The organism is Oceanobacillus sp. M65 (assembly GCF_052246275.1).
GTDB lineage: Bacteria > Bacillota > Bacilli > Bacillales > Amphibacillaceae > Oceanobacillus_B > Oceanobacillus_B jordanicus.
In genome coordinates this window covers 1,441,786-1,557,128 of sequence record NZ_JBQQCJ010000001.1, presented here as the reverse complement: position 1 = coordinate 1,557,128, position 115,343 = coordinate 1,441,786, and the positions used below count along the sequence as shown (strand labels likewise).

Annotated in this window: 115 protein-coding genes, 1 other RNA gene and 2 riboswitches (2 of these 118 only partly in view); of the genes, 32 read left to right on the top strand and 84 right to left on the bottom strand. The window is 37.1% G+C overall.

The features are described from left to right. Positions 1–331: the 5' portion of a YugN family protein gene (locus tag ACTWPF_RS07380; protein ID WP_036574641.1), read on the bottom strand. It extends 83 nt beyond the left edge of the window; the window shows 331 of its 414 coding nt (coding positions 1–331); the start codon lies at positions 329–331; the stop codon falls past the left edge of the window. Between the two features lie 114 nt (positions 332–445). On the opposite strand from ACTWPF_RS07380, the gene yugI reads away from it, so the two are divergent. After that, positions 446–832, top strand: a complete 387-nt coding sequence (gene yugI / locus ACTWPF_RS07375; RefSeq protein ID WP_106897227.1) for a S1 domain-containing post-transcriptional regulator GSP13 — start codon at positions 446–448, stop codon at positions 830–832. Positions 833–1,022: 190 nt separating this feature from the next. On the opposite strand, the gene ACTWPF_RS07370 is transcribed toward yugI, so the two are convergent. Further along, positions 1,023–1,265: a DUF378 domain-containing protein gene (locus ACTWPF_RS07370; protein ID WP_238019978.1), complete on the bottom strand. Its 243-nt coding sequence runs from the start codon at positions 1,263–1,265 to the stop codon at positions 1,023–1,025. 144 nt (positions 1,266–1,409) lie between these two features. Between ACTWPF_RS07370 and ACTWPF_RS07365 the strand changes: the two genes are divergently transcribed. Beyond that, the gene (locus ACTWPF_RS07365) at positions 1,410–2,759 is read left to right on the top strand and encodes a glucose-6-phosphate isomerase (protein ID WP_238019980.1); all 1,350 of its coding nucleotides are present in this window, start codon (positions 1,410–1,412) and stop codon (positions 2,757–2,759) included. Between the two features lie 41 nt (positions 2,760–2,800). On the opposite strand, the gene ACTWPF_RS07360 is transcribed toward ACTWPF_RS07365, so the two are convergent. Continuing rightward, entirely contained in the window at positions 2,801–4,294 is a 1,494-nt protein-coding gene (locus ACTWPF_RS07360; RefSeq protein ID WP_443148819.1) for a hypothetical protein, read from the bottom strand. Positions 4,295–4,524: 230 nt separating this feature from the next. On the opposite strand from ACTWPF_RS07360, the gene ACTWPF_RS07355 reads away from it, so the two are divergent. Continuing rightward, on the top strand, positions 4,525–5,694 hold the full coding sequence (locus ACTWPF_RS07355; protein WP_443148818.1) for a MalY/PatB family protein: 1,170 nt from the start codon (positions 4,525–4,527) through the stop codon (positions 5,692–5,694). 86 nt (positions 5,695–5,780) lie between these two features. On the opposite strand, the gene ACTWPF_RS07350 is transcribed toward ACTWPF_RS07355, so the two are convergent. Both ACTWPF_RS07350 and ACTWPF_RS07345 read right to left on the bottom strand, forming a co-directional pair. After that, positions 5,781–6,359: a superoxide dismutase family protein gene (locus ACTWPF_RS07350; RefSeq protein ID WP_443148817.1), complete on the bottom strand. Its 579-nt coding sequence runs from the start codon at positions 6,357–6,359 to the stop codon at positions 5,781–5,783. A 78-nt stretch (positions 6,360–6,437) separates the two neighbouring features. Further along, positions 6,438–6,629: a hypothetical protein gene (locus ACTWPF_RS07345; protein ID WP_443148816.1), complete on the bottom strand. Its 192-nt coding sequence runs from the start codon at positions 6,627–6,629 to the stop codon at positions 6,438–6,440. Between the two features lie 119 nt (positions 6,630–6,748). Between ACTWPF_RS07345 and ACTWPF_RS07340 the strand changes: the two genes are divergently transcribed. Further along, on the top strand, positions 6,749–7,126 hold the full coding sequence (locus ACTWPF_RS07340) for a kinase-associated lipoprotein B (RefSeq protein ID WP_443148815.1): 378 nt from the start codon (positions 6,749–6,751) through the stop codon (positions 7,124–7,126). A 92-nt stretch (positions 7,127–7,218) separates the two neighbouring features. Here the strand turns inward: ACTWPF_RS07340 and ACTWPF_RS07335 are convergent, their stop codons facing one another. Further along, positions 7,219–7,482: a phosphocarrier protein HPr gene (locus ACTWPF_RS07335; RefSeq protein WP_036574659.1), complete on the bottom strand. Its 264-nt coding sequence runs from the start codon at positions 7,480–7,482 to the stop codon at positions 7,219–7,221. 214 nt (positions 7,483–7,696) lie between these two features. Here ACTWPF_RS07335 and deoD point away from each other — a divergent pair, with 214 nt between their 5' ends. The 3 genes from deoD (at position 7,697) to ACTWPF_RS07320 (ending at position 9,769) form a co-directional block, all read left to right on the top strand. Next, positions 7,697–8,404, top strand: coding sequence for a purine-nucleoside phosphorylase (deoD, locus tag ACTWPF_RS07330; protein WP_443148814.1), 708 nt, complete (start codon positions 7,697–7,699; stop codon positions 8,402–8,404). Between the two features lie 180 nt (positions 8,405–8,584). Further along, positions 8,585–9,178: a biotin transporter BioY gene (locus ACTWPF_RS07325; protein ID WP_036574664.1), complete on the top strand. Its 594-nt coding sequence runs from the start codon at positions 8,585–8,587 to the stop codon at positions 9,176–9,178. 117 nt (positions 9,179–9,295) lie between these two features. Next, positions 9,296–9,769, top strand: a complete 474-nt coding sequence (locus ACTWPF_RS07320; RefSeq protein ID WP_036574666.1) for a divergent PAP2 family protein — start codon at positions 9,296–9,298, stop codon at positions 9,767–9,769. Positions 9,770–9,861: 92 nt separating this feature from the next. On the opposite strand, the gene ACTWPF_RS07315 is transcribed toward ACTWPF_RS07320, so the two are convergent. The 3 genes from ACTWPF_RS07315 to ACTWPF_RS07305 all read right to left on the bottom strand — a co-directional run bounded on the left by ACTWPF_RS07315 (position 9,862) and on the right by ACTWPF_RS07305 (position 12,492). Beyond that, positions 9,862–10,560 carry a 3D domain-containing protein gene (locus ACTWPF_RS07315; RefSeq protein ID WP_106897236.1) on the bottom strand — a complete coding sequence of 233 codons (699 nt, stop codon included), beginning with the start codon at positions 10,558–10,560 and terminating at the stop codon, positions 9,862–9,864. Between the two features lie 107 nt (positions 10,561–10,667). Continuing rightward, positions 10,668–10,979 (bottom strand): YuiB family protein, encoded by a 312-nt coding sequence (locus ACTWPF_RS07310; RefSeq protein WP_106898542.1) that lies wholly within the window; start codon positions 10,977–10,979, stop codon positions 10,668–10,670. A 295-nt stretch (positions 10,980–11,274) separates the two neighbouring features. After that, a complete protein-coding gene (locus ACTWPF_RS07305) occupies positions 11,275–12,492 on the bottom strand; it encodes an NAD(P)/FAD-dependent oxidoreductase (protein ID WP_443148813.1) in 1,218 nt (405 codons plus the stop codon). A gap of 643 nt (positions 12,493–13,135) precedes the next feature. On the opposite strand from ACTWPF_RS07305, the gene ACTWPF_RS07300 reads away from it, so the two are divergent. Beyond that, positions 13,136–14,122, top strand: coding sequence for an NAD(P)/FAD-dependent oxidoreductase (locus ACTWPF_RS07300; RefSeq protein WP_443148812.1), 987 nt, complete (start codon positions 13,136–13,138; stop codon positions 14,120–14,122). Between the two features lie 59 nt (positions 14,123–14,181). Here the strand turns inward: ACTWPF_RS07300 and ACTWPF_RS07295 are convergent, their stop codons facing one another. From ACTWPF_RS07295 to ACTWPF_RS07285, 3 genes are all read right to left on the bottom strand, one after another. After that, entirely contained in the window at positions 14,182–14,538 is a 357-nt protein-coding gene (locus ACTWPF_RS07295) for a HesB/IscA family protein (RefSeq protein ID WP_106897239.1), read from the bottom strand. An 81-nt stretch (positions 14,539–14,619) separates the two neighbouring features. Beyond that, positions 14,620–15,450, bottom strand: a complete 831-nt coding sequence (dapF, locus tag ACTWPF_RS07290) for a diaminopimelate epimerase (protein WP_234368498.1) — start codon at positions 15,448–15,450, stop codon at positions 14,620–14,622. 36 nt (positions 15,451–15,486) lie between these two features. Next, positions 15,487–15,816 carry a YuzD family protein gene (locus tag ACTWPF_RS07285; protein WP_106897241.1) on the bottom strand — a complete coding sequence of 110 codons (330 nt, stop codon included), beginning with the start codon at positions 15,814–15,816 and terminating at the stop codon, positions 15,487–15,489. 149 nt (positions 15,817–15,965) lie between these two features. Here ACTWPF_RS07285 and ACTWPF_RS07280 point away from each other — a divergent pair, with 149 nt between their 5' ends. Then, positions 15,966–16,190, top strand: a complete 225-nt coding sequence (locus ACTWPF_RS07280; protein ID WP_036574679.1) for a NifU family protein — start codon at positions 15,966–15,968, stop codon at positions 16,188–16,190. A 362-nt stretch (positions 16,191–16,552) separates the two neighbouring features. Here ACTWPF_RS07280 and ACTWPF_RS07275 read toward each other — a convergent pair whose 3' ends face one another. After that, complete coding sequence (locus ACTWPF_RS07275) at positions 16,553–17,518, bottom strand: 2-hydroxyacid dehydrogenase (RefSeq protein ID WP_443148811.1); 966 nt, start codon at positions 17,516–17,518, stop codon at positions 16,553–16,555. Positions 17,519–17,546: 28 nt separating this feature from the next. After that, positions 17,547–18,515, bottom strand: a complete 969-nt coding sequence (locus ACTWPF_RS07270; RefSeq protein WP_443148869.1) for a hypothetical protein — start codon at positions 18,513–18,515, stop codon at positions 17,547–17,549. Between the two features lie 150 nt (positions 18,516–18,665). Between ACTWPF_RS07270 and ACTWPF_RS07265 the strand changes: the two genes are divergently transcribed. Then, entirely contained in the window at positions 18,666–19,175 is a 510-nt protein-coding gene (locus ACTWPF_RS07265; protein WP_106897242.1) for a phosphatidylglycerophosphatase A family protein, read from the top strand. A 48-nt stretch (positions 19,176–19,223) separates the two neighbouring features. On the opposite strand, the gene ACTWPF_RS07260 is transcribed toward ACTWPF_RS07265, so the two are convergent. Together ACTWPF_RS07260 and ACTWPF_RS07255 are read right to left on the bottom strand one after the other, a co-directional pair. Beyond that, positions 19,224–19,997, bottom strand: a complete 774-nt coding sequence (locus ACTWPF_RS07260) for a TIGR01457 family HAD-type hydrolase (RefSeq protein WP_443148810.1) — start codon at positions 19,995–19,997, stop codon at positions 19,224–19,226. A gap of 46 nt (positions 19,998–20,043) precedes the next feature. Beyond that, positions 20,044–20,484, bottom strand: a complete 441-nt coding sequence (locus ACTWPF_RS07255; RefSeq protein ID WP_161465272.1) for a DUF86 domain-containing protein — start codon at positions 20,482–20,484, stop codon at positions 20,044–20,046. Positions 20,485–20,625: 141 nt separating this feature from the next. On the opposite strand from ACTWPF_RS07255, the gene ACTWPF_RS07250 reads away from it, so the two are divergent. From ACTWPF_RS07250 to ACTWPF_RS07240, 3 genes are all read left to right on the top strand, one after another. Then, complete coding sequence (locus tag ACTWPF_RS07250) at positions 20,626–20,895, top strand: SAV0927 family protein (RefSeq protein ID WP_106897245.1); 270 nt, start codon at positions 20,626–20,628, stop codon at positions 20,893–20,895. A gap of 36 nt (positions 20,896–20,931) precedes the next feature. Continuing rightward, positions 20,932–22,377 (top strand): amidase, encoded by a 1,446-nt coding sequence (locus ACTWPF_RS07245; RefSeq protein ID WP_443148809.1) that lies wholly within the window; start codon positions 20,932–20,934, stop codon positions 22,375–22,377. A gap of 67 nt (positions 22,378–22,444) precedes the next feature. Further along, positions 22,445–22,699, top strand: a complete 255-nt coding sequence (locus tag ACTWPF_RS07240) for a hypothetical protein (protein ID WP_443148868.1) — start codon at positions 22,445–22,447, stop codon at positions 22,697–22,699. Between the two features lie 127 nt (positions 22,700–22,826). On the opposite strand, the gene ACTWPF_RS07235 is transcribed toward ACTWPF_RS07240, so the two are convergent. Further along, positions 22,827–23,126 carry a YutD family protein gene (locus ACTWPF_RS07235; RefSeq protein ID WP_443148808.1) on the bottom strand — a complete coding sequence of 100 codons (300 nt, stop codon included), beginning with the start codon at positions 23,124–23,126 and terminating at the stop codon, positions 22,827–22,829. A gap of 129 nt (positions 23,127–23,255) precedes the next feature. Here ACTWPF_RS07235 and ACTWPF_RS07230 point away from each other — a divergent pair, with 129 nt between their 5' ends. Both ACTWPF_RS07230 and ACTWPF_RS07225 read left to right on the top strand, forming a co-directional pair. Beyond that, the gene (locus ACTWPF_RS07230) at positions 23,256–23,843 is read left to right on the top strand and encodes a YhcN/YlaJ family sporulation lipoprotein (RefSeq protein WP_443148807.1); all 588 of its coding nucleotides are present in this window, start codon (positions 23,256–23,258) and stop codon (positions 23,841–23,843) included. A 114-nt stretch (positions 23,844–23,957) separates the two neighbouring features. Continuing rightward, the gene (locus tag ACTWPF_RS07225; RefSeq protein ID WP_234368346.1) at positions 23,958–24,917 is read left to right on the top strand and encodes a peptidoglycan DD-metalloendopeptidase family protein; all 960 of its coding nucleotides are present in this window, start codon (positions 23,958–23,960) and stop codon (positions 24,915–24,917) included. A gap of 71 nt (positions 24,918–24,988) precedes the next feature. Here the strand turns inward: ACTWPF_RS07225 and ACTWPF_RS07220 are convergent, their stop codons facing one another. The 8 genes from ACTWPF_RS07220 to ACTWPF_RS07185 all read right to left on the bottom strand — a co-directional run bounded on the left by ACTWPF_RS07220 (position 24,989) and on the right by ACTWPF_RS07185 (position 33,725). Next, the gene (locus ACTWPF_RS07220) at positions 24,989–25,087 is read right to left on the bottom strand and encodes a MetS family NSS transporter small subunit (RefSeq protein ID WP_106897249.1); all 99 of its coding nucleotides are present in this window, start codon (positions 25,085–25,087) and stop codon (positions 24,989–24,991) included. A gap of 1 nt (position 25,088) precedes the next feature. Continuing rightward, positions 25,089–26,621, bottom strand: coding sequence for a sodium-dependent transporter (locus tag ACTWPF_RS07215; RefSeq protein WP_443148806.1), 1,533 nt, complete (start codon positions 26,619–26,621; stop codon positions 25,089–25,091). Positions 26,622–26,927: 306 nt separating this feature from the next. Then, complete coding sequence (locus ACTWPF_RS07210; protein WP_106897251.1) at positions 26,928–28,487, bottom strand: Na+/H+ antiporter NhaC family protein; 1,560 nt, start codon at positions 28,485–28,487, stop codon at positions 26,928–26,930. A gap of 165 nt (positions 28,488–28,652) precedes the next feature. After that, positions 28,653–28,828, bottom strand: a riboswitch (Lysine riboswitch). Between the two features lie 51 nt (positions 28,829–28,879). Further along, on the bottom strand, positions 28,880–29,671 hold the full coding sequence (yunB, locus tag ACTWPF_RS07205; RefSeq protein ID WP_443148805.1) for a sporulation protein YunB: 792 nt from the start codon (positions 29,669–29,671) through the stop codon (positions 28,880–28,882). Between the two features lie 58 nt (positions 29,672–29,729). Next, on the bottom strand, positions 29,730–30,815 hold the full coding sequence (locus ACTWPF_RS07200) for an HD-GYP domain-containing protein (protein WP_106897252.1): 1,086 nt from the start codon (positions 30,813–30,815) through the stop codon (positions 29,730–29,732). 196 nt (positions 30,816–31,011) lie between these two features. Further along, entirely contained in the window at positions 31,012–31,314 is a 303-nt protein-coding gene (locus ACTWPF_RS07195) for a YunC family protein (RefSeq protein WP_443148804.1), read from the bottom strand. Positions 31,315–31,493: 179 nt separating this feature from the next. Continuing rightward, positions 31,494–32,897, bottom strand: coding sequence for a bifunctional metallophosphatase/5'-nucleotidase (locus tag ACTWPF_RS07190; protein ID WP_443148803.1), 1,404 nt, complete (start codon positions 32,895–32,897; stop codon positions 31,494–31,496). Between the two features lie 12 nt (positions 32,898–32,909). Further along, the gene (locus tag ACTWPF_RS07185) at positions 32,910–33,725 is read right to left on the bottom strand and encodes a sulfite exporter TauE/SafE family protein (protein WP_443148802.1); all 816 of its coding nucleotides are present in this window, start codon (positions 33,723–33,725) and stop codon (positions 32,910–32,912) included. Positions 33,726–34,141: 416 nt separating this feature from the next. On the opposite strand from ACTWPF_RS07185, the gene ACTWPF_RS07180 reads away from it, so the two are divergent. Beyond that, positions 34,142–35,461, top strand: coding sequence for a TrkH family potassium uptake protein (locus ACTWPF_RS07180; RefSeq protein ID WP_443148801.1), 1,320 nt, complete (start codon positions 34,142–34,144; stop codon positions 35,459–35,461). Between the two features lie 229 nt (positions 35,462–35,690). Here the strand turns inward: ACTWPF_RS07180 and ACTWPF_RS07175 are convergent, their stop codons facing one another. The 19 genes from ACTWPF_RS07175 to ACTWPF_RS07085 all read right to left on the bottom strand — a co-directional run bounded on the left by ACTWPF_RS07175 (position 35,691) and on the right by ACTWPF_RS07085 (position 54,338). Beyond that, positions 35,691–36,704: a Gfo/Idh/MocA family protein gene (locus ACTWPF_RS07175; RefSeq protein WP_443148800.1), complete on the bottom strand. Its 1,014-nt coding sequence runs from the start codon at positions 36,702–36,704 to the stop codon at positions 35,691–35,693. A gap of 223 nt (positions 36,705–36,927) precedes the next feature. Beyond that, complete coding sequence (gene sufB / locus ACTWPF_RS07170; RefSeq protein ID WP_106897258.1) at positions 36,928–38,325, bottom strand: Fe-S cluster assembly protein SufB; 1,398 nt, start codon at positions 38,323–38,325, stop codon at positions 36,928–36,930. A 46-nt stretch (positions 38,326–38,371) separates the two neighbouring features. Continuing rightward, the gene (gene sufU, locus ACTWPF_RS07165; protein WP_106897259.1) at positions 38,372–38,806 is read right to left on the bottom strand and encodes a Fe-S cluster assembly sulfur transfer protein SufU; all 435 of its coding nucleotides are present in this window, start codon (positions 38,804–38,806) and stop codon (positions 38,372–38,374) included. Further along, positions 38,796–40,016 (bottom strand): cysteine desulfurase, encoded by a 1,221-nt coding sequence (locus tag ACTWPF_RS07160; protein WP_161465128.1) that lies wholly within the window; start codon positions 40,014–40,016, stop codon positions 38,796–38,798. The genes sufU and ACTWPF_RS07160 overlap by 11 nt, the downstream gene beginning before the upstream one ends. Further along, the gene (sufD, locus tag ACTWPF_RS07155) at positions 40,016–41,323 is read right to left on the bottom strand and encodes a Fe-S cluster assembly protein SufD (RefSeq protein ID WP_106897261.1); all 1,308 of its coding nucleotides are present in this window, start codon (positions 41,321–41,323) and stop codon (positions 40,016–40,018) included. The genes ACTWPF_RS07160 and sufD overlap by 1 nt, the downstream gene beginning before the upstream one ends. 17 nt (positions 41,324–41,340) lie before the next feature. Beyond that, positions 41,341–42,126 (bottom strand): Fe-S cluster assembly ATPase SufC, encoded by a 786-nt coding sequence (sufC, locus tag ACTWPF_RS07150; protein WP_036574850.1) that lies wholly within the window; start codon positions 42,124–42,126, stop codon positions 41,341–41,343. Between the two features lie 255 nt (positions 42,127–42,381). After that, positions 42,382–42,543 (bottom strand): hypothetical protein, encoded by a 162-nt coding sequence (locus tag ACTWPF_RS07145; RefSeq protein WP_182858757.1) that lies wholly within the window; start codon positions 42,541–42,543, stop codon positions 42,382–42,384. A gap of 210 nt (positions 42,544–42,753) precedes the next feature. After that, on the bottom strand, positions 42,754–43,584 hold the full coding sequence (locus tag ACTWPF_RS07140) for a MetQ/NlpA family ABC transporter substrate-binding protein (protein WP_238020046.1): 831 nt from the start codon (positions 43,582–43,584) through the stop codon (positions 42,754–42,756). 23 nt (positions 43,585–43,607) lie between these two features. Beyond that, positions 43,608–44,207 carry a methionine ABC transporter permease gene (locus ACTWPF_RS07135; RefSeq protein ID WP_161464722.1) on the bottom strand — a complete coding sequence of 200 codons (600 nt, stop codon included), beginning with the start codon at positions 44,205–44,207 and terminating at the stop codon, positions 43,608–43,610. A 46-nt stretch (positions 44,208–44,253) separates the two neighbouring features. Then, entirely contained in the window at positions 44,254–45,279 is a 1,026-nt protein-coding gene (locus ACTWPF_RS07130; protein WP_161464720.1) for a methionine ABC transporter ATP-binding protein, read from the bottom strand. A 99-nt stretch (positions 45,280–45,378) separates the two neighbouring features. Beyond that, a riboswitch (SAM riboswitch) is annotated at positions 45,379–45,491 on the bottom strand. Positions 45,492–45,569: 78 nt separating this feature from the next. Next, positions 45,570–45,884 (bottom strand): thioredoxin family protein, encoded by a 315-nt coding sequence (locus ACTWPF_RS07125; RefSeq protein ID WP_106897266.1) that lies wholly within the window; start codon positions 45,882–45,884, stop codon positions 45,570–45,572. Positions 45,885–45,906: 22 nt separating this feature from the next. Further along, positions 45,907–46,260: a toprim domain-containing protein gene (locus tag ACTWPF_RS07120; RefSeq protein WP_036574866.1), complete on the bottom strand. Its 354-nt coding sequence runs from the start codon at positions 46,258–46,260 to the stop codon at positions 45,907–45,909. Positions 46,261–46,393: 133 nt separating this feature from the next. Beyond that, positions 46,394–46,780 carry a glycine cleavage system protein GcvH gene (gene gcvH, locus ACTWPF_RS07115; RefSeq protein WP_106897267.1) on the bottom strand — a complete coding sequence of 129 codons (387 nt, stop codon included), beginning with the start codon at positions 46,778–46,780 and terminating at the stop codon, positions 46,394–46,396. Positions 46,781–46,848: 68 nt separating this feature from the next. Next, positions 46,849–47,211, bottom strand: coding sequence for an arsenate reductase family protein (locus tag ACTWPF_RS07110; protein ID WP_106897268.1), 363 nt, complete (start codon positions 47,209–47,211; stop codon positions 46,849–46,851). Positions 47,212–47,406: 195 nt separating this feature from the next. After that, positions 47,407–49,191 carry an acyl-CoA dehydrogenase family protein gene (locus tag ACTWPF_RS07105; protein WP_443148799.1) on the bottom strand — a complete coding sequence of 595 codons (1,785 nt, stop codon included), beginning with the start codon at positions 49,189–49,191 and terminating at the stop codon, positions 47,407–47,409. Positions 49,192–49,233: 42 nt separating this feature from the next. Continuing rightward, complete coding sequence (locus ACTWPF_RS07100) at positions 49,234–50,409, bottom strand: acetyl-CoA C-acetyltransferase (RefSeq protein WP_106897270.1); 1,176 nt, start codon at positions 50,407–50,409, stop codon at positions 49,234–49,236. Between the two features lie 19 nt (positions 50,410–50,428). Continuing rightward, positions 50,429–52,828 carry a 3-hydroxyacyl-CoA dehydrogenase NAD-binding domain-containing protein gene (locus tag ACTWPF_RS07095; RefSeq protein ID WP_443148798.1) on the bottom strand — a complete coding sequence of 800 codons (2,400 nt, stop codon included), beginning with the start codon at positions 52,826–52,828 and terminating at the stop codon, positions 50,429–50,431. A gap of 201 nt (positions 52,829–53,029) precedes the next feature. Next, positions 53,030–53,947 (bottom strand): proline dehydrogenase family protein, encoded by a 918-nt coding sequence (locus ACTWPF_RS07090; RefSeq protein WP_443148797.1) that lies wholly within the window; start codon positions 53,945–53,947, stop codon positions 53,030–53,032. Between the two features lie 184 nt (positions 53,948–54,131). After that, on the bottom strand, positions 54,132–54,338 hold the full coding sequence (locus tag ACTWPF_RS07085; RefSeq protein WP_443148796.1) for a heavy-metal-associated domain-containing protein: 207 nt from the start codon (positions 54,336–54,338) through the stop codon (positions 54,132–54,134). A gap of 266 nt (positions 54,339–54,604) precedes the next feature. On the opposite strand from ACTWPF_RS07085, the gene ACTWPF_RS07080 reads away from it, so the two are divergent. From ACTWPF_RS07080 to ACTWPF_RS07060, 5 genes are read left to right on the top strand one after another with little or no spacing between them, the layout of a single operon-like run. Beyond that, positions 54,605–55,360, top strand: coding sequence for a metal ABC transporter ATP-binding protein (locus ACTWPF_RS07080; RefSeq protein WP_443148795.1), 756 nt, complete (start codon positions 54,605–54,607; stop codon positions 55,358–55,360). A 13-nt stretch (positions 55,361–55,373) separates the two neighbouring features. Continuing rightward, a complete protein-coding gene (locus tag ACTWPF_RS07075) occupies positions 55,374–56,222 on the top strand; it encodes a metal ABC transporter permease (RefSeq protein ID WP_119575380.1) in 849 nt (282 codons plus the stop codon). Further along, positions 56,222–56,635, top strand: coding sequence for a Fur family transcriptional regulator (locus ACTWPF_RS07070; protein WP_106897274.1), 414 nt, complete (start codon positions 56,222–56,224; stop codon positions 56,633–56,635). Before ACTWPF_RS07075 ends, ACTWPF_RS07070 begins: the two co-directional genes overlap by 1 nt. Further along, complete coding sequence (locus ACTWPF_RS07065) at positions 56,632–57,027, top strand: fluoride efflux transporter FluC (RefSeq protein ID WP_443148794.1); 396 nt, start codon at positions 56,632–56,634, stop codon at positions 57,025–57,027. Before ACTWPF_RS07070 ends, ACTWPF_RS07065 begins: the two co-directional genes overlap by 4 nt. Continuing rightward, positions 57,024–57,377, top strand: coding sequence for a fluoride efflux transporter FluC (locus tag ACTWPF_RS07060; RefSeq protein WP_106897276.1), 354 nt, complete (start codon positions 57,024–57,026; stop codon positions 57,375–57,377). The genes ACTWPF_RS07065 and ACTWPF_RS07060 overlap by 4 nt, the downstream gene beginning before the upstream one ends. Positions 57,378–57,741: 364 nt before the next feature. Here the strand turns inward: ACTWPF_RS07060 and ACTWPF_RS07055 are convergent, their stop codons facing one another. Continuing rightward, on the bottom strand, positions 57,742–58,533 hold the full coding sequence (locus tag ACTWPF_RS07055) for a VLRF1 family aeRF1-type release factor (RefSeq protein WP_443148793.1): 792 nt from the start codon (positions 58,531–58,533) through the stop codon (positions 57,742–57,744). A gap of 314 nt (positions 58,534–58,847) precedes the next feature. Between ACTWPF_RS07055 and tnpB the strand changes: the two genes are divergently transcribed. Further along, positions 58,848–59,999 carry an IS200/IS605 family element RNA-guided endonuclease TnpB gene (gene tnpB / locus ACTWPF_RS07050; RefSeq protein ID WP_443148792.1) on the top strand — a complete coding sequence of 384 codons (1,152 nt, stop codon included), beginning with the start codon at positions 58,848–58,850 and terminating at the stop codon, positions 59,997–59,999. 93 nt (positions 60,000–60,092) lie between these two features. Here tnpB and ACTWPF_RS07045 read toward each other — a convergent pair whose 3' ends face one another. The 6 genes from ACTWPF_RS07045 to ACTWPF_RS07020 form a co-directional block, all read right to left on the bottom strand. Continuing rightward, positions 60,093–61,283 (bottom strand): hypothetical protein, encoded by a 1,191-nt coding sequence (locus ACTWPF_RS07045; protein WP_443148791.1) that lies wholly within the window; start codon positions 61,281–61,283, stop codon positions 60,093–60,095. Continuing rightward, positions 61,273–62,490, bottom strand: coding sequence for a DUF58 domain-containing protein (locus ACTWPF_RS07040; RefSeq protein ID WP_443148790.1), 1,218 nt, complete (start codon positions 62,488–62,490; stop codon positions 61,273–61,275). The genes ACTWPF_RS07045 and ACTWPF_RS07040 overlap by 11 nt, the downstream gene beginning before the upstream one ends. Then, entirely contained in the window at positions 62,487–63,431 is a 945-nt protein-coding gene (locus ACTWPF_RS07035) for an AAA family ATPase (RefSeq protein WP_443148789.1), read from the bottom strand. Before ACTWPF_RS07035 ends, ACTWPF_RS07040 begins: the two co-directional genes overlap by 4 nt. Positions 63,432–63,619: 188 nt before the next feature. Then, positions 63,620–65,137, bottom strand: coding sequence for a BCCT family transporter (locus ACTWPF_RS07030; RefSeq protein ID WP_443148788.1), 1,518 nt, complete (start codon positions 65,135–65,137; stop codon positions 63,620–63,622). A gap of 169 nt (positions 65,138–65,306) precedes the next feature. Then, the gene (locus ACTWPF_RS07025) at positions 65,307–65,897 is read right to left on the bottom strand and encodes a nitroreductase family protein (RefSeq protein ID WP_443148787.1); all 591 of its coding nucleotides are present in this window, start codon (positions 65,895–65,897) and stop codon (positions 65,307–65,309) included. 243 nt (positions 65,898–66,140) lie between these two features. Continuing rightward, positions 66,141–67,406, bottom strand: a complete 1,266-nt coding sequence (locus ACTWPF_RS07020) for a C40 family peptidase (protein WP_443148786.1) — start codon at positions 67,404–67,406, stop codon at positions 66,141–66,143. Between the two features lie 427 nt (positions 67,407–67,833). On the opposite strand from ACTWPF_RS07020, the gene ACTWPF_RS07015 reads away from it, so the two are divergent. After that, positions 67,834–68,847, top strand: a complete 1,014-nt coding sequence (locus tag ACTWPF_RS07015) for an aromatic acid exporter family protein (RefSeq protein WP_443148785.1) — start codon at positions 67,834–67,836, stop codon at positions 68,845–68,847. A gap of 57 nt (positions 68,848–68,904) precedes the next feature. Here ACTWPF_RS07015 and ACTWPF_RS07010 read toward each other — a convergent pair whose 3' ends face one another. From ACTWPF_RS07010 to ACTWPF_RS06990, 5 genes are all read right to left on the bottom strand, one after another. Next, positions 68,905–69,537: a response regulator gene (locus ACTWPF_RS07010; protein ID WP_106897283.1), complete on the bottom strand. Its 633-nt coding sequence runs from the start codon at positions 69,535–69,537 to the stop codon at positions 68,905–68,907. Next, positions 69,530–70,564, bottom strand: a complete 1,035-nt coding sequence (locus tag ACTWPF_RS07005; protein ID WP_106897284.1) for a sensor histidine kinase — start codon at positions 70,562–70,564, stop codon at positions 69,530–69,532. Before ACTWPF_RS07005 ends, ACTWPF_RS07010 begins: the two co-directional genes overlap by 8 nt. Next, positions 70,561–71,292, bottom strand: coding sequence for a cell wall-active antibiotics response protein LiaF (gene liaF / locus ACTWPF_RS07000; RefSeq protein ID WP_443148784.1), 732 nt, complete (start codon positions 71,290–71,292; stop codon positions 70,561–70,563). The genes ACTWPF_RS07005 and liaF overlap by 4 nt, the downstream gene beginning before the upstream one ends. 79 nt (positions 71,293–71,371) lie before the next feature. After that, complete coding sequence (locus tag ACTWPF_RS06995) at positions 71,372–72,010, bottom strand: PspA/IM30 family protein (protein ID WP_443148783.1); 639 nt, start codon at positions 72,008–72,010, stop codon at positions 71,372–71,374. 18 nt (positions 72,011–72,028) lie between these two features. Beyond that, entirely contained in the window at positions 72,029–72,385 is a 357-nt protein-coding gene (locus ACTWPF_RS06990) for a lmo0954 family membrane protein (protein WP_443148782.1), read from the bottom strand. Between the two features lie 315 nt (positions 72,386–72,700). Between ACTWPF_RS06990 and ACTWPF_RS06985 the strand changes: the two genes are divergently transcribed. Next, entirely contained in the window at positions 72,701–73,222 is a 522-nt protein-coding gene (locus tag ACTWPF_RS06985) for a cysteine hydrolase family protein (protein ID WP_443148781.1), read from the top strand. Between the two features lie 58 nt (positions 73,223–73,280). Here the strand turns inward: ACTWPF_RS06985 and ACTWPF_RS06980 are convergent, their stop codons facing one another. The 5 genes from ACTWPF_RS06980 to ACTWPF_RS06960 form a co-directional block, all read right to left on the bottom strand. After that, on the bottom strand, positions 73,281–73,892 hold the full coding sequence (locus tag ACTWPF_RS06980; protein WP_036574935.1) for a DedA family protein: 612 nt from the start codon (positions 73,890–73,892) through the stop codon (positions 73,281–73,283). Between the two features lie 111 nt (positions 73,893–74,003). Further along, positions 74,004–74,177, bottom strand: coding sequence for an anti-repressor SinI family protein (locus ACTWPF_RS06975; protein ID WP_443148780.1), 174 nt, complete (start codon positions 74,175–74,177; stop codon positions 74,004–74,006). Positions 74,178–74,197: 20 nt separating this feature from the next. Beyond that, positions 74,198–74,794: a TetR/AcrR family transcriptional regulator gene (locus ACTWPF_RS06970; protein ID WP_443148779.1), complete on the bottom strand. Its 597-nt coding sequence runs from the start codon at positions 74,792–74,794 to the stop codon at positions 74,198–74,200. Positions 74,795–74,922: 128 nt separating this feature from the next. Continuing rightward, positions 74,923–75,906 (bottom strand): MsnO8 family LLM class oxidoreductase, encoded by a 984-nt coding sequence (locus tag ACTWPF_RS06965; protein WP_106897290.1) that lies wholly within the window; start codon positions 75,904–75,906, stop codon positions 74,923–74,925. Positions 75,907–75,910: 4 nt separating this feature from the next. Further along, positions 75,911–76,495, bottom strand: a complete 585-nt coding sequence (locus tag ACTWPF_RS06960; protein WP_443148778.1) for a DUF1836 domain-containing protein — start codon at positions 76,493–76,495, stop codon at positions 75,911–75,913. A gap of 135 nt (positions 76,496–76,630) precedes the next feature. Here ACTWPF_RS06960 and trhA point away from each other — a divergent pair, with 135 nt between their 5' ends. Then, on the top strand, positions 76,631–77,278 hold the full coding sequence (trhA, locus tag ACTWPF_RS06955; RefSeq protein ID WP_443148777.1) for a PAQR family membrane homeostasis protein TrhA: 648 nt from the start codon (positions 76,631–76,633) through the stop codon (positions 77,276–77,278). A gap of 56 nt (positions 77,279–77,334) precedes the next feature. Here trhA and ACTWPF_RS06950 read toward each other — a convergent pair whose 3' ends face one another. Further along, a complete protein-coding gene (locus ACTWPF_RS06950; protein WP_443148776.1) occupies positions 77,335–78,390 on the bottom strand; it encodes a M42 family metallopeptidase in 1,056 nt (351 codons plus the stop codon). A 167-nt stretch (positions 78,391–78,557) separates the two neighbouring features. Between ACTWPF_RS06950 and cax the strand changes: the two genes are divergently transcribed. Next, complete coding sequence (gene cax / locus ACTWPF_RS06945) at positions 78,558–79,616, top strand: calcium/proton exchanger (protein WP_238020162.1); 1,059 nt, start codon at positions 78,558–78,560, stop codon at positions 79,614–79,616. 69 nt (positions 79,617–79,685) lie between these two features. Here cax and copZ read toward each other — a convergent pair whose 3' ends face one another. From copZ to ACTWPF_RS06905, 8 genes are all read right to left on the bottom strand, one after another. Continuing rightward, positions 79,686–79,892: a copper chaperone CopZ gene (copZ, locus tag ACTWPF_RS06940; RefSeq protein WP_106897295.1), complete on the bottom strand. Its 207-nt coding sequence runs from the start codon at positions 79,890–79,892 to the stop codon at positions 79,686–79,688. Positions 79,893–79,920: 28 nt separating this feature from the next. Continuing rightward, the gene (locus ACTWPF_RS06935) at positions 79,921–82,302 is read right to left on the bottom strand and encodes a heavy metal translocating P-type ATPase (RefSeq protein ID WP_443148775.1); all 2,382 of its coding nucleotides are present in this window, start codon (positions 82,300–82,302) and stop codon (positions 79,921–79,923) included. A gap of 12 nt (positions 82,303–82,314) precedes the next feature. After that, entirely contained in the window at positions 82,315–82,617 is a 303-nt protein-coding gene (locus tag ACTWPF_RS06930; RefSeq protein WP_036574957.1) for a metal-sensing transcriptional repressor, read from the bottom strand. 220 nt (positions 82,618–82,837) lie between these two features. Further along, entirely contained in the window at positions 82,838–84,253 is a 1,416-nt protein-coding gene (locus ACTWPF_RS06925; protein ID WP_443148774.1) for an MFS transporter, read from the bottom strand. A gap of 38 nt (positions 84,254–84,291) precedes the next feature. After that, a complete protein-coding gene (locus tag ACTWPF_RS06920) occupies positions 84,292–84,906 on the bottom strand; it encodes a nitrite reductase (RefSeq protein WP_106897298.1) in 615 nt (204 codons plus the stop codon). A gap of 85 nt (positions 84,907–84,991) precedes the next feature. After that, complete coding sequence (locus ACTWPF_RS06915) at positions 84,992–85,267, bottom strand: glutaredoxin family protein (protein ID WP_106897299.1); 276 nt, start codon at positions 85,265–85,267, stop codon at positions 84,992–84,994. Positions 85,268–85,560: 293 nt separating this feature from the next. Further along, positions 85,561–85,815 carry a hypothetical protein gene (locus ACTWPF_RS06910; protein ID WP_443148773.1) on the bottom strand — a complete coding sequence of 85 codons (255 nt, stop codon included), beginning with the start codon at positions 85,813–85,815 and terminating at the stop codon, positions 85,561–85,563. 390 nt (positions 85,816–86,205) lie between these two features. Continuing rightward, positions 86,206–88,347 carry a copper-translocating P-type ATPase gene (locus ACTWPF_RS06905; protein WP_443148867.1) on the bottom strand — a complete coding sequence of 714 codons (2,142 nt, stop codon included), beginning with the start codon at positions 88,345–88,347 and terminating at the stop codon, positions 86,206–86,208. Positions 88,348–88,560: 213 nt separating this feature from the next. On the opposite strand from ACTWPF_RS06905, the gene ACTWPF_RS06900 reads away from it, so the two are divergent. Beyond that, a complete protein-coding gene (locus ACTWPF_RS06900; protein ID WP_161465630.1) occupies positions 88,561–88,887 on the top strand; it encodes a four-helix bundle copper-binding protein in 327 nt (108 codons plus the stop codon). Positions 88,888–89,604: 717 nt separating this feature from the next. On the opposite strand, the gene ACTWPF_RS06895 is transcribed toward ACTWPF_RS06900, so the two are convergent. From ACTWPF_RS06895 to ACTWPF_RS06880, 4 genes are all read right to left on the bottom strand, one after another. Then, the gene (locus ACTWPF_RS06895; protein ID WP_443148772.1) at positions 89,605–90,765 is read right to left on the bottom strand and encodes a TniQ family protein; all 1,161 of its coding nucleotides are present in this window, start codon (positions 90,763–90,765) and stop codon (positions 89,605–89,607) included. Positions 90,766–90,875: 110 nt separating this feature from the next. Continuing rightward, positions 90,876–92,006, bottom strand: a complete 1,131-nt coding sequence (locus ACTWPF_RS06890; RefSeq protein WP_443148771.1) for an ATP-binding protein — start codon at positions 92,004–92,006, stop codon at positions 90,876–90,878. A gap of 3 nt (positions 92,007–92,009) precedes the next feature. Then, positions 92,010–94,718, bottom strand: coding sequence for a Tn7 transposase TnsA N-terminal domain-containing protein (locus ACTWPF_RS06885; RefSeq protein ID WP_443148770.1), 2,709 nt, complete (start codon positions 94,716–94,718; stop codon positions 92,010–92,012). Between the two features lie 97 nt (positions 94,719–94,815). Further along, positions 94,816–96,048: a TniQ family protein gene (locus ACTWPF_RS06880; protein ID WP_443148769.1), complete on the bottom strand. Its 1,233-nt coding sequence runs from the start codon at positions 96,046–96,048 to the stop codon at positions 94,816–94,818. A 371-nt stretch (positions 96,049–96,419) separates the two neighbouring features. On the opposite strand from ACTWPF_RS06880, the gene ACTWPF_RS06875 reads away from it, so the two are divergent. Further along, complete coding sequence (locus ACTWPF_RS06875; protein WP_443148768.1) at positions 96,420–98,555, top strand: AAA family ATPase; 2,136 nt, start codon at positions 96,420–96,422, stop codon at positions 98,553–98,555. Further along, complete coding sequence (locus ACTWPF_RS06870) at positions 98,540–100,504, top strand: UvrD-helicase domain-containing protein (RefSeq protein ID WP_443148767.1); 1,965 nt, start codon at positions 98,540–98,542, stop codon at positions 100,502–100,504. The genes ACTWPF_RS06875 and ACTWPF_RS06870 overlap by 16 nt, the downstream gene beginning before the upstream one ends. A gap of 955 nt (positions 100,505–101,459) precedes the next feature. On the opposite strand, the gene ACTWPF_RS06865 is transcribed toward ACTWPF_RS06870, so the two are convergent. The 3 genes from ACTWPF_RS06865 to darG form a co-directional block, all read right to left on the bottom strand. Further along, positions 101,460–102,734: a hypothetical protein gene (locus ACTWPF_RS06865; protein ID WP_443148766.1), complete on the bottom strand. Its 1,275-nt coding sequence runs from the start codon at positions 102,732–102,734 to the stop codon at positions 101,460–101,462. 404 nt (positions 102,735–103,138) lie between these two features. Then, positions 103,139–103,600: a GNAT family N-acetyltransferase gene (locus ACTWPF_RS06860; RefSeq protein WP_443148765.1), complete on the bottom strand. Its 462-nt coding sequence runs from the start codon at positions 103,598–103,600 to the stop codon at positions 103,139–103,141. A gap of 291 nt (positions 103,601–103,891) precedes the next feature. Continuing rightward, positions 103,892–104,929, bottom strand: coding sequence for a type II toxin-antitoxin system antitoxin DNA ADP-ribosyl glycohydrolase DarG (gene darG / locus ACTWPF_RS06855; RefSeq protein ID WP_443148764.1), 1,038 nt, complete (start codon positions 104,927–104,929; stop codon positions 103,892–103,894). Between the two features lie 74 nt (positions 104,930–105,003). Here darG and ACTWPF_RS06850 point away from each other — a divergent pair, with 74 nt between their 5' ends. Further along, positions 105,004–105,996, top strand: coding sequence for a DUF4433 domain-containing protein (locus ACTWPF_RS06850; protein WP_443148763.1), 993 nt, complete (start codon positions 105,004–105,006; stop codon positions 105,994–105,996). 341 nt (positions 105,997–106,337) lie between these two features. Here ACTWPF_RS06850 and ssrA read toward each other — a convergent pair. From ssrA to secG, 6 genes are all read right to left on the bottom strand, one after another. After that, positions 106,338–106,702, bottom strand: a transfer-messenger RNA (tmRNA) gene (ssrA, locus tag ACTWPF_RS06845). Between the two features lie 113 nt (positions 106,703–106,815). After that, on the bottom strand, positions 106,816–107,280 hold the full coding sequence (gene smpB, locus ACTWPF_RS06840; RefSeq protein WP_036574966.1) for an SsrA-binding protein SmpB: 465 nt from the start codon (positions 107,278–107,280) through the stop codon (positions 106,816–106,818). A 72-nt stretch (positions 107,281–107,352) separates the two neighbouring features. Further along, complete coding sequence (gene zupT / locus ACTWPF_RS06835; protein WP_106897307.1) at positions 107,353–108,162, bottom strand: zinc transporter ZupT; 810 nt, start codon at positions 108,160–108,162, stop codon at positions 107,353–107,355. 539 nt (positions 108,163–108,701) lie between these two features. Then, positions 108,702–110,873 (bottom strand): ribonuclease R, encoded by a 2,172-nt coding sequence (gene rnr / locus ACTWPF_RS06830; protein ID WP_443148762.1) that lies wholly within the window; start codon positions 110,871–110,873, stop codon positions 108,702–108,704. A gap of 49 nt (positions 110,874–110,922) precedes the next feature. After that, positions 110,923–111,669: an alpha/beta hydrolase gene (locus ACTWPF_RS06825; protein ID WP_106898550.1), complete on the bottom strand. Its 747-nt coding sequence runs from the start codon at positions 111,667–111,669 to the stop codon at positions 110,923–110,925. 175 nt (positions 111,670–111,844) lie between these two features. Beyond that, positions 111,845–112,078, bottom strand: coding sequence for a preprotein translocase subunit SecG (secG, locus tag ACTWPF_RS06820; RefSeq protein ID WP_036574975.1), 234 nt, complete (start codon positions 112,076–112,078; stop codon positions 111,845–111,847). Positions 112,079–112,261: 183 nt separating this feature from the next. Here secG and ACTWPF_RS06815 point away from each other — a divergent pair, with 183 nt between their 5' ends. Next, positions 112,262–113,185 (top strand): alpha/beta hydrolase, encoded by a 924-nt coding sequence (locus ACTWPF_RS06815; protein WP_238020199.1) that lies wholly within the window; start codon positions 112,262–112,264, stop codon positions 113,183–113,185. Positions 113,186–113,291: 106 nt separating this feature from the next. Then, entirely contained in the window at positions 113,292–115,004 is a 1,713-nt protein-coding gene (ptsP, locus tag ACTWPF_RS06810; protein ID WP_443148761.1) for a phosphoenolpyruvate--protein phosphotransferase, read from the top strand. 50 nt (positions 115,005–115,054) lie between these two features. Here the strand turns inward: ptsP and ACTWPF_RS06805 are convergent, their stop codons facing one another. Continuing rightward, positions 115,055–115,343, bottom strand: partial view of a nitroreductase family protein gene (locus tag ACTWPF_RS06805; RefSeq protein WP_443148760.1) — the end only. It continues 350 nt past the right edge of the window; only the last 289 of its 639 coding nucleotides appear in the window; the start codon falls outside the window, past its right edge; it ends in the stop codon at positions 115,055–115,057.

Genomic DNA, 115,343 nt, shown 5'->3' with positions numbered 1-115,343 from the left:
CATCTGGGTTTGTCGGTGTCTGGAATTGATTAACCATACCTTGAAAGGGACCATTTCGACTATCTTGATCATTCCCAGACTCATACTCATGCGCCAACAAGAAGGGTTTTTCCAAACGAACCGTGACCCCGGGATAATCCAGAGAACCTGCTACGGCATAAAAAGGCACACGCAAAAAATAATATGCCCCCTTATCATCCACTTTCAAGTCAAAGTAACCATTATCATAATCCCAATTCGCACCAATCACATAGCCTTCTGGTTTTAAAAGTTCTTCCAATACAAATAACGGATAAATTCTCTCTTCCACTTTTGAGTCTAATGGTACCATTCTTAACATCCCTTTCTACTTTGTTTTTCTTATATTTTGCCTAAACCTGTTTATTATGCTAAAATAATATATTGTGTGAAATGAATCGAATAATGTATATAGGAGTTGTTCAGCATGACAAACAAATTTGAGGTTGGTCAAATATTAGATGGTAAGGTAACAGGCATTCAACCATACGGTGCTTTCGTTGCGTTAGATGAGGAAACACAGGGCTTAGTTCATATATCCGAAGTAACACATGGCTTTGTAAAGGATATTAACGAACATCTAACTACTGGCGATGAAGTAAAAGTTAAAGTTCTTACTATTGATGAAGAAAAGAACAAAGTTTCTTTATCCATCCGGGCTACAGAAGAAGCACCAAAAAAAGCACCGAAGCCACGTAAGCAACAAACTGCAGCAGTTCAACATACCAATGATTCAGCTGGTTTTAACACACTAAAAGACAAGCTTGAAGAATGGATTGAACAATCTGGAGAACGTGACTCATTTAAGAAATAAATAGAAAGGGAAACTCAAACTTGAGTTTCCCTTTTTTTTACACGTTGGGAATGTTTGAAATTCAGCCAGGAAGCCATGACAATCTCGCTGGAATTTCGAAGTCCCAAGTATAAGAAAACCTACACATTCGCTAAAAGACGAGTAAATGCAAGCTTTTCTAATTTGTATAGCGACTTACTTATGTTCAGGATTAACCATCAACACGGTCGGGTTCTCTTTGTTTTGAAAAAGCCTCATCTGTTTTAAATAGCAATGGAATGAGCACAAGGCCGCTAATACCAACCAATCCATAAATAATTCTGGCTAAGGCTGCACTTTGCTCTCCTCCACCGAAAATAGCTGCCACTAAATCAAATTGGAATAAGGCGATTAGTCCCCAGTTAACAGCTCCAATAATTGTCAGCGCTAAGGCTGCTCTTTGTAAACCATTCATTTTTGTATCCTCCTTTTTCTAGTGATCGTGACTAGTTTTTACAGTTCCGTAAAGAAATATGCAGGGTACTTTTCTTGATTTAACCCCAACGCTTAGGTAAAGTAAATGTTGAACATTGAAACAAGAATCAAGGAGGGAAATAACGTGACACATGTTTCGTTTGCGTATGATAAAGCATTATCATTTTTCAACAAAGAGGAAATAAATAACATGGCAGGTTTCGTTGAGACTGCACACCAAGCATTACATAATAAAACTGGAGCAGGTAATGATTATCTTGGTTGGATTGATCTACCAAGTAATTATGATAAAGAGGAATATAGCCGTATCAAAGCTAGTGCCGAGAAAATTAGACAAGATTCTGATGTTTTACTCGTAATCGGTATTGGAGGTTCATATTTAGGAGCCCGAGCAGCGATTGAAATGCTTACCCACTCCTTCCAGAATTTGATCTCTAAAGAAGACAGGAAAGCACCACAGGTCATCTTTGTTGGACATCATATGAGTTCAGCTTATGTGAACGAGCTTTTTGATGTGCTAAAAGATAAAGATGTATCCATCAATGTTATCTCTAAAAGTGGTACAACGACAGAGCCGGCAATTGCCTTCCGCATTTTTAAAAAGTTCCTTGAAGAAAAATATGGTGTCGAGGAAGCTACAAAACGCATCTATGCAACTACAGACCGTGAAAAAGGGGCACTAAAAACATCTGCTGATGAAGCAGGCTACGAAACTTTCGTGATACCTGATGATGTAGGTGGACGCTATTCTGTTCTTACAGCTGTAGGACTATTGCCAATTGCAGTGAGTGGCGTTTCCATTGACAGCATGATGGAAGGTGCACAGGCTGCAGAGAAAGATCTATCCACTTCTTCTCTTGAGGAAAACCCTGCATATCAATATGCTGTTGTTCGAAATGTCCTATACAATAAAGGCAAAACCATTGAAATGTTAATTAATTATGAGCCACAGCTACAATACTTTGCAGAATGGTGGAAGCAATTATTTGGTGAAAGTGAAGGGAAAGACCAAAAAGGAATCTACCCTTCATCTGCTAACTTCTCTACAGACCTTCACTCTCTTGGACAGTACGTACAGGATGGAAGAAGAGATTTATTTGAGACAGTTCTACATGTCAGTAAATCGAAAAAGGAAGTCATTGTGGAAGAGGAATCTAATGATTCAGATGGCCTGAATTACCTAGCTGGTAAATCACTTCACGAAATTAATGATAAGGCATTCCAAGGAACACTTCTTGCCCATACAGATGGTGATGTTCCAAACTTAATCGTAGAAGTTCCAGAGCTGGATGCATATACATTTGGCTACCTTGTGTATTTCTTTGAAAAAGCATGTGCCTTGAGTGGCTACTTACTTGGTGTGAATCCTTTTGATCAGCCAGGAGTAGAAGCATACAAGAAAAACATGTTTGCCCTACTTGGTAAGCCAGGTTTTGAAAAAGAAAAAGCAGAGCTTGAAAACCGATTAAAGTAAACTCTTTTATATAGCAAAATAAAAACCCCATTTTGGGGTTTTTATTTTGCCGTTATATCTAGTAGTTTCCATCCTTCATTTGTTTTTCGCAATATAAACTTCATCGCTATCTCATTCGGCGAATCTGCATTCTTTAGGAAGAAAACTGTCGCTTCTTTTTTATTCTTCCTTTCTACCACATATTCTGTTTCATAAGCCAAATCCAGCCAGAAATGAGCTGCAGATTGACGTAGCATCTCCTGCCTTAAACTATCCGTTCCACCCTCTACAATAGAAGCATCATATAGAGTTATTGTATCGCCTACTTGCCCCTCTTCTATGATATAAACGTAAAGAAAAACAACTTGTTTTGGAGATAAATCGTTTAGAAAGTCGTGATCCTTTTTTTCCGTAAGTAAATCAAAATGATCTAATGTCTGTTTATGTAATGGCCAACGGTTTGCATTTGTAATATCATCTTCCCGAACGCCTGAAAACGTGTCATCAAACATAATGATTAGTTTATTCGAAAAGCTGTAATCAGTATGTTGCCAATCATTTGATCTGTAATCTTGTACTGATTTGTCAATGATACTCCAATAGATGGAATCTTGATGGTTTGCTAAAAAACCCTCCAACTCAGACTTTCTTTCCTCCAAGTCAGTATCGCTTCTGATATACAGCCCAAGAAGTTCGGTGGCATGCCAACTTAATCTCAACGTCGCCCATGATGAGAGATCATCATCTTTATATGTATTATAAACCTCTTCAAGCTTTAATAATGTTACGGAGATTTCCTCCATGGATAACAACGTCATTTCTTCATATGCTGCTCCGGTAGCCGTTTCTTTATCTGTTAAGAGTTGAAGGTAGGCCTTATCCCCTTGGATGCCCTCCCAATTTTCAATATGTTCAAGTAGCCATTGTGGATCTTGATCGACACCGTAGTCCCCCATTTTATAGCCATGTGTTTCAAGGGCCTTCATCAAATTATCTAAATCTTCAACACCTGTCGCTTCCCCTTTCTGCATTTGTTCGAATGTTTTTTCAGATTGTTGAGTAAAATCTTCTTGTAACGCATTTTCTATTGCTTCAAGTAGGTACATATTAAAAGACTGTAGAAAGTCGGTTCTATCCGCTTGCAAATCCTCGTATGCTTGCAAGTCAAACTTTTCGTTTTCATTAAATGTTTCGACTAACATGGCGGGCGTTGATAATAGTTGCTCTATTTCTTTTTTGGTGTTTTTCAATTCATCTGCGCTGACATTCTTCTCAGGGGATTCTACAATGCTTTGCGCTTCTTGTACTTGTGGGAAAGCATTCGTATTTTCTACCCCTAATGATTCACGGAAAGCTAATTTCTCCTGTGAAAAGAATTCCTCAATAGAAAGCTCTTTTTCTACAGTCTTTTTATGCTTCATTACACCAACTATAGTAGCTACAGTAGCAATAACTATAAAAACTATTATAAACCCTAAAATATAGTGGGATTTTTTCGATTTTGTCTGTTTACTAAAACTGTTTTCATGCTTTCTTTCTCCCCAGTTACCTGCCATTTCAATACTCCTTTCAAGAAAAACGTAAAAATAATAATAAAAACTATGTTTTAAACTTTAAAATGCTGGGTAATACTATCAATGTAAGACTTTCTCGTATTCCCCCTGTAAGCAAGGCGTTCTGAACGCTTTGCTTTTTTTTGTTCTATTTTTAAAACAGCGAGCATGCAGTTCTGTTATCAAGTTTGCTATACTTAGTATAATTGAATTTTGTAAGGAGGAGAACAACATTGGGAAAATTTGATATATTACATGATAGAAAAAATACAAGATCAGTAAAATGGGATATGCTTCACCCCGTCTTTCAGACAGAAGACGTCCTGCCAATGTGGGTTGCTGATATGGATTTCATGGCGCCTGAAGAGGTCAATCAAGCTATTATTGATCGGGCAAAGCATGGTATATATGGCTACACAATCGTAGACCAAGCCGTAAAGGGGTCAATTGAGTCATGGTTAAAGGAACGCCACAATTGGCAAATTGATCAAGGATGGCTATCTTTCAGTCCAGGTGTGGTAACCAGTTTACATATGGCCATTCAAGCCTTCACAGAAGTTGGCGATAAAGTATTAATTCAAACACCTGTCTACACCCCTTTTTATAAAGTAGTAGAAAGCCATGACAGACAGGTTGTGAAAAACCCGCTACTTTACGAAGAAAATACGTATCAAATTGACTTCGTTGATTTTGAGGAGAAATTACAAGAAGGTGTAAAGGCATTTATTCTTTGTTCACCACATAATCCAGTTGGGCGCGTATGGTCAAAAGAAGAGCTAACAAAGTTGGCGGAACTATGTGTCAAACATGATGTTCTTATAATTTCAGATGAGATACATGGTGATCTGGTTTTTCCTGGGAACAAACATATCCCTATTGCCTCATTATCAGAGGAAATTGCGCATCAAACCATCACGTGTATGGCTCCATCTAAAACCTTTAATCTCGCTGGGTTGCAGGCATCCTATGTCGTGACACCAGATAAGCAAAAGCGAAAAACGCTTGAAGAGCATTTTAACAAGCAAGGTGCCCATATGTTAAATATAATGGGAAATACCGCCTTAGAAGCGGCCTATTTGCACGGTGGTCCATGGCTTGATGAACTTTTACAGGTCCTTTATGACAACAAAACCTATGTAAAGGAAATGTTTGCAGCACATGCAAGCGACCTAGAAGTTATTGATTCCCAAGGAACGTATCTACTATGGATTGATTGTACGAAGCTGGGTATGGATGAGAAAGAATTGAAAAAGTTTATGATTGAAAAAGCTAAAGTGGGACTGAATACCGGAATAGAATATGGTGAAGAGGGAAAACACTTTATGCGGATGAACATTGGCTGTCCTAAAGCAACCGTTGAAGAGGGTGTACAACGGATTATTCAGGCTATCCAAACAAAATAGTTACAATGAAAAAGGCCGAGCGAATTCTAATTCTACGTAGAATGTTGAATTCGCTCGGCCTTTTATCTTCCTTTTTAAGCTTGTTACTACTCTTCTTGGTCTTCATTAAACTCAGTCGGATCTGTTGGTGACTCTTCATTCTTTCCTTCTTCAGGATTCGTTTTTAATTCTCCACAAACGATTCTCGGCCCACCGCCGCCCCCCGGCTGTGTTAGTCCGTCGTCTGGACCTTCCTGTATAATAAAGGATGTGCCGTCTTCTTTTAATAAAGAATTTTTACCCTCCATTAAGGTTGCTCCAGCCAGCATTAATTCAGCATCTACTAGTCCCCCGGCATCTGCCTCAAGATTTGGTAAGTCTCCAAGATGTGGTCCCTCTGGGTCCATTAACCCATGCTCTTTTCCTTCAGGATTGTAGTGGTTTCCAGCAGTTGTAAAATCAGGTGCTTCACATATTGGATATTCATGTACGTGAAAGCCATGGAAGCCTGGTTCCAGTCCCTCTAGTTTTACTTTTACTTGAATACCATCAGCTTGCTCACTTAAGGCAACTGTTCCTATCATATCACCAGATACATTATACATATCAACTGTTTTCATTTTTTCAGCAGCATTGGATTGGCAAGCAGTAAGGAAAAGAAAAACAATAAAAAAAACGAAGCGCATACGTAATACTCCTTTATGGTCATTTTAACTTAGTATTCGCCACTTCGTTTATTTTAATGAATTGGACACAGGAAATGTTTAATTTTCTTTATTGCCCTGTTGTTCGGTTAAGGTCTCTTTGTAGCTTTCATTAAATGCTTTTTCCTCTTTCTTTGACCGTTTATACAAGAAGTACATTACAACACATGCAGCGATCATAAAGATGATAAGTGTGATGACGGCAGGTATATATTCTGTTTTATCTTCTGGAAAATATAAAAATGGCATCATTTTGCTTCACGCCTTTCTGAGTATCATTATAGCAAATAAAATAAGATAACCAAATGGCAAACAATAATGTTCGCTAAACTGTGATATTTTTGGCAAAATAATAGAGGGAGGTAATATATATGACGGATAAACAAATTGGTGACAAGGTAAAGGCACATTATAAATCGGGTACTTACTTGGGAAAAATTATAGAAGATCGTGGTGATAAGTATCTTGTAGAAGTCCTAGCTGTTGTGAAACATCCTATACAAGGGGATCTGCATAACCCTAATCAAACCGAAGGGGTCTTTTTCCATGAGCGAAAAGCACTTGCCTTTCATGAGAAAATGAATGTAAAAAAACCTGCAGTACACGCTTTTGAAAGTGATATACCGGAATACAAGATTTCCTTACAAGAAGCAGTTCAAAAATATAAGGAAAAATTGTTACAAGAGGACACAGCATATAACCGTGAAGCTCTTTTAGCAATAGAACGTCTTGAAAAGGAATATGCTTAGACAGTGATTGGCTAACATATCCCCTATGTTACGTTAATAAAAAAAGCTGCCCTCCCAATTTATTGGAAGGAACAGCTTTTTTACATGTAAAATTATTCACCAAGATGTTCTTTAATTACTTCTTCTACACCTTTAAGTGCATCTTCTTCATCACTACCGTTTGCAGTCACTTTAATTTCAGCACCTTTTGGAATTCCAAGTGACATAACACCCATGATGGATTTAAGGTTTACATTTTTGCCATTGTATGAAACCTCTACTTCTGATTCAAATTGTCCAGCTTTGTTTACTAAAAGTGTAGCTGGGCGTGCGTGTACTCCTGTATCAGCAGTAATAGTAAATGTTTGTTCTTTCATTGTGTATCATCCTTCCAACCATAATATTCATAGTATGTACTATTCTCTAGTACAACGTTCATTATAAGTGAATAACTGAACTAAATATATTATATACAAAAACAAAACTTTTTGAAACAAAAAAGCCCATATTTTTTAATTCATTTGTTTTTACAGAGCGGTTATGATAACGTTTATTTGATATATGTTGCAAATTAAATTGGAGGGGTAAACAATGAGTGTCCATATAGGAGCTAAACAAGGAGAAATCGCTGACAAAATATTACTTCCAGGAGATCCGTTACGTGCTAAATTTATTGCGGAAAACTTCCTAGAAGACGTTTCACAATATAATGAGGTTCGTGGTATGTATGGTTTCACAGGTACATATAAAGGAGAAAGGATCTCCGTACAAGGTACAGGAATGGGTGTACCTTCCATCTCTATTTATGTAAATGAGTTAATTCAAAGCTATGATGTTAAGAAGCTAATTCGTGTTGGAACATGTGGTGCCATTCAGAAGGATGTAAAGGTACGCGACGTTATTCTAGCACAAGGTTCCACAACGGATTCACAAATGAACCGTATGGTATTCCAAGGGATTGACTATGCGCCACTTGCAGATTTTGAACTTCTTAAAAATGCATATGACGCTGGATTGGAAAAAGGATTAAATCTACGTGTCGGAAATGTATTTACTAGTGATACCTTTTACCGTGATAATGCGAAGGAAGTAAATGAATTACTTGCTGCATACAAAGTGCTGGCAGTGGAAATGGAGACAACGGCTTTATATACATTGGCTGCTAAGTATTGCCGACAAGCCCTTTCTGTTCTTACAGTTTCAGACCACATTCTTACTGGTGAGGAAACATCAGCAGAAGAACGCCAAACCACCTTTAATGAAATGATGGAAATAGCACTAGAAGCAGCTATAAAATAACATATCAGAAGCCAAATGAGATCGAACTGTACGATGAGTCGAACTTCTTTGGCTTTTTTCTATCTCTTTAGCCAAACCTTTACAATAGCGTCTTATTAGGCGATCCATTGTTAACCATAAAAAAAACAGGTTGACAAACGTGTCCATTTCTAACTATTATGTTGTTAAGGAGGAATGGATATGCGTACAAAACCAATCGATCTAACATTTGGAGCAGTATTTGTTTGTTTAATGGCAATTGGAGCCAACATTACAGTCTGGTTTCCATTTCTTGCAATACCACTAGGTGGGACATCAGTTCCCTTATCACTGCAAACCTTTTTTGCGATAATAGCTGGCATGATGCTGGGAAAAAAACGTGCAAGTTATGCAATGATTACCTATATACTTGTCGGAACAGCTGGTGTACCGATCTTTGCTGGTTTATCTGCCGGTCCAATGCAACTGATTAGTCCAACTGGTGGCTTTATTTTCTCATTTGTTTTTATTGCCTTTTTTGTCGGATGGATCACAGAAAAACAAAAAAAAGCGCGTCTACCTCTCTATTCTTTAGCAGCACTAGTTGGCGTAGCGTTTAATTACGGAATTGGTGTCACCTACATGTATGTAGCAATGAACACATGGTTAGAACTCCCGGTTACATACGAATTGGCTTGGATTGGCATGATCCCATTTTTAATTAAGGACATTGCCCTCTCCTGTCTTGCTGCCCTATTTATACTTCAGTTAGAGAAGCGAGTACCCGCAAAATGGATGTATGCGAAAGCTTCCTAATTAAATAAAGGACTTAGCAGCCAATAACTGATAACGGGAGTTTCATGCGTTTCCTGATGAGGTATGATAAACTAAGAGCAAGATCAAATATCGCATCAGGAAGGATGTTACGCATTTATGGATTTATTCCTAAATTTCCCTTTATGGGCTGCACTTGCTGCAATTGTCTTTGCCCAAGTTGTAAAAATACCAATTAAACTCATTGTGACAAAGGAGTTTATTCCTGGCCTTGCATTCAGCACAGGAGGCATGCCCAGTAGCCACTCTGCAGCTGTTGCCGCATTAACTACAGGTGTTGGTATTATCGAAGGTGTAACATCCACCGTATTTGCTGTTTCCTGTGTTTTCAGTATTATTATAATGTTTGATGCTTCCGGAGTACGCAGACAGGCCGGAGAACAGGCAGTAGTACTAAACCAGCTAATCAAAGACTTTCAACTGTTCGTAGATGGAGCAAAGGATTGGAATAAAAAAGAAGAATTTCAAAAGCGACAAGAGCTTAAAGAATTGCTCGGGCATCAGCCAATCGAAGTTTTCTTCGGAGGTCTCTCCGGAATCCTAATTGCCTTTCTCCTATATACACTTTATTAATCCAAAAGCGAAGAACCATAACTTAAGGACCTTAACTCATACAAACACAAATAAAGGGAAGCCTGCCATTACTGGCGTGCTTCCCTTTTAAATTAGCTTTCTGTGATTTGTTGCCTGAATACTTGCAATGAATCTGTTTCATTTAATTGTTTGAGCTCTTTTTCCGTAAGTGTACCATCACCTAATTCAATTAGATGTACATCTAGCTCTTTCTTTCCCCATTGAGCATACACATCTTCAACGGTGTTAAAAAACAAGTCAATCTTATTGCCGGTAATGGCACTACCTTTGTCTGCAACAACCCCATAGCCATAGTCTGGAATGAAAAGTATCGTCCCAATAGGATATACATCTAAATCAGCCGCAATAGTAGAATACAAATCTCGTTTTACTTGAACCCCTGAATACGTTATACCATACTCTGGATGTCCTGGTGATTTCCCAGTCGACTCTACTCCAGCAGTATATCCTGTTGCTACCACTTGTGATTTGGGATACTGATTAATATTAGCCGCTTCTTCTAGTGTTTTAGGTCCTTCAATTTCATCACTTGATATATACGTTTTCTTCTGCTCTAAATAGTTCAATTCCTTTTTTTCTAATGATGATTGCCTGAATTTCGACTCTGCAACTGTGTTATTAACCGTGTTGGTAATACGCATCGGCTCATAATCTACCCAATCACGCACATCAGCAAATGATACGTTAGATATAGATGTGATGGTAACTAAAAAGGCTGCTACAAACAACGAAAACATACCTACTCTTCGAAACGCTTTTTTGATTTTCATGATTAACACCTCTCTGGATGTCATCATTTCCAATCTAGTAATATTTTATTCAAAGAAAGATAAATTCTCTATAATATTCTGTCTTTTCCTGATTGCTACTTTATCAATCAAAACATTTGATAACCGCTTTTGCGTAGCATTTTAATCACAATACCTGAAACTACTGCTCCTGCAAAACCTGCCAATAAAATAGTAATATCAGCCGGTGTAATAGATAGAAATTTTGAATACGCCTCAGAAAATGCGATTCCTGGATTTTTGAAATATTCTAGTGTAGACATATCATCCACAATCATTATCACTACTATTGGGTATAATATGGCCATTAACCATGTTTTCCTTAACAGCATATTTAGGATAAAAGCAATGCCAAAAAAGATAACAAAATATAGTACGATCGATACAAGCAATTGAACGATTTGCGCCAACTTGTGTCTCCCCTTCCACCTATGTACAGTAAAAATTTCATACAAAATCCATTTTATACGAAAGCCAACAAAAAGTACATGTTCTCCTATTCCTCTTCATTTAGAATAGTATGAAGGAAATTAATCAATTGAAAAACTTTCATTTGTTCATCTTTTAGCGAATGTGTATGTTTCCTTATATTTCGTACTTCAAAACCTTAACTTCATCGTAAATGTTCGCTAGCTAACATTTTTCCTAACGTCTACAAAAAATGCAAAGCAGCTATTGCCGCTTCACATATTAGGATTAATAAAAGATATTAAATTTTCCCTTTTTCATTAAAAGTCCAGGCCCTCCCAGTTTTAGGAGGTAACGATTGTCGCTCATCTTTTTCATGAAGGTTGCTTTCCAGCCGAATAACTTGTACTGATTGAATAGTACAGCTATCCCATCATTATGACCTAAAGATGCTATTGTTCCTAAAAGTTTCGGAGTGAATTCTTCTAGCTCTCCTCCATTAATAAAGGCTTTTACATTATGGGCGACGGTTCCGGATTGCTGAATCGCAATTTGCGCGGTAGGTGGAAATGGTCTACCTGTTTCTGGATCCATGATCAAAGCACAATCCCCAATAACAAAAACATCATCATAATCTGGTGTACGCATATCTTTGCGAACTTCAACTTTACCACGATTTGTTGAAAATCCTGATTTCTCTACTATAGAATTCGCCTTAACACCTGCAGCCCAGATAGTTGTCATGGTCGGAATCTCTACAAGCCTTCCATCCTTCTCATATGTCACTTTATCTGGAGTACATTCTTTCAACATCGCCCCAGTCACAAATTCAACTCCACGTGATTCCAAGGAGTTCATGGCATATTCGACTAACTGTGGATCAAAGCCAGGTAATACAGTTGGGGACCCTTCAATGTTTATGATTCGAACAAGATGCTTATCAATATCGTATTCTTCACAAAGCTCTGGAACACGGTTTGCTATTTCACCAAGGAATTCAACCCCAGTAAATCCACCGCCTCCTACCACAATATTAATTCTTGCCTGATTATTTGGTTCTTCATTATGATATAAAGCAAAGTTATACTCCAAATGTTCTCTAATTAGACGGGCACTGTTAATATCTCCAATGGTGAATGCATGTTCTTCGAGGCCTGGTATGCCGAATGTAGCTGCCTCGAACCCTAATCCGATAACCAACACATCATAATTCAACTCATTATTAGACAGCTTAACTTTTTTAGCATCTGGTTTGATCGAAATCACTTTATCTTGAACAAAATGGACACGGTTCAAATTTACGACTTCTTTAATGGATATGCGAGTTCTATCTTGATGCAAGGTGCCGGCTGCATTTTCGTGAAGCCATGTAGTTTGGTAATGGTAATCATTCATATTTACCAATGTAATATCTGCCTCGTTCATTCCAATACTTTTTTGCAGCTTTACGGCCGTCATGATGCCTCCATAACCTGCACCCAAAATAACAATATGTGGATTATTCATTATGATCACTTCCGTTTATAATTTTCTGTTGTTGTTACCGTCCCAAACCCCAGTTACAATTTTTCGTTCATTACCTTACCAAAACAGAGCATTATCTCCGCATAAGGAGGTAAGCTGTCTCAATAAAAACTCCTGATAATGAATATATCTTTTATAGTGCGAGATACTACCAGAGGTATGAAAGCCCTGTTCATTAAAGAGAGAGTGATGCTGTAGAGTGGGCCGTTCTTGATGATTACTGTCTCTGTATCGTTAATACGTTAAAGTGGAGTCTATATACATATATTTACATGTTTGTGACAAATTTCACTTAATCACTCAATTAAAATGACAAGCTATCTAAATGCTTTGTCACCTTGTACCTTTAAAGAAAAATATGAGTCTAGTATTCATAGAAATATCATACATCTGTTACACAATTGTAATATAGAGCACTAAGTAATAGTATATCTTTCAATTCTTTTTTTCAAGTGTTTCTTTTACTTTCTTAATTATTAATTTATTACCAAATCCCCCCAATATTTATTGGGAAAATTACCCTTTCGTCTATTTCGCAATAAGCCATTCCAAAGCCTTTTTACGTTAATTATGATACGATAGGACTGTTGGGCAAGGAATTAACATGTAATGGAGGTATATAAGCATGACAGAAAAGGTTTATGACGTCACCATCATAGGGGCAGGCCCTGTAGGTCTATTCACTGCTTTCTATGGCGGAATGAGACAGGCAAGTGTGAAAATTATTGAGAGTCTACCACATACCGGGGGGCAACTAACCGCTTTGTACCCGGAGAAGTATATATACGATGTTGCTGGGTATCCGAAAGTACGTGCACAGGAATTAATCGATAATTTAGAGGAACAGGCAAATATTTTTGACCCTACGATTGTACTTGAGCAATCTATTGAGAAAATTGAAAGATTAGAGGATCAATCATTTAAACTTATATCGAATACAGAAGAGGTTCATTATACCAAGACAATTATTATTACAGGCGGTAATGGTGCCTTCCAACCTCGTCGACTTGAGGTAGATAATTGCGAACAATTTGAAGGGGTTAACCTTCACTACCATGTAAAGGACATGAATCAGTACAAAGACCAAAATGTTGTATTGCTTGGTGGCGGGGATTCTGCAGTTGATTGGGCGCTAATGCTGGAGCCCATCGCAAAAAAAGTGACCCTTGTTCACCGTAGAGATAAGTTTAGAGCACATGAACATAGTGTTGAAAAGCTAATGGCATCAAATGTAGAGATTATGACCCCATTTGTACCATCAAGTGTCGTTGCAAGCAACCAAATTGATAAGGTTCTTTTTGAAGAAGTAAAAGGGGACAGACAGGTTGAACTCGAGGTCGATGCTGTTCTCTGTAACTATGGATTCGTATCCTCGCTTGGACCTATAAAAGACTGGGATCTAGATATTGAAAAAAACAGTATTGTAGTGAATTCTAAAATGGAAACAAATATCCCAGGAATTTATGCAGCAGGAGATATTTGTACTTATGATGGAAAAGTAAAATTAATTGCAACAGGATTTGGAGAAGGACCAACTGCCATCAATAATGCCAAGCAGTATATTGATCCAAAAGCAAGAATCCAACCAAAACATTCAACTAGCATGTTCTAGAAAATAAGTGAGTGAAAAAAGGAGCAGTGGATTATACCACTGCTCCTTTTATATGTTATTTAACAATCTCCTGGTGTGCCTACTTTATCTTTCGTTCTAAATGATGAGCCACAACCACAAGATACTATGGCATTTGGATTATCAATACTGAACCCGCCGCCCATCATATTTTGTTTGTAATCAATTTGCGTTCCTTCAATAATTGGAATGTCCTGATTGAAAAACACAACTGGCACCCCGTTTATTTCATCTACTGTATCGAGTTCTTCATTGATTTCATATTCAAAGCCCAATGAATAGGACAGACCACTGCAACCTCCGCCTTTAATACCAAAGCGTAGGCGTGCCTCCGCGGACTCTTCCTTCATCATCTCATGGATTTGATTTGCCGCATTGTCGGTAATTGTTATAACCATCCCTTGGACCTCCTTAGATCATGATCATTACATTTAAGTATACAAAGAATAACACTACAATTCAACTATTTGAGTTGATCTTTAAAAGTGAAAAACACCCGTAGCTATCGTTTTGGCTTCCCCACTCATCCAGACCATACCATTTTCATCCCAGTTAATCACAAGGTCCCCTCCCGACAAATGAACCGTAATATCCTTCCCTCGAGAAACAAGACCATTTAATGCTGCAGCTACAACCGCTGCACAAGCCCCTGTTCCACAAGCCTGTGTAACTCCTGATCCTCGCTCCCATACACGAAAATGAAGTTCCCTTTCGGATACTACCTGAATGAATTCTACATTTATGCCTTCAGGAAAGCGGGTGTCCTTTTCGATAACTGGCCCAAGATCATATAGCGGAGCATCCTGAATATCTTCTACAAAAAAGACAGCATGCGGATTTCCCATAGAGACAGCTGTTAGTTCTAATAGTTGGCCTTCTATCGTATAATCTTCCCTAATAACCGCTTCTGTTTCGTCTCCTAACATAGGGATAGCCGTTCTTTGTAATGCTGGCTCCCCCATGTTTATTGTTACCTGATCAACGCTTCCTTCTAAAGGAAAAACTTCTGCTTCCACAATATTCGCTTTCGTTTCAATTTGGAAAGTAGGCTCTGTTACAATCCCGTTTTCAAAAGCATACTTCGCTGTGCACCTGAGTCCGTTCCCACAACTTTTCCCTTCCGACCCATCCTTATTAAAAATTCGCATCCCAACTTCAGCTTTCGTACTAGGGTGGATTAAAATCATTCCATCCGAGCCGATCCCTTTATGTACATCTGCCATTGCTCTGGCTATTTTGGGCATACTTGCTTCGTCCATTTGATATTGGAATAAATCTACATATATATAATTATTTCCTAAACCATGCATTTTTGTAAAAGGTATCTCCACATTAATCACTCTTTTCTAATTAGACTGGAGGTGGATTTCATTTCGATCTAGCTCCTGATAAATTGTTTTTAGCTTCGGAATGCCTTCTGCTACCAGTTTATCATTAACCAGTACAACTGGATAAAATAAATCCTCCTCGATTATTCGTTCGACAAACTGTTGATGTTTCTCCACGGTCGGTGGATTATCTATATCGATATACTCATAGCCAATGTGATCAACCACGTATTTTCTTCCGATTGCCGCCTGTAACCAATCATATGTATCCTTTGATCCAGGTGCGCCAACACAGCTTGCGCAAATCTGATCTGCACCATAGACCGTAATTGTAACCTTCCCCACCATTTGTAGCCCCCTTTTTGCAGTTACTTATATTTTACAAAATGTTTGGTTAAAGATAAAATATAAGTAACCGATGAGTAAAAATATAATTTCAGATAGATTTTTACATGAATTCGTTTTATACTATTTATAAGGAAAGGAGAAGATGGATAATGCAAGAACAGGTACAGGAAGTTTTAAATAAACTACGCCCTTTTCTACTCCGTGATGGTGGAGATGTGGAGCTAGTTGATGTAGATGATAATGGCATTGTACTTCTTCGTCTTATGGGTGCATGCGGCAATTGTCCAAGTTCTACCATAACATTAAAGGCAGGAATTGAGCGCGCCCTGATGGCTGAGGTCCCAGGCGTTACAGAAATTGAACAAGTATTTTAGAGCTACCAAATATAAAGTGAAACTTCAATCAGTGGGGGTTATCTTTCTTTCCCCACTGATTGTTAGTTGAACGAATCGGGGTGTTAGCGTCCGTTTACTTCCACTAAAAACACAGGGTTTCACTTCATGTTTTGAAATGGGAGTCTTACGGACGGTTGCACCGGGATAAAAAAAGGCAGACTTAATCGTCTGCCTTTTTTGCACGTTAGAAAAGTATAAAGTTTTAGTTTGGTAAAATTGACGACGTAGTTAAAATCTTGAAGTTTTAAGTATAAGAAAACCTCGTATTCGCTGAAAGACCAGCAGATACGAGGTTTTCTAAATTCAGCTACAGATGGTTACATGCTCGTGGTTTATATACCTTATTTCACTTCTGTAATCGGCCCTGTACCATGAATAACCCCTGATATATTCTCCAGGCATAACTGTAGCATACTGCTTCTTGTTTCAGTGCTTGCTGATCCAATATGCGGCAAACAGACAACGTTTGTTCTATTTAGTAGCGGGTGATCAGATCGAATTGGTTCTTCCGCAAACACATCTAACCCTGCAGCAGAAATTTCTCCTGTTTCTAGAGCATTAACTAGTGCATTTTCATTTACTACACTGCCTCGTGAAATATTAATGAAAATTGAAGAACGCTTCATTTTCTGAAACACTTCTTTATTAAACAATTGATTTGTCTCAGGAGTAGCAGGTACTACAGAAATAACAAAATCAGCTTTGTTAAGCAATGTAGCAAAATCTACATAGGTAGCCCCAACCCGCTTTTCCGCTTCCACTTTACGAGATCGATTATGATACAAGATTTCCATGCCAAAACCTTGGGCACGTCTGGCAATCGCTTCGCCAATCCTCCCCATTCCTACAATACCGATTGTTTTATTATGTACATCCATACCTGCAAGTAAATAAGGCGACCATTGTTTCCATTTATCTTCTTTTATATATTGGTTTGCTTCCACAATCCTTCTTGCTGTCGCCAGAAGAAGAGAAAACGCTAAATCAGCTGTAGATTCTGTTAAAACCCCTGGTGTGTTTGTCACAATAACACCCGCTTCTCTAGCTGCATGAAGATCAATATTATCGTAGCCTACTGCCAAGTTGGCAACAACCTGAAGTGAACTGCCGGTATTAAATACCTCCTGGTCCATTGTTTCACTTAGCATACAAAGAACCCCCTGCGCGTCGGAAATCTCTTTTAAAAGTACTTCTCTAGGAACCGGCTCTTCCTCATATTTCCACATTGATATAGTAAAGTCTTGCTGAAAAGGTTCCAAGATCTTATCTGGTACCTTTCTTGTGATGTATAGCTTCGGTTTTTCCATCCTCGCCCTCTCCCTCCAGCTTTTTTTGTTACAGCCAGTGTAACACAGGGATTTGTAATGAGGTAGAGTCTAGACCAACCCATTGATAAAGGTCACGCATTTTCTTTTCATACTCTTCTTGCATCGTTACTAAAGAAGAAAACGCTGTAAAAGGGTCTTCAAGTGTCCTCCCACTCATCACAGAATCAAAATGATCAAAAAAGTGTACGGGATAAAGTAGCCTTGCATATAATAGACGCCAACTAAAAATAGATAGCGGTCTTTCTGCTTGGTAGTCATGCAAGAATTGTACAATGTCTTCTGATGGTGCATCGCTTAGCAGCATGCCTCTCGTATATTCTGCTAAATCACGGACCGGATGATCAAAAACAAAATCATCTAGCCAGATAACAGATTTTTGTAGATTATTTGTATAACGTTGAAATGAGATAGTTCCTTGGTCTACCGTATCAAATCTATTTTCACGTTCACTCTCCTGTAAATACTGGATAGCATTTTCACTTACCCCAATAATATAGGGCAAGGTATCCATCACCATCCGAAAATAATCGTTTGGTGATTCCTTAGCGGCCAAAGGAACGTTTTTTTCATACGCCTCTAATTTGTCTATCCAAAGTTTTTTCCATATTCCATAGCAAGATATCTGGTGTGGCTCGAAGCTATAAAGGGTACCGATAGTATGAAAGGCTGCTAGAGATCGCCCATTGCTTTCTCTTGTAATATTGTTAAGATGTTCTACCATGACGACCATGTATGTATTGTTCTGAAATACAGTGAACCAATCCCCATTAGTATTGGCCACAGGGATAGCGGTGTGTCGGTAATTATTTTCCAACAAATAGTAAGCAAGCGCTGCCTGTTCCATATGAATAATTTCCCTGTTATCAGAGGAAATGGTAAAATAAACATATTCGTCTTGTTTATAACCATCTCTTCCAGCCAGTACTACTTTCTCACTTGCTTGGATATTATAATGTGTGGCGAGCATGGTTTCCATTGACAATATGATCACACCCTTTGTTTTAACTTAATGAATCATCCTATCCCTTGTAGATAAACAGGGGATCAGATCTTTAGCAAGATTAATACTAATGTATGTAAGAAAAGGCAAATTCATTAACCAATTTATTAGGAAAAGGTGATGTACATGGATGCAAATACGAATCAAAGTGAACTTGAACTCAAAGCAAGGCAATGGCTAACCCAGCGTGGCGTAACTTTAGATGATATCGCTGAACTGGTCTATTACTTACAATCTAAATACCACGATAATTTAAGCATGGAGGACTGTAGACATAATGTAGACAGAGTGTTGACGAAAAGAGAAGTCCAAAATGCCATCCTTACTGGTATTCAGTTAGACGTATTAGCTGAGAAAAAACAACTAGAAGAACCATTGCAGAAGACGATAGAAGTTGATGAGAGTCTATATGGAGTAGATGAAATTATTGCCCTTTCCATTGTAAATGTATACGGTTCTATCGGTTTTACGAACTATGGTTATATTGATAAACAGAAACCAGGAATACTAAAAAGATTAAACGATAAATCAACCGGTGAGTGTCATACTTTCCTTGATGATATTGTTGGAGCAATTGCTGCCGCTGCATCGAGCAGACTAGCACATGCAACAGGTGACAGTGATATAGTGGACTAAATTCTATTAAAAACAGGAGGGCCGGTTTAAAAAGGCCACTCCTGTTTTTTATATGTTATCGATCCATTCATTTAGGCTGTGTACATAATAAGTAGGCTTTGTTGCAAAGCTGTTCATTTCCTCAAATGGTGTTACGCCTGTAAACACCATTAACGTGTCAAGGCCTGCACGAATACCTGCTTGAATGTCTGTTTGGTAATTATCCCCAACCATTATCGTTTCTTCTTTGGTTGTCCCAAGGATTTCTAGTGCTTGTTCCATTATAATTTTTTCTGGTTTCCCTATAAAAGTAGGTGTGACACCTGTACTTACAGTCACAACAGATGTAAGGGAGCCATTTCCTGGGAGTAATCCTCTTTCAGTTGGTATTGCTATATCCCCATTTGTGGAAATAAAGGTTGCGCCATTCCGGACAGCTAAACATGCTTTTGCAAATTTCTCATACGTTACTTCACGGTCAATCCCTACTACAACAAAATCACACTTATCATCAACCGTTATTGTCAGCCCTTCAGCCTCCAGCGCTGTTTTTACCCCTTCTTCCCCAATCACATAACAAGAAGCATTCTCCTTCCATTCTTTAATGTATTTAGCAGTAGCTAGACTAGTTGTAACAACCTGCTCAGATGTAGCATAAATACCAAGATGATTCAGTTTCTCTGCTACCTCTGCCTGTGTTTTCGAAGAATTATTTGTTACGTATAAATAAGGGATTTCTTTTGCTCGTAAAGTCTCAATAAAGCCAGCAGCTTCCGCAATTGGCTCCTTACCTAAATACATTGTTCCATCAAGGTCAATTAAATAACCTTTATAATTTTTCATCTAATGACTTCCTCTCTTAACGTGTTAGCTGTTGTATTTATGTCAGTTATTCTTCATTTGAGAAGGCGTGAGCTACCCCAAGTTCATTATCAAGGTATTTTCGTATGTTGGTATGAAATTGACTTAATTGCACCATATTTTCGGAAAAGGCTTGATAAACCACTTGATGATTAACGTTCACGTAATCAACAACAAGCATTTTTCTTAGTCCAATAACCTGCTTGTATGGATCACCATCTTCATTAGGTAACACTTTTTCATCAAGTAATATATCGATAATATCTTCATAACTTCCTGGGTCTCGCATGATAAACCCATCTATCATCATATTTCCAACATCCAGTATGGCTTCAATCGAAACATGTCCTATTCTTTCTAAAGCCAATTTCTGCTGTAATGTTTCGTACTTCATTCCCTTCAATTCTGTTAGCATACTATCTAAATAGTTCAGGCGCTGCTCTATCTTACTTCTGTCTACAAAGTACATTCTGTTGACTCCTTTTAATATAATTCTTCTATAGTTAAATACTTAATTTGTATACTAATATTTTAGCATATTACACATGATATCGAGATACAAACGTGTTATAGTTAAGGAAATGTCAAAATAATGGAAAAGAGGGCGCAAATGGCCAGTAAATTTGAAATACTAAAAGATGAGACGAAAACAAAAGAATTAAGGTATATTAGTTTTATGGGCAATTATCAACGCTATGATTTCGCCCTAATGAATCATGAAGAAGATCCAGATAAAACGGTCGTGATCCATTTACAAAAAAACCGTTTTATCGTGGTTGGAAAAGAGGATCTCAACAACAATCGCGATGTGGAACATATTCTTCATGAAACAGCAATGGAAGCAGATGAAGTTCGTGCATTTTTAAAAGAAGTACTGTAAAAATTAACAGGTGAAGTTGCCTAAGGAGAAAACAAAATGGAGAGTATTGATTCTGTCTTAAAAGAGAAGTTACTAAAGATGGACGCCACAGCCTTGGCAGAATGGATTAAAAATAGAAAAGTGACAAGTAGTGAAGTGGTATCTATTTATATAGAACAGCAAAAAAAAGTTAACCCATCGATTAATGCAGTAGTAGAGGATCGCTATGAACTCGCTTTGAAGGAAGCTAAATCGTTTGATGAAAAAAGGCATACACTTAAACAGCTGCCGCCATTATATGGTGTTCCGATAACTGTCAAGGAATCTCTTCACGTAGCCGGAATGAAGACAACAAGCGGGTTAGAACATCGTCAGGATTTGATTTCCAGAGAAGACGCACCTGCCATTACCAGGTTACAAAACGCAGGCGCAATTATTTTAGGTAAAACAAATACACCTGCACTTTGCTTTAACCAGGAAACCGATAATCGGCTCTATGGCAGAACGAATAATCCATGGGATCTTACACGAACAGCGGGAGGATCAAGCGGCGGTGAAGGGGCAATTCTTGCTGCAGGAGGATCACCAGCAGGGATTGGTTCTGATATTGGCGGATCCATACGTTTTCCAGCTCATTTTAATGGAGTACTTGGCTTTAAACCAGGTATGTATAGAGGCTCTTCTGCAGGCCATTACCCATCCGCAACTACTCCCTTACAGGAAAGAATGCTGACAATCGGGCCGATGGGTAGATCTGTACGCGACATGGAGTTGTTATATTCCGTACTATCACCACATTCTACTGCAAATCGTTATTTACAGTTTTTTAAAATTGAAGTACTTCCTGGCACCGTCAATTACCCGCTTTCCGAAAAAACAATTGAGATGATGGACAATATCGAAAAATTCCTTACGGAGTCTTTCTCCACAAATCGATTTATCCCACCATACTTTGAAGAAAGCTCCCTGCTTTGGCTGGAAATGTTGGCGAGTGAAGGCAGTGAGCTTATTGAGAAGTCAGCATACCATAACGATCGCTCCAATCTTGTAAAAGCTTTTCTTCGAGAAAAGATAACAAATCGTGCATCCGTTGATCCCTATCTAACCATGGGGATTCTTGGTTCAAAGCTTTTCAGGCCATCAAAGAGCAGAGTGAAGGAAATAAAAAAAACCTTGGCTGAAGGTGATGACTTTCTATCGGAGTACTTGCATAACCGTTTGCTCCTCTTCCCTGTCTATCATACAAGTGCGCTAAAACACGGAAAAGTTTATAAAGAGATATTCTCTTTACGCAGAACGTTTCTTAACTTTATGCCGTTTATTGCTTATGCCAATGTTTGGGGCTTGCCGTCCTTAACCGTTCCAATAGGGAACGATGAGAATAATATGCCAATTAGCATACAAGTCATATCAGCAAATGGAAATGAGGATGCGATCTTCCGTCTAGGTAAAATTCTTGAGAAGAAGTTCAGAGGATATGTAGCAGCACAGCCAACTGACTAACGGTAAGATTTGGAACGGTTCAAAGATCGCTTTCCTTCATAAAGTAGGGTGGAGGAGAGTGGAAAAAATGTCACGTGAGCCAAAGGGCAAATATAGTGATTTTACTAATGCAAGGGATAGACAAAAAAAGCTTATCCCTGAAGAGTTTCCAGAGGGAGCGTTTGGATCTCCAATAAATGAATCCGAACCTGTTTCAGGTAAATCCACCCCATGGGAAGAAGGACAGTACAGGGAAAGTGCGTTTGTGTACCCAGATAAGTCAATGCATAAAGACGTGCCACGTCAAGCACCCACTTCCCATCCTACACAAAAAAAGGAGTAGCAAAATTGCTACTCCTTTTTTTACACATTAAGTAAGTAAATGTCAACGTAGTTAAAATTTTGGATTCCCAACTATAAGAAATAATACATTCGCTGAAATACGAGCGAATGTATTCTTTTCTAATGTGTTATTCCTCCGCCTTTTTCGGCTTCGCACCTTTTATCTTTTGAAGCACAAAATAAGCGCAACCAAAATTACAGTACTCGTAAAGATAGTCGTCAAGCGCACCAATTTTAGCGTCCAATGAGGCTTTGTGATTCTGATCGCTATAAAATCCTTTTAGCCGCAATTGATCATAGCCCCAATCACCGACAATGTAGTCATATTTCGAAAGGATATCAGAATGACGTTCATTTAGTGCTTTTTCATCAAAACCCTCTTTAACATTTTCAATCAACTCATACTGTTTCCCATTTATTTCAATCATCGCTTTCCCTCCACATATTGTAATAAGTTTATCACATTCACCCATATGGAAACCAGAAATAATTTCATGCATGAATTTCGTAGAGAATTGCAAACTAAAAGAGAAACAAAACTGAAAAGGAGCAATCACATGAAAATAAACCATTTTGTAATTGGCGCTCTCACTTTGTTTAGCCTAAGCGCATGTGGAAATAATGAAAACGCCATGGATGAACGCGATGATATTGTAGACGAGCTTGATCCTTCTGCTGAACAGCAATCAGCTGAAGATGAAGAACTAAATGACAGACTTGGCTACGTACATTATACAAAAGACCAGGTAAACAATGATGATGAAATGGAGCATGGTGTTTCCATCGATCGTACACAAGTCGCAAATGTTATTACGCGTATTGCCTTACGCGGTGAAGGTCTAGAGCAAGTTGCAACGCTTGTCACAGATGAAGAAGTACTCATTGCTTATGAAAAGTCTGATAACGTAGACGAGAAAGAAGCCGCAAATATTGCAAGAAAGACAGCACAATCCGTTATACCTCAATATTATGAAATATATGTCTCTGATAATGAAAGCTTAATCAACGACATACAAAGCTTGCATAATTCCAGCACCACTGACGGCAGTTATGAGAACACCATTGATCAGATCATAAAAGAGATGGAAAAATCACCACAGGGTAAAGAAGATAACCTAAAAGAAGAAATGAAAAATCAAGAATAAATGCAATATATGGAAGGGTCCTCTGTAAATGCCAAGAGGATCCTTTTGTTATATGAATAGAATTCCTCTTCCTAACTAAAAATAACTCTATTCTAAGTAAAAGGGTGAACAACATTGTACTATCGATACCTCTATACAGGTTTCCTTCTTATATTCCTTATATTGTTTACTGGCAGTACAGTTCATGCCGAAGCAGATAAAGATATATACAAAGAGCGGATGGCCTTATTTAAGAAAACCGAAGCACTCACACAAATACCATGGCACTTTTTTGCGGCAATGGATAATTTCGAACGCAACATTAAAAAAGAAGATGAAGGAAAAGTTATTTCAATTGAGGTACCAGCTGAATTATGGTACGGATTAGGAAACAGTTCTATGATTCAAGATGAAAACCTTATTACCTTCTTTAACGGTAAAGGTATGGATGGGGACGGGGACAAACTCGCGGATCCTGACAACCCGGAAGATATACTTCATACCATTGCTAACTACATGTTAGAATACGGTCAAACAGATGAGGATATTAAAATTGCGTTATGGAATTATTATAAACGTGATTTATCGGTCCAGACGATAATGAACACGGCCAAGGTTTTTAAAACTTACCAGGAAATTAACTTGACAGATAGAGACTTCCCAGTATCTACTGATTACAATTACAGCTACCGTAGCACATGGGGAGATAGGCGTGGATTTGGTGGGTTACGTATCCATGAAGGAACTGATATTTTTGCCGGGTATGGGACACCTGTCAAATCAACCACATATGGTGTTATTGAGCTGATGGGTTGGAACTTATACGGCGGGTGGCGCATCGGAATACGAGACATTTACAATATATACCATTATTATGGCCATATGAATGGATATCAAGATGACATTCAAGTTGGACAAGTGGTAAAGCCTGGAGATGTACTAGGTAGTGTAGGTTCTACAGGGTATGGCCCCCCAGGTACTTCTGGTAAGTTTCCTCCACATTTGCACTATGGCATGTATAAGGACAACGGATACAGCGAATGGTCTTTTGATCCCTATCCTTTTTTGAAGAAATGGGAAAGAATGGTTAAATAGTACTGAAAAGAAGAAATGACGATAAGGCTATTAAAAAGAGAGCCATTTACATAAATGGCTCTCTTCGTTATTTATTTTGATTTTTTTACAGCATATGTGATACTTGCTGCCAATCCACCCCATATGACAATCATACCAAAGATCATAACAAAGATAGCACCTGCAGTCATATTATTTTGCCTCCTTAGCTTTAGCTTCCGCTTCAGCACGGTTATTGCCTTTCCACTTTGTAAGAGAAAGGATAATCCCTATTACTAACGCACCTGCTGCAACTGACCAGCCTGCATATATAATAAATGCATCAGTGTAATTCCCATAGTTTCCTGACTCTGTTTCAAATTGTTTAAGTAAGTTTTGTGTAAACAACTGATACATCTGATAACCTAAAACAATCGGTGTAATGACTGCAAGACAAATCGTCCACCAAGAGCCTAGTCGAATATCGGAAATTTCGTTAGCATGGTCTTTCAGTTCTTTAACCTGTCTTAAAATCCATGCAACGACTACTACTTCAACAAGACCAAGTAAGGCAACACCAAATTGGTTAATAAAATAATCCGCCGCATCTAGGAAGTTAAGTCCACCTTGAGTAGAGAATAATATTGAAATTAAAGCTGCTAATCCTCCCCCAAAAAATACTGCTTTCGCTCTGGAAATTTTGAACTTATCAACAAGACCCGCAACATAAGTTTCCGTTATGGACATTAAAGATGTCAATCCGGCAAGTACGAGTGATGCAAAGAATAAGAACCCGAAGAGCCCATTTAAACCAGGAAATTCATTTATAATTGCCGGGAATACAACAAACGCTAAACCTACACCACCAGTAACGACATCATCTACACCTACTCCTGACTGGGATGCTAAAAATCCAAGTACAGAGAAAACCCCAATCCCTGCTAGTAACTCAAAGCTTGAATTCCCGAAACCAACGATGAACGCATTATTCGTTAAATCGGATTTTTTCGGCAAATAACTTGAATACGTGATCATGATTGCAAAGGCAATGGATAGACTGAAGAAAATCTGTCCGTATGCTGCAACCCAAACGTCTGGTGACAAAATCGTACTAAAATCTGGGGCAAAGAACGCCTGTAATCCATCAATGGCTCCAGGAAGGGTTACTGCACGGATAACAATAATAAGGAAAATAATGACCAATGCAGGAATAAAGATCCTGTTCGCAATTTCAATACCCTTCTTAACGCCTTTAAATAAGATCCCTAATACTAACACCCATACAATGACAAGTGGGATAAATACGCCTGGAACAATTCCGCCTATTTCACCAGGTGCAGCTAATTTTAAATAGTCATTGAACAAAAAGCTTTCCGTATCTGATCCCCAATTCTGGTTAAAAGCAAACACAGAATACGACATAGCCCATGCAACAATGACGGCATAGTAGGTGGAAATAACAAATGCTACAAGTACTGCCCACCAACCGATGAATTCCGACTTTTTATTCATTCGCTTAAATGTTAACGGTGCTGAGCCACGATGCTTGTGACCCATTGTAAATTCCATAATCAAAATCGGTATTCCTGCTGTTAGTAGTGCAAATAAGTATGGGATAAAAAATGCCCCACCACCGTTTTCATAGGCAACAGTTGGAAAACGCCAGATGTTCCCAAGCCCGATAGCAGAACCGACAGCTGCTAGAATAAAGCCAGCCCGTGTCCCCCAGTTAGAACGTGATTCCATAATAAGACCTCCCCTTTTTTATTCCTTTCTTCGTAATTGTATGTCCTACATAAGAAAGGAATGTTTAAAATCTTTGTTTTTTTCTGATATTTATGTTTGTATTATAAAGGTACAAACTACCTATGTCAAAGGAATTTTTATCCTATTCCATTTTTATCCCTAAGAATGTTCCTATGTTCCCAAAAAATAAAAAATGAACGACCTTCCGATACATTCTAGAATCGAAAAGTCGTTCAGCTTCAATATATTATTAAGGAAACCTTTTATAAAGAATTTCTTCGTTTTAGAAAACTGCTCGAATTCCCATTACTCTTTCTGAGTAGCTGTTTTGGATAGGAAACTCAAGAAGATACTAATTAAGATTATAATCAAGAGTGTGATCAACAGTGGAAGCCATACTTGATTCATTAACCCAATTAGTAAATATCCAATACTAGCAGCAACGGCTACAATGATAGCATATGGAAGCTGTGTTAGAACATGATCAATATGGTTGCTTCCCGCCCCTGTAGACGAAAGAATAGTTGTATCAGAAATTGGTGTACAATGGTCACCGAAGACTGAACCGGCAAGCACTGCTGCCAGAGATGGTAACAACATTGTTGTATCTGTTACTGCCGCTACCTCCGCTGCAATTGGTAGCATGATGCCAAATGTTCCCCATGAAGTCCCAGTTGCCAGTGCCATAAATCCGGAGATCAAGAAGAATAATAGCGGCAGCATCGACGAACTTATAGAAGCGTCATTTACTAATTGAGCCAAGTACTGACCTGTCTCCAACGTTCCAATTATGGAACCGATCATCCAAGCTAAAACAAGAATATAGATAGCAGGAAGCATGGTTTTCAAGCCTTCCACGATTACTTTAACTAAATTTTCTCTTGGTTTACTTTGCTGAAGATGGAATAAAAGAGCAGTAAGCACAGCAGCAACCCCACCAACAAATAACGATAAGTTAACATTAGTATTAGAGAAAATGGTTAAGATGGTCACATTAGAACCTGATGCAGCTGCCCCTGTAAAGATCATTGCTAAAACGGTTGCGAGAATTAATACAATGATAGGAACTAACAGATGATAAATTCTCCCGTTAGTATGTGCGGAAATTTTATTTCCAAGATCGCCTGGTACGTTTTTTTGTTCAGGGTCAACTAACTCCCCTGTTTCCATTGCACGCTTTTCATGGGTACGCATTGGTCCAATATCCAGCTTGAAATATGCCACAATGAATACGAGCAATACAGCTCCCAAAGCGTATAGGTTTAATGGGATCATTTGTATAAAAGCCTCTAATGGACGAATATCGGTAATCTCATTTGCTGCTAACAATCCACCAATTATTCCAATTATATAAGCACCCCAGCTTGATATTGGGGAAATTACGGTAACCGGAGCTGAAGTAGAGTCAATTAGATATGCAAGCTTCGCCCTAGATACTTTATGTCGATCAGTTAATGGTCTTGCTATTTGTCCCACTGCAAGACTGTTAAAATAATCATCAATAAAAATAATCAATCCGAGTACACCTGTCATGGCTTGTGATCCAGTACGTGTTTTAATTCGATGGATCATCCATTGCCCAAATGCTCTACTGCCTCCCGATGCTTGCAGAAAAGCAGTCATAATACCAAGCAATAATAGGAAACCTAGTAATAGAAGATTCCCAGTATTTGGCGCCCCATCTGCAAAAAATATGTTGCTAAAACTTGTGCCAATCTCTTTTAAGGAATCGAGAATAGAAAAATGATGAATAAACAATGCTCCTACTATAATTCCTACTCCAAGTGATACATAAATATTTCGTGTTAGCAATACAAGAAGAAGCATAAGTATTGCCGGTATGAGTGAAAATATCGTCCCTTCCATGCTGTTACCTCCGTTATTTTTTTGGTCGGTAGTAAAGGGAAATGTATGAATACCGCGATTGTCAAGTTCTGCCTCTGGAAGTAATTACCAGTTTATAAAAAGGCACAAAAAAGCAATGACAGAAAATAACCTATCATTGCTTTACAACATACGTTATCCTCCATTTCGATCAATAGTGCTCCATGCACACCAATGCATGACAGTATATCCCCTTTTCAAAGATATACCAGCTATAAATAAGTTTGACCCTTATTATGCTTCGGCAAACAACCCTTTCACCAGCTTTCATCGTTGTCATTCTCCAGCTGATTACTAATATTGCCCGCTCCTCTACCTCACCGATCTGATAAGATTTACTTATTGAATTTTCCTTATCTAATATTACCAGTCTCTTAGTCGTTATTCAAGTCATTTCGTGGAATGGAAATATTTGGACCATCTCCACTACTTTCCCCTCCACCACGATTATAAAACTCTGGAACGTCCCCCATGATAACTTTTGAATCCACATAAACCTTTGTGCTAATTGTTGTCGTTTCGGTTGTGAATGGAACTACTATTTGTACATTAACAGAAACAGGGATATAAATTTCGATTAACGCACCATTTAGTCCAATTTCTCTTTCTTCATATTTAACGTCTGACTGAATACTGCCGACAATTTCAAAGTGCACGGGGATTTTCGGCCCAAGGTTAGAAAGAATTGTACTCCCTGTTGCCTGGCCAATTGGAATTTCCACCACCGTTGGGTCCTGATTCGCTAATTCTCCTGGTGTATCCCCATATTCAATTGGGTCAAGCTCAGGATCATTTATATCCAAGGTTTCTCCTTTATTCATTCCATAAAGAAAGAACTCCGCCTTATTCGTTGCAATGCGAAGCGCTCTGTTTACAGCAACAGAATTCCAACCTAAAAGAGATACGTTTCCATTATTATCCATTCTTACATCCATGAGATCATCAAAACTAATATTTTCCGTTGATTTTACAGCCGCATTAATAGTTCTTGTTGCAAATTCTTCGGTTTTGACAACTGCAATATCCATCAACACTGGAGTAATTTTCTTATCAACAATTACGATGCTAAGTAAAACCATCAGGCCAAATAACACAATTGTAAAAAGAAAAACTGTTTTTGCTGGAGGTGTTGCTCTACTTGTACCATAACGTTTTCTAAATTTCACGTAAAAAAACCCCCTTAACACAAACTTATGCTTGTATTAAAAGGGCTAGAATTAAATATTAATCTACCAATACATCTTTTACTGTAACGTTTACAGTACGTTCCAAATCAATTTCATATGGGCTAGCTGTCGGATTTCCGTTTTCTTCTAGAATTCGAACAACTGGACGATCACATAAATTAGTGTTTTGCCTTATCACAACACCAATACGGCCATCACTTAATTCGATTGTTAATCCATTTGGGTAGGCAACAACACTCCGCTTAAACGCTTCAATCATTTCTTTATCAAATAAATTTACTGCTCCAGCATAAAGAATTTCCAACCCTTCATGTGGCAGCATAGCTTCACGATATACTCGTGAGCTTGTTACCGCATCAAACACATCCGCTATTCCAATTACTTTTGCATAAGTATGGATTTCCTCCCCTTGTATGCCTCTCGGGTAACCAGATCCATCAAGTCTTTCATGATGCTGATAAGCACAGTGGGAGATTACTGTTGGCATGTATTGGTGTTTACGAAGGTAATCAAAGCCCACTTGCGTATGCCCTTTAATTATTTCAAATTCTTCATCTGATAGCTTATCAGGTTTTTGCAGGATTTTTGGATCAATAAACATTTTTCCAATATCATGTAGCATTGCCCCTACGCCAATTTCTGTAAGCTGTTTAGTTGAATAATTTAACTCAACACCAATAGCAAGCGAATAAATCGTCACATTTAAAGAATGTTGAAAAACATAATTATCAGAGACAAAAATATCCGCCAATAGTGACAAGGATTTTTCATTTTCCTGTATGTTACTTAAAATCTGTTCTACTACGTTCGTAAGTTCCTTTGACCTTCTATCCAGAATATAAGAGCGTTGCCCCAAACCAGCATTCTTAAGCTCGATAAACGTATCTTTAATCATATTGGTTGCCTCAAGACGTAGCTCATCAGGAATAGTCTGGTCAACTTCTATATCTGGCGTTGTGCCATCTTCAATGTATATGTATGTAATGCCATTGTTTAAAAGCCGTCGCAATAGCTTATCTGTTAAACGCATGCCTTTTTTAATTAAAACCACGCCATTTTCATTGTAAATGGTTTGGGCAAGTATCGTCCCTGCATGTATTTTCTTTGTGCTGGCAATTCTCATATTTTTTCCTAACCCCTATCAACAAAGTAAATGACGAAAATGTAAGCTCTAACAAAATTCGGCCTTATTCGACATAAGTCCCACTAAAATAGTACCAAAAATAAGACTAAATTGCTATTAGTTTTGGAAAATTATGTTCATGTATCACCTTCGTTTTTTTAAATAAAAAATGCCTTCCTACGAGGAAGACATTTTATCAGGATATTTTTAATAAGGCATCTTTACCAATCATGCCTTCTTCCCAACCATAAGCTCTAGATGCATCGGTTATTTTTTCCAAAGGTGCATTTAATAAGTCATCTATCGTACGCACACCTACTGCTCTTCCGGCGATCACATTTCGACCTTTTAACTTTTCATTTAATACGTCCACATCCAGCGCAGCACACATAATATAACCGACCTCATTGGATATCATCAGCAAGTTAGTTTTTGGAAGTTCAACACGTATTGCAGTAAAATGCATGCCTTCCACTTCCAGAGGATTGATTGTAATCATTTATGCAAAGCCTCCTTCATCTGGTCCTTACATTTGTATGCAAAACAAAGGGCCTTTGACACAATACTCACTCGTTGCCAGGGATATCTTAATGCTCACGAGCGATATTCTGCTACTCACACATTCCCCGCTCCCGGCAAATGTACTCTAGACATCAAGTAGAGAGTTTCCTCAACGTTTTAACTTTTCGAGAACTTCTCTTTTAATGTTGTGGCAAGATGATCCCTTAGAAACTCGGGAAGAAAATAGTCCTTCACTTCAGATTTAGCTACTTCTGGCAGAAGACGACCAAATGTAAAAGTATCCGCAGTGGCTACCCTGTACGTTACATCAGATTTCAACGCCTCTCCATCAGGGAGACTTACTTCCTTTACAAATTCCTCACCATTATCATGAAATGCTGTCTGGACATGCAACCCAGCAAATACCATCCTGCCCAGTACTTCTCCTCGAAAGCCGAATCCTTTTAATTTAAGTTCAGTAAAATCTTTTTTAAAGCATGCTCTAACTACTTCTGTTAATTCATTACCTGTCACCTCTACCACACAGGCATTAATAGGATGAGGACAGACCCGATGAATGTCACCATAGCTAATATCCCCCGCAGGTAACTGATCTAGAAGTAGACCTGAATTTAGCATGGCAATATCTGCGCTTGTCCAATTTTTTATCGTTTCCGTTAATTCCTGCATTATCTTGGTATGTTTAAACCACTGCACATCAATAGACCTTTCCAAATGAACCACCGTTTCACCAAGAATGGAATCAGCCTTTTCTGTTAATAGCTGCAGTTTTTGTTCTGTTTGCAAGTCTTTAGGCTGGCTTGATATGTCTGTTGCATAGGCTTCTTTAGAGATTAATTTTCCATTGTCATGATCCCACGTTAAAATGACTTCCCCAATAAAACTGCAATGCTTTCCAGCAGCGGTAATGACGGCATTATTAATATGTTCCCCTGTTCTTAACAAATGGTGGGTATGGCCTCCAATAATTACATCAATATCTTCAAACCTACGGGCAATCTCTTGGTCCTCACTAAGCCCCAAATGGGATAACAAAATAATGATGTCAGTGGACTCTTTTAGCTCTTCTATACAAGCTTTTAGCATGTCAAAATGCGGAGATACATGCCAATCCAATAGCTCATAAAAGGCATTAAATGGAGCCGTTAGTCCAATAAAACCTGCCTTTATTCCGTTAACTGACTTGATAGTGGTAGTGGGCTTCAGCCACTTTGGCTCTTGTCCTTTTAGACTATGTAAATTAGCACAGACCACTTCAAATTCTGCTTCATCATAAAGATGAAATAAATCTTGATGGGACAAGGTAATCCCTTCGTTGTTCCCCATTGTCACGACGTCATAGCCAGCATCATTTAAAAGCTCAACATTTGCCTTTCCCATAAAAGCTTCGGAAATGGGATGCACGCGATCCATATGGTCTCCAATATCTACCACCCACGTGGAGTTGTTTTCCGTCGAACTGCTCGCTATTGCTTCTTTTAGATAAGAAACCACTCGTGGCCATTGTTCAAAATTACTATGTAAATCGTTTGTATAAAATAAATGAAGTTGTTCTTGCATTACTCATTCTCCTCACATAAGCCCTTGATAGATCATTCGGATACCAATTACAATCAGCACAATACGTAAAATCCCTTCCAGTACCTTCCCTGTTAGAAGCTGATTCACTTTTGCTCCGAGCTTGCCGCCAACCCAGGCACCTGGTATGAACAAAAAGGCATATTCCCAGACGATATGGCCCAATGTAATATGGGATCCTGCCCCGATAATACTCACAAAGAAAATCATAAACATGGAAGTTGCAATTGCAATATGTGCTGGCATGCCGAATAGCAAAATCATTACAGGAACCATAATCGAGCCCCCACCTATCCCGAATAAACCGGATAAGGTACCAACTACTAGTGACACAAAAAAGGCAGTCCATATAGGGACATGATAGGTATAGACCTCTCCATTAAGTTCCATCCTTCGGCTCGGTTTACCTTGCAATGTCTTCGGCTGGCTCGGATCCCTTTTTAGGAAGAACAGCATAGAGACAACAATTATTAATAATCCAAAATAAAGTAAAAAGTTGTCTGTTTCGATATACTGATTCAACCATGAACCAATCATACCTCCGGGAACACTTCCCACTAAAAACAATAGTCCCGTCTTATAATCCACCCTTCCACTCTTTAAATAAGCAATTGTGGAAGATAATGCTGTAAAGACCATTGCAATTAAGGAAATACCCACAACTGACTGGGGGGTCACCCAGGAAAATGCCTCGGAAATCTGTGCTAAGAATAGAAGACTCGGTATTAGTACTACGCCGCCTCCTAATCCCATTAACGCACCGATAAAAGCTGTAATAATCCCAATAAAGATGCAAAGTAAAAATACCATTTATAATCACTACTATCTCTTATATTATCCTTTAATACTAGCACGAAAAGAAGGGTTTTCCCAATGAGGAAGCCTGTAAATAATCTTACTTAAATAGTGTACAGACAGTTTTATACCGTTTAAACGAGTAGTTAAAATGTTATTGACTTTGTAACAAAATAGGAGTAATTTAAGCTTAATTTCATACACACCTTTTTTCAATAATGATTTCACCTGAGTATTTACTGTTTTTAAGTTGCAATGCAAATGAGTAGCCTTATTGCCAACGGCAAATTCTTTCTTAGATACGTTTATTTCTTGAGGAGATGAAATGTTAGAACAGAGTTTAACTGTTACATTTTTTCTATTAGTCTCGTTATTTAGCAATACCCATCGGAGTTTTATTAATAATAGTTTGGAGAAGGTAGGAGTTTAACGTGAGATTACGTATTAAATGTACACCCCCTCAACTTTTACTTATTGTATTTGTTATTTCTATAATTTTAGGTAGTATATTGCTTAAGTTACCATTTGCCACAGTAGGATCAATTAGCTGGATCAATGCATTTTTCACTTCTACTTCAGCTATGACTGTTACTGGCTTAGCTGTAATAGATACGGGGCAATCGTTTACCTTGTTTGGGCAACTGGTTATTTTAATTTTAATTCAACTCGGCGGACTTGGAATCATGTCATTTGCTGTGTTAATCGCTATGATTCTAGGAAAGAAAATAGGTATAAAGAAAAGGCTAGTGGTACAGCAATCACTCAACCAGAACTCATTTGGAGGAATCATCAGACTGATAAAGTATTTATTTATTTTTTCAATTACCATTGAACTAATGGGTGCTATCTTATTATCTTTTGCCTGGGTGCCAGACTTGGGCTTGGTAAAGGGGATTTATTACAGCTTATTTCATGCTATATCAGCTTTTAATAATGCAGGGTTTGCATTATGGCAGGATAGTTTAATGAGCTATGTTGGAAACCCAATTATAAATATTGCCATTACCTCTTTATTTATTCTTGGTGGGATAGGCTTTACTGTCTTAGTCGATATTTGGAAAACGAAGCGTTTTAAAAAACTAGCCTTACATACAAAACTAATGATCGTTGGGACACTTCTCGTAAATGTAGCTGCCATGTTTATTGTATTTTTACTTGAGTATACAAACCCAGATACATTGGGTAGTCTTACAGCTTTAAGTGATAAATTATGGGCATCTTACTTTCAAGGGGTTACACCACGTACTGCTGGCTTTAATTCATTAGATACTGCTAGCTTAAGAGAACCAACGATTTTCTTTATTATTCTTTTAATGTTTATTGGAGCAGGAAGTGCTTCCACAGCGGGGGGAATAAAACTAACTTCCTTTATTGTCATCTTATTTTCTGTTATCTCTTTTCTAAAAGGAAAAGAAGAGTTAGTTATTAGTAAAAGAGCTATTAAACAATCCATTATACTGCGTGCACTTGCCATTACCTTCTTGGGCATGTTGTTTTTGGTCGTAGGTGTCTTTATTTTATCTATAACAGAAAATAGTTCGTTTATAGCCATTTTATTCGAGGTGACTTCTGCATTTGGCACAGTTGGACTTTCCATGGGGCTGACTGGATCATTAACAATTCCAGGGAAAATGGTTATTATCCTTGTTATGTTCCTTGGAAAAATTGGACCATTGACGTTGGCCTTCTCAATTGCAAAGCCAGCTAGAACGAAAATAAAGTACCCTGGTGAAGAAATTATTACGGGGTAAACTAAATATACAGTTTGTTTATAGGTCCGCGTTAAAAAAGTAATCCTTGATCTGAATCATAGGTAGTGCCCATATTTAAACCTAAAAAACCTCCTACATAATAGGAGGTCCGATTAATAAAGATAATCTATATTTCTTGAAAGGGAATTTAACCACTTTCGATAAGTCTTCTTTTCGCTGTTGGATAAGAGTCCTGTCCTATAAGAGCTTCAGAAATCCCTAGGTCCATTTAAAAGTCCATAAAATCCTTCTCTATATCAATTCGTTCTCCTTTCTCATTTGATTTTGATGCTGCTTCATTCACTAAGGTTAGATTGATTACATCTTCCTTCGTAATGGTTGGTGTTTCACCTGACCTTATAGCACGAATCCATTGGACCATCGGCATTGGCAACACGGTTAATGCTTCTGTCATTTCTGTTTGTTTACTATCATTCATATGAATACTATCTACAGTTATTTTATCGCCGCTAATACGTAACGTCACTTCTGTTCCGTATACTTCCAATTGGAAAGGACTACCTTGTGAAACAAAACTTGTTTCGACTATTCCAAGCGCACCTGAATCGTAATCTATTAAAAGTGCCGCATTATCATCTACGTTGGAACCCACCGACTTTTGCAGACGTGCATATACACCCTTCGCCTTTCCAGCTAAACGGTTCGTTAAATAAATGGGATGGGCACCAAGATCGATCATAGCCCCGCCACCAGCTTGTTCCTTGTTAAAGAACTGTTTAGGTAACCAACCATATTCTCGGCCTTCAGGTGCTACACCGCCGTTATGAGCGAAACGACAACGAACCATAGTAACTTTTCCGACCCAGCCTTCCTTAATTGATTTTTCAGCATATAAATAGTTGTTGTCCGTAAGTCTTGGCAGTGAAACCATCAATTCCACACCAGCTTCATGTACCGCCTGATAAATTTCTTCGCAATCTTTCACAGTGAATGCCAAGACCTTTTCCGTAAAGATATGTTTTTTGTGTTTTGCAGCAGCAATAATAATCTCTTTATGCATATTTGTCGGTGAACTCACAATTACTGCATCAATATTTGGATTAGACAGTACCTTGATTAAATCCTGTTCAAATGGAACACCAAGTTCTTTTGCCCATTTTTCACCCCGGTCACTTTTTTCATCCCAAACTAACTTAATTGATACATCATCATTTTCCTGAATATCTCTAGCATAATCTTCGGCATGTACATGCCATCTGCTTAATAATGCTACATTAATCATTTATAACAACTCCCTTGTATAGTTAGTGAAAGTGCAGCAGCCTTTCCTGTTTTGGCAGATTCATAGATTGCTTTTAAGATTTATGTAACCACGAAGGCCTCTTCTGGTTTTACAATTGGTTTTGTATCAACGTTTTAACTGGGTAATAATCTGCCACAATTGGTGGACAAGTTTATAAAAATACCCTTGTCACAAACAGAGTGGTGACAAGGGTTTAATGATGTTAGCCGATTGAACCTTCCATCTCAAATTTGATTAGACGGTTCATTTCTACTGCGTATTCCATTGGTAGTTCTTTTGTAAATGGTTCGATGAAGCCCATTACAATCATCTCTGTAGCTTCTTCTTCGCTCAAACCTCTGCTCATTAGATAGAACAGTTGCTCTTCAGAAACTTTTGAAACCTTCGCTTCATGCTCGAGTGAGATGTTATCATTGTAAATTTCATTGTATGGTATTGTATCGGAAGTGGATTCGTTATCCATAATTAAGGTATCACACTCAATGTTAGAGCGCGCACCGTCTGCCTTCCGTCCAAAGTGGACAATCCCACGATAAGATACTTTCCCACCATGTTTGGAAATAGATTTCGATACAATCGATGATGAGGTGTTTGGTGCAAGGTGATGCATTTTCGCACCAGCATCCTGATGCTGACCTTTACCAGCAATCGCAATGGACAACGTCATACCTCTTGCCCCTTCACCTGTTAAGAGAACTGCTGGATATTTCATTGTCAGCTTAGAACCAATGTTACCATCAATCCATTCCATTGTAGCATTCGCACCACAGGTAGCACGTTTGGTTACAAGGTTATAGACATTGTTTGCCCAGTTCTGGATCGTCGTATAACGGCAGTACCCATCTTTTTTAACAAAGATTTCAACTACCGCACTGTGCAAGGAGTTTGTTGTATAGACGGGTGCTGTACAACCTTCAACATAATGCACAGATGCTCCTTCGTCAACGATAATCAACGTACGCTCAAATTGTCCCATATTCTCTGAATTAATTCGGAAATATGCTTGTAACGGCGTGCTTGTTTGAACACCTTTCGGCACATAAATGAAGGAGCCTCCAGACCATACAGCCGAGTTCAATGCAGAAAATTTATTATCCGTGTACGGGATTACTTTTCCAAAGTACTCTTTAAAAAGATCTTCGTTTTCTTTAAGTGCTGTATCTGTATCTTTAAAGACGATACCCATTTCTTCAAGATCTTCTTTAAGGCTGTGGTATACTACCTCTGATTCGTACTGTGCAGAAACGCCTGCAAGGTATTTTTGTTCTGCTTCAGGAATACCTAATTTATCAAAGGTTTGCTTGATTTCGTCTGGTACCTCATCCCATGTTTTACCTTGTCTCTCTGAAGGCTTTACATAGTAGACAATTTCATCAAAGTTAAGTTCTGACAAATCTCCGCCCCATTGTGGCATAGGCATTTTGTAAAAATGCTCTAATGCTTTTAAGCGGTAGTCAAGCATCCACTGAGGCTCTTCTTTCATGTTGGAGATCTCTTCCACGATTTCACGGGTCAGTCCTTTTCCAGAACGGAAAACCGAAACGTCTTTGTCATGAAAGCCATACTTATACTCTTCCATTTCCGGCATTTCTTTAGCCATTATATAACCTCCTATTAGATGTCTTTCCTATCAAATTTTTCTATTTTCACTCGTCATTAACACCTTTTTCCATGGCTTTCCATGGTAAAGTGGCACATTTAATTCTTGCAGGGAACTTTGCAACCCCCTGTAGTGCTTCCATATCACCGAAGTCTAAGTCCTCGGCATCCAAGTCTTCTCCAAGCATCATATTGGAGAAGAGTTTGGAAAGCTTTAATGCGTCCGATATTTCTTTTCCCTTTATTGCTTGTGTCATCATGGAGGCAGAAGCCATGCTAATAGAACAACCTTCCCCATCGAATTTGGCATCCTTTACAATACCATCTTCTACCTGCATCTGTAACTGAATACGATCACCACAGGTAGGGTTATTCATATCAACCGTTAGTACATCCCCTTCAATATTTCCTTTGTTACGAGGGTTTTTATAATGATCCATGATGACCTGTCTGTATAGTGTATCAAGGTTATTAGAAGACATCACCAAAATACTCCTTCGTTTTTAAAAGTCCATCGACCAAACGATCAACGTCCTCTTTTGTGTTGTATAAATAAAAGCTGGCTCTGGCGGTTGCCGTTACCTCAAGCCATCTCATTAATGGTTGCGCACAATGATGACCAGCTCTTACAGCAATTCCTTCCGCATCAAGAACAGTCGCAGTGTCATGTGGATGTACATCATCCAAGTTGAAGGTAATTAATCCTGCTCGCTCTTCTGGACCGAATATTGTAATCCCATCCATCGTGCTAAGCTTCTCCATTGCATAACTCACTATACTTTGTTCATGTTCGGTAATATTGTCCATGCCAACTTCATTGAGAAAATCAATTGCTGCTCCAAGCCCGATTGCACCAGCAATAATCGGTGTACCACCTTCGAACTTCCAAGGGAGTTCCTTCCAAGTGGAGTCATAAAGGTTAACGAAGTCAATCATTTCTCCACCAAACTCAAATGGCTCCATGTTTTCTAGCAGGTTTTTTCTTCCGAATAATACACCGATACCAGTTGGAGCACACATCTTGTGGCCGGAAAAAGCATAGAAATCGCAGTTTAAGTCCTGTACGTCAATCTTCATATGTGGAGCACCTTGAGCGCCATCTACAACAATTATAGCATCATGCTTATGGGCAAGTTCCGCTATTTGCTTTATGGGATTAACGGTACCTAATACATTGGACACATGGCTAATTGCTACGATCTTGGTATTAGCCGTGATCGTGTTAGCTGCATCTTCCAAACTTATCGTCCCGTCCGACTGGAGTGGTATATATTTCAACGTTGCTCCAGTAGCTTTAGCTGCTTGCTGCCATGGAATAATATTACTATGATGCTCCATAGGGGTGATCACGATCTCATCACCCTCTGTTAAGTTTGCCCGTCCATAACTATATGCTACGGTATTAATTGCAGTAGTCGTTCCACGTGTGAAAATGACCTGCTTCGTAGTTTCTGCGTTAATAAACTTACGTACTTTCTCTCTAGCGCCCTCGTACTTATCAGTAGCCCGTGTACCCAGTGTATGAACACCACGATGGACATTAGAATTATCTTGCCTATAATACGTATCTAATGCTTCTATCACACTTTTGGGTTTTTGAGAGGTTGCAGAAGAATCCAAGTAAACTAATGGGTGGCCATTCACTTCCTGATCTAAAATCGGGAATTCCTGCCTAATGGCATGTAGATCCATTAGTATACCTTCCTTTCAATAACCTCAGTCAATTGATTTTTAACGGATTCAATTGGCAACTGGTTTACAACAGGGGCTAAGAATCCATGAATAACAAGACGCTCTGCTTCAGCCTGGGTAATACCACGGCTCATAAGATAATACAATTGTAATGGATCAACACGACCAACAGATGCAGCATGACCTGCTGTTACATCATCTTCATCAATTAGCAATATTGGATTGGCATCTCCACGAGCTTTTTCACTTAACATTAAAACGCGAGACTCTTGCTCAGCATTCGATTTAGAAGCACCGTGTTCAATTTTTCCAATTCCGTTAAAGATGGAAGTAGCACTATCCTTCATAACACCATGCTGTAGGATATAGCCTTCTGAGTTTTTACCGAAATGCACAATCTTCGCTGTGAAATTCTGTGTTTGTTTTCCACGTCCAACAGAAACGGTTTTCGCATTGGATAGTGAATTATCTCCAACAAGGTGCGTGATGTTTTCAGACACTGTATTTCCTTCATTCATCTGGCCAAGGGCCCAATCAATCGTTGCGTCACGGTAAGCAACACCACGACGGTTGTTATATACAGTAGTGCCTGCTGCAAAGTTGTCTACTGCTCCAAAAGAGATCTTCGCATTATTTTGAGCAATAACCTCTGTTACAACATTTGCTAGTGTTTCTTCTGTTTCATTATAAGAAATGTAGTTTTCTACATAAGTAAGTGAACTGTTCTCATCGGCAACAACCAGCACATGATTAAACAATGCTGCTTCTGGATCCTCTTGCCAGAAGATAACTTGTAGTGGTACTTTAACTTCTACGTTTTTAGGAACATAAACGAAAATCCCACCATTCATTAATGCAGCATGTAGTGCTGTTAAACGATGCTCATCAACCGAAACAGCGTCCTTCATGTAATACCTTCTTACAAGATCTTCATGTTCTTGAAGAGCTGTAAAAATATCTGTAAAGATGACGCCCTGTTCCTTTAATTCTTCACTAAGTGTTGCATAAGCAACCGAGTGATTTCGCTGTATTAAAAGATTCTCCGGAATATTCTCTTCATCTAAGAAGCCTTCTAATGCTTCAGGCAATTCTTTTAATGATGAGATTTTTTCACCTTCTGCTAAGTGCTTGAAACGACTGAAATTCCATTTACCGATTTTTGTTTTATCAGGTTTTGGCAATTCAAGCGTCTCAATTTGCTCTAAAGCTTGAAGACGTAGAGAATTCATCCATTCCGGTTCATTGTTATCCTTGGAAAACTGATTAATATATTCTTTGTCATATGGCAGCTTTGTTTCAACAGACATAGTATCCCTCCTAACTATTACGCGTTTTGCCCAACTGTTTCGTCTTCGATACCAAGTTCTTCTTTAATCCACTCGTAACCTTCTGCTTCTAAGCGTTGCGCTAGTTCAGGTCCACCGGATTTAACAACACGGCCTTGCATCATAACGTGTACATGGTCTGGTGTAATGTAGTTCAACAAGCGTTGGTAATGCGTAATAATCAGGCAACCAAAGTTTTCATCACGAAGCTTGTTAATTCCTTTGGATACAATCTTAAGTGCATCAATATCTAGACCTGAATCAATTTCATCCAAAATAGCAATCTCTGGTTTTAATAGCATTAATTGAAGGATTTCGTTACGCTTTTTCTCTCCACCTGAGAATCCTTCATTTAAATAACGCTGTGCCATGTTTTTATCGATTTCCAGATAATCAAGGGCACTATCCATTTCTTTAATAAATTTCATTAAAGAAACCTCGTCTCCTTCTTCACGACGTGCGTTCATAGAAGAGCGAAGGAAATCTGAAGTTGTTACACCACTAATTTCACTTGGGTACTGCATTGCAAGGAAAAGACCTGCACGTGCACGTTCATCAACTTCCATTTCTAATACATCTTCACCATCAAGCAAGATGCTTCCTTCTGTCACTTCATACTTAGGATGTCCCATAACAGCTGATGCCAATGTCGATTTACCTGTTCCATTTGGTCCCATCACTGCGTGGAATTCTCCACCTTTTATAGTAAGGTCAACACCCTTTAATATCTCTTTGCCTTCAATTGATACATGAAGATTCTTGATTTCTAACGTAGATCCAGCCATAACGATACCTCCAACTACTATTTTTTTCTTATTTTCAAACGGATTCAATATCCATTCTCAATTTATTCTCATTACAATCTTAAAGCATTTCAAATTTATTATCAACTTTTTTAGGCTATCCAGTTCATAACATTTCCCACTCATTTTAATACACAAAAATGGCTAATTGCAAGTCTACTTGGAATAACGTCAAATCATTGGAGATTATGCATCCTCACAAAAATAGACCCTCATTTTCATGAGGGTCTAATCAAATTACATTTTATCCAAATTATTTATGAGCGCTTTACTTTTTTCATATTCCTTTTGACGGCTTTTCTCCACTTCTAGACGAGTTTCCAGTTTTCTCTCATACTCAGCGTAAGGCACTTTATGTGCTTGTTGCATGCCCTTTTCCATTTCTGGTGTATAGTTCATGCTTATTCCACTATTAATAGTGAACCATCCTTTCGTTTTGTGTACATGAATAAATGTATCACAATACGGTACCCTGAACAATTCAGTTATAAACCCCTTTTGAGCGTTTTACTTCTATATTTGTTCATTTGAGAAATTCTACAATGACCTTCCAAAAGTTCTTTTAGATAACTGCTGTTTTCACGCGCATCCTCAAGATTTGCAATTTTTTTATTCTTTTCCGCCAACTGGGACAACGGCACCTTCATATTCTTCCAATATAAAGTTCTGAATTTCTTCTGAATGAAGAACGTCTACAAGCTTGTTTAATGCTTCATCATCCTTGTCCTCTTCCCTTACCGCAATGACATTTACATAAGGAGATTCTTCACCTTCCACAAAAAGCGAATCTTCAATTGGATTTAGGCCCGCTTGAATAGCAAAGTTTGTGTTGATGACAACAAGTACATTTTCCTCAGAATTATAATATTCTGGAAGTAACTCTGCATTATAATCTGGTGAGAATTCAAGCTCTTTAGGATTCTCCACAATATCATCTACTGTTGCCGTTTCTTTGTCCACATTTTCATCAAGGGTAATTAATCCTTTTGCTTCAAACAAGGAAAGAATTCGTCCATGGTCAGGTACGGAATTACTCATTATAACTTCAGTGCCTTCCGGGATATCATCTACACTCGGAATATCTTTGGAATAAACACCAATTGGTTCGATATGAATACCACCAATTTCTGTTAATTCATATCCAGTATCAGCAATGGTTTGCTCAAGGTATGGAATATGTTGAAAGTAATTTGCATCAATTTCGCCATTTGCTAAATCATCGTTTGGAAGAACATAGTCCTCGTATGGTTCTACCTCTAATGTAATGCCTTCCTCTTCAAGTAGTGGCTTTGCTTCTTCCAAGATCTCAGCATGCGGAATACTAGAAGCACCTACCTTAATTGTATTGTTATCACCTTCTGATGAAGACTCATCCCCTCCGCCACAAGCGGCTAACGCAAGAACAGCCAATAATGATACTAGGATTAGAATTTTTTTCATTTTAGATAACTCCCTCTTCTTTTTTATCGTTTATCTAGTTTAGTTGCTATAATATCTCCAATAAATTGGAAGATAAATACAATGATCACAATGAGTACGGTACAAAGGAACACGATATCAAAGTCCCGGCGCATAAAGCCCGAATAGTATGCGTAGCTCCCCAAACCGCCAGCTCCAATTGCTCCAGCCATCGCTGTATAACCAATAAGCGCAATAGCTGTTACTGTAATACCGGATATTAATGCCGGCATAGATTCTGGAAGTAGCACTTTAAATATAATCGTTCTAGTTTTTGCCCCCATTGCCTTTGCTGCTTCGACAACTCCTCTATCAATTTCTCGAAGACCAATTTCCACCAACCTCCCATAGAAAGGAGCAGAGCCAATAATTAATGCAGGCAACGCGGCAGTAGGGCCACGCATCGTACCAATTAAGAAATTAGTGAACGGGAACAACAGGAAAATTAAAATAATAAAAGGAATGGCACGAAACACGTTCACTATAGCTGATACAATAAAATGGACACTTTTATTTTTCCATATTCCATCTTTTGAAGTCAGATAGAGAAGTAAACCAAGTAGAAGTCCAAGAATAAAAGTACCAATTAACGCTATTATTGTCATATAGAAGGTTTCATACGTTGCTTCAATAAGGTCTTCTATTTTAATATTATTTAACACCCTTAATCACCTCCATTTCCACAGAGGATTTTTCTTTAATAAATCGAACCGCTTCATCCAATTCATTCCCTGCAATTTGTACGATTAGGGTACCGTACGCACCTGCTTGTGTCTGGGTGATTTTACCTTGCAGAATATTGATCTCCACTTCATAATTCTTAGCAAGTTGGCTAATAAGCGCCTGATTGGTTGTTTCACCAATGAAATGAAGCCGTATAATTTCTCCTTCTGTGTATACCTCTGTAAGGCCATGAATATTTTCATCTTCCTCACCGTTGCCCATTACCTGTTCCACAAACTTCTTGGTTACATGCTGACGAGGATGGAGAAAGACATCCATTACTTCGCCCTGTTCCACTACTTTTCCACTCTCCATGACGGCAACGTGATTACATATTTTACGAATTACATGCATTTCATGGGTTATTAATATAATCGTTAAACCAAACTGTTTATTAATATCTACCAGTAGGTCCAAAATGGAATTCGTTGTTTCCGGGTCTAGTGCAGATGTTGCCTCATCACATAGCAATACTTTGGGATTGTTGGCAAGAGCTCTCGCTATCCCAACACGTTGCTTCTGTCCACCACTTAATTGGGAAGGATATGCTTTCTCTTTTCCTGATAGCCCAACAAGATCGATGAGCTCTTGGACACGCTTTTGCTTGTCCATTTTTGCCACGCCAGCAATTTCCAATGGGAATGCAATGTTATCCTCGACTGTTCTTGACCAGAGCAGATTAAAATGCTGAAAAATCATGCCGATATCCTGTCTTGCGATTCTTAGCTGTCGCGCAGTCATGGCGGTAATATCTTCATTGTTAATCTTAATGCTACCGCCCGTGGGCTCTTCAAGTCTATTGAGCAAACGGACAAATGTACTTTTTCCAGCACCACTGTAGCCAATCACACCAAATATATCGCCATCATTTATGTTTAAATCTAAATTTTCTACTGCAGTTACGCTGCTTTTGTTTGAAGTAAATACCTTACTCAAACCTTCAATTGATATCACGTTAATCCTCCTTAGTAAACCTCAGCAATAGTATGCCCAAATAGCACAAAAAACGCCATTCTGAAAGAACAGAATGACGTAGTAAATCGTCTTCACGTTCTCTCATCTGTCAAAGTTTTCACTTTGCAGGAATTGGCACCTTTCAACTATTAAAATAGTTGAAGGTTGCCGCGGTTTCACAGGGCCAGTCCCTCCACCGCTCAAGATAAGAGTCTATTTTTTTATCCACTTAAATTCGATAAGAATTATACTATCATGCTACTTTTACTGTGTCAATAAATAATTTAAGATTAATTTTTTACAAAAAGTTCTGGTTTATACTCCATCAAATAGCCGTAAATGTTAGGTATGGATTGAAAGGCATAAACCTTCTCCTTTATCTGATTATCTTTCATAATGAAAAGACAAGGTACGCTTTCCACCTGATTCTCGATCATAAACTCTGGATAAAGGGATGCATTCATCTCATAGAAAATGGTTTCCTTGTGCACTTGCTCAATTTTTTCCAGCATGGTTCTTGCAAGTGCACAGGTACCACAAAAGGGAGTATAGATATAAAGCAAATAATCGCCATCATTTAGTTGTTTCTTTGTTATTTCTTGCAAAAAATCACCTAACCAATCTGCCTCATAATAAAAATAGAGGGTTAACCGCTATCCGTTTACTTACCAGCGCTGTGGCAAGCGCTTGTTCAGGTGTTGTCGCGACCTCCCGATATTCACTGCTGACATATATATGTTCTGCATGTGGGAGCTCTCTCGCCAACTGTTTACGTAACTTTATGCCTGAATAGTCTTCGTCCACTAAAATATACACGTCCTTATAGTCAAGCTCATAAGTCTCAAGTAATTCATCTAGACGTTCCACTCCAAGTGTTCCATTGGTACAAACAATTGTTACTTCATCTGTAATAACCTTTTTAACTTGTCGTTTATCTGTTAAACCCTCTACAATGATTATTTTCTCATTTTCATGTGACATGGTTACATAGCTCTCCTCGAAAATCAAGCAAAATGTTTTTTCTAATATTATTTCCTAATAAGAGTATATGAAGAAAAGAAGGCTAACTATACAACTTTTATAAAGATGCACGTTAGCCTCCCTTTTTTATTCTTTATTCTTCATCGTTAAGCACTGCCTCATATGCCTCAGCGTTCAGAAGTTCATCTAATTGCGCTTGTTCAGATGGCTCTATTACTACCATCCAAGCTTTTTCATATGGGGATTCATTAACGAATTCAGGGCTGTCTTCTAAATCTGCATTCACTTCTACTACTTTACCACTAACTGGAGCATATAATTCAGAAACTGTTTTTACAGATTCTACACTACCGAATGGTTCATTAAGTTCCAATTCATCTCCAACTTCTGGAAGCTCAACAAATACGATATCTCCCAGTTCATCCTGAGCAAAATCAGTAATTCCAATACGTAGTTTGCCGTCTTCCTTTTTAACCCACTCATGCTCTTTAGAATATAATAAGTCCTTTGGTATGCTCATTGTCATCCCTCCATTATGTAATCAATCTAACTATAACCCAATTTGCCCGTATTTTTCTAGTCATAAATTTAGTCAGATTGCCAAGTCTCGTTATAAACTTCTTCCTTGAAACCGACTGTCACCTTTTGACCGTCTGTAGCAATCGGGCGTTTTATAAGCATCCCATCTGTTGCTAGAATAGCTGCCATTTCCTCGTCGGATGCATTCGCTATTTTCTCTTTAATATTTCCTTCTCGGTATTTTTTACCACTCGTATTAAAAAATTTCTTTGCTGGCAGTCCACTCTTCTTAATTAGTTCAAGAATTGTTTGCTCAGTCGGTGTATTTTCCACAATATGAACAGCATGGAAATCAACCTGATTTTCTTCCAACCACTTTTTGGCCTTCTTGCAAGTACCGCAATTTGGGTACCAATAAAACGTAAGTGCCATTAACTTAACCACCCTACTCGTTATTTTGCTTCTATTATAGCAAATATGTAAGAGACATGACGAGTTGAATGGTAGTTATAAGCAATGGCACATTAATCCATAAAAAGACGAGTCTCTTTAGAAGCAAAAAGCCAAACGATCATTCGAATATTTTCGTGAAAATTCGAATGCATTTGACTTTAAGCGCATTTATAATTAAACGATATACTTCTCTTCCTCAATTATTTGCTCTGCAATTTCTCTTTTCTTAGCTACAACGTTTGTTGGTGTGTGACGTGTAAGCTTTCTTAATGAAGAAAGCATCATTCTTAGCGTGTCTCCTTCTTCAACAGCGATTAATGTTTCTTTCGCGTCAGCTTCAATACGATTAAATGCCTCTTGAACATAAACCTGTGTATATTGCAGTTTTAGATTATTCTTTTCTAATCCAGTTTTATTTATCGCCTTTTCGGTTCTCAAGATGGCCGCTTCCATGTTGTATACTTCTGCTGTCATATCTGCAAGGTTAACAAGAATTTCTTGTTCCTTTTCAAGCTTTTTCATATATTTCTGTGCGGCAAGTCCTGCGCCAAGTAATACCATTTTTTTCGCATTTCTTAGTAAATATTTTTCTTGAGCTAATGTTTCATCGCCTACTTCTTCCGGCATCATCATCATGAGTTCTTCCTGAAGACTTTGTGCCTTTTGCAATAATGGTAGCTCACCTTTCATAGCTTTTTTCAATAATGTCCCTGGAACAAGAAGACGATTAATTTCATTTGTCCCTTCGAAAATTCTGTTTATTCGGGAATCGCGGTAGATACGTTCCACTTCATATTCCTGCATAAACCCATATCCGCCATGTAGTTGAACAGCTTCATCGGCAGTGAAATCTAATAATTCGGTACACATGTATTTATTCATGGAACATTCAATTTGGTATTCCGCAATAGCTCGCGCTACCTCCCTACCGTCTTTTAACTGTTCCTCGGTTAAGGAGCCCATTCGTTGTTCAAACAGTCCAACGGTACGATAAACTGCACTCTCATTGGCATAAATTTCAGCGGCCATTGTTCCAAGCTTTTCCTTTGTTAAAGAGAAACTTGATATCGGTGTCTCGAATTGCTTTCTCTGATTCGTATATTTAACAGCTAGCTCAAGCGCTCGTTTTGAGCCGCCGACCCCGCCTATAGCCAGCTTATACCTACCAACATTTAAAATATTGAATGCAATGACATGCCCTCGGCCCTTTTCACCAAGTAGGTTTTCTACTGGAACTTCAGCATCCTCCAGGACCAGTGTACGAGTAGAGGAACTTTTGATTCCCATCTTTTTCTCTTCTGGACCTGTAGAAACTCCTTGATACTCTCTTTCTACAATAAAAGCAGAAAAATGCTCGCCATCAATTTTTGCATATACAACAAACACGTCTGCAAAAGCAGAGTTCGTGATCCATTGTTTCTCACCATTCAGTATATAATGCGTACCTGCTTCGTTTAATTTTGCAGTAGTCTTGGCACCTAATGCATCAGATCCTGAACTTGGTTCTGTTAGGGCATATGCTGCTAGTAACTCGCCAGTAGCAAGTTTTGGAAGATACTTTTCTTTTTGTTCTTCATTTCCGAAGAAAACAATTGGCAATGAGCCAATTCCTACATGTGCACCGTGTGTAACAGAGAACCCGCCTGCTCTGGAAAATTTCTCTGTAATTAACGAAGAACTGATTTTATCAAGAGCAAGACCTCCATATGCTTCAGGTACATCGGCACCTAATAACCCAAGTTCTCCTGCTTTCTTTAAAAGTTCAACAGAATATTCAAACTCGTGATTTTCCAAGTTTTCCACTTTAGGAAGTACTTCCCCTATTACAAAATCCTCAGTCGTCTTCGCTATCATTTTATGTTCATCAGTAAAATCTTCGGGTGTGATCACATCATCTGCTGTCAAATCTTCTACTAAAAATGCCCCACCTTTAAACAACTTAGCCTTTGTTTCACTCATCATCCATTTCCCCTTTATTATGATTTTCCGTTTCTAACCAGACTATATAAGTTCAAATACACCAGCTGCTCCCATTCCACCGCCAATACACATCGTGACAACGCCAAATTGGATTTGCTCACGTTTCATTTCGTGAATAAGACTTAAAGTAAGCTTTGTGCCCGTCATACCGAGCGGATGACCAAGCGCGATAGCCCCTCCATTTACATTCACCTTATTTACATCAAGATCTAGGGCGTGTATTACCCTAACTGCTTGGGCAGCAAAGGCTTCGTTTAATTCATATAAGCCAATATCTGAAAGCTCTAAACCTGCCTGTTTTACGGCCTTTGGTATCGCCTCAACTGGGCCTACCCCCATGATTTCTGGTTCCACTCCAGCGACTGCGAAAGAGCGAAACTTAACGAGTGGTGATAATCCTTCAGCTAGTGCCTTTTCCCTATCCATTAAAAGAACAGAAGCTGCGCCATCACTCATTTGTGAAGAATTTCCAGCCGTTACGGAACCCTTCATATGAAAGGCTGGACGAAGCTTTGCTAATATTTCTGTAGTTGTACCTGCTCTAACTCCTTCGTCCATTTCAAACTTAGTATGCTTTTCTTCTACTTTATTCTTTGTGTTCATCTGTCTCTTTGTTAATTCAACAGGCACGATTTCTTCGGCAAATTTCCCATTTTTAATTGCGTTTGCTGCCCGCTCATGACTTCTTACAGCGAATGCATCCTGTTCTTCACGCGAAATGTTGAAACGGTTTGCCACCTCTTCAGCTGTGTGACCCATCCCCATATAATAACCAGGAGCATGTTGCACCAATTTTGAATTGGGCTTAATCACGTGCCCACCCATTGGGATCAGACTCATTGACTCTGCGCCACCAGCGATAATGGTATCACTAGCACCAACCATAATACGTTCTGCTGCATACGCAATACTCTGTAGCCCTGATGAACAATACCGGTTCACCGTTATTCCCGGAACATCATGCTTTAGGCCTGCCAGGCCAGCAATATTACGTGCCATATTCATTCCTTGCTCTGCTTCTGGCATGGCGCAACCAATGATGACATCGTCAATCGTGCCATCATAGTTATCAGCCCTTCTTAATGTTTCCTTAATCGTTAAAGCGGCAAGATCATCTGGACGGCTTTCAGCTAGAGAACCTTTATGAGCTCTACCGACTGGTGTTCTTGCCCCTGCTACAATAACTGCTTCCTTCACAACTTTTCCCCCTCTGCATTTAATTGCGTAATGGTTTTCCTTTTACTAACATGTGTTGCATTCTTTGTTGGGTCAATGGCTCTCCAATTAAACTAAGAAACGCTTCTCTTTCCAAATCAAGCATCGCTTGTTCATTTATGAGTGTTCCTTCTTTCATACGCCCACCTGATAAAACGTACGCCAATTTCTCCGCTATCTTCACATCATGCACTGAAGCATAGCCACTCCGGTGTAAGTTTTGAGCGCCCAATAGCATAGCTGCATAACCTGAATCTCCTACCACTGGGATTTGCTCAGGAAGTGGCGATTGGTACCCAGCTTTTGCTAGAGCAAGCACTTTCTCTTTAGCGTCATATAATAGATGGTCTGGGTTTGCACTAATCGAATCTGTGGCATTTAAAAATCCATTCTCTCTTGCTTCAGCAGCAGATTTAGAAACTGTAGCCGTTGCTACTTTTTCAAATACATCGTTAGCCACTTTGGTAAGATCAAACTGAATACCCTTTGGCAAATTACGTAATTGCTTTAAGTACAATTCTTTTGTTCCTCCACCACCAGGGATCAAACCGACGCCAAACTCTACTAATCCAATATATGTTTCAGGTGAAGCCTGTATGGCCGCTGCTGGTAATGATACTTCTGCCCCTCCACCAAGAACCATATTAAACGGTGCTGCTACTACTGGTTTCGCAGCATATTTAATTCGCATTGCCATGTTTTGAAATTGCCGAACAACGATGTCCAACTCCATGAAGTTTTGGTCCTGTGCTTCCATTAGCATCATGGCGAGGTTTGCGCCAACACAAAAGTTCTTTCCTTGGTTCCCAATAACAAGGCCTTCGTAATTTTTTTCCGTCTCTTCAATTGCATAATTCATCATCTGGATAATATCAAGTCCGATGGAATTTCCTTGCGAATGGAATTCTAGCCCTGCTACTCCATCCCCTAAATCTATAAAACTAGCACCTGCATTCTTTTTTATAACGCCATTACTTTCTTTTAGCCGTTTTAAATGAATTTCTTTTTTATTAAACTCCTGCTGGGTATATTCGCCCTTTTGATAGAAAAAGGAAGATCCTTTATCTTGTTTATAAAAGGAAGAGACACCTCTCTCCAGCATGTTTTCTACCCACTCTGGTATGTCTTCCCCTTCTTCCTTCATTCTTGTGACAGAAGCTTCCACACCAATTGCATCCCATGTTTCAAATGGCCCTAATTCCCAACCAAATCCCCACTTCATTGCCTGGTCGATTGATAATACATCATCTGCTATCTCACCACAAAGTCTGGCGGAATATAAGAGAACGGGTTTGAGCATGGACCAAACAAGATCTCCAGCCCTATCTCCTCGCGCGTTTACAAGCGCTTTCAATTTTCTGCGTGTTCCTTTTTCCTGTTTTGCCATTTCCATAGCAGCAGATTTTAACTTTTTCCGTTCTTCATATTCCAATGTTTCGGTGTTTAGTTCATAGATCGCACTGCCATCTTTCCCTTTCTTTTTCAGGAAAAATCCTTGTTCTGATTTCGCCCCAAGCCAGCCCCTATTTAACATTTCTTTCATAAAGTCTGGAACTGTAAATACTTCTTTTTCTTCTCCATCTACTTGATCATAGACATTTTTGGCCACGTGGATAAATGTATCCAACCCAACAACATCTAGGGTACGAAACGTTGCGCTCTTTGGACGGCCAATTATCGGTCCTGTAACGGAATCGACTTCTCCAATGCTATAGCCACCCTCCAGCATTTTCCTTACTGTTATCAGTAAGCCATAGGTTCCGATTCTATTCGAGATAAAGTTTGGGGTGTCTTTTGCTTCTACGACCCCTTTACCTAAAACATCTTCACTAAACATTTTCATAAAGGCAACAACTTCTGGGTCCGTTTTTACTGTTGGAATAATTTCTAATAATTTTAAGTATCTAGGTGGGTTAAAAAAGTGGGTTCCGAGAAAATGCTTTTTAAAATCCTCTGAACAATCTTCGGCCATCTTTTCAACAGATATCCCCGAGGTGTTGGAGCTTACAATTGCACCCTGCTTACGAATCTCATCAATTCGGGAAAATACCTTTTTCTTAATAGGAAGGCTTTCCACCACAACCTCAACGATCCAGTCCACCTCTGCCAATTTGTTCATATCATCTTCCATGTTTCCAACTTCGATTAAGTCCAGGCTTTTTTTGGTAGTTAGTGCTGCAGGCTTCTGCTTTAGCAATGCCTTTTTGCTTTGCGCAGCAATTCTGTTCCGTACAACCTTATCTTCTAATGAAAGACCTTTAGCTAATTCCTCTTTCGTTAATTCCTTCGGCACGATATCAAGCATTATTGTGTGTATACCACAATTCGCCAAATGAGCAGCAATCCCAGATCCCATTACTCCAGAACCTAAAACAGCTGCACGCTTGATAGATTGTTTCATATTATCTCCCCCATTACCGACTTGAATGAATACTCATTCATTTTTTGAGTAAAAATAAAAGATAGCTCCCTATCCATCTATTCTTTACTATAAATGAAATTCTGATAATTCGCAAGAGAAAAAAGAATCCCTCGGATGTTTTTTTAATTCGTTTTTAGTTCCCTGGTTCTCTTTTTGAGAGAACCCAGGGCTTTGCAACAATTACTTTTTAAATACTCCTTTTAAAACAAATAGAACATTTGCCGGACGCTCTGCAAGTCTTCGCATATTGTATCCATACCAATCCTTTCCATATGGTACATATACTCGCATTTTATATCCTTCTTTAAGAAGTGCCTTTTGAAGATCCAACCGAATACCATAGAGCATTTGGAATTCAAATTGATCCCTAGCTATTCCCTCTTCCTTTTCCAATTCTTTTACATAGGCTATGATCGCTTCGTCATGTGTTGCCACTGCTGTATAATTCCCCAAAAGTATATTCTGTTTTATTATCCTTTTATATGTCTCATCAACGTCCTTCTTATTTGGGTACGCAACCTCAGGTGATTCCTTATAAGCACCTTTCACAAGACGAAGATATGGGTTATAAGGGTTTAATCCCTCAATGTCCTCTTCCACTCTGTAAAGATAGGCCTGAAGAACCGTCCCCAAATTATCATATTTCTGTTTTAATTCCTTAAATATATTTAATGTTTTTTCACAGCGTTCAAAATCTTCCATATCGATTGTCACGGTGACATTATGTTTTTTTCCAGCTTCCAGGATGCGATGCATATTTTCCATGACCAACTCATGGGAAATATCAAGGCCCATAGAAGTAAGCTTTAAGGAGAGTTGTGAATCTAATTTTTGTTCGGCGATGACATTTATAGCATGGATGCATTCATCCGCAGATTCCCTTGCTTCCTGCTCATTATCGACAAATTCCCCCAAATGGTCCACCGTAACAACGTATCCGTTTTCATTTATTTCTTTAATTTTTTTTGCTGCACTATCAATATCTGTCCCTGCAACAAAACGAGCAGCACCAAAGCGTAACCCGTACTTTTTCGCTAATTTTGTTAGCGTTTTATTTTTTGATAAAAATAAAAAGAAGTTTCTCAAAAGCTGTTCCAAGCTAATTACCCCCAAATAAAAAATAATTTTCTCTTGTCAAGATTAAGACTATTTTATCACCTTTTATCATATTTCGTATATAGTTTGTTATGAATTCAAATATAGAAAGGACTGCTTCCTATTAAGAACCAGCCCTAAAAGGAATTAACCGACTTTAAGATAGTAGCGCTGTGCACCTATTTTCCTATACTACAACACTGTAACCTTTTGCTTCTACTGCTTGTCGCAATTCAGACAACTTGGCTTCAGCTTCATCATAAATTACATCTACGCTTCCTGTATTGATGTGTACTTCTACACCTGTTACGCCATTAAAAGACTCTACTGTTTGTTTCACTTTTGTTTCACAATTTTCACATGTCATGCCTTGAACTTCTAGTGTCGCTTGCATGGTGATTCCTCCCTTTATTTAAAAGATATCTTTCTTTTGATGTATCCCACTTTTTCTTTTCTAAAACCTCCTCGCACAAAACGTAATCATTCTTATTTACATTTTGCCGCGGGTACGATAAGATAGTTTTAGTATAAATTTAATAGATGAACGAGCGAATTATATCTATAGCCCCATTGGCATGCCATCTGATCTTCGTGCAATACTAATGGGGATAGGTTCCGTGTGAAAAAGGAATCCGCTACAAACTAGAAAGAAGGAATAACATGGACAATTTCGTGGTCCGAATGCAAGATGTATCGTACGCATACGAACAAAAAGATGTACTGACAAATATCAATTTCTCTATTCCACAAGGTGCTTTTATGGGACTGATCGGTCCAAACGGTGGCGGGAAAACGACCCTTATAAAACTTCTGCTAGGTCTCATTAACCCTGATAAGGGGTCCATTGAATTATTGCAGCAGCCTAGAGATAAATTTAAGGATTGGAATAAAATTGGTTTTGTATCGCAAAAAGCCAATTCATTTAATAAAGGATTCCCAGCAACGGTGTATGAAGTAGTCTCAATGGGCTTGACAGCGAAGGTTGGTTATTTGAAGTTTTTTAACAAAACGCATAAGGAAAAAATCTTATCAACAATAGACCAGGTTGGCATGCTTGATTATGCCTACGAAAATATAGGAAACCTATCTGGAGGTCAGCAACAGCGCGTATTTATTGCAAGATCTCTTGTAAACAATCCGGAGTTACTGATTCTTGATGAACCAACAGTCGGAGTGGATTATGAAAATGTACAACGCTTTTATGAAATGCTTTACCGTTTGAATACGCAGTATGGCATTACGTTATTGCTGGTTACACATGACACAGGAACCATGACCGAACATGCAACAGAAATTGCTTGTTTGAACACAACGCTCCATTTTCATGGAAAGCCGGAAGAATATAAATCATTAACAGATAGAGATCTATCAAAGCTTTACGGGCATCCTGTAAACCTTGTAACACACGATCATTAATGGAGGAAAGAACATGCTAGCTGATTTTTTTGAATATGACTTTTTACGACATACTTTTTTAACTGGTTTATTGATTGGTATCATCGCACCACTGCTAGGCACCTTCATCGTGGTTAGAAGACTATCCCTTTTAGCGGATGCCCTCTCACATGTTACTTTAGCAGGAATAGCTTTTGGCCTCTTTTTGGACAAAAAGTTTGCTGTGGGAATTACACCACTCTATGGGGGGATGGCCTTTTCCGTACTAGGATCCATATTTATCGAAAAGCTTCGAGGTGTTTATCATGCTTATCAGGAACTTGCAATTCCCATTATCTTATCAGGTGGTGTCGGACTAAGCCTGATTTTTATATCACTGGCAGACGGCTTTAATACAGAACTATTTAATTATTTATTTGGATCGGTATCAGCCGTAAGTAAACAGGATTTCTTATCAATTGCTGGTATTGCTATCTTTATAGTGATTATCATTACGTTATTTTACAAGGAATTAGTGACATTATCCTTTGATGAAGAACATGCAAAAGTATCAGGTATACACGCAAAACGTATTCACTTACTGTTCATCGTACTTACAGCACTTGTCATCGCAGCATCCATTCGTATAGTAGGTGTTTTACTTGTATCTGCCTTGATGACACTTCCTGTGGCAGCAAGTATGCGGCTTGCCAGAGGTTTTAAACAAATGATGTTTCTATCTATTGTTTTTGGCGAATTAGCTGTTATTATAGGATTAATATCAGGTTATTATTTAAGTATTCCACCAGGTGGAACCATTGTCATGGTCTCCATTATCATTTTACTTCTATCCATTGCTCTAAAGCGAATAACATGGAAGCCTAGAAAAGTGAGGGAAGCCTAATGAGTATAGAAGAAGCAATTGAACTTTTAAAGCAACATGGATATAAAACGACTGGAAAACGTAAGGACATTTTAGCCTTTTTTTCAAGAGCGGATGGTTATCGTACAGCCAAAGAACTTATCCGGCATTTAGAGGAGAGTTATGACGGTATTAGCTTTGATACTGTGTACCGTAATCTGCACTTGTATAATGATGTAGGTATATTGGAAACTACCGAATTAAATGGTGAAAAACATTTTCGATTCAATTGTACAGATCACCACCATCATCATTTCATCTGTAAAGATTGTGGAAAAACGAAAGAAATTTCGGTTTGCCCGATGGACGCTGTGCAATCTGATTTGCATCAGTATGAGATTGAAGACCATAAATTCGAAATCTACGGACTATGTCCAGCTTGTAAATCAGCATGAGAATTAGAGATTGGAAAATCGCGTTTAGTGTAGGGTTAGGTGGGATGTTGGGGGCAGTAGGCCGGTATGCTATATCAGTTGCTTTTCCTGCCGATTCAATTTTTCCTTTCGCTACACTAATTGCTAATTTAGTAGGATGCTTTCTGCTCAGTTTTCTAATGCATTTAAATATAATAAAAAAGCGTTTATCCCCGGCCATTTTTACTGCGTTAACTGTGGGGCTGATCGGGGCCTTTACCACCTTTTCAACCTTAACCCTGGAAACCATTTTGTTGTGGAGCGAGATCCCCATTCTTGCAGTTAGTTACGTGTTTATTAGTATTATAGCTGGGTTAGCATGTTGCTTTCTTGGATTAAAGCTTGCATATCGATTGGAGCGTTCTAGCGTATGATCATTTCTGTAGCGATCGGGGGGTTTTTTGGAAGTATCTTCCGATTTTTAGTAGCTTTCCATGTGACAAAACGTCTTGTTGGGACATGGCTTGTTAACATTATAGGATCTGCTCTGCTTGCATACTTATTTTACCAGCATCTGCAATCAAACATTTCAGACTTCGTATGGGCCTTTGCAGGCATAGGTTTTTGTGGAGCTTTTACCACTTTTTCTACATTTGGAAATGAAACGATCCTGCTATTACTGGAACATAAATATAAGCAGGCATTCCTATACATTTGCAGCTCATTACTTCTATCAATCAGCACTGCTACTGCAATTCTCTATCTGTTGAATAACTCTACATAATCCACACTGCGATTACATATTGCATCTAATTTCAAAGAGGATGGGACACAAGAAAATTAAACAAGAAAAAAACCGGATATTCAAACAGAATATTGTAGAAAAAGTTCGAATACATCCGGATAGACCCTATTTTTTCGATATGTGAATCACACTTTAGCGAAGGAAAAATGTGAGGACTCCAGTGGGAACAGCACGAGTCCGAAGACCCCGGAAGAAGCGTTCTTTGCTTCTGAGGAGGCTGAGGCCGTGCCCACGGAAAGCGCAATATTTTCCGGAGCGGTAAATAAGCAGTTTTTTCTTATTATTGTTAGCGTTTAAAAAAGGCTGGGACGTTATGTCCCAGCCCTTTTTTAATTTGCTGTAATTACGCAAACACTTCTTCAAGTACCTTTGATTCTTCATGATCGAGCATGTTCTTCTGAATAACCTTTTCAACTGGCTTATTCAATTCCTCAGTCAAAGCATTGGCAGGATCAGGCTCACCAATTACAAATAGTTTCTCCCATTCGTGTTCCTTCGCTCGTTTATCAAGTTTTGGTGCAATCTGCTTGTACCAACGGTGCTTATTAGCATTAAAACGAGATTGGAAACCGTCTTTTTGCATGGTTGATCCTTGACCTAAAGCAGGTCTAGGACCTTTCTTTTTTCGCCAATCATTTGTGTCTAAATCTAGTTCAAACGAATCCGTATCTTCAATTTCATTTAAATAAGCTTCAATTACTTTAATTTCATCCTGTTGAACAAGGATAATCCCTGATTTCGGATAGACGTCAGTTAATTTACGTAACTGGGTTAACTCTGGGGTCTCTTGCCAGAAAAATTCCGTGTTCATCCGCATTTGCACACGATCCGCAAACCAGACTTCTTCGTCAGCTGTAGCAATTATGAAGACGCTTCTTAAAAATTCCTGTTCATTTCCTTGAACAAACTTTTCTACTTTTTGTTTAACGAGTTGAAAGTTTTTAAGTTCTTCTTTATCGCCCGATTCCTCCAAGTATTGCTCAAAATTACGTAACCCGTTTTTGAGATGTATCTTCCATTCTCCCCCCTGTTGTTCAGGGTCAGATGGATCCGTATTTAAATACATCGTAAACACTTTATTGGGCCCTTCTCTTCTTATGTTCTCAAGCTTTTCAATTTCTTTATTAAAGTTCATATGATCGGCACTCCTTTACATAGTAGTTCTACTCTTAGTAGTATTTATCCTTAACTCTTCGTGAATAAACATCGTAAACCAAGTTAGGAAGCTAAAAAGAAGTCATTTAAGTACAAATAAAAAGAAGACCTGTAAATCTATGCTCTAAGAATAATTTATTTTATCGGCTTTGGACAAGAAGACTCCATCCTCAAGCTTAGCTAGGGTGGAGATGAATTGTCTGGTTTTCCTGTATTACATACAAATAACGAACATTTGTGCGTGTTTTCCTGATATAATAGATGTACTATTCATATAAGAAAGTTGTGAAAAATATGTCTATTCACAAAGCCTATAAGTTCCGTATCTATCCAACTGCCTCACAAGAAGTCTTCATTGCGAAGACGATTGGTTGCTCCCGTTTTGTGTTCAATCATTTTCTGAATCAATGGAATGAAGCTTACACGAAGACGGGAAAAGGATTGACATACAAGGCTTGTTCCGCCCAGCTGACACAACTCAAAAAGCAACTGGTGTGGCTCAAAGAAGTGGATAGCATAGCCGTGCAGTCAGCACTTAAACACTTGGCTGATGCTTATAACCGCTTTTTTAAAAAACAAAATAAAGCGCCACGGTTTAAGTCAAAGAAAAATCCTGTTCAGTCTTATACGACAAAGTGTACCAATCATAATATAGCGGTGGTTTGGAACAAACTCAAATTGCCAAAATTAGGTCTTGTCAGATTTTCCAAGAGCCGGGAAATTGACGGACGTATCCTGAGCGCTACGATAAGGCGAAATCCGAGTGGAAAATATTTTGTTTCGGTTTTAGCTGAAACAGAAGTAAAACCGTTAGCCAAAACAGGTACTTCTGTTGGCATCGACGTTGGACTCAAAGATTTTGCCGTCCTTTCGGATGGAACAGTATATAAAAATCCAAAACATTTTCGTACATTAGAGTATCGATTGGCAAAAGAACAGCGTACTCTATCACGGCGGAAAGAGCTGGCGATAAAGCAAAAACGAGCCTTACAGGACGCCAAGAACTATCAAAAACAAAAGCGAAAAGTGGCACGTCTCCATGAGCGTATCAGCAATGCACGGCAGGATTACCTGCATAAGATATCTACTGCTATTGTCAAAAACCACGACATTATCGGGATCGAAGACTTGCAGGTGTCCAACATGCTGAAAAATCATAAATTGGCAAAAGCCATTAGCGAAGTGAGCTGGTCACAGTTTCGACAGTTGCTGGAATACAAAGCGGCTTGGTATGGGAAGCGCGTGATAACCGTTGCCAGAAATTTTCCGTCTAGTCAGCTTTGTTCCACACCAAATTGTGGCTATCAAAACAAAGCCGTTAAAAACCTCGGGTTGCGCCAATGGGTTTGTCCTCATTGCAACGCACGTCATGACCGGGATAAAAACGCAAGCTTAAACCTTAAAAATGAAGCGTTACGACTTCTAACTGCGGGGACGCAGGGATAGCCTAATAACATAACTTTCGGTTACGAAGGTGTTCTTAGGAATCCCCCACTTCAAACGTCCGTTAAGTGGGGGTCATTCAATGTGGCAAGCAGCCTATTGGTTCACGTCAAATTGAAGATCCGCTTCCTTAATTGCAGAACGAAGCTTTGTTACGTCCGATTCGCTTACCTGCTCCATCTCTCCATATCTTACCTTTTGATAAATCTCCAAATCGGCGTTAACATCTATCCTGTTAAACCATTCCTCAATTGTCTCGTACTTCCTTCTGCCTTTTTTATTTTTATGTGCTTTTCTCTCAAACTGGTAAACAAGCTTACGTATAGGGTGCTTTGGTTTATTAAGCCAGCGATTAAACCGTGAAGTTCTACCTGAATCCATGTCTGAATGACTGTCTAATGCACTATAGGAAACCGAACTGTCAGCTTCTTCTACGGAAAGCGGTTTTTTAAACCGTTTTCTCCAGAATAGAACGAGTAAAACAATCGCGAAGAGAACCAGCGTGATCACAGCAGCTATTGCGAGGTATGGTGTTATTTGCTCCACCAACGAATTATTTTCTATTTTATTCCAATACCCGTCGCCTGCTTCCGTTTGGTTCTCTTGATCAGGCCATCCACGTTCTGGCATTTCAATAAATTGTAACAAATTAGCAAACCAACTTAACGTCCCTCCTATAAGTGATATAACGCCATAAAATAGGTTCGTCATCATCCAACTGAATAAGTCGTACGTTAAATATATAAGCAAAGCACCAGCAATTAAGATACCAACAAAGGCAGGGATTAATTTCTTATCAACCTGTTTTCTTTCCGTTTTTGATAATGCTGCAAGATGACTCCATAAATACCCAATAACGTTAAGTAGTATAACAAGAAAAGGAAATAGCATCGCTCTAACATCAGGAACCAACATGCCAACCACTACCATTAATAATAGAGTTAACAGAATGTAACTACTTTCTCTACTAATAATGTCTTCCTTCCTTATATTGATGTAACGCCATACCAACAAACCGCTTAATACGATACTATATAACATTGGATAGTCTAACAGAAAAAACACACCAAATAATATAGGTGCCATTAAAACATAAACAATATAGTTGTTTGTGTAAATCGTGATAAGACTAAAAATAAAGCATGCCACTAAAATAACGACCAAATAACTCCAATACGGAACCCACATTAAACTGTGATGGAACCAGGGCATGAGAACCATAAAAATGATGAGCGCCTCACTTACGAAATGGTATGCATATCGGGTTGTTGCATGGCTATTTAGCATGTGACAGTACCTCCTGCCCAAGTGGTTTTACTACGGATGTACCATCTGAATAAGGAACATGGAAGATGCTAACATTCTTCTTTTTCCATTTATCCAAGAGGTGGAGGGAATCCTCTGTAAGTTCACCAATAATGATACATGTCTTATGATGTGTAAGTTGGTTTCCAATGTTGAAGAGCATCTTATCAAATGGGAAAACCAGTGATTGTTTATGGATTCTTGCCAACATCTCTAAGGTTGTACCATAATGTCTTTTCCCTTCTCCCTCAGGGATATGGAGAACTGGAATCTTCCCTGGTCTTCGAGCATTAATAAACAATTCAAAAGGAATATCCATTTCTGTTGCAACCTTAGATAAATATGCTGTATAGGAAAGCAATGCTTCCATGTGTTGATTCGTTTGCACCATATTTGATGTTTTAGATTTTCCTATGTTAACGAGAAACACAAAAGATCGATTAATTTCCCGCTCATATACATTGGTTTGAAGTTTTTGTGTTTTGACAGAAGCATTCCAATTGATCCGGTGAAATGGATCACTATAATGGTACTCTCTGGTTCCTAATGGACTTTGTATGTCTTCATACGGAGAAAAAGGGGATCTTCCCTTACCAGGCATCATCTGAAATACAGCTTCTACTCCCTTTACCTCAAGCAACCTTGGAAACACAACAAATTCTGTCCTGAAAAATGGCGTATATCTAATCATTGCCGATTCAAAATGAAATAGGTGCGGAAAATAGTACATGATATTATGCACCTTCGCAACACCTCGCTGTTTCGCAATGACCGGAATGGATATGTGTGTTTTTCTTTTACGTAAGATAGATAATGGGATTTTTAGTTTATGCCAGTACGTCTCCTCATCCTTTGCATGTTTATAAGCTTTTACAGCAGGCCCCATTTGCAACTGAAATTCTCCATTAATCATGGGAAATATAGAGCGATTTTCCATATTTAAATCTAAATTGGCGGTTTCATCAGGAAAAAGTTTTATCGTTCTCGATGGATTTTCTAACAATATATTTTTGCCAATTCCACTATCATACCATTTAAAAATTAGTAAGTAGGCAGTGACGGCACCTACACCCAGAAATGGGATGGTGATATTAAACATCACGCCTATAACTGCCAACAGGATGATGGCTAAAAGAACATAATCATACCCAGCCTTCCCCTCTATTGCATGGTCTCTTTGCCATTTCATTCCACCATTGCTCCTTCTTCAACTGGTACAGCAGTAGCGTGAATAATCTCCTTAACAATCTCCTTTGCTGTCTTCTTTATGGAACCTTCCATGGAAAGAATGAGTCTGTGCTCAAACACATATGGAACTAGCGTTTTAATATCCTGTGGTGTTACATAATCTCTGTCCTTCATATATGCATAAGCTTGCCCTGCTCGCATTAAAGCCAGCATCCCACGTGGACTTATCCCTAGCTCTACATCAGAATGTTCCCTTGATGCATGAACAAGCTCAAGTAGATAATCTGCAACTACCTCTGATACGGTAATTAATTTAATCTCATCTTGTAATTCACGAATCGTGTCAATAGATAAAGAGGCCTCGACAGCATCATATGGATCCGTTCGTCGGTATGTATTTAAAATGCGTTTCTCTTCAGAAATTGAAGGATAGCCTAGATCCAGTTTAAACAAGAAACGATCTAACTGCGCCTCAGGTAACGGAAATGTGCCATAATTGCTCTCTACAGGGTTCTGCGTCGCTATTACGATAAATGGTAAAGAAATTTTAATCGTTTCCCCGTCAACGGTAGATTGATATTCTTCCATAGCTTCAAGTAAACTTGACTGCGTTTTCGGTGTTGCTCGGTTTATCTCATCTGCAAGTAACACATTGGTAGCAATTGGCCCAATCCTTAATTCAAATTCTTGTACTTTAGGATTAAAGAAACGAATACCGGTAATGTCACTTGGTAATACATCTGGTGTGAACTGGACACGGCTGAATGTGCCGTTTATCACTTTAGCGAAGCTTTTAGCAAGTTTTGTTTTACCAGTACCTGGAACACTCTCAAGTAAAACATGACCTTGAGCTAGTAGTGCAACAAATAATAAATCAACCACTTCTTCTTTCCCATAAATAACGTTATTGACTTTTTCTCTAGCCTTTAAAAGATTTTCCATTCTAAAATGCCCCCTGAAGAATTTTCTAATTTTTTCTACTATATAGTATAACGTATTTTAATAGGCAGGGGTTAGCATATATCTGAAAATATTGTATTCTCTCCTAATAGGAAGTAAAGTCAGCGAAACCTTCACATAAAAAAGAGCTGATGCATTTTGCATCAGCTCTTTTTTAACTTTGTACATAGTTACTTACTTATTAGTCGTTCTTTCTTTTTAATATCTGGTTCTTTTTTTATCATTTTTAAGAATGATGCAACAATGATTAATAATATTACTGTAAAAGGCAATGCAGATATAAGTGAAGCTGTTTGTAATGCATCCAATCCTCCCGCTAGTAATAAAACAACGGCAATTGCAGTAATGAGAACTCCCCAAATGATTTTCACTACCAAAGCCGGATTTAGACTTCCTTTTGAGGTCATACTTCCAAGAATGTACGTCGCTGAATCAGCAGAAGTTACAAGAAAAGTAAAAATGAGAAATAGAGCAAGAAGGGATACCACCGTTGTAAGAGGTAGCGTTCCAAAAGTTTCAAACAAGGCAACTGCCATGTCTGCGTTAACCGCTTCAGCAATTTTTGTACCATTAAATAGATCACTGTGAATAGCTGTACCGCCAAGCGCTGCAATCCACAAACAAGCGATTACCGGGGGAACTACAAGCACACCAAAGACAAACTCTCTAATGGTTCTTCCCTTGGATACACGGGCAATAAATGCCCCTACAAAGGGTGACCAAGCAGTCGCCCAAGCCCAATAAAACACAGTCCAGTCCCTTACCCATAAGTCACCAGTATATGGCGTGAGTCGCAAACTGTATTGAATAAAGCTGGATAGATAGTCCCCAATTCCTAATACAAATGTATTTAAGATAAACACAGTAGGACCTGCCATGAAAACAAAAACGAGCAATAGAAGGCAGATAGCCAGATTGAGATTACTAAGCCACTTAATTCCTTTATTTAAACCTGTGCTAGAAGACAAAAGATACGTAATCAGCATAATTCCGGCTATGGCTATTTGCACCCAAATGGAGTTTGGTATATTAAAAACAGATGTTAATCCTCCATTCATTTGCAATATGCCAAGTCCGAGTGATGTAGCTACACCCATAACGGTTGCAATGACAGCAAGAGAATCAATCGTTCCTCCAAGCGCTTTGTTTTTGCCGACAACTGGTTCGATTGCGATAGAAATAAGCCCTTTTTTCTCTTTTTTAAATTGTAAATATGCAATTACTAAGCCAACAACCGCAAATACAGACCATTGGCTTATCCCCCAATGGAAAAAAGCATAACCCATAGCAACTCTTGCAGACTCTTCATTTTGTGCTTGCAAATCAGGAAATGGTGTTTCAAAGAAATGACTCATCGGCTCAGCCACTCCCCAAAATACTAACCCTGCACCGAATCCAGCAGAAAATAACATTCCAATCCAAGTAAAGAATGGGTATTCCGGTCGAGAATTAGCTGGTCCTAAACGAACCTTCCCATACTTACTAACAGATAATCCTATTAAAAAAATCACAAAAATAAATACTGCCAATAAGTAAAACCAACCAAAATTGTTCGTGGTGAAATTAAATAGTAGTCCAGCAATGGAACCGAATTGGGTTGGCATTATAGCACCAATGATAACTAACAAGAAGATAACAATTGCAGAAATGTAAAATACAGGATTTTGGAATGCTTTTTTGTTTTTCATAAATTCGCCCTTTCCTAAATAGATTTTAAAATAATTATGTAAGCCATCAAATATCAACGAATATAATATACCCTCATCTCTTACTTTTAAAACTTTATAAGGAACCGCATTTACGAAGACAAAAAAAGAAGACTCTATAAAGAGTCTCCTTTCTTATTCTAATCGTTTTCTACATGTTTTCTCGAAATACACCTTCTGAAACAAACGTTTCGACTTCATTTCTTGGTGAAGGTACCTCTCTTTTCTGATAGGCTTCTTCAAGACTGCTCTTCTCTCCTTGGTAGCCTAGAGCCACAATTGCATGCACTTGGTAACCATCTGGGATTGATAAAGCCTCTTTTGCCTTCTCTTTATTAAATCCGCCCATGGCATGTGTAATTAGACCTTTGCGAGCAGCTTCCAGGGAAAGAAAGCCCCATGCTGTTCCTGTATCAAAAGCATGAGCTGGGTTATTTCCTCCAAATCGTTCTTCTTCCATTTTTGAGATAACAGCAATTAGGACTGGCGCGTTTTTGCACCAAATTACATTGCCTTCATTAATAAAGGATAAAAATGTTTCCTTGTCTTGCTCAGAGGAAGCAAAGACAAATCTCCAAGGCTGAACATTCACAGCGGAGGGAGCCCATCTTGCAGCTTCAAATACACTACTAAGCACTTCTTCTGAAACCTTCTGATTAGAGAAAGATCTAGGTGACCACCTTTTTATGTAAATAGGATCAATATCATATCTGGTTTTTCTAAATTGATTAACATCTGTCATAAGTAATTTTCCTCCATCTAGATAGTGTTTCTTTCATTATAACGTTATTTCTTCTAGGTGAAAAAGATATTTGCTTTTCTATCACCAATGAGGTTTACACAATACTAGATTGGGTAATTAATATACTAGATACTTATTTAGAAGAGATTCGTTTGCTTGCCTTATATAGTGTGTAGAATACGAATTTCTCTCTATTAAAGATAGAAAACAAAAAATCCACCCCGTAGGATGGATTTTCATAAGTTATTTCACACGACGAACGTGACCAGTAAATGTGTCATTCCAATAACCACTTGTCATATTTGCAACAGCCAATCCTGTAGAACTTTGAGCTCCAATAAATTTGCCGTTTCCAAGGTAGATTCCAACATGACCATTTGTTTTATAAGTGTTAAAGAAAACCAAGTCTCCAGGTTTTGCATCACTATAAGAAACCTTTGTACCTATACCAGATAGACCTGCTGTGCTAGATGGAATAGAAATACCAGCTTGTGCAAAAGCCCATGATACAAATCCAGAGCAATCAAACCCAGGGTTCGGTGTTTTGCCGCCCCAAGTATATGGAACACCAAGATATTGATATCCTGCATTTATAGCTGTACTAAGATTACCATTACCTTTTACAGCAACTGGTGTGGATTTCTTTTCACTACTTAAAGTTGATAGTTTTCCACCATCTGAATCACTAGATTCACTAGAGCTACTTGCATTATTTTCTGATGTTTGTGCTACTACTGGTGCAGTTGCATCCTCAATACTTTGCTTCACATTTTGTTCCAATGAAGCCAAATCACTATCTTTAACTTGTAAATCTTCCTTCATAGTAACAAGTTCTTTCTTTTTATCTTTTAAAGTTGCTTTCTTATCTTCGTTTGCACTCTTTTGTTCTTCGATAGTAGCTAACATACCTTCAAGTTCTACTTTCATTTCTTTCAACTCATCAAGTTTGGTAACGACTTCGTCTTTTTTATCTTCTACTGCTTTCTTGTCAGCTTCTTGTTTTTCCATCAATTTCGTATCAGAATCTGAGATTTTGTTTACTGCTGATACACGATTAATGAAATCTCCAAAGCTTTTTGCCCCAAAAACAACTTCTAGGTAACTAATGTCTCCACCACTCTTTTGGTAGGATACAACACGCTCTTTTAAAATACTGTAGCGTTCCTCTATAGCATCTTCTAGTACAACAATTTCGTCTTCTAGTTCAGAAACTTTTTCTTTTGTTGCTTTTATGTCTTTTTCTGTTTCATTCATTTTTTCTTCATTCTTCGCCAAAGCTTCGTTAGTACGTTCAATTTCCTTATTTAATTCTTCTAAGTCTATTAAAACGTCTGCAATCTTGCTTTCTGCATCGGATAGATTTGCTTTAATTTCTTCTCTGTCATCTTGAATTTGTGACTGTTTCTGTTTCAAATCATTAACTGACTCTGCATGGGTATCTACACTGAAAAATGCACTACCTAGACCAACTACCACTACTGTGGTCAATGTGACAACTGACTTTTTCAACTTTCTTCCCCGCTTCCCTATCACATCTGCTTATCTAGTATTTATATGTATTAGCAGTTATGTGAAAAATATATTCGTCTTCTATGTAATTTACTATCTTAGGTAATTCGTAGTATAACAGTTAAAAGTTTCATGCATGTTAGAGAAATATTACAATTATATTTCAAATGTGACACAATAGGACTATTTCCTAAATCATCGAATAGTAAAAACCTTTATAAATCAACAGTTTCCTACATTTCTTCTAGGTAATAATGCAAACTATCCCTTATGCGAATTTCTCATAACCTATTAAATTATACTAGAATTGTCCAGCTCATTTAGGCTCATTCTACTATATTGCTCTCATTACGTTCTGTATTTTTAGGTTATGTTAGAATAAATAATAGGTAATTAAGCTTTAAATGCGTTATTGGAGGAAGATAAAGTGAAAAAGTTACATTTTGTCGGCAGCCGTGTAGTGAAGACAGGTGTTGCTATTTTTGTTACAGCATTAATCTGCGGGTGGCTAGACTGGCCTGCGGTGTTTGCTGTGATTACAGCAATCGTTACCATTGAGCCCACAGTTTCCGATTCAATCAAAAAAGGGATCGTTCGTTTTCCTGCCTCTGCCATAGGTTCTGCTTATGCCGTGCTTTTCATATCAATATTCGGGAATTCACCCCTTACCTATACTCTTGCAGCTATGTTTACTATCATTACCTGCTTTCGTCTCAAACTACATGCCGGCTTACTGGTGGCAACCCTTACAGCTGTTGCAATGATTGAAGTTATTCACAGTAATTATCTCATTTCATTTCTCATACGACTTGGGACAACATCAATTGGTCTTGTCGTGTCTACTCTAGTGAACATGTTTATATTGCCACCACATTACACTAAAAATATATCGAGTAGTATCCAGCGGACGGCTATCCAAACTGGCAAAACCATTGAGAGAGTATTTCTTACAATACTAGAAGGAAAGCAAGAACAAGAATTACATAATAGAGAAATGGTAGAGCAATTAGATTGGGGAATCCACCAGACTGAAACGCTTGTAAGGTTCCAAAAAGAGGAAGCGAAATTTCATCCGCTCGTTGGAAAAGAAAAAAGCCATTTTCACCATATGCAAAAACAACTAGGGAGCCTCAGACTCATTCTGTATCATCTAGATAATTTAATTAGCAGTCAAATAAAGACGATAGCATGGTCTAATGACGAACGTGCCATTATTCTATATGCAATAAGGGAATTAGCTGAGGGACTAAAAGACCCATCCCATTATCAAACAGACAAGCATGCTCAGCATCTTAAACAGATTACGGAGATATTTTGGGAGGATAATGAAGAAATAACAAGGGGAGACAGAAGGCATCCTACAAGCTTTCCTCCTGAATTAATTATTTTATACGAGCTTGTATCCATCTACAACCAAGTCGATCGATTCTATGGTAAATAATCAAGTTATTACTTTCCATACAATTAAGCGAACCGAGATTCTTCTCGCTTCGCTTTTTTATTTGGTCAACTCATGTTGGAAAGCATAGATTACTGCCTGTGTCCGATCTTGCACTTCTAATTTACCTAGAATATTGCTGACATGTACTTTAACCGTCTTTATTGCAATAATGAGTTCATCCGCTATTTCCTGATTCGTTTTTCCTTGGGCAATTAGTAGAAGGATTTCTTTTTCTCTTGCAGTTAGCTGGGTATGTAGCGGTTCCTCCTTTTTCGTACGCATTCGATTCATAATTTTCCCGGTCACTTCGGGTTCGAGAATAGATTGCCCCTCATAGGTGGAACGAATGGCTTTAGCAATCTCGCTCGCTTTAGAGGTTTTTAGCATATAGCTTGTTGCCCCTGCTTCTAAGGCTGGATAAACTTTTTCATCGTCAAGAAAGCTTGTTACAATAATAATTTTAGCTTCTGGCCATTGGGCAATTATCTGTCGTGTGGCTTCAATACCATCCATTTCCTTCATAACCAAATCCATTAGAATGATATCGGGCCTTAGCTCAAGGGCTTGTGACACAGCGTCTCCCCCATCTGCTGCTTCCGCAATAACATCAATATCCGGCTGGGCGCTTAAATAAGCAGTCACACCTATTCTCACCATTTCGTGGTCATCTGCAAATAGTACACTAATCATCCTTTTCCCCGTCCTTCCTTAAATTAGGGACTTTAACTTCCGTTCTTGTACCTTCCCCAGGTACACTTACAATTTTAAACGTTCCTCCTACTTCTAATGCACGTTCCTGCATATTCTGCAGTCCATAGGAATTCGTTTTTCTTGTTTGCATATCAAAACCCACGCCATCGTCTACGACTCTTAGAATTACGGTTTGGTCACGCTCTACCAACATAACTTGAAGAGAATTTGCTTCTGCATGTCGCAGCGTGTTGGATACAGATTCCTGAAGAATTCGAAATAATTGATCCTCTACTCCTTTATCCACCACAAACGGTTCTACCTTCCAATCGATTTCCATCGGTACTTTCTGGATTAACTCGACCAGTAACTCCTCTACCCCTTCTTGCAATGACTTTCCTTTTAAGGCTACAGGTCGAAGGTGTAAGAGCAGGGCTCGCATTTCTAATTGTGACTGATGAATCATCTGTTCAACTAAAACGAGCTGCTTTTTTATTTCAGCTTCTGGATTTGTATCGTTAATTGCTGACATCATCATAGATGCAGCAAAGAGTTGTTGGCTTACTGAATCATGTAATTCTCTTGCAAGTCGATTTCTTTCTTGTACGACAATTTCTTGAAGACTTTGTTCTCTTTCATTAGCCCGCTCTGTTGCTAGCCTTTGGGCATGTTCTGCTTGACTATTAATTTTACTTTGTATCTGCTGCACGTATTGCTCAATTGTTTTTAGCTCTTTATAAGGCTCCACAGGTGTAGTGGTTTTCTGCCCCCGTGCTACTTCCATTAGTTGTTTTTCCACACGATTTAGCCTTTGTTTCCAATAGACGCCTGTTACAATCCCAATGACCAATGCCATGGTAACCATGATAATGAAGGCAGCTAGTAAAAATGATACGTCTCCAATTTTCTTTTCGAAAACAGAAAGCCAATCCTCAACAAAAACCGTTAACGTTAAAGCAATCATACTCAGTGAAATAAGCAAACTGTACAGTACCGCTGTAAAAATATGGCGCGCAATTGTATTCATATCCGCACCACCTCGATATCTCCCGAGAATATGGAGGTTATAATTTTAACCCTTGGTAGTGATGAGTCATATAGAGCTGTTTGATAGATCAATGATTGGTTCATCAATTTCCAATCGGTCTCCCCAAATACATATGCCCTTCCAAAAACAGAACTATGATGAATGCTTACTTCTACCTCGTAAGGAACGAAGATTTGGATGTTTCCGATTACATGCCGAATTGAAATTACTGCTGTATCGTTTGGTAAAACGGTATTACTTAGATCAACCATGCGATCTCCAAACCCACCATGTATATTTATATCACGCCATTTATATGCCGTTTCACTTGTATTTTGATCTCCAAATAATCGATGAGTAAATAGTGGTTGGACAGTTGTCACAATGTCATTGCTTGTTGTTCTGTTCCCCATAATATCTGGTGTCAGAAGAGCTGGATCTTTCTTTGTTTTGTAGTAATTGATAATGAACAGAACAACCAGAGCCACGAGTAAAAATCTCACAGCCATTAGGTTCAATATCGAGAGAACAAGACTTACTACGCCGATCCAGAAAATAATTTTACCCCAAAGATGGTAGAACTTACTCCAGCCAAAATAAACAACCAAGACTGAAAAGAGCGCAGGAATAATGGTGCCACCAAAGAAAAAAGCGATCTCAAAGATAAGAAGGATTCCCCCGATGATTAATATCCAGTTAAATGTATCTGTTGAAAATCTTTTAAACACGGGATCCCACCTCTCTCTGATGATTTTTTTCATTAAGTAAAGCAGACGCCTTGCCCTGCGCCTGCTATTATATCACTTTTTAATTCATTTCGGCAGTTTGCTCTTTCATCTCTTTTTCAAGCTTAGCTATTTTGCTATCGAACGTACTGCGGTAAAACGAGCTATTTACTTTATATTCCAGGTTTTCAATGTACTGCTCCATTTCAGCAAACTTAGAAAAGGGCTTCTCTGATGTCTCTTCCACCACTTTGTTCATTTGGTGATTAGCTCTTGCAATATTCTCTCGTCCCATTAATTCCATTCTTTTTAAATGCATGTCTTTTAATTTATGCTTCATCTCTTCATACTTTTGCTCTAAAGTTTCTAGTTGTTCAACGGCTTCCTCGCGAGAGGCTTTCATCCGATCTGCCCTTGCTTTGTATTCCTCATGTTCTTTTATGGCGAAAGCATGCATTTGCTCTTCCTCAGCTCTTTCAGCAATACCTGCTTGTTTTAAACGTTTGTCTGCCATATCCTGTGCTTTATGGAACTCACGAGTAAATTCGTCTTTTAATTTGTACTGACGATCAACAAGTCTTCTTACCTTCTCTTTCTCCTGTTCACCTTGTCTCAAATACTGATTTAACGCAGCTACCGGATTCTTTTGTTCTTTTTTATCCATCATAGTGTGAAGATCTGCTGATATAGAATCTTTCATTCGTGAAAATATACTTGACATGTAAAAAACACTCCTTTATTAATATTGGTTTATTTCTGCCCACTGACGTTCAAAATTTGTAAATGGATCATCATCATCCATTACATCTATGACTGGTTCATCCTTTTCCTTCTTCCAACTTCGATAAATGACATACAACACATATGCAGCTGCAAGCCCAATTACCGCAAACACATTTGAAAAGGTGACACTTAAGACTACGAGTCCTAGCACAACCCACCCGATTTTTCCAGCAGTTGAATCACTTTTTATAAACTGCTTAAAAATAACGTAAAGTAGCCAAACACTAACGCCCAGTATTATCATCGGCCCGATATTCGCTACCAATATCATGAGAGCGATAAGCCCGCCAATAAACAACATAAATTTTTTCATTCTTGTTGCCTCCTTTCTTTAACTTACTCTTAGCTTACTAGGGAAACGAGCTTTCGGTAATGAGCTTCCGCCATATCTTTTGCTACGCCTAAAGGCTTAGTTAGTCTAAGACAGATGCATGTTTTATATTTTTCTAACGTGTTAGAAAAACTCACTTTCGTCCATCTTTTAGCGTATGTTTTTCTTATACTTGGGACTTCTAAATTTCAACTACGTCGCCATTGCTTCTTGCTAAAATTTAATGCTTTCCTAACGTACAAAAAAGGATTTTTAAATCCTTTGTCGAACCTAAAATAAAGTAAGGGAGGGGAAAAGATGAACGCATTGTTTGTTATTGATGTACAAAATGGAATTGTAGAAGAAGGGGATTTCACCGAAGAACTAAATAAAATGGAACAGATTATAGAAGGATTTAAGGAACGCGACGAACCTGTCATTTTCTTTCAGCATTTAGATGAGGAAAAGGAGAGTCCATTGTTTGAGGAGTCTCGTGGCGCTGAACTACATGAATCACTCCGGCATCATGCTGAATATATAGTAGAAAAGCGCACACCCAGTGGCTTTTTTGAGACAGATCTCGAGAAGATTTTAGAGGAAAATGATATTGAGCACGTCGTAATTACAGGATTCAACACTGAATTTTGTTGTATGTTTACAGCTATTGCTGCATTTGATCGAGGTTATGAAGTTACCTTTATAGAAGATGCCACAGGTACACTTAATAATGGAGATACGTATGATATGAAGAATTTAGATATTCGTGACTTTATCGGCACCGTACTTCATTGGTCTGAAACAATAGAAGTCCTCGACTATGATGAATATCTCGACCTATAAAAAGATACGGTTATGGAATAGCTTCCTAACCGTATCTTTATGCTTTGTTTCTATCTTTTTAACGACGCTGCCTTTTCTTTCTAAAGTAAAGGTACAGGAGGATGGCAAATATGACTGCAAGGAAGAAATACACGATATCGGAGTATAGATCCATAAAGCTTGTTATATCGTGCCAAGATTCCCCGAGAATGACCCCAACAGTGATCAAAATACTGTTCCATATAAGTGTGCCTATTACAGTAAATAGCATAAACAGACCAAACCTCATATTGGACATTCCAGCAGGTATCGATATTAAACTACGTACTACAGGAACCATCCTCCCAATTAATACCGTCCAATAACCATATTTATCAAACCATGCATCTGCTTTATGTACATCCTCCACTTTTATCCGTGCAATCCTGCCCCATCGTTTGATAATTCTCTCCAACCTGTCCACATCCAGCAAGGTACCTATCCAATATAGAATAACGGCTCCTAGTAACGACCCAATGGTTGCAGCTATTACCACACCCCATACAGTAATGTTGGTATAAGTAGTTAAAAATCCACCAAATGGAAGGACAATTTCTGAAGGTATTGGTGGAAATAAGTTTTCAAGTGCCATCATGAGAAGAATACCCAAGTAGCCAAATTGCTCCATAATGTTAGTTATCCAATTCTCCATAATATCCTCCAAAAATAGTTTACAAGGTTGTTAGAAGTAGTTAGCATATATGTATTTAGTGAGCCTCGATTGATTATATTAAGAGAAATGGTGAAAAAGACTAGGAAATTTTCAATCCGTTTTCCTTAAAAAGTCTTTCCTTTTTTCCTCACTCGATTTATTTCCTCTTAAATAGTTACGAATTTCATCTTTTGTTAACCCTAGCTGGTTTGCTTCTTTTATAAGTAATACCCACTCTATCTCCAATTCTTGACTGTGCTTTTTGCCAGTTTCCACCCAACTCACCAGCCCCTCCATAGATTTATCTAACGATAGACCTGCATTCCAAATAAAAGTAACTCTACTACCTCTTCTGCTAACTCTTCAGGCTCTGCCAACCCAGTAAATAATCTTGAGATAGTTAGACGTTCCATGATTCCAACTATAATCTCTGAAACGACAAGCATATTCAAATGTTGATGAAAATAGCCATCTTTTTGTTCTTTCACTAGATTCATATATATAGTCTCTGCAAGTAGACTTTTCAGTGATTCCCCATCTTCCGATAAGAAAAAGCCAATTTGGGTTAAATCAGGGTTCTCTTTAAAAAATCGAAAAATTGTTCCGAGCTTTCCTTTTATCTCTATTTTTATCATTTCTTCTTTTAGTCCAGATTCAAGTAGGCTAGCCTCCGTTAGATTTAAGAGTCTTGCCTTAAAAATAGCAGCTAATTCCGTAAAGATTGCTTCTTTACTTTTAAAATATAAATAAAATGTCGGCTGTGTTAAACCAGCTTCCTTTACAATTGAGCTGACTTTTGTTTCAAAAAAGCCATTATTGGCAAATTGCCTTGCCGCAATGGTGAGTAATTGTTCTCTGCTACGTTCTCCATTCGAGCCTTTTTTTCTGCCTCTGTTGCTCATAGCTTACACTCCAAGTTTTTCGTGAAATATTATATTACTAACGAGTATTATCTTATATCTTATAACTACCGTCAAGCAATTTTGGGAAATTAAAAAACCTCCCTATTGGAAGTTTTTTAGGATGTATTTTATTCTGTAAGCCTCATTTCCTGGGCAATAAGCTCATAAGACTTTAACCTTGATTCGTAGCTATTTGTTATCGTCACTAGCATCAATTCTTCTACTTGATACATCGCTTGGAGGTCAACCAATTGCCTTTTAACTTTATCGGGTGCCCCAACAACCATTTTCTTTCTACGCTTTTCAACCAATTCTTTTTCTTTAGAAGTAAAGTCGAGTTGCTTTAGTTCCTTGGTGGTTAGCAACGATGTACTTGTCTTCCTATCCTTCCATACTTGCTTGGCCAACTGGTAAAATGCCAGTTCCTCTGCCTCCTCAGTCGTTTCAGCACATATTACGGAGACAGCAACAATTGGACTAGCTGTTTCTATTTCTCTCGCATACTCCCTGACAATCTCTACTCCATTAGCATCTGACATGAAATGACCGAATGCATAAGAAACTCTTTTTTCGGCAGCTAGCTTGCCGCTCTTCCCACTTGTACCCAGTAGCCATATATCAGGTGGAGGGGAAGCTACAGGGTTGGGAGTAATTTTAGAAAAGATGTGATCATCAGAAAACCCGTTATAACAAAATGCAATGAGTTCATCTAATTTATTGGGAAATTGCTTTACGTTCTCTAAAAAATTATCCGACAATGCCATCGTTGCTTCAGCAGAGCCACCAGGAGCACGTCCTACACCAAGATCCACTCTTCCTGGAAACATGGTTGCAAGCAGATGGTAGCGCTCTGCTATTTGATAAGGTTTATAGTGTGGAAGTAATACAGCTCCAGAACCAATTCGCATTCTGTTCGTTCTGGCACCAATCTGGCTTAATAATATATCGGGGGCTGGGGATGCAAGATCGTCCATGTCATGATGTTCTGCAGTCCAGTACCGTGTATACCCTAGTTTATCCCCCGCAATCGCTAATTCAATTGATGCCTGTATTGCTTCATAAGGACTACTTCCTTCTAGCACGGGTACTTGATCTAGTATACTAAGCTTCATATCATCACTGCTTTCTTTTTGTTTCTTCTTCCAACATGTTATCTACCATCTTTTCAGCGGCTTTCCTATAAAAGTTACTCATCTCCGTAAAGGTTGTAATTAGTAAGAGTTTTTCTAAATACGTCTTCTCCTTACTCCCTAATTTTTCAATCTCCACTTGAATATCATTCATATGATTTTTGACCCCACTATTAAATATGTCCAGATTCTGGTCAAATAAAGTTAGGTAACTCATATAAAGTGTGAGAAGGTCGAAATCTTCCTCCACTATTTGGTTATTCAATGTCTCCAGCGTTTGCTTTACGTCATGTATAGACAATGCACCTTTCATCTGATAAATCATGCTAATAAGCATAATATGGTCCCTTGAGTATTTTTTATTTTTTATAGGAAAAAATAATTTACCTTTGGCATAGTTATTTATCATCGTTTTTGTCAATACCTTTTCCTCTTCATTACGCTTAGTAGGAGAGAATTTCTTTTCAAATAACTGAATTACTTGATCCATATAAAGGTCGATATCAGGAATATCCTTAATATCGAGCCTAGTATCCAGTTGCAACTCATCTAAAATCTTGTTTATATCCATTTTAAAACCTCTTGTTTTTTCTTCTATTATAAGGGAAATAAATAAGTGAGTAAACCTTGACTACATCTTAGTATTAGGATATAGTCATTATATAGTTTTCGAAACTACATACAAAGGTAAAGGTGATGATTATTCTTGGGTACGTATATGCGTGAACCGATTAATGGACTAACTCATTTATTCGGAGCAATTCTTAGTTTTGTAGGTTTGGTGGCAATGGTAATAAAGGCTTCAACAACAGCTGATTCCACACTGGCAATATTTTCAGTTATTATTTTTGGTATCAGCATGACACTACTCTATGCAGCTTCTGCAACCTATCATTTGGTCGTTGCAAAAGCACATGTCATTGCTTTTTTACGACGCTTGGATCATTCGATGATATTTGTACTAATTGCAGGAACCTATACGCCTTTATGTCTGATTAGTTTAAACGGGGTGACAGGCTGGGTGTTGTTTACCATCATTTCAGCAATCGCTGTAGCAGGAGTTACTTTTAAATTAATTTGGTTCCATGCACCACGATGGTTGTCTACTGCTTTATATATCGCGATGGGTTGGATTGTCGTCTTTTTCAGCTCTTCCCTTGCACCAGTTCTTGGTACAAACGGAATGGCTTTGCTTATAATAGGTGGCTTGATTTACACAGTTGGAGCATTCATTTATTGGTTGAAACCAAAGTTCATGAATTTTAAGCATTTTGGATTTCACGAGATTTTCCATATTTTCATTCTGCTAGGGAGTCTCTTTCATTTCCTTTGCGTTTATTTATATGTGTTGTAAAAAAAGTGGCTGGGACATAACGTCCCAGCCACTTTTCTTAATGTTTAACAAGCTTATTAATAGCTTACGATTTCTGACTTCACATATTCGTACACGAGCTGTTCTGTATGATGTAAGGATTCTTCATGGGTTCTTTCATATGCATGAGAAGAATCGATTCCAGGGCCTATTAGTCCATGGATAATATCATGCCCTGATCGGATAGCCGCTGAGGCGTCTGATCCATAATAAGGGTAAATATCAAGCTTGTAGCCAATTTTATTCTTTTCCGCTAACTGGACAAGATGCTTGCGCAATCCATAATGATACGGGCCTGATGCATCCTTTACACAGATCGAAACGGTAAATTCATCTGTAGATTGACCATCTCCCATGGCTCCCATATCTACAGCCAAATATTCAATCGTTTCTGGCGTTACATTGGAATTTCCGCCATAGCCTATCTCTTCATTGTTTGAGATAAGGAAATGTGTCGTATATGGCAGTGTCAACTTCTCTTCTTTTACCCTTTTAATTAGTTGTAGCAAAATCGCAACACTTGCCTTGTCATCAAGGTGACGTGATTTAATAAACCCATTATCGGCAAATTGAACACGTGGATCAAAAGAAACAAAGTCCCCTACTTCAATACCAAGCTTCCTGATATCCTCAGCATTTTCTACCTTGGCATCGATCCGTACCTCCATGTTTTCCTGATTTCGTTTTGCATCTCCTGCCTCTTTATAGACATGGACTGACGTTTGGTGCATAAGGATTGTCCCTGTAAAAACCTTGCCACTTGATGTATGAATTTCACAGTATTCTCCTTCTATAGCGTTATATTTAAATCCTCCAATTAAATCTAAACGAAGTCGCCCATTACTTTTCACTTCCTTTACCATGGCACCCAATGTATCCACATGGGCAGTTAGCATTCTATGCTCTTCCTCATTTGTTCCGGGTAATATGGCTATTAATCCGCCTTTTCGGTTACGCTTTGTCTCCACTTTTAAGTCCTTCAAGAAATCTTCAACAAACTGGATCACTTTTGTTGTGTTGCCTGATGGGCTTGGTATAGACACTAGCTGTTTAATTAATTCTTTTGTTTCACTAACTTTTGGATATGTAGACAAGAAAATTCCCCCTGCACCTATTTTTAGAAGTTTCAATTAGTTAGGATTATACGTGATCCTTGCAGGCAAGTAAACTTCTTGGATTGTAACCTTCTTTAAAAAGAGTATTCCTTTTTCCTAATGGGTAATCTATAGTTACCTGGAAATTGAAAGAGAGGATGTGTAAAATGAACAGATTGTTTATGATTTTAGCTTGTATTGGTCTACCACTCTCTATTATTGGTTCCATATTTCATTGGTCAGCCGTAATTATGTTCGGTATTTATTGTTTAACTATTATAGCCTTAGCAGGGTTTATTGGAAGAGCTACGGAAAGCCTAGCAATTGTATTAGGGCCTCGAATTGGTGGTTTATTAAATGCGACATTCGGTAATGCCGTTGAACTTATTATTTCTATTTTTTCACTGAAGGCCGGACTTGTAAGTATTGTTCTAGCTTCTTTAACTGGTTCCGTTTTGGGAAATTTGCTACTTGTAGGAGGGCTTTCTTTTTTCATTGGTGGTCTAAAATATAAACGGCAATCTTTTAGTAAACATGAGGCACAACATAACGCAGGACTACTTATTTTCTCTGTAGTTGTCGCCTTCGTGATACCCGAGGTCTTTACAACAACGATGAATGACCAGGATACCATGTTCCTTAGTGTTGGGATCTCCATCATTTTAATCCTGTTATACTTAGCGGCCCTGTTATTTAAATTTGTTACACATCGCGGAGTTTACCAGTCCAATAATAAACAAAAGGAGAATCACGAAGAGGAAGTGCCAGAATGGAGTAAATTGAAAGCCATTATAATATTAGCACTCTCTACCATTGCCGTAGCCTATGTTTCGGAGCACCTTGTCTCTACATTTAATGAAGTTGGGGAAACATTTGGTTGGTCAGAATTATTTATTGGGGTTATTATTGTTGCTATTGTCGGTAATGCTGCAGAGCATGCCTCAGCCGTCATGATGGCATACAAAAATAAAATGGATGTAGCAGTTGAAATTGTTGTCGGTTCAACACTGCAAGTAGCAATGTTTGTGCTTCCTATTCTCGTTCTACTATCCCTACTTTTTACCACCTCCATGCCTCTTGTCTTTACATGGCCTGAACTTATTAGTATGGTGACAGCAGTTTTATTAATGATCATGCTGTCAAACGACGGTGACTCAAACTGGTTTGATGGCTTGGCATTATTAGCAGCATATATCATTATGGGACTCGGATTTTATTTTATTTAAGGTCACAGAAATATTTTCCGAAATAAAAAAGCTGGTTTTCATCATAGAAAACCAGCTTTTTATTTATATTTAAGCTACTACATCGTAGCCTTGTTCTTCAATAGCGTCCTTCATGGCTTCAACATTTACTTTTGATTCATCAAAAGAAACATCTACTTTGCCTGCTTCCAACTTAACTATAGCTTCTGAAACGCCATTTAAATTATTCAATGCATTTTCAACTGACATCTTGCAATGTCCGCATGACATACCTTGAACATTCAATGTTTTTTCCATGATCTTCACCTCCTTTAAAAAGTATAGCTTATAGTTTTGCTCGCTTTAATCGAAGTGAGTTAGAAACTACACTTACCGAGCTTAACGCCATTGCCGCACCAGCTATCCATGGTGCAAGTAATCCGACAGCCGCGACTGGGATTCCAGCTGTGTTATAACCAAAAGCCCAGAAAAGATTTTGGCGGATATTTCGAATTGTAGCATGACTAATTCTAATCGCTTTTGGTATGAGCAATAGCTCTCCACCTAGTATGGTTACGTCAGCAGCTTCAATTGCTACTTCTGTACCAGTACCAATTGCAATCCCAATATCAGCAGTTACCAATGCTGGTGCATCGTTTACACCATCGCCAACCATTGCTACCTTTTTACCCTGTGCTTGTATTTCTTTCACTTTATCGGCCTTTTCTTCAGGTAACACTTGGGCAATCACTTGATCAATTCCTACTTGTTTTGCAATCGCATGGGCGGTTCTTTCGTTATCTCCTGTCAACATGAAGACCTCTAAGCCCTGTTCTTTTAACTCTTTGATTGCTTGTATTGCTGATTCTTTAATTACATCTGCCACTGCGACAATTCCTCGATATTCTCCATCAATGGCAATTAACATTGCTGTTTTACCCTCAGTTTCAAATTTGACTAATGTCTCTTCATTATTCTCAATATCTACTTGATGATCTGTCATTAGTTTCCGGTTACCTACAAGAATTTGTTTCCCCGAGATCCTTGCTTCGATACCGTGGCCAGGTATTGCATCGAATTCTTCAACTTCAAGAAAGTCCATCTCATTTTCTGTTGCATAAGCTACGATCGCCCCTGCAAGTGGATGTTCCGAGCCTTTCTCTGCACTAGCTAACAGCTGTAGAGCTTCCTGGTCACCGGAAAAGTCTGTAACTTCTGGTTTTCCTTTGGTGACAGTTCCTGTTTTATCAAGAACAATTGCATTTAGCTGATGTGTGCCTTCTAAGTGTTCTCCACCTTTAAACAAAATACCACTTTCCGCCGCTCTTCCCGTTCCTACCATAATCGAGGTCGGTGTAGCTAGCCCCAATGCACATGGGCAAGCAATAACAAGTACAGCAATTGCTGCAACTAAAGCTGGTTCAAATTGGCCTGGCTCAACAAATGCAATCCATACAACAAATGTTAGGATGGCAATACCTACAACAATCGGTACGAAATAGCCTGAAATAACATCTGCTAAACGTTGAATTGGCGCCTTTGACCCTTGCGCTTCCTCAACTACTTTGACTATAGAGGCTAGGGCCGTATCTTTCCCCACTTTTGTTGCTTTCATTTCAATAGAGCCATTTTTGTTTATTGTGGAGCCGATAACCGTAGCGTCCAGTACCTTTTCAATTGGAATGGATTCACCAGTTATCATTGATTCATCTACTGAAGTTCTTCCCTTTACAACCATACCGTCTACGGGTATTTTCTCACCAGGTTTTACTACTAATCTTTCTCCAACAACAACTTCCTCTACAGGCAGCATGATTTCTTCACCGTTCCTAATAACACGAGCCTCTTTGGCCTGTAAATTTAGTAACGAGGATAATGCATTTGTTGTCTGACTTTTGGCTTTTGCTTCCAAGTATTTTCCAAACAAGATTAATGTAATGAGAATTGCACTGGTTTCAAAATATAAATGTGGCATATAGTCATTGCCAATCGTCTTGAGTGCTTCGTATAAACTATAGAAGTAAGCAGCGCTCGTGCCTAATGCCACAAGCACGTCCATGTTTGCCCCGCCATTTTTTAAGTTTTTGTACGCTCCCACATAAAACTGCCAACCAATGATAAATTGAACAGGTGTTGCTAGCGCAAATTGAAACCATGGGTTCATAAGTATTGCTGGTATTTCCATATTAAATAAGTGAACCAGCATGGTTATTAATAATGGTGCAGATAGCACAGCTGAGATGATCAACTTGGATTTCTGCCGTTGCAAAGCTTTCTCTTTATGCGTTCTCTTTTCTGCTGCTTCCGCTTTAGGTTTTGCGTCATACCCTACATTTCTTATCTTCTCAATTAATACTTTCGGGTCAGTCAAGCCTGGGTTATATTCAATCGCTGCACTTTCAGTTGTTAAGTTAACCGTTGCAGAATTAACACCTTCTTGCTTATTCAAAACCTTTTCGATACGAGTAGAACAAGCTGCACAGGTCATGCCCAATATGTCTAGTTCTGTTTTTTCCATTAACACGCCGTAGCCCACGTTTTCTATTTTTTTCGTAATATCTTCAATTGAAGCTTTCTCTATATCATAGCCCACCGTTGCTTTCTCCGTTGTTAAATTGACCTGAGCTTCCACTCCGTCCATTTTATTTAGAACCTTTTCAACACGTCTAGAGCAAGCTGCACAGGTCATTCCTGTTATATTAAGGGTTGCATGATGTGTGTCGCTCATAATTCTCTCTCCTTATTTAGAAAACTGTTTCATAACACTCATTAGTTCCTCGATGGTTTCTTTTCCTTCACCCTGCTTGATAGCATCACTCACACAATGGTTGATATGACGTTCCGTGACAGAAAACCCAACATTTTTCAGAGCAGATTGAATTGCGCTGAGCTGGACCAATATATCCATACAGTATCTATCCTCTTCAACCATCTTTTGAATGCCGCGTACCTGGCCTTCTATACGTTTCAGACGGTTGATAACCTTTTGTTTTTCACTTTGTGTTCTCGGTTTACTTGGGTGTTCATGTAAGAATTCATCCAAATGGATCACTTCCTTTTTATTTATATTTATACTATACCCCCATATGGTATTTATGTCAAATAAAAGGAGAGGTTGTAACTAATAAAGCTACTCGTTTAATTTGTCACTTAAACGAAGAAACTATAACAAGATGAAGCCAGGGTATTTATAAACTGTGAAAGGAAGTGAACATTTAAATAAACTTTTCTAAATTTTATCTTCCCAAGCTGCGTTGAGTCTCCTATTTACGAGATCGCACAGACGTAATTGCCAAAACAGCACCAACCAAAGCGATTATTCCCATCCACAAAAAAGCTTGCTGAAAGCCTTCATTCAAGGCAACTACCGGTGATTGAGCATTACTGGAATTAGTAGCAGCCCCCACAATTGCAACTATTACTGCTAAACCAACTGCTGATCCAATTTGATAAAAGGTATTATATAAACCGGATGCTATACCAGATCTATCTGATTCAACTTTTGACACAGATGCTGTCGTTGCAGGTAGGTAGGCAAGTGCATTTCCAAGGGATGCTATTAACGAAGCTAGTAACACATTAGTCCAATAGTTTCCTGATACTGTAGCAGTCTGAGAAAATAAAATACCTGCAACTCCAAGTAGGATGAATCCTGCAATTAACGTTCTTTTAATTCCAAACTTCTCCATTACTTTTTCAGCAATCATTATCATAAAGATTGCCATAAAAATAGGCATAGGTAACATTGCCATTGCTGCAACAAATGGAGAAAGCATTAAAACTTGCTGTAAATACAGAACAAGAATATAAACTAATGGAAACCATGAAGCTGCTATTAAGAAAACAGAAACATTGCCTATAGCAAGATTAGGCGTTTTAAAAATGTTAAGTGGCAATAGCGGTTCTTTTATTTTGGACTGGGCCATAATAAAGACAATAAATAATATAGCCCCAATTAAAAATGGTATTAATGTATTAGATGACTGCCAGCCACTATGCTCGGCTGTTACTATTCCATAAACAATTAACATGGAAGAAATCGTAACTAAAATGGCGCCGAGATAATCCACACGACCAGTGGCTTTACGACCTACCTTTTGTAGTAGTTTTGGTGAAAGAATAAGCACTATAATTCCCAGTGGAACATAGATCAATAAAGTCCAACGCCAACCAAGAAACTCTGTAATGACACCACCCAGAACGATACCTAAAGCTCCACCTGCTGCACCGGAGAGCCCCCAAAAGGCAAGGGCTTTGCCCATTTCTTTTGCATGAGAAGAGAATAAGATCATAATCAAAGAAAGGGCAGCTGGTGCAATAAGTGCAGAGCTTAATCCTTGAACTGCTCTTGAAGCATTTAAACTTATTTCGCTCCATGCTATACCGGCGAATAATGATGAGATTATTAAGGTTGTGACTCCCAAATTAAAAATGTGTCGATTACCAAATAAGTCGGCTAACCTACCACCTAATAGTAAAAATCCTCCGAAGAAAATTAGAAAGGAACTCATTACCCATTGTAAATTTTCTTGACTATAGCCAAGATCTTCTTGAATAGATGGTAGGGCAATTTGAATTATGGCCGAATCCATCATTACAAGAAAGTTTGCAAAGCACAATAAGACTAGTGCTTTCCAGCGATTTCGATCTGGTTGCGATATTGAATTTTGTGCAGACATGATGTTACTACCTCCGAAACTTTTATTTTATTAAATACTTAAATTAGCAATTGTTTCTTACATGCTCTCTTCCAAAATTTAAAAAAAGACTCTCTTTTTTTACCCATTTGTGAATAAGCGGTGATAAGTTGATCTACTGTCTCGTATAATTCTTCAGGATTTAAGTTTTCCTTTAGTAAAATACCTACTTCAGCATCTCTTCCCTTGCCTTTTCCACCAACATATAAATTATAATTTTCCTTATATTTCATAACTCCTATGTCACTAAGCATAGGCTCCCCACAACCAATTGGACAACCTGTGTAGGCCATCTTTAACGTAAACGGAACTGCCTTTCCAGCAAAACGCCGATTTAACTCTTTTGCTATAGGCATACCTTCCCGTTCCTCTCCTTTACAAAAGTTACAAGTCCTCAAGTTTTTCACAAAATCACCAACCGGATAACAAGCTAATCCAACACTACTAAACTCATAGATGATTTCTTCTTTTCTATTCTTAGGTATTTCTATATAAAGTTGTTGAAAAGTGGTTAATTCCAGTTCGTCCTCTTCCTTCATATATTTTGAAAGGGTTATCAGCTGTTTGGCATTTAGCTTTGCTCCAAATCCAATTCCGCCATTGACCGCAATTTTAATTGTGTCCTCCGTCTCCATATTCTCTCCCCTTCTTTATTTATTACCCTACCCAGGAAGGGTATTAATTTTGTAAAATTTTTCCTGCCAGTTAAAACCTAATATTTTACTTAATATTTAATAACTTCATTATTTCACTCTTGTTTCTCTCAAACCCTATCATACTTGTTGACTTACTCTTACCGAAAAATGACGGACGAGAAAATAAAAGGGTTGGTACAATTCTATTTCCTGTTATGTTTTTTAGATCTTTTTCTTTTTCAGGATCTTTTGCTAGATCGTATTCCTTGTGGGGTATTTTATAATGCTGCAAGAATCCCTTCAAATCTTGGCAATCAGAGCAAGTAGGCCTAGTAAAGACTTCCAATTGATAGTTTTTCATCTTTAAATTCACCCCCAACGATATAAAACAAGCTGCTAATTATTTTACATCTATAACATAAGAGCAGACATGAGCGTTACCAGCAAACTTAAATTCAGCCTATATTTTATACTTACCTGGCTTAGTAAAATGAGCGTTAAAGGTTGTTGTTTTCTTAGAAGCAGGATGAACATGAATATATTGCTCCATATTTTCATCAATGATTACCACATGACCTAACGCACCAAGATATCGTTCAGGTTTTTTCCCATGTATTTCAAAGACTAATGGCACTTCATCATTAACTGTTGCTACTACAGGGGCCAGCGTAACTGTTTTCCTATTATGCTCTTTTGTCCGATTATTTTTCGCTTAAAGATTTGCTTTGCTTGTTTTATTTGTTCCAACCTGTAGCATATTTGGCTTTGTTTGATACGCTTTTTTTCAGGAGTAATATCAACGAAAGCTTGTTCTTCAATCACTTTAGTGATATCTTCTATGGCTATTTTTACTGATTTAACGGTTACGTCCATTTTCCCATCTTGCAAATCAACCTTTATTGATTCCAATTCCACACCTCTAAGTTATGCCACCTGCCCTTCAATAGTCTTTACACAGTGTCCAACAAGGCATGCCTTGTACTTGGAGTGTTTTATTTATCATGTTAATTACCTCCTCATTTCATCTAAGGTCACTTTACCATACCCCTGATGGGTATTGTCAAGAAAAAATTTATCAACTATCTTCCATCATGCCTAAAAAACCTATTATTCTTTAATCTTTTAAAACATCTGTTCATCTAGCACGAAAGACATTCAAACACCAAAGTATTTCCCTTGGCTCACTTGGTATTTTCATTTTCATTTAAAAACTCCTCTCAATTTACCTATTTCATATAACGGAATAGTTCATTGAAAAGAGTTTTTATATCTTAGTAACCTAATTAAGTTAAAGTATTGCTAATCAATCTTTAATAACTGTGCATTAATTGCAACGATAATAGTACTCAATGACATGAGAACGGCTCCAATAGCAGGAGTTATTAAAATACCTGCAAAATATAATATACCTGCCGCTAGAGGTATCGCTATAATATTATAACCTGCAGCCCAAGCAAGATTTTGAACCATCTTTCGATAACTTGCTTTTGATAACTTAAAAATATTTAAAATATCTACAGGATCACTATTGACTAACACAATGTCAGCTGTCTCTATAGCCACATCTGTTCCTGCACCAATAGCAATACCTAAATCTGCTTCTGCAAGTGCAGGCGCATCATTAATTCCATCCCCAATCATGGCAACTTTCCTACCATTACTTCTTAGTTCTTTAACATATTTCGATTTCTCATGTGGCAAAACTTCTGCAATTACTTTTGTTATGCCGAGCTGCTCCCCTACATAATTTGCAACACGGCTGTTATCTCCAGTTATCATCACTGTTTCAATGCCTCTACTATTTAATGCTTCAATGACACTATAGGAAGATTTGCGTATGATGTCTGCTAACGCAATCATCCCTTGTAATTCATTGTCTTTTAAAATGAAAACAACGGTTTTTCCTTGCTCAGCAAGCTTTTCGTATGTCTTCACATCAAAAGTTAATTGATTTTCTTTCATGGCACCTGGGCTAAACACTGCAATTTCTGATTCGTTCACTTTAGCCGTTAAGCCTTTACCTGTTAGCGTCTCATACTCTGTTACATTATAAAGTTCGATGTTGCGTTCTTCCCCTTCTTTGACAATACCTCTTGCAATAGGATGATCAGACTGTGTCTCCACAGAGTATGCCAACTTCAATAATTCATTTTCCTCTATGCCTTCTGCTGGGTGAATATCTGTTATGCCAAAATCCCCTTCTGTAAGGGTACCTGTTTTATCAAATACCACACGATCCAGTTTCCAAGCACTCTCGAATGGTGTACGGTTACGAATTAATAATCCCTTTTTAGCTGCAATTGCTGTAGACCTTGAAGTTACAAGTGGTCCAGCTAACCCTAAGGCATGTGGGCAGGCTATAATTAGAACGGTGACCATTCTCTCTAAAGCAAAGTCAAAATCACCTGTGATGCTCCAGTAAGCTATAGTTATAATACCTGAAACAACTGCCACATAAAACAACCATTTAGCCGCAATATCTGCAAATCCTTGTGCTTTGGAATTAGTCTTCTCAGCATCACTTACTAGTTTGATAACCTGAGACAGGTATGTGTCATTACCGGTATTATTAACTTTAATCTTTAATACGCCTTCTCCGTTAACAGAGCCGCCAATCGCTTCCATCCCAGGAGATTTCTCAACTGGAACAGATTCTCCAGTCAACATCGATTCGTTGACAGGGGATTCCCCTTCAAAGATTTCACCATCCAGAGGTATCTTTTCCCCTGACTTCACTAGGATCTGATCTCCCTTCTGCAAATCTTCGACAGGTACTTCCATTATATTTCCTGATGTATCAATTTTATGGGCTTCTTTTGGCATTAGTTTAATTAACTCCTCAAGTGCCTTTGACGCCCCCATTACGGATTTCATTTCCACCCAGTGTCCAAGCAGCATAATCACAATCAATGTTGCCAGCTCAAAGAAAAAGTCACTACCATCAATAAAGAAAGCTGTTAAGGAACTATACACATATGCTGTGATAATGGCTAGGGAAATTAACAACATCATTCCTGGTGCTTTTGCTTTTATTTCGTCCCAAGCACCAAGTAGAAATGGTTTGCCCCCATAGAAAAAAACAAATGTGGAGAGCAAAAATAACACCACTGTATCTCCAGAAAGATTCACTTCATAACCTATAAGCATCTGAATCATAGGTGATAAATATGATATAGGGATAGCAAGGATTAATGTTATCCAGAAACGCTTTTTAAATTCCTCTACCATATGCCCATGATGATCACCGTGTCCTCCACCGTGTTCAGTGTGATGATGGCCGTCCATCTCCTGTTCACTATGTTCATGGGAGATGTGGTTTTGCTTATCATGGCTTTCGTGATGGATAAGATGTTCGTGGTTATGATTGGATTCCTCTTCTTCTGGTTTATGACTAAGGTGTTCGTGATGTTGGTGCATATCCTGTTTCTCTTCTTGATTCATGTCTGTCATTACCTCCTTAATTTAGATCTTCTATTTAGGATGTACCAGCGTCCTATTATTATGTTCATATTTCACAATACCCCCGTAAGGTATATAAAAAACATACACACAACAAATTTATGAATTCCATAACTAAATGTTGGTTTAGGTGAAATTAGAATGGGAACGGTATAGAAAACAGGATAATATAAATTACTACAGGAGGTTTTAGAAATGACACATGAAAAACATCAAGAATTGATCCAAGCTTTACACGAGTGTGCAGCAGCATGTAATCACTGTTTTGATGCATGTCTTAAAGAGGAAGATGTCAAAATGATGGCTGAATGTATCCGGTTGGATAGAGAATGTGCGGATATTTGCAGTTACTTAGAACATGCTCTATCAAGAAACACACCATTCGCTTCTGAACTATCCTCGGTGTGTGCTAAGATTTGTGAAGCATGTGGTAATGAATGTAAAAAACATGACCACGAGCATTGTCAAAAATGTGCGGAAGCTTGCTTTAAGTGTGCAGAAGCATGTAAAAGTATTGCTTAATTAATCCAAACTAAAAAAGTTGCTCATCACGGTAAGTACCTTGATGAGCAACTTTTCTTACGGGCTATTATTCGATATAGGGAAAAAGGGTAATTTCTATATGAAGATGTGACTTCAAGCATAAACTTATTTAAAATCAACCATAAGGTTTCAAATCCCGTCATAATACAGGTTCTCATACTACTTTCGAGGTCTTTTTATAAAAATTTATATTTTTAAGGCACTTTACCCTCATTATTTAATACTTACTGAAGCTTTTTCGTTTATAAAAATACTTTGTGAAACTAAATACTTTATAGTATTATTAGGCGAGTTTTCCTTTTTTTAACTTTAGACATTTCATTTGTACTCCTGAGTATAAGATTTTATACAAGTATTCAATACCCATCTTACTTTATGAGGCAATTAATTGTCGCTCACTATTATTATTTTGAATTACTAATAAATTGCTTAGTATATTTTCATTATTAACCACTATAAAGAGCGTGGATCGACCCTAAATTAGAGAGCATATAAAATGAAGAAGGAAACTTCACCACGAATTAACGAACGAATACATCCCCTAATCACCTATGGGAGAGTACACAATTTGATTCGGTCGTACGTAACAAAAGGTATTTGATAATAAGGATGTTAAATTAAGATTTATAGTTTTAGTTATTATCTAATTCTAGATATAAATGTAGGAGCAGGTTAAGATTATTTGAACTCTTGAACTTAATTTTCTTTGTTATATTCTATTAAACTATTTTTATCTTCAATAAAATTATCTATGTATTCAACTAATAAATTATCCGCATCACCTGTTAGTCGAAGAATCTCTTCAGGTGAGGGAAGAGGATTAAATTTATATATAATATAATCAAAATCTCTGAATAATTTTTCTTTACGTAAATATTTTTTCTTACAGTCCTTTAAATCATTCATTATTGGTAATGAAGAAGTACTTAACGAATTGCAATCGTATATTGTTTGAATTGGCACCCCTAAAATAAATATAAATCTAAGTAAATCATAAAAATGGTCCTTATGTTTAGAATCACTCTCCATAAGAGCCAAACGCAAACTACTAGCTATATCAGACTTTTTAGTATTCTTATTTGCTAAGAATACTAAAATATTATCAAAGGGAATTGTTATATCTGGAATAACACCTTCTAACTTCTTTACCAATTCGTCTATATAACTACCGATTGGAAACCTTAAAATTTTGGGGGTTTCTCTTATTAAATCACCAATTGCTGACGCAACCCATCTATCAAAATCACTAACATTTACTTCTTCATAATTATATTCGTCTTTACCTAACCATGTATTGCAGCTATTGCAGGTTGAAATGCTTCCTTTCGTATTTAATGCTAATTGTGAGCTTCCACAAGAGGGACAAGTATGACGTAGTTGAATATTATGTAGGGGGCAAATTTTTACATGTTTTACATTCCAAAGCAATGGTTGGTAAACAGTGCCATTCTCTATTTTCATTTTAGACAAGCATTGGGGACACCATTTTTTATACGGAGTTATTACTTTATGATTAGTGATTCCGCCCCAGGAGATTAAGGTAAGATAACGCAAATCTTTTCTATGAGTCAACGTTTCTAAGGCGTTAATAAATTCAATTGTTAACGGGGTACTACCATCTAGAAACCTACCATCACTGTATATATTGTTGTTACTCTTCTTTAAATCATATGTGGATTTATTAAGGAAGGGATATATTAAATACTGAATTAGGCTTCTTGTTTTTAAATTATGTACATTCGATAATCTTAGCAAATAACTTGTTAAGCTTTCCACCATCAAAGTACCTATTCCCATAGGTTCTAGATTGTATAGAGTACTTCTTCTAGGATGACTTATTTCATTACTATTAATCATTTCTACTTCACCTACTTCACCTATATAGTTTTTAATTATTTCCCTTTATTCACCATGTATTAACACTATAAATGTGTACTAAATTAATTTGGATGAAGCCTAATACTATTCTATATATCACCCACTGCGTCTCTTTTGGGAAGCCTAACTCCAGGTTTGCTTTTTTTCTTACTAATCCCTTTACTTTCATGTTCATTTGACTCCTCATTATCTCTTTCATTAGCGTAACCAGGCATACCTAATAGCATAGAAACGTCATCCTCTTTTCTTTTATTGTTTAAAACATTAGCTTCTCCTTCAATTGCCTCCTTGGCTAGTTTATACGTTTGATTGGTTGTTAAAGCGTACTCTTTAAAATGTTTTAAAGTTAATGTTGTTATGTCTGGAGTTTCATGTAAATTATACTCAAGTGTTGTTGAAACTAAATCTTTAAGAATCCCTATACAACCTACACTTACTTGGTAAAAATACTTCCAGTGCTCCACTAGATTTGGTTCGGTTAACAAGGGTATCTGTTTTTGAATATTCCATAGCGTTTTAATGAACATTTCTTGCTCAACTTTTTTACGAACATCATATCTTCTAAAATGTATATCTAAACCACGTCTAGCTAACTGTCCAAGTGAGTCTCTAAAATCTAATATTTCATATGTACCAAACATTACATGAGGTGTATTCGAGTTAGATACTAAAGATTTTATTAAATTCATTTGGTCTGTCGCAGTCTTGGCAGAACCGTTGAATGTCATATGTTGTGCTTCATCAATTAATAACGCTTGTGTTTTTCTATATACTAATGCATTCTCTAAAGATCTTCTAAGTGCTCTGTTTGGCTGTCTTTCTTTATTAGTAATCTTTTTATCGATATCAATTTTATGCTCTATCAATGGCTCATTCAAAGCCATAAGTGCCCTAATATAGTGTTCCTTCCAGTCATACTTTCCATTATCAGGTGCAATGGCTTCACATCTTGCAATAGGAATAATACTTTGATCACTAATCATTATCTCTCTATTGATTTTCAAGATTCTTTCATAAATTCTTTTTACCAATTCTGATTTGCCAACACCGCTTGGTCCATATACTAAAAATATCTGTTTGGTCGAGGGGTTCGTGATTCTTTTTAAGATTTCATTAAAAGCCACTATAAAAAAGGGGTGGGCAACTGAATAATTGTTAAAATATCTAATACGCTCTATAGGAGTGTCTTCTAATAAGTGAATTGGAAAGTTTTTATCCATATCTTACAACTCCTCATAAGGTTCGAACTCTATATCTTCGATCTTGATTTCATTTATGTTATCAGTAGTATTATCTACGACTAATTTAAAATTTTCATTTACAACCTCTTCGTAATTGCTTTGAATTTTCTCGTCAGGTGATTCTTTTAAACCACCTTCAATAACATATAGATTTCTTATAGCTCTGTCTTTAAGACGTTGACTTAACAGCGATTCTTCAGCCTCTAATGAAGTTAAGAAATCTGTTATCATTTTCACTGTAACATTAGTTTTCCTCTCACTGAGTTTTACTCTAGTTTTTAATTCCTGAAAAGCTATATTAAGTTCTTTTTCAGTTCTATTCTTTAATACGTTATATTTCTCAGATTTAAGTTCAATCCATCTCTTGTTTACATACGCATACGCAATTCCCATATTAAACGGATCATACCTAACAAGGACAGACCTGTTCTCAATTGAACCGTTTCGAAAGGATGAATCCCAATAATAAAATCTATTTATTTTCACACCATAACCAGGTATAACTTTCGCTGTTCCTTTTTTAGTACTAGGTAAGGTTAGTATACGAAATAATTCATCATAGGCTATCCTTGTAGCTTTTCTTTCACCGCCTTTTAAGAGGCTATTTTCATATATATTTTGTGGGGTGGTACCAATTCCACTGTGTTCCGTTTTATTGTATATATCGTAAGCCCATCTACTTAAATATTCATATAGCTTTTCCAATGTCCAAATTGCTAAATTTCTAGGATTAACACTTTTTGAAACTTGTCTAACATTTTTTGTTATTTGTGTGTTTCCAGCTAGGTTATAGAGAAACATTTGATTAGTTGTACCAAATAGTCTTTCTATTACGCTCCCATATCTTGGTTTGGAACCAGGTCTAATCTTCTTAGTGCAATAATTTCTACTTAGTATTGTATCAAAGTACACACTATTAAAGTCTTTACCGCCATCTACGACGAGTGTACTCGGAAATCTTGAGTATTTTTTTACACACTCCCTTAATACCATCATATTGCTTCTATAACTAGGGGCATCAAATGATATATATAATGCTAAAATAATTCTTGAATAGGCATCAATTAATAAAGTTAACCATGGCCGTCCTAGGTTTTCTCCTGTTATTGAACAAATCAACTCGATATCAAGTTGAGTATGATCGATGTGACAAATTTCAAAGACCCGGTCACCATGTCTAGGTGTCTCAGAGTTTAAAAACCAACTAAATTCTCCATTACTATATGCTGCTTTATATCCTTTCCTCTTCTTAACTTGCTCATGCTTTGGGGTTTTGTGAATATTTTTTGTGAATGTATAGTAACTTGGTGGATCAAAATTATTTTTATAACAAACCTGTTCAAATTTTCTATGAACCGATCTCATCGTACTTTGTTTCAAATCCTCGTAACTTTCGTGTATAAATTTTTCCATCAATTTTTGTAAATCGTCTTCAAGCCTTTGAGTTTTATTTCCTTTTTTATATTCCTTTGACAACAATCCTACATAACCGTTTCCATATTCCTTTTCAGCATCTCGGTAACTTTTTATCCAATTATAAATTGTTCTTTCAGTAACAACTTCTTTTTTATCCCCCAAGGTATCTGATTGTTCTAAATACGGGAGAATAGTTTTATACCTTATATTCGCACCTTCCAAATCTTTTGGACTTGCGGTATTTAACAGTTCAATTTCAACATTTTGGACAGTTTCTATTTTTGAGAAACCTTTTATTTTACCTTCTTTAACTAGATAATCTAGTGTTGTAATAGGAATCTCAGTTGTGTTCTCTGCTGACTTTAGGTATACATTTCTTGACCCTATATTAATAATTTCCCATTCTATATCATCCCAAAGCAGTTTTTCACCAAATTGTGTTTTAAAGGAAATGGTATTTTCAGGGCCTCCTTTAACGCTAGAAGATACCATATTTCTATAGGCTTTTTTGTATTCTTTATTAATATAAACTCTAGCTGAATAATCTGGTATTACTTCATTGATTATATCAATGTAAAGTTCTCCTAATATCAATAAACTATAAAGGTCATCTGCGTTAAAATTCCCTTCTATTTCTAATATATTTTTAAGTGTAATACCAGGGTTTAGAGTAGCTACTTTTAATATTTCTCTTTTAACATTATCATCAATATATAACTCATTTGATTTTAAAATGAAGTCCTCTAAAAACCTTACATTTCTAATATATTTTTGATTTAAATCCTTATCGGTCCTAACTCGAAAGGACAGTCCATATTTTTCTGCATATTTTTCTGCGGGAGGACATCTCCATACGCCAAATTCATCAACAGAGTATCTTTCTGGCCATTTTATTGAAAGTCTTATTAACTCCTCTTCTGTCTTCCATTCTTCCCAACCAATCCAGTCTTCCTCAATTACAAAGAAATCAGATGTGTACAAATGACCTTTATTTACCCCTTTAATTAAATATTCAATTTTAAATGATGGTGGTTGATCATAAAATTCTAACACGCTAGAATTTATTTCTTTAACTATTATCGCTACCAACTCAAGAGTATGACTCTCAAATTGTATAGTGAGACCCATTTTTTTACTCGGATATGTACCTGGGACATTCTTTCCACCACTTCTAACCTTTCTTGCTGGGTCTGATAAACGAATTTTCATAACTTCGTTTATCGCTTCTTTACTAAGTTGTTTTGAGCTTAAAAATCGTTCAATATCCTTGATCAACTTTATCACCTCAAAATAAATTTTATTATATTAAGATAATTCTATGTTTTTGTCATAAATCCTCTTTTATTGTATTATCAGCAATTAATAAATGTCTCTACTTAATGAGATTTCTCCATTTTAAAGCAATCTCTCTTTCTTTAATCAAATACGGTCCATCGATTATAGCTTCAATTTTTCTTCTACTAGGATAAATGTTTCTGCTTTCTAATTTGTTAATTGCATTGACTAATTCATTATTAGCATCCTTTTGTCTAATTGCCTTTTTTAGTATTAAGTAATCTGAATAAATTTTAACTATAATTTTGCTTTCTTTTGGATATTTTAAATATAACAAGCGCCTATCACACCCAATATACTCAGCGATGCATTTGAGTGATTTTGGTCCATCTATATAATCTACATTTATGTATTTATTCAAGTATTTTTCTATAAAGACATGGTCATGTTTTTTTCTTATTATGTTGTCATATATGTGAAAATTATCACCACTTATTACTTCTTGTAATGGGCATCTCTCAAGAAAATATGGTATATCTATACCTAATTTTATACAGATTAATACCAAAGATTTTAAAGTAGGTATATTTTCCCCCTTAAACCAGCATCTAAAGGTGGACTTCGATATTCCAAAATACGCAGCTGATTTATTAACGTTGTTCCCGAAGTAATTGCTTACATAGAATTTTAGAGCCTCAGAAATATGATTTCTTTGATAATTATTAGGAACCCTTAACATGTTTATTACTTGATTAACTACCTTTAAACCTTCTTCAGTTGGTGAACTTGTATTATTAGTATTAATTCCTACCCACTTTTCACACTTAGAACAATAGCCAGGCCTACTTTTTCGAGAAATGGTCTGCATTTTTTTACCACAAAATGGACATTTATTAACTAACTGGACTTTATGAATCGGACAATATTTTACTATCTTTAGCGTCCATATTAATTGTTCATAAACAATTTCCCCCTTCTCCTTTGCATCTAAATAACATAATGGACACCATGCCTTTTCATCCCTTAATAATCCTCTTGTAGGCAAGATATTCGCCCAAGAATTAAATGTTAATTCATTTAGATCATCCCTATTTGTAAGTATAGAAATTACTTTTATAAAGTCAGTTGCTAGAGTATCGATTCCGTTTATTCCACCAGAAGTATTATAAAAACCATCCCCGCCCTTATACGCAATGTTATTTATATATCTTTTATCCAATAGGGGAGTGATTAATTTAGAAAATAAAGCTCCCTGTGTAAGGTTATGACTTTCCGCTAGCCTTGAAATATATCCTGATAAAGATTCCCTAAATTCTGTTTTTATATGCATCGGATCTAAATTGTAAAGTACACTCCTTAAGGGTACTACTATAGTTTGATTAAGGATTTTATACACCCCCTAAAATTTATTAGGGTTATTTTATCTATTTAGTTAAATATTTATTCAAAAACCTTTTACCCAATGTTAAAGGCTAGTTAAAAAGAATTATAAAATACAAAAGATAAAAACAAATATTTAAGTAATAATACTCACGTAATTTGCCGGATTAGCAGGAAAACCAATAAGATTTATCGAAATAAATAAAGTAGTCAATATCTTGCTATATTCTGTAAAGTATTTAGTTCATAAGAACTCAACAACTTAGTAATTAAAACTTCTTAGAGTTTAAATTAATTTAATTTATTTTGGGGGTAATAGAAATGATTGGAATTGAGAAAATGGTTATATACAACTATAGAAAATTTTGTTGTGAGACAATTTCTTTAAATGACGAAGTCACCGCAATTGCTGGAGCAAATAATTCAGGGAAAACTTCTTTAGTAGAGTTAATGTCAAACATTTTCACAAAGGATAAAAGAGACACAATAAGAATTGAAGATATGAACAGTAAGGTACGGTTGAGAGACGAAGTGACCTTAGAAAATATTATAAAAAATGAGAGTTTAAAAAAAGACGATAAAATCGAGAAATTATTAGCTATACATAAAAAACTAAATAAGATCAAAATACATTTAACAATTAAATATAATGATAGTGATAATCTTGAAAATTTTTCAAGGTATTTAGCAGATGTTGATATTACAAAAAGAAACTTTTATTTTGTAATTGAGTTTGAATATACACCGACCAAAGAAGAAGATATTATTGATATTTTAAATAATGAAGCAGACTTTAAAGAAGTATATGCTTACTTACAATCTAAAATTTATTACTGTGATGAGAGTTTTGAAAACAAAGTTCAAATCACAGACAGATCTGATTTTATCAATTTGTTTAATTATCACTCTGTGTATGCTATTAGAAAGTTATCAGATACATCAGAGGAAAAGCAAAACTACTTAAGTAAACATTTACTTAAAACCGTCCAAAATAATGTCCAATGGAAAGATAATCTAAAAATATTAATCAAGAATATTAACCAATTATTACGTAAGCAAAATTTGTCAAATGAGATTGATACGATAACCCTTCATCATGTAGAGTCTACTTTAGAAAGCTTCTCAAAAACCAATGGCGGCAATGCTGGAAAGTTAGGAATAGATTTCAGATTAGAAAATGGGGATATAGAAAAAGTTTTACTCGATTTTATACATATTTATTTTGAGCAAGAGGAAGGTTTAAGAATAAAAGAACAAAAACAAGGTCTAGGTTATAGTAATCTAATTTATCTATTATTAGAAGGACAAATTTTTAGCCAGAAAATAGATGAAAAAAAGGTAAATTTACTATTATTTGAAGAGCCGGAAGCGCACCTTCACCCCCAAATGGAAAATATATTTATTAGGTATATAAGTGCTATAAACTCATCAACAGAAGAAAGTGAAAAAACGACAGAAGTAACTGAAGAAGTTGCAGGTTTAACAGAAGTCGCTGCTGGTTTAGCAGAAGTCGCTGCTGTAATTGAGGAAGATTCAACTAAAACAGAAGTTGAAAAAGAAGACAGTAATGAAGCAAACGAACAAAAGGCCTCTCCTTTCCAAATGGTAATTACAACCCACTCGAGTGAAATGGCCAAAACCATTAGTCTAAGTAATGTACGTGTATTGAGATCAAATGGACATACAGAATCAAAAGTGTTCGACTTACAAACTTTTATGAGTCTACCTAAGATAGACAGAAATTTTTATAATAAATTTTTCCAATTTAATATGATAGAAATGATCTTTGCAGATAAATTAATTTTATTTGAGGGAGATGCAGAAAGGTTATTATTAAAATACCTTATTTCAAATATACAAAAATACGAAGAGCTATCTTCACAGTATATATCTTATATACAGGTAGGAGGAGCATATGCTTATAAGTATTTAGATTTAATAAATTTCCTAGAAATAAAGACGTTAATTTTCACCGATATAGACTACGAATATAAGAAAGAAGACAATGAAAAAGAACCTGATTTAATTTTAGAGGAAATTCAAAATAGAGAAACTAGTAATTATACTTTAAGGAAGTTTATAGGCGAGTCTGTTATTTCCGAAATCTATAAGGAAGTTAAAACTACTCCGGATAAATTACTGTTGAACGCCAATGTTCATTTAAAATTCCAAACATATGCCGATGGTTATGCACGTACATTGGAAGATGCAATATTACACAAACTGCTAGATTACGAAACAGTTTTCTCAAAAATCACTAAAGAAGAACTAAAATTAATAATTGAGGACAAGAATTTAATAATGTCTAATACTACTAAAACTAAAACATCTTTAAGAGATAGAGTTGATAAATTAAATAATAAAACAGACTTTATGTACAGCTTAATCGAATCCGGTAATATTAATAACGCAATTCCTAACTATATAGAGGAGGGCTTAAATTGGCTGAAGGACTAGTTTTAAAAAACCAATTCAATTTAGTTAATGCACCTGCTGGTAGCGGAAAAACTACTAGCTTATCTAAAACTATAAGAAAATTAATAGCAAATCACAATAATAAAATACTATGTATAACTTTTACCAATAGAGCAGCAGAACAATTAAACGAAAAAGTTGACAGTAAACGAGTAGATATAAGTACGATACACTCCTTTATTGGAAATTTTATGAGGCCCTTTTTTAAACTCGAACCTATTTTAAAGTATTTCGTTGAATTTTATGAAAAGGATATTATAAAAACCTTAGAAAGTAATGCCGATACAGAAATAAATAAATTAAATAAATATAAAAAAAGATATAATTTAGAAGAGACTCATACAGTTACAAAACAAGATGTACTAGATAATATTAATTTTATAGAATATGGAGAAACACAATTCTCCTCATTTATCTACGGTAGGTTATCTCATAATGATTTGTTAATATTTTCAGAAGCTGTTTTTGCAAAATTCCCTAAGTTGAACATGGCAATATCACAAAAGTATTCCTATATTTTTATTGACGAATATCAAGATACAAATTCAGAGATACTAAAATTATTTTATAATACTATCTTAAATAGTGAAACAAAATTGGTGTTATTAGGAGATGAAATGCAACAAATCTATAAAGGTATGGTTGGGGATTTTCAAGATATAATAGATAGCAATTTCACCAGGGATTATTCCTTGAAATTGAACTGGCGTTCCCAAGAAAACATTGTCAAATTATTAAATAAATTATATTGTGATTCCTCTTACCAACAAGAGCCCCAGAAGGTACCAGAAAAAAAACCTAAATTACATATAATAGAGGATCTCAACAATATAAGTATAGATCAAGATACTTTGCAACTTGTACTGTATAATAGTGATTTGTTTAAATCTATAGGAGCACGTAATTTATATCTTTCATATAAAGAAAGATATAAATTTTATGACAAATACGATGCTAAAGAGATTTTATCCAATTTAACAATGGAAAATCCAGATGATTTAATCATTCTTTTAGTCTTTATTACAGAAATATCTTATCTACTAGAAAATAACCACCTTAGCAAGGTAGTTCATAAAGTAAATAACTTTAAATATGCAAATAAAGAATTATGGAAAATTAAGAGTCACTCAGACAAAATAAAAATAGCTAACCAATTAAGTGATTTAAAAGAGGTAATAAAAAAAGATATAACTATTGAACATTTATTAACTTATTTGTACAAAAATGAAATTGTTGATACAGCTTATATTAAAATGATTCTTGAACATTTAGATGAAGAACTAGATTTTAAAAATAAAATAAATAATGTAAAGTTTATTGAATTCACAAATTGTTATAAGGAAATGAAAAACCCCAAATTTTCCACTCAGCACGCTGTTAAAGGGGAAGGTCATGATAGCGTTGCTTTATTAGTAACTGATGGGAAGCAACCAAATGTGAAAATGTATTTGTTCTTAGAATTATTTTCTAAAGGATTATTTAATTATGAAGAGCTAAATCTTATAAATAAAGAAATAAAAAATCAAATTAATACTCTTAGCTATACTTTTGGCAAAAAAGTAACTGATTTAAAACCTGTCGATTATAACTACAATAGTCAACAGTTTGAAACATGTATTTCTAATATCAAAAGTTCTCTAATGAGAAACAAACAATTATTTCAAGATTTTTTTGCTGAGGTTTTTATAGCATATGACAGTAAATTAAACATATCAAATTTTAAAAAATGCATCTCTGCTACTAACCGAATTGAAGGAGTTTTGTTAGCTTATAAACTATTTTACGTTGGATGTTCACGCGCAAAAAGAAATTTAGATGTATATGTAACGTACAGTGACATTAAAAATTTTAAAAAGCCTTTTATTACTAAAATGAAAGAAATAGAATTCGAGGTTAAAACTCATGTAGATAGTGAACAATTACATGTCTAATTTAAGTAGCTTAGTTGGACAGTACTTCTTATTCTTTTAATGTGTAATCTTCTTTCTTGTATAGGATCGAGGATGGTGATTATTGTGAATGATCGTAGTTACTTCATCAAGTTTTGGTTCCAGACTAAAGAAAAAATTGTAGTTATGGTAAATTAATGTGAATTATGAAATTGTGCATACTTTATAGTTAGCATGTAGAAATATACTGAGAAGTGATGGGTTATAAGATAAACTTAACATTTATAATCCTATCATCCTCATTTTTTAACCATGCTACGCAAACTCGTAACCGGTATTTTATTAACTATAAATAATAGCGAGTTGCCTTTGTCAAGTCCCCAAAAGTAATAATTCTGCAAAAGTAGTGTTAATATTTCTTTCTGATAAAATTATATTAGTGAATTAAAATGAAGGCAATATACAATTACTAAACAATCTGAAGAGTATTACGTAGAGTTTGAATGAAGTTACTGATTAGCTGAAGTGTTACTTTATTCGGGCCTTTTTTAACATTTATTAGCTCAGTTGTTTGCAAAAAGTAGCACAAACTCTGCAATTAATTTCTGCCACTAGAATATACCACCATTGCCCTGATTTGTTCCATCCATTAGCATCACAATTTCACCACTTAATGTCAAATTTACCAGTGAAAACTATAGAAATAGTAGCCCAATAAGCCTAATCCTCCGCGGAGTTAAGCCTTTAGCATTCAGAAATCACACCTGATTATGGACTATATAGTTTGATTGTACTGCGCATTAATTTAAAGAGCCTGTTTAACTAACGTCCCAGTTAGTTGAAGAAGATTAAGGTGGTTATTATAATTAATCCTCTACTTAACAATAAAATTATAATTTCTTCTCTAAAAAGACTAATGATAGCTTTTTAGTACCCTAAGGCGATCGTATAATCAGGTTTTGACTACTGTAGCATCTCTTACAAGAATCCTTATTAGTTAAAGACCAATCTGATGGCGAACAAACAAAGCCACTAAATATTGCCAGTATAGTTCTCTAAATGAAGTGTTCCATTCGATTTTGAAAAACTTATCTAAGTCTGGCTGCATTTTTTTTAGCATTAAACATGCCCATACTTCGTTTGATACTTGGTTTATCTGACTAGCATCAGATATAGCATCTACCCAAAGTTCTATTTCTTTGGTTTCTGGATAATTTCTATTCCACTTCAAATACTCACTAATTTTTGCATCACAGTAATAATCAATACCTTCCCGATTTATCCCTGAAGATAAAGTATAGTAATAATCCTTTTTATTAAGTTCCATACCTTGCACTTTTTCAGCATACTGTAATAATTCATTTCTTTTCATATCTTGTAAGGCTTTTAGCTTTAAATCTCTATCGTCTCCAAAGGTATATTGCCAATTTACAAAATTAAATATCTCTTGTATTTCCCAAAATTCCTCTTCTTTTCCGTTATCGTATTTCCTTACTTCAATTTCATTTGGATAACGCTCCATAACAGCTCTTTTTAAATCAATCAAAAACTTATTATTCATACATTTTAAATTCTCTATTTTTTTATTCTTTAATTTATTTTCCTGTATTTTTATTAATTCCTCAACTTTGTTGTTTACTATATTCAGTTTATCGAGAATAATTCTTACGGGGTCAATTATATCTTTATCAATCCATATCCCCCGATATTCCATACTTCCTAAACCATTATCTGAGCTTTCATCTTTTTTCCTAATTTCTAAAATGATATCTCCATCTACATCTGGTTGTGAAAATCGATAACTACTTTTCATGCGAATATCTTCAAGATAAATTCCCTCCGTAATACTAAACTTCTCAAAAGATTTATCAGTGGTTTTTAAAGTATGTGCAGTCGTTAGGCTCCTCAAAGCACGAAAGTAATCTATTTTCTGTCGTTCTTCATCTTTATTTACTCCGTCTTTCTCATTCGAAGATCCATATAATTGATCATAACCACTTTTCACAACACTAAAGGTCTTCACTATTACATCAAAAGCACTTAATATTTGGTAAGCCTTAATAATAAGTTCATAAAACCAACTACTATCTTTAGATTCACCTTCATAATTTATTTTACCAATCAATCTGTTAATATCTTGTATTCCAAAACTTAAATTTACCTTAGCACTAAATATTAAAGATTTATTTTCATCTTTAGGATACAACTCAAAATATCTTAAAGAAAGGTCATTAAATTTATTATATAAATTTAAGTCAATTTTCTTAAACATATACTTTACCTCACAAAAGTTTTTCATTTTTTATATGAATTTATATGCATTCAAAGTACTCCATTGTTAAGTTACACAAATATAACACTATATAGTATTTAGCCCAATAGATAAAACTAACTATAAAATATATAATTACCGCAAGCGATACAACAAGGCTTAATAACATTATTGTGTTAAAGTTTCTAGTATACTATAAAAGTAATTCAAAATAATGAATTTCACATTAGATATTTAACGATTTGGATTAAAGTAGATAAACTTTCCCATAAAGACGATTAGGAACATTTTTTTACTTAGAGTTGAAAGTCCGCAAAAAACTGACGATTGTTATTAACAGCCTCGTTTAACTAAAACCACATATACTTGAACATAGGAGGCTCTTATTCAGCAAACTACCCCGTTCAAGAAGGAAAGTATTCCATTGGCTCAGTACAATGAACGTAACCATTTTTCTTGTAATAATTAATGGCTTCATCACTCGGCCATACAATTACGAATTCATATTTATTCTCTTTTATCCAATTGTTTATGGTACTTAATACTTTACTTCCAACTCCTCCATTTCGATATTCTGGAATTGTGTATACGTTGGTCATATACGCAAATGGGTGATTAACCCTACCAGGCCTTGGCACTTTATGTATTAATTCTATGTATATATGAGAAACAATTCTATCGTTATCCTCCGCAACCCAAATAAACCACTGATTATTACTTAGTGCATTTTCTAGGAATGTTTGACATTCCCTTTCAAATTCTTTATAGGACGCGTCTTTTTTGCTCTCATCAAATTCAATGGTATTATTCCAACGCATTTTTATTAATTGATTAATGTCTTTTGCTTCAGCAAGTCTAATATTCACTGATCTTCACCTCTCATATTCATATTTTTACTTATTCAACTATCCTGCCCCGTTAGTTTACTAAATTCAGAATAACACAAATCTTATTCAAAAATCATAGCAGAATATAGCGAATTGACGTTTAAACTTCCAGAATAATGCCAATCATTGTTTCGCAGTATACGTCTGTCTATTAAGAAAGACGACCACCTAGAAAGTGATGATCGTCTTCTAAAAGTTCATATTATTACCAGTATCTTTGTACTGTGTAACAACTAAAAAACTCCCACTGAGTGTCTGGTAAATATAATCTTAGAATAAATCAAATGATAAATTCTCAGGTTCGAAATAGATTCTTTCTATTCTATCTACTGCCTTTTCAATTAGTTTTGGATCAGTTAAGTGTTTATTACTCTCAAGCCATAAAGCTACTTTATCCTTAAGTTCTTCAGAGTTAAAATTCCCTTTAAATTTAAACCAATGTGTTATTGATAACGTTAAAAGCCCGTTGTAACTTTCAAACCCATTTATTAAGGATTTAACTTTTAGATATTCTAGATCAGACAAAATATCTTTCTTTTGTGGAAAATTCAATGTTATAACTTTAATTTTTGTTGGCTGGCTAGGATCGTTTACTTTAACTGGTTTTATATAATATTCGCTTAAAAGTAAAATTACTCTGTTAATGTCTGATAAGTAGGGCCCGTTATCTTTCATTTCAAACTTTAAATTTTCAAAGTTTAGGAAGTAAAAAAGAATATGGGTTTGAATATAACTTAACATTTGATCTTTTGAAGCCATATTGTAATCATTCATTAGGAGTAAAAGCTTCTTTCTATCAACAGTCAATTTAGGCTTTTTCTTTTTATTGCTTTCTTTTTGTTCTTTGGAGATAGTAGGTTCATAAATGACTATTTTTTTATCATTTAGAGGTTCTAATTTCTTTTCAATTAAGGGTTTCACAGTAACCCAATCAAGATTTCCATTGCCACAACCAAGCGCGGGCATAGCAATGGATTCAATATTATGTTCTATTATTATACTTTTTAGATCATCAAGACCTTCCTCTATATACTCAATTTTTGATGGATGACGCCAATGTTTTTTAGTAGGAAAATTAACTATATATTTTGTTTTTTCTTTATTAGGAATCTCGTATATAAAACTCTTACCGATGGTTAATTCTTTGCTTAGACATTTTTCTTTATATATTTGGAAGTTTTCAGGATAGCGTTTCTTAAATTCTAAAGCAATCCCTTTTCCCATAACTCCAACACAGTTAACTGTATTTATAACTGCTTCTACATGGCCTATTTGTTTAAAAAGGTCACCTTTTTCGTAAATAATCATTTTTTTACACTCCTTAAGTCCTATTAAATATGGTAAATTTAAAATAAAATACTTTTTAGGGAAGGTGCGGGACTATGGAAACGGTTAGTTCAGCTAAAGAACTGTTACTCTGTTCACATGTTACTAAGTATTTACCACAAAATTGTAAGTGGTGGTCAAATTATATTTACCATTTTTCTCATATTACAAACATCGCATCTATTCTAAATGATGGAATACTGTGTTCTAGAAATCAAGTTAACAAAAAGAAGATTGAAAACTTAAACGACAATGCTAGTAGTGATGTGATATCAGGGACTGTGGAAGAATATAAAGATTATGTTCGGTTCTACTTTAGACCCTTAACCCCTACACAGTTTCACAATGAAGGAATTAGGGCTAAAGTAGAAATAACTGAACTTGGAGCACATTGCCCAGTACCTGTATTTTTATTATTTGATACAGAAATATTGGACGAACCGAATGTATATTTTTCATATGAAAGCCTTGCCTCACATCATTATGTACCAATACATCAAGGTGTGGAAGAATTAGCTGAAGCACCGTTTAATTATATTTATCATAATGATAGCACATTTGGACTTGATGGGTCACAAATAAGGAAACATCGACAAGCAGAAATAGTAGTAAAGAATCATTGTAATTTGGATTATTTACAAAGAATTGTTTGTAGAACAAAAGCTGAAGCTGATACGTTAAAGCATCTATTAGACGACTTTGCTCGTCTGGAGTATCAAGATATGATTTGTTATATAGATGACGGTACATTTGATACAAAAGATTCTAATACTATATTTCATGGTGATTTCTTAAAAATTTTCGAGGTGTATCAGAGTAAGAGTCACTTAATAGTGGATTTTAATAGAAAGGACAGTTATTCAAGAAATATAGATATAAGATGGTTCGATAGAGGAGGAGAAATTTGTTCTTTTGCTAGGGAAAATTATATTATATCTGCTAATCAACTTAGTATAAATATGAATGATTTTATATTGAAGCGGGACCAGGTAGAATTAGCTATAAAATTAGACGGTAATTTAATTTATTGTAATAGTATCAATTTATAGTAATAAATATACAATAGATTATATGTTTGGATAATAATAACGCCGTTAAAAGTAATATTCTACTCGTATTACTCACATAACAATTCCCTCAATATAGAAGGGACCATCTCTAACATATATTTAATTAGTAGCAAGCGTTTGTCATTAAAAGGTACAAATTTTGTCACATGCGATATAGTATTCAATCTCTGTACATTTCATTGACCCTAATCAACAACAATTATAGATAATATTATATTCAAGCATAAGTCTTCAGAAAATAAAATCAAGCATAAGCTTTCAATTTTGAAAACTTATGCTTTAAGTCTCAGAAGACACAAAAAAACCACCAACATATGTATTGGTGGAGACGGAGGGAGTCGAACCCTCGTCCAGAGACATTGCCACTCAGGCTTCTACACGCTTAGTTGGTATATTATCATTCACTGTCACATCAGCCTACCAACAGGCTTTTGTGCAGCTAGTCTGATTGGTTTCAACGGTCATCCTCAGACGGTGGATGAACGTATAGCCCGTTTCAGTTGAGACCCTTCAATCTGCCACACGGGCGATAGCAGGAAGGATCGCTTAGCAGTGCTTACGCAGCTGCTAAAGCAGTGTTGTTGTTAAATTTGCCAGTTATATTTAGGCGAGTAACGTTTTACGAGCCGTAACCTCGACATGCGACCTGAGCTCAATCTATCCCTGTCGAATCCGTAACGTCCCCATAAAGGAAAACGCTCGGGTAAAATGAGCATTTATATAATTGTTTTAGTTCGTCATTACAATAAATAGTATACCATTTTTCGCGAAAAAGTCAAGAATTCAGGAGTGTTAGACCTATCTCATATGATCCTTAATCGCCCGGTCAACATCACGTTTCATTTGTTTCCGCTTCAGGTCTTCCCGTTTATCATACTTCTTCTTCCCTCTTCCAAGACCTATCAATACTTTGGCAAAACCATTTTTAATATATATTTTTAATGGCACGAGTGCGTAGCCTTGTTGCTGTGTTAAGCCGATCAATTTATCAATTTCCTTCCGGTGCAACAACAGCTTTCTTGTTCTCGTCGGATCATGGTTATACCGATTTCCCTGTTCATATTCTGCAATATGAAGATTAATTAGCTTTATTTCCCCACGATCAATTCTTGCATGGGAGTCTTTAATATTAACTCTTCCGGCACGAAGTGATTTAATTTCGGTACCTTGCAGTACGATCCCTGCTTCATATGTGTCTTCAATAAAGTATTCATGCGATGCTTTTTTATTTGTTGCGATTGCGTTTCCATGTCCTTTTGGCATCCGAATTTCCTCCTACTGCTTACGTGAACCTTATTCTATCAAAAAAAGAGGCAGAATCCAATTAGAACCCATTTAAATAATAAGTAGCAAACTTAATGCCATGACTGCCATGCCACCAATCAGCCCGTAGATCGAGATATGTGCTTCGTCGTATTTCTTTGCTGCAGGTAACAACTCATCTAGTGAAATAAACACCATTATCCCAGCAACCATTGCAAAGATAACCCCGAACATAATGTCATTTAAAAAAGGCATTAAAATTAAAAAGGCTACTACAGCACCAATCGGCTCAGCTAATCCAGATAAAAAGGATAGTTTAAAGGCTTTCTTTTTATCCCCTGTTGCATAATAAATAGGCACGGAGACCGCAATACCTTCTGGAATATTGTGAATAGCAATGGCGATTGCAATAGCAAGACCTAGTGCGGGATCCTGTATTGTGGATACAAAGGTAGCGATACCCTCTGGAAAATTATGAATCCCTATTGCCAAAGCTACGAAGGTTCCCGTCTTTAATAATTGTGGGTCTTGTATAACAGCTCCAGGTTTTTTCATATCTTCTATTTTCTTAAGTTCATGGGGGTTTGTTTGATTAGGAATCAAGCGATCTATAAACGTGATAAGTAGCATTCCAGCAAAAAAGGATCCAACAGTCAGCCAATTTCCTCCAACTTCTCCAAGCTCTCCAACAAGGGATTCTTTTGCCTTAACAAAAATATCAACTAAGGATACATAAATCATTACCCCTGCTGAAAACCCCAGTGCAAAGGACAAAAATTTAGTATTAGTTGTCTTCGTAAAAAACGCCAGTAAACTACCTATACCTGTTGCAAGGCCGGCAAACAGCGTGAATAGAAAAGCCAGCAGTACCTCTTCTGTCATGGTCGTATCTCCTTTGTTGTAAAATGTACTCCCCCCACAGTAAAGTAAGATGAATGAGTTTTGATGGGGTATTACATTTCCCACTGAAAAAAATTTTAATCCTGCGAAAGGAACATATTTTCAGCTTATTACATTTTTTCTTTTTGGAAGCTTGTTTTTTAAAAAATCAGATTTTTATTCACTCAAACTGACAGTGAGACCTTCACTTTATGGAAGGCGAGTAGTAATGAAGCTTTTTATGTGAGTCTAGTTCCGAATCATTCAAGGGAAAACTCTACCAAATTAAAGTTCCCTTTATTTCATTCCAGCTATTTAGTAGTGTAAGGGAACAAATGATTTACGTCAACAATATAATTTACCTAAGGCAAAAAAGATCAGAAAAACTCACTTTCGCCCTTTTTTAGCGAATGTGTACGTTGTTCTTATACTTGGGACTTCAAAATTTCAACTACGTCGTCTTTGCTTCTTATCTAAAATTTTATACTTTCCTAACGTGCAAAAAAATATAGCACTGATCTCATTAATCAGTGCTACTTTTGTTATCTAGATCTTTTATTCTTTGTTTTCTTTCTTTTATTGTTATTTGGATTTTCAACTCGGGCTATTTCAAAATCAACCGCCCGTTCATCCGTATTTACACTAGCTACCTTTACTTTTACTTCGTCACCAATTCGGTAAACCTTCGCTGTTCTTTCTCCAATCATCGCATGTCTTCGTTCGTCGTAATGATAGTAGTCATCTGTTAAATAACTAACATGAACAAGTCCCTCAATGGTATTTTCAAGTTCAACGAATAATCCAAAGTTGGTAACGGAGCTGATAACCCCAGTGTATTCTTCGCCAATTTTGTCTTTCATGAATTCTGCCTTTTTCAGATCATCAGTCTCTCTTTCGGCATCGACTGCTGTACGTTCTCTTTCACTTGTATGTCTAGCAATCTCCGGCATGGCTTCTTTCCAATAATTCACTGTCTTCTGGTCCATTTGCTTATTGATTAAATAGGTCCTAATAAGCCGATGAACGATGAGATCCGGGTAACGCCGGATTGGTGAAGTGAAGTGTGTATAGAACTCTGTAGCCAGCCCAAAATGTCCAACGCTTTGGGGATCGTATTTTGCCTGCTTCATAGAACGAAGCATTAATTTAGATACAATCATTTCCTCTGGTTTATCTTGGACATCTTCAATTACTTTTTGTAAGGCTTGTGGGTGCACTTCATTGCTCGTACCTTTCACTGTATATCCGAGACTTGCTAGAAATTCAAAGAAATTTTGCAGTTTACCTTGGTCTGGCTCTTCATGAATCCGGTGAATAAATGGGACATCCATCCAATGAAAATGCTCTGCAATCGTTTCATTTGCTGCTAGCATAAACTCTTCGATTAAACGTTCTGCTACAGAGCGTTCTCTTAGCACAACATCCTGAGGTACTCCTTTTTCATCCACCAATACTTTTGATTCTTTAAAGTCAAAGTCAATAGCCCCACGGCCCATACGTTTTCGGTTGAGTACGGACGCAAGCTCACCCATTTGTTCAAAAAATGGCACGAGATCTTTATAGCGCTCCATTACTTCCTCATCTTTATCGACAAGTATTTTATTTACATCACTATACGTCATTCGTTCATTTGTTTTAATAACACTTTGGAAAATCTCATGATTGACAATATCTCCTGAGGAGGTAATCTCCATCTCACAACCTAATGTTAATCTATCCACTTTGGGATTTAACGAACAAATACCATTTGATAGACGGTGCGGAATCATCGGGATAACCCGATCTACTAGGTAAACACTCGTCCCTCTGTCAAACGCCTCTTTGTCAATTGGGCTGTCTTTGTCAACATAGTAACTAACATCAGCAATATAGACACCAAGCTTGTAGTTTCCATTATCTAATCTTTTAACAGAAACAGCATCATCCAGATCCTTTGCATCCGCACCATCGATGGTGACAATCGTTTCATCTCGTAAGTCACGACGCCCTTGTAATTCTTCCTCTGCAATGGTCTCAGACGTATTTGCAGCCTGCTCTAGTACTTCTTCAGGGAAGTCAACTTTAATGCCATGCTTGTGAATAATGGAAATAATATCAATACCTGGGTCGTTTTTATGACCAAGTATATGAATGATTTCCCCTTCGGCACTTTTATGCTTTTCCGGATACTTTGTGATATGAGCAATCACTTTGTGTCCGCTCACAGCACCGTTTGTGGAACCTTTCGGAATGAAAATGTCATTGGGAATACGTTTGTCATCTGCAATTACAAACCCAAATGAACGATTATCCTCAAATGTTCCAACTACTTGAAGTGTGGCACGCTCCAATATGCGAATTACTGTTCCCTCTGGTCTTTGGCCATCCTGATCCTTCTTTTCAAGGCGGACAAGCACCTTATCATTGTTCATAGCAGATGCCAAGTCTGAATGATGGATATAGACATCAGTCTGATCCTCATCGTCTGGGATGAGGAAAGCGAATCCTTTTGCATGCATTTGGATCCGTCCTCGCACAAGATTCATCTTCTCCGGAAGACCAAATCTATTCTTTCTCGTGCGCACAAGCTCTCCATTCTCCTCAAGCTCATTTAGTGCTTTAACTAATTCCTTGAATTCAACTGCGTCTTCAACTTCCAACACGTCTTCCAATTCATCTACGGATAATGGCTTCGTACCGTTTTCTTTAAAATAATTTCGTAATCTCTCTTTCATTCGCTCACCTTCTTTCTTTATTATTATTTACCTTTTATAAGAGTTATAATCATACTTCCCAGTCAAGCTGTTCTAAAAACTGATAAACCTCTTCAAAGACTTGTTCCTTTTCTTTTCCCATCGTAATTACATGGCCAGAATTCTCAAACCATTTTATTTCTTTCCTATCCGCTTCTACCTGGTCGTAAATATAAGAAGCACTATCTGTATTAATCATTTCATCTTTTGTTGCCTGGATAACCATTGTTGGCGTATAAATGGTATCAATTTCATTCTTTACTTCTGTAATAAAGTTCCCAAGATCACGAAATACATGATTAGAATTTGCCATAAGCTCTTCTAGTTCAGATTTTATCGTTTCTTCCTCTTTTCCTTCCAATTGCTTGTACTCTTTAGAGAAAGCCTTAAATCCTTTCGTCAACTGGGTTTCATTATCAAAGAACATAGGGGAACACATCGTGATTACTGCTTTCGTCTTTTCCGAATATGCCAATTTTAAACCTAGTACTCCCCCAAGGGAAAGGCCAGCCACGGCAATTTCTTTATACCCTAGTTCTTGCAAATGGCGGTATGCCTCTAGAACATCCTCCCACCACTCTTCTGGGGTTGCTTTAATAAGCTCTTCAGGTGGCAAACCATGTCCTCGGTAAATCGGCGCATGGCTTGTGTAGCCTTGCTTTTCCAGGTAGCGTCCGAGCATTCTTACATCTGCAGAGTGTCCAGTAAATCCATGTAATAATAATACCGCTCGCGGGCCTGCTTCAAACGTAAAAGGTTGTGGTTGTTTTACTTTCATTCGTGTTGCATCTCCTTTATATCTCTGTTTCATTTGATAGCCGTTCAATAAGTAACAGGAGGATAGAAAGGCTTCTCCTCTCACTACTTTTTTGAACATTCTATTTCTACTTTACCCTTTTTTCATCCAGAATAAAAAGCAATAACCCTTATCACAAATGTGATAAGGGTTATTATTATTGTAGGATATATGCACTTAGAAATGCTAAAACGAAAAACAAAACACCGGTCACGATCGTTCCTCTGTGAAGAAAAAGATCAGCCCCTCTTGCCTTTTGTTTCCCAAATAACTGCTCTGCCCCACCAGAAATCGCACCAGACAGTCCTTCACTTTTCCCTGACTGAAATAATACAAAAATAATCATAACGATTGCATCAATAACTAACAATACATGTACTAAAGCTTCCATCTATGCAAGACACCCCCAGATACTAAAACACAAACAATCCGTTGTTTGCGTCTAAATATACCAATACTTATCTCTACTTTAGCACAATCTTGTTTTGGATAGCAAGTCTATTTTAAAAGGATAGATGTTATACTAGACTCACGTAATCATAGTATTAGGAAAACATTTGTAGGGGGACTCTAAATGATAGAAGAAGATTGGCTAGAAGTAGCAGACAATACGGAAATCTATTTTAAGAAATGGTATAACCCTAATCAACAACCAAAAGCGATTATTCAACTGGCTCATGGGATGGTGGAGCATATTAATCGCTATGATGATTTTGCAAAGCAGCTTGTAGATATGGGCTTTTATGTTTATGGGAATGATCACAGAGGACATGGGAAAACTGGAGAACGACAAGGTTTATTAGGCTTCTTTGCCGATAAGGATGGTTTCTCAAAAACGTCAGAGGACCTTTTAATGATGACAAGAAAAATAAAGGCAACATACCCTTCTGTTCCGATCATTCTATTTGGCCACAGTATGGGCTCCTTTCTAGTAAGACATTATATCCAACAACATAGCCATGAGATCCATGGAGCTATTCTCTCTGGCACCGGTTATTTTCCATCCCTCCAATCACGTGCTGGAAAATTCTTAGCGAGCCTACAGCCCGCAAAAGAGCCCTCAGAACTGATGAATTGGCTTGCGTTTGGTCGTTATAATAAAAGAATAAAAGATAAACGCACGAAAGTGGATTGGTTAACCCGAAATGAAACTGCAGTGCAGGATTATGAGCGAGATCCACTCGCAGGCTTTGTCCCAACAGCTCGCTTTTTCTACGATCTAATGTCTGGTCTAATAGTGATTCAAGATAAACAACGGAATCAATCTATTCGAAAAGACCTTCCCATCCTATTATTGAGTGGAGACCAAGATCCAGTAGGCCAATATGGAAGTGGCATATGGAAAACAGCTCAATTATATGACCAAGTAGGACTGAACCGTGTTACTACCATGCTGTTTGAAGAAGGTCGGCATGAATTGCTATTTGAATTAAATAAGCATGAGGTCTATCGAGCCATCGAAGGTTGGATCACTGACACGTTACGTATCAAAGTTTAATCCTTGTGTAATAACGAGCAAGCGTTTAAAATAGACACTGGAGTGTATAAACGTATTTCACGGTTTTATCGCTAATATTTTTTTGCAATAAGGAAGGTTGGTCAAAATGAAGAATGTACAAGGAATCGCTGCATCATCCGGTATTGCTATTGCGAAGGCATACCAACTAGAAACACCAGATCTTTCATTTGAAAAGAAAACAATTGATAATCCACAAGTGGAAATAGAGAGATTGGAAAAAGCGCTTGACGTTTCAAAACAAGAGTTGGAAAAAATCAAAGCACATACGAAGGAACAGCTTGGTGACGAGCATGCAGAGATCTTTTCTGCACATTTATTAGTATTAAGCGACCCTGAGTTAATAAACCCAATGAAAGACAAAATAAACGCTGATAACGTGATGGCAGAAACAGCACTTGAAGAAACAGCTACCATGTTTATTGACATGTTCAAGAGCATGGACAACGAATACATGAGAGAACGCGCTGCTGATATTCATGATGTTACTCAACGTGTGATGGCTCATTTACTTGGTGTAACATTCCCAGACCCTGCATTAATTAATGAGGAAGTAATTGTAATCGCCAAGGATTTAACACCATCTGACACAGCTCAATTAAACAGAGAATTTGTAAAAGGCTTCGCTACAGATATTGGCGGACGTACTTCCCACTCAGCAATCATGGCTAGATCACTTGAGATTCCTGCTGTAGTTGGAACTAAAGAAATTACAACTTCAGTATCTAAAGATGACATGATCATTGTAGATGGAATGGAAGGGAAAGTTATCCTTAACCCATCTGATGAAGAAATTGCATCCTACCGAGAAAAGCAAGAAACGTTTGCAAGACAAAAAGAAGAATGGGCTAAATTAAAAGATGAACCGACATTCACGGCTGACGGGGAACAAGTAGAGCTTGCAGCAAACATCGGTACACCAGAAGATGTAACAGGTGTTCTGAACAACGGCGGGGAAGGTGTTGGACTTTACCGTACCGAATTTCTTTATATGGGTAAAAACGAGCTTCCTACAGAGGACGAGCAGTTTGATGCTTACAAATCCGTTCTAGAACAGATGCAAGGCAAGCCTGTTGTTGTACGTACACTAGATATCGGTGGCGATAAAGAGCTAAACTACTTAGATTTACCGAAAGAACTGAATCCGTTCCTTGGATTTAGAGCAATTCGCTTCTGTTTGGAAAATGAAGATGTTTTCCGTCCACAACTACGCGCACTATTACGTGCAAGTGTTTACGGAAACTTGAAAATCATGTTCCCTATGATTGCGACAATCGAGGAATTCAGAAAAGCTAAAGCAATTCTGCTTGATGAAAAAGAAGCACTTAAAAACGAAGGAAAAGACATTTCTGATGATATCGAAGTAGGTATCATGGTAGAAATCCCTTCTACGGCCGTAATCGCAAAACAATTTGCTAAAGAAGTAGATTTCTTCAGTGTTGGTACAAATGACCTAATTCAATACACGATGGCAGCAGATCGTATGAATGAACAGGTTTCTTACCTTTATCAGCCATACCATCCAGCTATCTTAAACCTAATTAATAACGTGATTGAAGCAGCACACAGTGAAGATAAATGGGTTGGTATGTGTGGAGAAATGGCTGGTGAACCGTTAGCAATTCCAATTCTTCTAGGACTTGGTCTTGATGAGTTCAGCATGAGTGCAACTTCTATCTTGCCTGCACGTACACAATTAAAAGAGCTTTCTAAGAAAAAACTTGCTGCCAATAAGGACAAGATCCTTTCTATGGGAACAGCAGATGAAGTCTTAGAATTTGTTAATGAACTAATTAACTAAATCTAAGTAAAGGTATCATGAAGCCGGAGGGAATCGTTGATTTTAACGAGTTACTCTCCGGCTTTTTCTATACCTTTATTTATAATTTCCAGTTTGTCTTCAATTGGGGTTCGACCTTTATTACGCGGAACTTTTAGTGGGTAACCCATCTGAAGTACAGCAGCAATTTTCATCACGTCATTATTTATTCCAACTCTTTCTACAAACGTTTGATCATGCATGTAAGGTGTAATCGTCCATAACACTCCTACACCGTGTTCCCAGGCAGCGAGTTGGACGTTTTGGATAAATGCACATACTGCAGCATAATCTTCCTCATAGCGAATAGGGTCCTCTTCC

Coding starts and splice junctions, on each gene's coding strand:
- yugI (WP_106897227.1), top strand. CDS start 446: ATGACAAACAAATTTGAGGTTGGTCAAATATTAGATGGTAAGGTAACA.
- ACTWPF_RS07370 (WP_238019978.1), bottom strand. CDS start 1,265: ATGAATGGTTTACAAAGAGCAGCCTTAGCGCTGACAATTATTGGAGCT.
- ACTWPF_RS07360 (WP_443148819.1), bottom strand. CDS start 4,294: ATGGCAGGTAACTGGGGAGAAAGAAAGCATGAAAACAGTTTTAGTAAA.
- ACTWPF_RS07350 (WP_443148817.1), bottom strand. CDS start 6,359: ATGCGCTTCGTTTTTTTTATTGTTTTTCTTTTCCTTACTGCTTGCCAA.
- ACTWPF_RS07345 (WP_443148816.1), bottom strand. CDS start 6,629: ATGATGCCATTTTTATATTTTCCAGAAGATAAAACAGAATATATACCT.
- ACTWPF_RS07340 (WP_443148815.1), top strand. CDS start 6,749: ATGACGGATAAACAAATTGGTGACAAGGTAAAGGCACATTATAAATCG.
- ACTWPF_RS07335 (WP_036574659.1), bottom strand. CDS start 7,482: ATGAAAGAACAAACATTTACTATTACTGCTGATACAGGAGTACACGCA.
- deoD (WP_443148814.1), top strand. CDS start 7,697: ATGAGTGTCCATATAGGAGCTAAACAAGGAGAAATCGCTGACAAAATA.
- ACTWPF_RS07325 (WP_036574664.1), top strand. CDS start 8,585: ATGCGTACAAAACCAATCGATCTAACATTTGGAGCAGTATTTGTTTGT.
- ACTWPF_RS07320 (WP_036574666.1), top strand. CDS start 9,296: ATGGATTTATTCCTAAATTTCCCTTTATGGGCTGCACTTGCTGCAATT.
- ACTWPF_RS07315 (WP_106897236.1), bottom strand. CDS start 10,560: ATGAAAATCAAAAAAGCGTTTCGAAGAGTAGGTATGTTTTCGTTGTTT.
- ACTWPF_RS07305 (WP_443148813.1), bottom strand. CDS start 12,492: ATGAATAATCCACATATTGTTATTTTGGGTGCAGGTTATGGAGGCATC.
- ACTWPF_RS07300 (WP_443148812.1), top strand. CDS start 13,136: ATGACAGAAAAGGTTTATGACGTCACCATCATAGGGGCAGGCCCTGTA.
- ACTWPF_RS07295 (WP_106897239.1), bottom strand. CDS start 14,538: ATGGTTATAACAATTACCGACAATGCGGCAAATCAAATCCATGAGATG.
- dapF (WP_234368498.1), bottom strand. CDS start 15,450: ATGCATGGTTTAGGAAATAATTATATATATGTAGATTTATTCCAATAT.
- ACTWPF_RS07285 (WP_106897241.1), bottom strand. CDS start 15,816: ATGGTGGGGAAGGTTACAATTACGGTCTATGGTGCAGATCAGATTTGC.
- ACTWPF_RS07280 (WP_036574679.1), top strand. CDS start 15,966: ATGCAAGAACAGGTACAGGAAGTTTTAAATAAACTACGCCCTTTTCTA.
- ACTWPF_RS07275 (WP_443148811.1), bottom strand. CDS start 17,518: ATGGAAAAACCGAAGCTATACATCACAAGAAAGGTACCAGATAAGATC.
- ACTWPF_RS07270 (WP_443148869.1), bottom strand. CDS start 18,515: ATGGAAACCATGCTCGCCACACATTATAATATCCAAGCAAGTGAGAAA.
- ACTWPF_RS07265 (WP_106897242.1), top strand. CDS start 18,666: ATGGATGCAAATACGAATCAAAGTGAACTTGAACTCAAAGCAAGGCAA.
- ACTWPF_RS07260 (WP_443148810.1), bottom strand. CDS start 19,997: ATGAAAAATTATAAAGGTTATTTAATTGACCTTGATGGAACAATGTAT.
- ACTWPF_RS07255 (WP_161465272.1), bottom strand. CDS start 20,484: ATGTACTTTGTAGACAGAAGTAAGATAGAGCAGCGCCTGAACTATTTA.
- ACTWPF_RS07250 (WP_106897245.1), top strand. CDS start 20,626: ATGGCCAGTAAATTTGAAATACTAAAAGATGAGACGAAAACAAAAGAA.
- ACTWPF_RS07245 (WP_443148809.1), top strand. CDS start 20,932: ATGGAGAGTATTGATTCTGTCTTAAAAGAGAAGTTACTAAAGATGGAC.
- ACTWPF_RS07240 (WP_443148868.1), top strand. CDS start 22,445: ATGTCACGTGAGCCAAAGGGCAAATATAGTGATTTTACTAATGCAAGG.
- ACTWPF_RS07235 (WP_443148808.1), bottom strand. CDS start 23,126: ATGATTGAAATAAATGGGAAACAGTATGAGTTGATTGAAAATGTTAAA.
- ACTWPF_RS07230 (WP_443148807.1), top strand. CDS start 23,256: ATGAAAATAAACCATTTTGTAATTGGCGCTCTCACTTTGTTTAGCCTA.
- ACTWPF_RS07220 (WP_106897249.1), bottom strand. CDS start 25,087: ATGACTGCAGGTGCTATCTTTGTTATGATCTTTGGTATGATTGTCATA.
- ACTWPF_RS07215 (WP_443148806.1), bottom strand. CDS start 26,621: ATGGAATCACGTTCTAACTGGGGGACACGGGCTGGCTTTATTCTAGCA.
- ACTWPF_RS07210 (WP_106897251.1), bottom strand. CDS start 28,487: ATGGAAGGGACGATATTTTCACTCATACCGGCAATACTTATGCTTCTT.
- ACTWPF_RS07200 (WP_106897252.1), bottom strand. CDS start 30,815: ATGAGAATTGCCAGCACAAAGAAAATACATGCAGGGACGATACTTGCC.
- ACTWPF_RS07195 (WP_443148804.1), bottom strand. CDS start 31,314: ATGATTACAATCAATCCTCTGGAAGTGGAAGGCATGCATTTTACTGCA.
- ACTWPF_RS07190 (WP_443148803.1), bottom strand. CDS start 32,897: ATGCAAGAACAACTTCATTTATTTTATACAAACGATTTACATAGTAAT.
- ACTWPF_RS07185 (WP_443148802.1), bottom strand. CDS start 33,725: ATGGTATTTTTACTTTGCATCTTTATTGGGATTATTACAGCTTTTATC.
- ACTWPF_RS07175 (WP_443148800.1), bottom strand. CDS start 36,704: ATGATTAATGTAGCATTATTAAGCAGATGGCATGTACATGCCGAAGAT.
- sufB (WP_106897258.1), bottom strand. CDS start 38,325: ATGGCTAAAGAAATGCCGGAAATGGAAGAGTATAAGTATGGCTTTCAT.
- sufU (WP_106897259.1), bottom strand. CDS start 38,806: ATGTCTTCTAATAACCTTGATACACTATACAGACAGGTCATCATGGAT.
- ACTWPF_RS07160 (WP_161465128.1), bottom strand. CDS start 40,016: ATGGATCTACATGCCATTAGGCAGGAATTCCCGATTTTAGATCAGGAA.
- sufD (WP_106897261.1), bottom strand. CDS start 41,323: ATGTCTGTTGAAACAAAGCTGCCATATGACAAAGAATATATTAATCAG.
- sufC (WP_036574850.1), bottom strand. CDS start 42,126: ATGGCTGGATCTACGTTAGAAATCAAGAATCTTCATGTATCAATTGAA.
- ACTWPF_RS07145 (WP_182858757.1), bottom strand. CDS start 42,543: ATGAACTATACACCAGAAATGGAAAAGGGCATGCAACAAGCACATAAA.
- ACTWPF_RS07140 (WP_238020046.1), bottom strand. CDS start 43,584: ATGAAAAAAATTCTAATCCTAGTATCATTATTGGCTGTTCTTGCGTTA.
- ACTWPF_RS07135 (WP_161464722.1), bottom strand. CDS start 44,207: ATGACAATAATAGCGTTAATTGGTACTTTTATTCTTGGACTTCTACTT.
- ACTWPF_RS07120 (WP_036574866.1), bottom strand. CDS start 46,260: ATGTCACATGAAAATGAGAAAATAATCATTGTAGAGGGTTTAACAGAT.
- gcvH (WP_106897267.1), bottom strand. CDS start 46,780: ATGAGCATACCAAAGGACTTATTATATTCTAAAGAGCATGAGTGGGTT.
- ACTWPF_RS07110 (WP_106897268.1), bottom strand. CDS start 47,211: ATGGCACTTACGTTTTATTGGTACCCAAATTGCGGTACTTGCAAGAAG.
- ACTWPF_RS07105 (WP_443148799.1), bottom strand. CDS start 49,191: ATGAGTGAAACAAAGGCTAAGTTGTTTAAAGGTGGGGCATTTTTAGTA.
- ACTWPF_RS07095 (WP_443148798.1), bottom strand. CDS start 52,828: ATGAAACAATCTATCAAGCGTGCAGCTGTTTTAGGTTCTGGAGTAATG.
- ACTWPF_RS07085 (WP_443148796.1), bottom strand. CDS start 54,338: ATGCAAGCGACACTAGAAGTTCAAGGCATGACATGTGAAAATTGTGAA.
- ACTWPF_RS07080 (WP_443148795.1), top strand. CDS start 54,605: ATGGACAATTTCGTGGTCCGAATGCAAGATGTATCGTACGCATACGAA.
- ACTWPF_RS07075 (WP_119575380.1), top strand. CDS start 55,374: ATGCTAGCTGATTTTTTTGAATATGACTTTTTACGACATACTTTTTTA.
- ACTWPF_RS07070 (WP_106897274.1), top strand. CDS start 56,222: ATGAGTATAGAAGAAGCAATTGAACTTTTAAAGCAACATGGATATAAA.
- ACTWPF_RS07065 (WP_443148794.1), top strand. CDS start 56,632: ATGAGAATTAGAGATTGGAAAATCGCGTTTAGTGTAGGGTTAGGTGGG.
- ACTWPF_RS07060 (WP_106897276.1), top strand. CDS start 57,024: ATGATCATTTCTGTAGCGATCGGGGGGTTTTTTGGAAGTATCTTCCGA.
- ACTWPF_RS07055 (WP_443148793.1), bottom strand. CDS start 58,533: ATGAACTTTAATAAAGAAATTGAAAAGCTTGAGAACATAAGAAGAGAA.
- tnpB (WP_443148792.1), top strand. CDS start 58,848: ATGTCTATTCACAAAGCCTATAAGTTCCGTATCTATCCAACTGCCTCA.
- ACTWPF_RS07045 (WP_443148791.1), bottom strand. CDS start 61,283: ATGCTAAATAGCCATGCAACAACCCGATATGCATACCATTTCGTAAGT.
- ACTWPF_RS07040 (WP_443148790.1), bottom strand. CDS start 62,490: ATGAAATGGCAAAGAGACCATGCAATAGAGGGGAAGGCTGGGTATGAT.
- ACTWPF_RS07035 (WP_443148789.1), bottom strand. CDS start 63,431: ATGGAAAATCTTTTAAAGGCTAGAGAAAAAGTCAATAACGTTATTTAT.
- ACTWPF_RS07030 (WP_443148788.1), bottom strand. CDS start 65,137: ATGAAAAACAAAAAAGCATTCCAAAATCCTGTATTTTACATTTCTGCA.
- ACTWPF_RS07025 (WP_443148787.1), bottom strand. CDS start 65,897: ATGACAGATGTTAATCAATTTAGAAAAACCAGATATGATATTGATCCT.
- ACTWPF_RS07010 (WP_106897283.1), bottom strand. CDS start 69,537: ATGATTAGTGTACTATTTGCAGATGACCACGAAATGGTGAGAATAGGT.
- ACTWPF_RS07005 (WP_106897284.1), bottom strand. CDS start 70,564: ATGAATACAATTGCGCGCCATATTTTTACAGCGGTACTGTACAGTTTG.
- ACTWPF_RS06995 (WP_443148783.1), bottom strand. CDS start 72,010: ATGTCAAGTATATTTTCACGAATGAAAGATTCTATATCAGCAGATCTT.
- ACTWPF_RS06990 (WP_443148782.1), bottom strand. CDS start 72,385: ATGAAAAAATTTATGTTGTTTATTGGCGGGCTTATCGCTCTCATGATA.
- ACTWPF_RS06985 (WP_443148781.1), top strand. CDS start 72,701: ATGAACGCATTGTTTGTTATTGATGTACAAAATGGAATTGTAGAAGAA.
- ACTWPF_RS06980 (WP_036574935.1), bottom strand. CDS start 73,892: ATGGAGAATTGGATAACTAACATTATGGAGCAATTTGGCTACTTGGGT.
- ACTWPF_RS06970 (WP_443148779.1), bottom strand. CDS start 74,794: ATGAGCAACAGAGGCAGAAAAAAAGGCTCGAATGGAGAACGTAGCAGA.
- ACTWPF_RS06965 (WP_106897290.1), bottom strand. CDS start 75,906: ATGAAGCTTAGTATACTAGATCAAGTACCCGTGCTAGAAGGAAGTAGT.
- ACTWPF_RS06960 (WP_443148778.1), bottom strand. CDS start 76,495: ATGGATATAAACAAGATTTTAGATGAGTTGCAACTGGATACTAGGCTC.
- cax (WP_238020162.1), top strand. CDS start 78,558: ATGAACAGATTGTTTATGATTTTAGCTTGTATTGGTCTACCACTCTCT.
- copZ (WP_106897295.1), bottom strand. CDS start 79,892: ATGGAAAAAACATTGAATGTTCAAGGTATGTCATGCGGACATTGCAAG.
- ACTWPF_RS06935 (WP_443148775.1), bottom strand. CDS start 82,302: ATGAGCGACACACATCATGCAACCCTTAATATAACAGGAATGACCTGT.
- ACTWPF_RS06925 (WP_443148774.1), bottom strand. CDS start 84,253: ATGTCTGCACAAAATTCAATATCGCAACCAGATCGAAATCGCTGGAAA.
- ACTWPF_RS06920 (WP_106897298.1), bottom strand. CDS start 84,906: ATGGAGACGGAGGACACAATTAAAATTGCGGTCAATGGCGGAATTGGA.
- ACTWPF_RS06915 (WP_106897299.1), bottom strand. CDS start 85,267: ATGAAAAACTATCAATTGGAAGTCTTTACTAGGCCTACTTGCTCTGAT.
- ACTWPF_RS06905 (WP_443148867.1), bottom strand. CDS start 88,347: ATGAATCAAGAAGAGAAACAGGATATGCACCAACATCACGAACACCTT.
- ACTWPF_RS06900 (WP_161465630.1), top strand. CDS start 88,561: ATGACACATGAAAAACATCAAGAATTGATCCAAGCTTTACACGAGTGT.
- ACTWPF_RS06895 (WP_443148772.1), bottom strand. CDS start 90,765: ATGATTAATAGTAATGAAATAAGTCATCCTAGAAGAAGTACTCTATAC.
- ACTWPF_RS06890 (WP_443148771.1), bottom strand. CDS start 92,006: ATGGATAAAAACTTTCCAATTCACTTATTAGAAGACACTCCTATAGAG.
- ACTWPF_RS06880 (WP_443148769.1), bottom strand. CDS start 96,048: ATGCATATAAAAACAGAATTTAGGGAATCTTTATCAGGATATATTTCA.
- ACTWPF_RS06875 (WP_443148768.1), top strand. CDS start 96,420: ATGATTGGAATTGAGAAAATGGTTATATACAACTATAGAAAATTTTGT.
- ACTWPF_RS06865 (WP_443148766.1), bottom strand. CDS start 102,734: ATGTTTAAGAAAATTGACTTAAATTTATATAATAAATTTAATGACCTT.
- darG (WP_443148764.1), bottom strand. CDS start 104,929: ATGATTATTTACGAAAAAGGTGACCTTTTTAAACAAATAGGCCATGTA.
- ACTWPF_RS06850 (WP_443148763.1), top strand. CDS start 105,004: ATGGAAACGGTTAGTTCAGCTAAAGAACTGTTACTCTGTTCACATGTT.
- smpB (WP_036574966.1), bottom strand. CDS start 107,280: ATGCCAAAAGGACATGGAAACGCAATCGCAACAAATAAAAAAGCATCG.
- zupT (WP_106897307.1), bottom strand. CDS start 108,162: ATGACAGAAGAGGTACTGCTGGCTTTTCTATTCACGCTGTTTGCCGGC.
- rnr (WP_443148762.1), bottom strand. CDS start 110,873: ATGAAAGAGAGATTACGAAATTATTTTAAAGAAAACGGTACGAAGCCA.
- ACTWPF_RS06825 (WP_106898550.1), bottom strand. CDS start 111,669: ATGAAAGTAAAACAACCACAACCTTTTACGTTTGAAGCAGGCCCGCGA.
- secG (WP_036574975.1), bottom strand. CDS start 112,078: ATGGAAGCTTTAGTACATGTATTGTTAGTTATTGATGCAATCGTTATG.
- ACTWPF_RS06815 (WP_238020199.1), top strand. CDS start 112,262: ATGATAGAAGAAGATTGGCTAGAAGTAGCAGACAATACGGAAATCTAT.
- ptsP (WP_443148761.1), top strand. CDS start 113,292: ATGAAGAATGTACAAGGAATCGCTGCATCATCCGGTATTGCTATTGCG.